The organism is Escherichia sp. MOD1-EC6162 (assembly GCF_002965125.1).
GTDB lineage: Bacteria > Pseudomonadota > Gammaproteobacteria > Enterobacterales > Enterobacteriaceae > Escherichia > Escherichia marmotae.
The window spans coordinates 287,182-402,524 of sequence record NZ_PTSB01000001.1; the positions used below are offsets into that span (position 1 = coordinate 287,182).

The 115,343-nt window shown below is 51.4% G+C and carries 96 protein-coding genes (1 of these 96 running past the window's edge); 28 read left to right on the plus strand and 68 right to left on the minus strand.

Features of this window, described 5'->3' with window-relative positions; translation table 11 throughout:
* Window positions 1-13: 13 nt before the first annotated feature.
* Window positions 14-589 carry a GDP-mannose pyrophosphatase NudK gene (gene nudK / locus A9587_RS01400; RefSeq protein WP_000193712.1) on the minus strand — a complete coding sequence of 192 codons (576 nt, stop codon included), beginning with the start codon at window positions 587-589 and terminating at the stop codon, window positions 14-16.
* A 67-nt stretch (window positions 590-656) separates the two neighbouring features.
* Complete coding sequence (gene aegA, locus A9587_RS01405) at window positions 657-2,636, minus strand: formate-dependent uric acid utilization protein AegA (protein WP_105263370.1); 1,980 nt, start codon at window positions 2,634-2,636, stop codon at window positions 657-659.
* Between the two features lie 205 nt (window positions 2,637-2,841).
* On the opposite strand from aegA, the gene narQ reads away from it, so the two are divergent.
* Window positions 2,842-4,542 carry a nitrate/nitrite two-component system sensor histidine kinase NarQ gene (narQ, locus tag A9587_RS01410; protein WP_105263371.1) on the plus strand — a complete coding sequence of 567 codons (1,701 nt, stop codon included), beginning with the start codon at window positions 2,842-2,844 and terminating at the stop codon, window positions 4,540-4,542.
* 108 nt (window positions 4,543-4,650) lie between these two features.
* On the opposite strand, the gene A9587_RS25385 is transcribed toward narQ, so the two are convergent.
* Window positions 4,651-9,186 (minus strand): autotransporter outer membrane beta-barrel domain-containing protein, encoded by a 4,536-nt coding sequence (locus tag A9587_RS25385; RefSeq protein ID WP_105263372.1) that lies wholly within the window; start codon window positions 9,184-9,186, stop codon window positions 4,651-4,653.
* Between the two features lie 3 nt (window positions 9,187-9,189).
* The gene (locus A9587_RS01420; RefSeq protein ID WP_105263373.1) at window positions 9,190-10,419 is read right to left on the minus strand and encodes an autotransporter strand-loop-strand O-heptosyltransferase; all 1,230 of its coding nucleotides are present in this window, start codon (window positions 10,417-10,419) and stop codon (window positions 9,190-9,192) included.
* A 1,408-nt stretch (window positions 10,420-11,827) separates the two neighbouring features.
* Here A9587_RS01420 and acrD point away from each other — a divergent pair.
* Complete coding sequence (gene acrD / locus A9587_RS01430) at window positions 11,828-14,941, plus strand: multidrug efflux RND transporter permease AcrD (protein WP_105263375.1); 3,114 nt, start codon at window positions 11,828-11,830, stop codon at window positions 14,939-14,941.
* 98 nt (window positions 14,942-15,039) lie between these two features.
* Here the strand turns inward: acrD and ypfM are convergent, their stop codons facing one another.
* Window positions 15,040-15,099 carry a protein YpfM gene (gene ypfM / locus A9587_RS01435; RefSeq protein ID WP_001386977.1) on the minus strand — a complete coding sequence of 20 codons (60 nt, stop codon included), beginning with the start codon at window positions 15,097-15,099 and terminating at the stop codon, window positions 15,040-15,042.
* Between the two features lie 378 nt (window positions 15,100-15,477).
* Here ypfM and A9587_RS01440 point away from each other — a divergent pair, with 378 nt between their 5' ends.
* Genes A9587_RS01440 through A9587_RS01450 form a run of 3 tightly spaced genes read left to right on the plus strand, consistent with a single transcriptional unit; the run spans window position 15,478 to window position 17,193 of the window.
* Window positions 15,478-15,834 (plus strand): ArsC family reductase, encoded by a 357-nt coding sequence (locus tag A9587_RS01440; protein ID WP_000258263.1) that lies wholly within the window; start codon window positions 15,478-15,480, stop codon window positions 15,832-15,834.
* A gap of 3 nt (window positions 15,835-15,837) precedes the next feature.
* Complete coding sequence (gene dapE / locus A9587_RS01445) at window positions 15,838-16,965, plus strand: succinyl-diaminopimelate desuccinylase (RefSeq protein WP_001277783.1); 1,128 nt, start codon at window positions 15,838-15,840, stop codon at window positions 16,963-16,965.
* 27 nt (window positions 16,966-16,992) lie between these two features.
* Window positions 16,993-17,193 (plus strand): YpfN family protein, encoded by a 201-nt coding sequence (locus A9587_RS01450; protein WP_000383836.1) that lies wholly within the window; start codon window positions 16,993-16,995, stop codon window positions 17,191-17,193.
* Between the two features lie 128 nt (window positions 17,194-17,321).
* Here the strand turns inward: A9587_RS01450 and ypfH are convergent, their stop codons facing one another.
* From ypfH to dapA, 6 genes are all read right to left on the minus strand, one after another.
* Entirely contained in the window at window positions 17,322-18,020 is a 699-nt protein-coding gene (gene ypfH / locus A9587_RS01455) for an esterase (protein WP_000679835.1), read from the minus strand.
* Between the two features lie 73 nt (window positions 18,021-18,093).
* Window positions 18,094-20,109 carry a tRNA cytosine(34) acetyltransferase TmcA gene (gene tmcA / locus A9587_RS01460; RefSeq protein WP_105263376.1) on the minus strand — a complete coding sequence of 672 codons (2,016 nt, stop codon included), beginning with the start codon at window positions 20,107-20,109 and terminating at the stop codon, window positions 18,094-18,096.
* 14 nt (window positions 20,110-20,123) lie between these two features.
* Entirely contained in the window at window positions 20,124-20,987 is an 864-nt protein-coding gene (ypfJ, locus tag A9587_RS01465) for a KPN_02809 family neutral zinc metallopeptidase (protein WP_001267513.1), read from the minus strand.
* Between the two features lie 167 nt (window positions 20,988-21,154).
* Complete coding sequence (gene purC / locus A9587_RS01470; protein WP_001516861.1) at window positions 21,155-21,868, minus strand: phosphoribosylaminoimidazolesuccinocarboxamide synthase; 714 nt, start codon at window positions 21,866-21,868, stop codon at window positions 21,155-21,157.
* 212 nt (window positions 21,869-22,080) lie between these two features.
* Window positions 22,081-23,115 (minus strand): outer membrane protein assembly factor BamC, encoded by a 1,035-nt coding sequence (gene bamC, locus A9587_RS01475; protein ID WP_001516862.1) that lies wholly within the window; start codon window positions 23,113-23,115, stop codon window positions 22,081-22,083.
* A 16-nt stretch (window positions 23,116-23,131) separates the two neighbouring features.
* A complete protein-coding gene (dapA, locus tag A9587_RS01480; protein ID WP_105263377.1) occupies window positions 23,132-24,010 on the minus strand; it encodes a 4-hydroxy-tetrahydrodipicolinate synthase in 879 nt (292 codons plus the stop codon).
* Between the two features lie 146 nt (window positions 24,011-24,156).
* Here dapA and A9587_RS01485 point away from each other — a divergent pair, with 146 nt between their 5' ends.
* Together A9587_RS01485 and bcp are read left to right on the plus strand one after the other, a co-directional pair.
* Window positions 24,157-24,729, plus strand: a complete 573-nt coding sequence (locus A9587_RS01485) for a glycine cleavage system transcriptional repressor (RefSeq protein WP_010378971.1) — start codon at window positions 24,157-24,159, stop codon at window positions 24,727-24,729.
* On the plus strand, window positions 24,729-25,199 hold the full coding sequence (gene bcp, locus A9587_RS01490) for a thioredoxin-dependent thiol peroxidase (protein ID WP_001068673.1): 471 nt from the start codon (window positions 24,729-24,731) through the stop codon (window positions 25,197-25,199). The genes A9587_RS01485 and bcp overlap by 1 nt, the downstream gene beginning before the upstream one ends.
* A 65-nt stretch (window positions 25,200-25,264) precedes the next feature.
* Here bcp and A9587_RS01495 read toward each other — a convergent pair whose 3' ends face one another.
* Complete coding sequence (locus tag A9587_RS01495) at window positions 25,265-26,326, minus strand: AI-2E family transporter (protein ID WP_000892035.1); 1,062 nt, start codon at window positions 26,324-26,326, stop codon at window positions 25,265-25,267.
* 212 nt (window positions 26,327-26,538) lie between these two features.
* Between A9587_RS01495 and bepA the strand changes: the two genes are divergently transcribed.
* Entirely contained in the window at window positions 26,539-28,002 is a 1,464-nt protein-coding gene (gene bepA, locus A9587_RS01505) for a beta-barrel assembly-enhancing protease (RefSeq protein ID WP_000489687.1), read from the plus strand.
* Between the two features lie 20 nt (window positions 28,003-28,022).
* Window positions 28,023-28,382: an arsenate reductase (glutaredoxin) gene (arsC, locus tag A9587_RS01510; protein WP_105263378.1), complete on the plus strand. Its 360-nt coding sequence runs from the start codon at window positions 28,023-28,025 to the stop codon at window positions 28,380-28,382.
* A 137-nt stretch (window positions 28,383-28,519) separates the two neighbouring features.
* Here the strand turns inward: arsC and A9587_RS01515 are convergent, their stop codons facing one another.
* The 3 genes from A9587_RS01515 to upp all read right to left on the minus strand — a co-directional run bounded on the left by A9587_RS01515 (window position 28,520) and on the right by upp (window position 31,318).
* Window positions 28,520-29,221 (minus strand): DnaA inactivator Hda, encoded by a 702-nt coding sequence (locus tag A9587_RS01515; RefSeq protein WP_001307333.1) that lies wholly within the window; start codon window positions 29,219-29,221, stop codon window positions 28,520-28,522.
* Between the two features lie 95 nt (window positions 29,222-29,316).
* A complete protein-coding gene (uraA, locus tag A9587_RS01520; protein ID WP_016249065.1) occupies window positions 29,317-30,606 on the minus strand; it encodes a uracil permease in 1,290 nt (429 codons plus the stop codon).
* Between the two features lie 85 nt (window positions 30,607-30,691).
* On the minus strand, window positions 30,692-31,318 hold the full coding sequence (gene upp, locus A9587_RS01525) for a uracil phosphoribosyltransferase (RefSeq protein ID WP_001295473.1): 627 nt from the start codon (window positions 31,316-31,318) through the stop codon (window positions 30,692-30,694).
* 324 nt (window positions 31,319-31,642) lie between these two features.
* Between upp and purM the strand changes: the two genes are divergently transcribed.
* The 4 genes from purM (at window position 31,643) to ppx (ending at window position 37,102) form a co-directional block, all read left to right on the plus strand.
* On the plus strand, window positions 31,643-32,680 hold the full coding sequence (purM, locus tag A9587_RS01530; RefSeq protein WP_001516867.1) for a phosphoribosylformylglycinamidine cyclo-ligase: 1,038 nt from the start codon (window positions 31,643-31,645) through the stop codon (window positions 32,678-32,680).
* Entirely contained in the window at window positions 32,680-33,318 is a 639-nt protein-coding gene (gene purN / locus A9587_RS01535) for a phosphoribosylglycinamide formyltransferase (protein WP_001028606.1), read from the plus strand. The genes purM and purN overlap by 1 nt, the downstream gene beginning before the upstream one ends.
* Before the next feature lie 171 nt (window positions 33,319-33,489).
* Window positions 33,490-35,556, plus strand: a complete 2,067-nt coding sequence (ppk1, locus tag A9587_RS01540) for a polyphosphate kinase 1 (protein ID WP_001516868.1) — start codon at window positions 33,490-33,492, stop codon at window positions 35,554-35,556.
* 4 nt (window positions 35,557-35,560) lie between these two features.
* Window positions 35,561-37,102 (plus strand): exopolyphosphatase, encoded by a 1,542-nt coding sequence (gene ppx / locus A9587_RS01545; RefSeq protein ID WP_001121375.1) that lies wholly within the window; start codon window positions 35,561-35,563, stop codon window positions 37,100-37,102.
* 44 nt (window positions 37,103-37,146) lie between these two features.
* Here the strand turns inward: ppx and A9587_RS01550 are convergent, their stop codons facing one another.
* Window positions 37,147-39,390, minus strand: a complete 2,244-nt coding sequence (locus A9587_RS01550) for a bifunctional diguanylate cyclase/phosphodiesterase (RefSeq protein WP_105263379.1) — start codon at window positions 39,388-39,390, stop codon at window positions 37,147-37,149.
* Window positions 39,391-39,570: 180 nt separating this feature from the next.
* A complete protein-coding gene (locus tag A9587_RS24710; protein WP_000019728.1) occupies window positions 39,571-39,723 on the minus strand; it encodes a hypothetical protein in 153 nt (50 codons plus the stop codon).
* A 17-nt stretch (window positions 39,724-39,740) separates the two neighbouring features.
* Between A9587_RS24710 and A9587_RS01560 the strand changes: the two genes are divergently transcribed.
* From A9587_RS01560 to A9587_RS01570, 3 genes are all read left to right on the plus strand, one after another.
* Window positions 39,741-39,932 (plus strand): YfgG family protein, encoded by a 192-nt coding sequence (locus tag A9587_RS01560; RefSeq protein ID WP_000076002.1) that lies wholly within the window; start codon window positions 39,741-39,743, stop codon window positions 39,930-39,932.
* A 310-nt stretch (window positions 39,933-40,242) separates the two neighbouring features.
* Complete coding sequence (locus A9587_RS01565; protein ID WP_010378956.1) at window positions 40,243-40,761, plus strand: glycine zipper 2TM domain-containing protein; 519 nt, start codon at window positions 40,243-40,245, stop codon at window positions 40,759-40,761.
* 15 nt (window positions 40,762-40,776) lie between these two features.
* Window positions 40,777-41,319 (plus strand): DUF5384 family protein, encoded by a 543-nt coding sequence (locus tag A9587_RS01570; protein ID WP_000755156.1) that lies wholly within the window; start codon window positions 40,777-40,779, stop codon window positions 41,317-41,319.
* 150 nt (window positions 41,320-41,469) lie between these two features.
* Here A9587_RS01570 and guaA read toward each other — a convergent pair whose 3' ends face one another.
* The gene (guaA, locus tag A9587_RS01575; protein ID WP_000138266.1) at window positions 41,470-43,047 is read right to left on the minus strand and encodes a glutamine-hydrolyzing GMP synthase; all 1,578 of its coding nucleotides are present in this window, start codon (window positions 43,045-43,047) and stop codon (window positions 41,470-41,472) included.
* A gap of 68 nt (window positions 43,048-43,115) precedes the next feature.
* Window positions 43,116-44,582, minus strand: coding sequence for an IMP dehydrogenase (gene guaB, locus A9587_RS01580; protein WP_105263380.1), 1,467 nt, complete (start codon window positions 44,580-44,582; stop codon window positions 43,116-43,118).
* A 161-nt stretch (window positions 44,583-44,743) separates the two neighbouring features.
* On the opposite strand from guaB, the gene xseA reads away from it, so the two are divergent.
* Window positions 44,744-46,120 (plus strand): exodeoxyribonuclease VII large subunit, encoded by a 1,377-nt coding sequence (gene xseA / locus A9587_RS01585; RefSeq protein ID WP_016249069.1) that lies wholly within the window; start codon window positions 44,744-44,746, stop codon window positions 46,118-46,120.
* Between the two features lie 634 nt (window positions 46,121-46,754).
* Here the strand turns inward: xseA and A9587_RS01590 are convergent.
* The 11 genes from A9587_RS01590 to yfhM form a co-directional block, all read right to left on the minus strand.
* A complete protein-coding gene (locus tag A9587_RS01590) occupies window positions 46,755-46,976 on the minus strand; it encodes a zinc ribbon domain-containing protein (protein ID WP_000422354.1) in 222 nt (73 codons plus the stop codon).
* 67 nt (window positions 46,977-47,043) lie between these two features.
* Window positions 47,044-48,519 carry a ribosome biogenesis GTPase Der gene (gene der / locus A9587_RS01595; protein ID WP_001516872.1) on the minus strand — a complete coding sequence of 492 codons (1,476 nt, stop codon included), beginning with the start codon at window positions 48,517-48,519 and terminating at the stop codon, window positions 47,044-47,046.
* Window positions 48,520-48,636: 117 nt separating this feature from the next.
* Window positions 48,637-49,815 (minus strand): outer membrane protein assembly factor BamB, encoded by a 1,179-nt coding sequence (gene bamB, locus A9587_RS01600; RefSeq protein WP_105263381.1) that lies wholly within the window; start codon window positions 49,813-49,815, stop codon window positions 48,637-48,639.
* Window positions 49,816-49,825: 10 nt separating this feature from the next.
* Complete coding sequence (gene yfgM, locus A9587_RS01605; RefSeq protein WP_016249071.1) at window positions 49,826-50,446, minus strand: ancillary SecYEG translocon subunit YfgM; 621 nt, start codon at window positions 50,444-50,446, stop codon at window positions 49,826-49,828.
* Between the two features lie 17 nt (window positions 50,447-50,463).
* Window positions 50,464-51,738 (minus strand): histidine--tRNA ligase, encoded by a 1,275-nt coding sequence (gene hisS, locus A9587_RS01610; protein WP_105224813.1) that lies wholly within the window; start codon window positions 51,736-51,738, stop codon window positions 50,464-50,466.
* Between the two features lie 110 nt (window positions 51,739-51,848).
* Window positions 51,849-52,967 carry a flavodoxin-dependent (E)-4-hydroxy-3-methylbut-2-enyl-diphosphate synthase gene (gene ispG / locus A9587_RS01615; RefSeq protein WP_000551807.1) on the minus strand — a complete coding sequence of 373 codons (1,119 nt, stop codon included), beginning with the start codon at window positions 52,965-52,967 and terminating at the stop codon, window positions 51,849-51,851.
* A 26-nt stretch (window positions 52,968-52,993) separates the two neighbouring features.
* Window positions 52,994-54,004, minus strand: a complete 1,011-nt coding sequence (gene rodZ / locus A9587_RS01620) for a cytoskeleton protein RodZ (RefSeq protein ID WP_105263382.1) — start codon at window positions 54,002-54,004, stop codon at window positions 52,994-52,996.
* A 284-nt stretch (window positions 54,005-54,288) separates the two neighbouring features.
* A complete protein-coding gene (locus A9587_RS01630; RefSeq protein ID WP_000003330.1) occupies window positions 54,289-55,443 on the minus strand; it encodes a bifunctional tRNA (adenosine(37)-C2)-methyltransferase TrmG/ribosomal RNA large subunit methyltransferase RlmN in 1,155 nt (384 codons plus the stop codon).
* Window positions 55,444-55,592: 149 nt separating this feature from the next.
* Window positions 55,593-56,024: a nucleoside-diphosphate kinase gene (ndk, locus tag A9587_RS01635; RefSeq protein ID WP_000963841.1), complete on the minus strand. Its 432-nt coding sequence runs from the start codon at window positions 56,022-56,024 to the stop codon at window positions 55,593-55,595.
* Between the two features lie 148 nt (window positions 56,025-56,172).
* Complete coding sequence (gene pbpC / locus A9587_RS01640; RefSeq protein ID WP_016262256.1) at window positions 56,173-58,485, minus strand: peptidoglycan glycosyltransferase PbpC; 2,313 nt, start codon at window positions 58,483-58,485, stop codon at window positions 56,173-56,175.
* A complete protein-coding gene (gene yfhM / locus A9587_RS01645; RefSeq protein WP_105263383.1) occupies window positions 58,486-63,444 on the minus strand; it encodes an alpha2-macroglobulin in 4,959 nt (1,652 codons plus the stop codon).
* A gap of 206 nt (window positions 63,445-63,650) precedes the next feature.
* On the opposite strand from yfhM, the gene sseA reads away from it, so the two are divergent.
* Both sseA and timP read left to right on the plus strand, forming a co-directional pair.
* Window positions 63,651-64,496: a 3-mercaptopyruvate sulfurtransferase gene (gene sseA, locus A9587_RS01650; protein ID WP_000108593.1), complete on the plus strand. Its 846-nt coding sequence runs from the start codon at window positions 63,651-63,653 to the stop codon at window positions 64,494-64,496.
* A gap of 143 nt (window positions 64,497-64,639) precedes the next feature.
* Window positions 64,640-64,765 carry a small toxic inner membrane protein TimP gene (timP, locus tag A9587_RS25390; RefSeq protein ID WP_242664687.1) on the plus strand — a complete coding sequence of 42 codons (126 nt, stop codon included), beginning with the start codon at window positions 64,640-64,642 and terminating at the stop codon, window positions 64,763-64,765.
* A 31-nt stretch (window positions 64,766-64,796) separates the two neighbouring features.
* Here timP and sseB read toward each other — a convergent pair whose 3' ends face one another.
* The 11 genes from sseB to trmJ form a co-directional block, all read right to left on the minus strand.
* Entirely contained in the window at window positions 64,797-65,573 is a 777-nt protein-coding gene (sseB, locus tag A9587_RS01655; RefSeq protein WP_010378943.1) for an enhanced serine sensitivity protein SseB, read from the minus strand.
* A 207-nt stretch (window positions 65,574-65,780) separates the two neighbouring features.
* A complete protein-coding gene (gene pepB, locus A9587_RS01660; protein ID WP_000133530.1) occupies window positions 65,781-67,064 on the minus strand; it encodes an aminopeptidase PepB in 1,284 nt (427 codons plus the stop codon).
* Window positions 67,065-67,122: 58 nt separating this feature from the next.
* Complete coding sequence (gene iscX, locus A9587_RS01665) at window positions 67,123-67,323, minus strand: Fe-S cluster assembly protein IscX (RefSeq protein ID WP_000523616.1); 201 nt, start codon at window positions 67,321-67,323, stop codon at window positions 67,123-67,125.
* Window positions 67,324-67,334: 11 nt separating this feature from the next.
* Entirely contained in the window at window positions 67,335-67,670 is a 336-nt protein-coding gene (fdx, locus tag A9587_RS01670) for an ISC system 2Fe-2S type ferredoxin (RefSeq protein WP_001124467.1), read from the minus strand.
* Between the two features lies 1 nt (window position 67,671).
* Window positions 67,672-69,522 carry a Fe-S protein assembly chaperone HscA gene (hscA, locus tag A9587_RS01675; RefSeq protein ID WP_001516878.1) on the minus strand — a complete coding sequence of 617 codons (1,851 nt, stop codon included), beginning with the start codon at window positions 69,520-69,522 and terminating at the stop codon, window positions 67,672-67,674.
* 16 nt (window positions 69,523-69,538) lie between these two features.
* Window positions 69,539-70,054, minus strand: coding sequence for a co-chaperone HscB (gene hscB, locus A9587_RS01680; protein WP_000384411.1), 516 nt, complete (start codon window positions 70,052-70,054; stop codon window positions 69,539-69,541).
* 95 nt (window positions 70,055-70,149) lie between these two features.
* Window positions 70,150-70,473: an iron-sulfur cluster assembly protein IscA gene (gene iscA, locus A9587_RS01685; RefSeq protein WP_000028953.1), complete on the minus strand. Its 324-nt coding sequence runs from the start codon at window positions 70,471-70,473 to the stop codon at window positions 70,150-70,152.
* A 16-nt stretch (window positions 70,474-70,489) separates the two neighbouring features.
* Window positions 70,490-70,876 (minus strand): Fe-S cluster assembly scaffold IscU, encoded by a 387-nt coding sequence (iscU, locus tag A9587_RS01690; RefSeq protein ID WP_000331707.1) that lies wholly within the window; start codon window positions 70,874-70,876, stop codon window positions 70,490-70,492.
* 27 nt (window positions 70,877-70,903) lie between these two features.
* Window positions 70,904-72,118, minus strand: a complete 1,215-nt coding sequence (iscS, locus tag A9587_RS01695) for a cysteine desulfurase (protein WP_001295373.1) — start codon at window positions 72,116-72,118, stop codon at window positions 70,904-70,906.
* A gap of 111 nt (window positions 72,119-72,229) precedes the next feature.
* Window positions 72,230-72,718: a Fe-S cluster assembly transcriptional regulator IscR gene (gene iscR, locus A9587_RS01700; protein WP_001241357.1), complete on the minus strand. Its 489-nt coding sequence runs from the start codon at window positions 72,716-72,718 to the stop codon at window positions 72,230-72,232.
* Window positions 72,719-72,988: 270 nt separating this feature from the next.
* On the minus strand, window positions 72,989-73,729 hold the full coding sequence (gene trmJ / locus A9587_RS01705; protein WP_000940037.1) for a tRNA (cytosine(32)/uridine(32)-2'-O)-methyltransferase TrmJ: 741 nt from the start codon (window positions 73,727-73,729) through the stop codon (window positions 72,989-72,991).
* A 118-nt stretch (window positions 73,730-73,847) separates the two neighbouring features.
* Between trmJ and suhB the strand changes: the two genes are divergently transcribed.
* From suhB to csiE, 3 genes are all read left to right on the plus strand, one after another.
* Window positions 73,848-74,651, plus strand: coding sequence for an inositol-1-monophosphatase (suhB, locus tag A9587_RS01710; RefSeq protein WP_000553448.1), 804 nt, complete (start codon window positions 73,848-73,850; stop codon window positions 74,649-74,651).
* A 144-nt stretch (window positions 74,652-74,795) separates the two neighbouring features.
* Entirely contained in the window at window positions 74,796-75,644 is an 849-nt protein-coding gene (locus A9587_RS01715) for an alpha/beta hydrolase (RefSeq protein ID WP_001516879.1), read from the plus strand.
* A gap of 196 nt (window positions 75,645-75,840) precedes the next feature.
* Entirely contained in the window at window positions 75,841-77,115 is a 1,275-nt protein-coding gene (csiE, locus tag A9587_RS01720) for a stationary phase inducible protein CsiE (RefSeq protein WP_105263384.1), read from the plus strand.
* On the opposite strand, the gene A9587_RS01725 is transcribed toward csiE, so the two are convergent.
* Complete coding sequence (locus A9587_RS01725) at window positions 77,116-78,255, minus strand: 3-phenylpropionate MFS transporter (RefSeq protein ID WP_105263385.1); 1,140 nt, start codon at window positions 78,253-78,255, stop codon at window positions 77,116-77,118.
* Between the two features lie 236 nt (window positions 78,256-78,491).
* Between A9587_RS01725 and A9587_RS01730 the strand changes: the two genes are divergently transcribed.
* Window positions 78,492-78,914 carry a DoxX family protein gene (locus A9587_RS01730; RefSeq protein WP_001094718.1) on the plus strand — a complete coding sequence of 141 codons (423 nt, stop codon included), beginning with the start codon at window positions 78,492-78,494 and terminating at the stop codon, window positions 78,912-78,914.
* Between the two features lie 85 nt (window positions 78,915-78,999).
* Here the strand turns inward: A9587_RS01730 and A9587_RS01735 are convergent, their stop codons facing one another.
* The 6 genes from A9587_RS01735 to A9587_RS01760 all read right to left on the minus strand — a co-directional run bounded on the left by A9587_RS01735 (window position 79,000) and on the right by A9587_RS01760 (window position 87,929).
* Window positions 79,000-79,872 (minus strand): aldose 1-epimerase, encoded by an 873-nt coding sequence (locus A9587_RS01735; RefSeq protein WP_001516882.1) that lies wholly within the window; start codon window positions 79,870-79,872, stop codon window positions 79,000-79,002.
* Window positions 79,873-79,883: 11 nt separating this feature from the next.
* Complete coding sequence (locus tag A9587_RS01740) at window positions 79,884-80,978, minus strand: zinc-dependent alcohol dehydrogenase family protein (RefSeq protein WP_172953841.1); 1,095 nt, start codon at window positions 80,976-80,978, stop codon at window positions 79,884-79,886.
* Between the two features lie 32 nt (window positions 80,979-81,010).
* The gene (locus tag A9587_RS01745) at window positions 81,011-82,009 is read right to left on the minus strand and encodes an ABC transporter permease (protein ID WP_001276671.1); all 999 of its coding nucleotides are present in this window, start codon (window positions 82,007-82,009) and stop codon (window positions 81,011-81,013) included.
* 24 nt (window positions 82,010-82,033) lie between these two features.
* The gene (locus A9587_RS01750) at window positions 82,034-83,545 is read right to left on the minus strand and encodes a sugar ABC transporter ATP-binding protein (RefSeq protein ID WP_105263386.1); all 1,512 of its coding nucleotides are present in this window, start codon (window positions 83,543-83,545) and stop codon (window positions 82,034-82,036) included.
* A 22-nt stretch (window positions 83,546-83,567) separates the two neighbouring features.
* Complete coding sequence (locus A9587_RS01755; RefSeq protein WP_105263387.1) at window positions 83,568-84,551, minus strand: substrate-binding domain-containing protein; 984 nt, start codon at window positions 84,549-84,551, stop codon at window positions 83,568-83,570.
* 96 nt (window positions 84,552-84,647) lie between these two features.
* Window positions 84,648-87,929 (minus strand): DUF5107 domain-containing protein, encoded by a 3,282-nt coding sequence (locus tag A9587_RS01760; protein ID WP_105263388.1) that lies wholly within the window; start codon window positions 87,927-87,929, stop codon window positions 84,648-84,650.
* A 117-nt stretch (window positions 87,930-88,046) separates the two neighbouring features.
* Here A9587_RS01760 and A9587_RS01765 point away from each other — a divergent pair, with 117 nt between their 5' ends.
* Window positions 88,047-89,240, plus strand: coding sequence for an ROK family protein (locus tag A9587_RS01765; RefSeq protein ID WP_001516887.1), 1,194 nt, complete (start codon window positions 88,047-88,049; stop codon window positions 89,238-89,240).
* A gap of 199 nt (window positions 89,241-89,439) precedes the next feature.
* Here A9587_RS01765 and glyA read toward each other — a convergent pair whose 3' ends face one another.
* The gene (gene glyA / locus A9587_RS01770; RefSeq protein WP_000919159.1) at window positions 89,440-90,693 is read right to left on the minus strand and encodes a serine hydroxymethyltransferase; all 1,254 of its coding nucleotides are present in this window, start codon (window positions 90,691-90,693) and stop codon (window positions 89,440-89,442) included.
* A gap of 330 nt (window positions 90,694-91,023) precedes the next feature.
* Between glyA and hmpA the strand changes: the two genes are divergently transcribed.
* A complete protein-coding gene (gene hmpA, locus A9587_RS01780) occupies window positions 91,024-92,214 on the plus strand; it encodes an NO-inducible flavohemoprotein (RefSeq protein ID WP_000883084.1) in 1,191 nt (396 codons plus the stop codon).
* Window positions 92,215-92,257: 43 nt separating this feature from the next.
* Here the strand turns inward: hmpA and glnB are convergent, their stop codons facing one another.
* The 5 genes from glnB to purL all read right to left on the minus strand — a co-directional run bounded on the left by glnB (window position 92,258) and on the right by purL (window position 100,762).
* Window positions 92,258-92,596, minus strand: coding sequence for a nitrogen regulatory protein P-II (glnB, locus tag A9587_RS01785; protein ID WP_000717694.1), 339 nt, complete (start codon window positions 92,594-92,596; stop codon window positions 92,258-92,260).
* Between the two features lie 60 nt (window positions 92,597-92,656).
* Complete coding sequence (glrR, locus tag A9587_RS01790) at window positions 92,657-93,991, minus strand: two-component system response regulator GlrR (protein WP_001516890.1); 1,335 nt, start codon at window positions 93,989-93,991, stop codon at window positions 92,657-92,659.
* Window positions 93,981-94,694, minus strand: a complete 714-nt coding sequence (gene qseG / locus A9587_RS01795; protein ID WP_001215851.1) for a two-component system QseEF-associated lipoprotein QseG — start codon at window positions 94,692-94,694, stop codon at window positions 93,981-93,983. Before qseG ends, glrR begins: the two co-directional genes overlap by 11 nt.
* Window positions 94,695-94,858: 164 nt before the next feature.
* A complete protein-coding gene (gene qseE, locus A9587_RS01800) occupies window positions 94,859-96,286 on the minus strand; it encodes a two component system sensor histidine kinase QseE/GlrK (protein ID WP_105263389.1) in 1,428 nt (475 codons plus the stop codon).
* 588 nt (window positions 96,287-96,874) lie between these two features.
* Window positions 96,875-100,762, minus strand: a complete 3,888-nt coding sequence (gene purL / locus A9587_RS01805) for a phosphoribosylformylglycinamidine synthase (protein WP_038354384.1) — start codon at window positions 100,760-100,762, stop codon at window positions 96,875-96,877.
* 257 nt (window positions 100,763-101,019) lie between these two features.
* Here purL and mltF point away from each other — a divergent pair, with 257 nt between their 5' ends.
* Window positions 101,020-102,576 (plus strand): membrane-bound lytic murein transglycosylase MltF, encoded by a 1,557-nt coding sequence (gene mltF, locus A9587_RS01815; protein ID WP_000734181.1) that lies wholly within the window; start codon window positions 101,020-101,022, stop codon window positions 102,574-102,576.
* Here the strand turns inward: mltF and tadA are convergent.
* On the minus strand, window positions 102,573-103,076 hold the full coding sequence (tadA, locus tag A9587_RS01820) for a tRNA adenosine(34) deaminase TadA (protein WP_001516895.1): 504 nt from the start codon (window positions 103,074-103,076) through the stop codon (window positions 102,573-102,575). The genes mltF and tadA overlap by 4 nt on opposite strands.
* Before the next feature lie 57 nt (window positions 103,077-103,133).
* Window positions 103,134-103,769 carry a phosphatidylglycerophosphatase C gene (gene yfhb / locus A9587_RS01825; RefSeq protein ID WP_085449151.1) on the minus strand — a complete coding sequence of 212 codons (636 nt, stop codon included), beginning with the start codon at window positions 103,767-103,769 and terminating at the stop codon, window positions 103,134-103,136.
* A gap of 208 nt (window positions 103,770-103,977) precedes the next feature.
* Between yfhb and A9587_RS01830 the strand changes: the two genes are divergently transcribed.
* Window positions 103,978-104,826, plus strand: a complete 849-nt coding sequence (locus A9587_RS01830; protein WP_001013776.1) for a MurR/RpiR family transcriptional regulator — start codon at window positions 103,978-103,980, stop codon at window positions 104,824-104,826.
* Between the two features lie 55 nt (window positions 104,827-104,881).
* On the plus strand, window positions 104,882-105,142 hold the full coding sequence (gene yfhL / locus A9587_RS01835) for a 4Fe-4S dicluster ferredoxin YfhL (protein WP_001196284.1): 261 nt from the start codon (window positions 104,882-104,884) through the stop codon (window positions 105,140-105,142).
* A 702-nt stretch (window positions 105,143-105,844) separates the two neighbouring features.
* Here yfhL and acpS read toward each other — a convergent pair.
* The 12 genes from acpS to rseD all read right to left on the minus strand — a co-directional run.
* Window positions 105,845-106,225, minus strand: coding sequence for a holo-ACP synthase (gene acpS, locus A9587_RS01845; RefSeq protein ID WP_000986026.1), 381 nt, complete (start codon window positions 106,223-106,225; stop codon window positions 105,845-105,847).
* Complete coding sequence (gene pdxJ / locus A9587_RS01850) at window positions 106,225-106,956, minus strand: pyridoxine 5'-phosphate synthase (protein WP_001516896.1); 732 nt, start codon at window positions 106,954-106,956, stop codon at window positions 106,225-106,227. The genes acpS and pdxJ overlap by 1 nt, the downstream gene beginning before the upstream one ends.
* 11 nt (window positions 106,957-106,967) lie before the next feature.
* Complete coding sequence (gene recO, locus A9587_RS01855; protein ID WP_105263390.1) at window positions 106,968-107,696, minus strand: DNA repair protein RecO; 729 nt, start codon at window positions 107,694-107,696, stop codon at window positions 106,968-106,970.
* 11 nt (window positions 107,697-107,707) lie between these two features.
* Window positions 107,708-108,613 (minus strand): GTPase Era, encoded by a 906-nt coding sequence (era, locus tag A9587_RS01860; protein ID WP_000020738.1) that lies wholly within the window; start codon window positions 108,611-108,613, stop codon window positions 107,708-107,710.
* A complete protein-coding gene (rnc, locus tag A9587_RS01865; protein ID WP_001068343.1) occupies window positions 108,610-109,290 on the minus strand; it encodes a ribonuclease III in 681 nt (226 codons plus the stop codon). Before rnc ends, era begins: the two co-directional genes overlap by 4 nt.
* Window positions 109,291-109,562: 272 nt before the next feature.
* On the minus strand, window positions 109,563-110,537 hold the full coding sequence (gene lepB, locus A9587_RS01875) for a signal peptidase I (protein WP_105263391.1): 975 nt from the start codon (window positions 110,535-110,537) through the stop codon (window positions 109,563-109,565).
* Window positions 110,538-110,552: 15 nt separating this feature from the next.
* Window positions 110,553-112,352: a translation elongation factor 4 gene (gene lepA, locus A9587_RS01880; protein WP_000790174.1), complete on the minus strand. Its 1,800-nt coding sequence runs from the start codon at window positions 112,350-112,352 to the stop codon at window positions 110,553-110,555.
* Between the two features lie 197 nt (window positions 112,353-112,549).
* Window positions 112,550-113,029, minus strand: a complete 480-nt coding sequence (rseC, locus tag A9587_RS01885; protein WP_016249085.1) for a SoxR-reducing system protein RseC — start codon at window positions 113,027-113,029, stop codon at window positions 112,550-112,552.
* Entirely contained in the window at window positions 113,026-113,982 is a 957-nt protein-coding gene (gene rseB / locus A9587_RS01890; protein WP_000812042.1) for a sigma-E factor regulatory protein RseB, read from the minus strand. Before rseB ends, rseC begins: the two co-directional genes overlap by 4 nt.
* A complete protein-coding gene (rseA, locus tag A9587_RS01895; protein ID WP_001168447.1) occupies window positions 113,982-114,632 on the minus strand; it encodes an anti-sigma-E factor RseA in 651 nt (216 codons plus the stop codon). Before rseA ends, rseB begins: the two co-directional genes overlap by 1 nt.
* Window positions 114,633-114,664: 32 nt before the next feature.
* Complete coding sequence (rpoE, locus tag A9587_RS01900; protein ID WP_001295364.1) at window positions 114,665-115,240, minus strand: RNA polymerase sigma factor RpoE; 576 nt, start codon at window positions 115,238-115,240, stop codon at window positions 114,665-114,667.
* Window positions 115,237-115,343: the 3' portion of a rpoE leader peptide RseD gene (rseD, locus tag A9587_RS24360; protein ID WP_010378892.1), read on the minus strand. The gene runs 49 nt beyond the window's last position; 107 of the gene's 156 nt are visible here — the last part of the coding sequence; its start codon lies beyond the right edge, outside the window — the gene reads right to left on this strand; its stop codon occupies window positions 115,237-115,239. The genes rpoE and rseD overlap by 4 nt, the downstream gene beginning before the upstream one ends.

Sequence of the window (115,343 nt, forward strand, 5' to 3'; positions counted from 1 at the left end):
TTATTGTTACTTTTCAGTCCATTAAATGTGACGCTTGCAAATAGTTAAGCAATAACACCGTCTTACCGTCACGTATCTCGCCAGTTTTGATCATCTCCAGCGCCTGGCTGAACGGCAGCTCGAGCACTTCAATATCTTCATCTTCTACGCCGCCACCCGCGTTAGCGCGCTGACTGTCACTGTATTCCGCGATAAAAAAGTGGATTAACTCGGTCACACCGCCAGGCGACATATACAGTTCAAATAATTTGCGTACTTCACCAACTTCATAACCCGTCTCTTCAATCGCTTCTTTGCGAATACAGACTTCCGGTTCATCGTTATCCAGCAGTCCAGCACAGGTTTCAATCAACTGCCCACTTTCATTGCCATTAACCCAGGTGGCAACGCGGAACTGACGAATCAGCACCACGGTCTTTTTCTTCGCGTTGTACAGAAGGATCGTCGCGCCATTACCGCGATCATAAACCTCACGTTTATGGCGGATCACTTCGCCATCTTTGCGCGTAAGATCATAAGTAATGTTGTGCAGGGTGAAATAGTTATCGGAGAGAATTTTGTCTTTGATGAGGGTGATTTGTTGCGTCATACCGACTCCACAGCGCGAAATGAACTGTTATCTTACGCTGTGAAGTCGGGTTTGTCTGTGTATGAAATTAGTGAGATTTGACTGATTTTACCCCCAGCCAGTCAATAATTCCCTGCGCCGCATGACGCCCTTCCGCCATTGCGGTAACCACCAGATCCGCACCACGCACGGCGTCGCCACCGGCGAAGATTTTCGGGTTCGTCGTCTGGTAACGGTACTGGCTTTCAACGTCCGCCACAATACGGCCCCATTTATCCACAGTGACACCGTGCGACTCCAGCCACGGCATCCCGTGCGGGTTAAAACCAAACGCCATAATCACCGCGTCGGCTGGCATGACAAATTCACTGCCTTCAACCGGCACCGGACGTCGACGTCCTTGTGCATCCGCTTCACCAAGACGCGTGCGCAGGAAACGAATTCCGCAAACGCGACCTTGTTCATTCAGCTCAAGCGCCACCGGCTGGACGTTAAATTCGAAGTTCGCTCCCTCTTCGCGGGCGTTTTTCACCTCTTTTTTCGAGCCAGGCATGTTAGCTTCGTCACGACGATAGGCACAGGTGACGTTACTCGCGCCGTGACGCAACGCGGTGCGCACACAGTCCATTGCGGTGTCGCCACCGCCCAGTACCACGACATTTAGTCCGGCGGTATTGATAAACGGCTCTTCCGGTAATTCTTCAAGCCCCATCACCTGTTTGGTGTTAGCAATGAGGAACGGCAGAGCGTCATAAACGCCCGGCGCATCTTCATTGGGTAAGCCCGCTTTCATGGAACGGTAAGTACCTACGCCAACGAAGACCGCATCATACTGTTCCAGCAACGCATCCAAAGAGACATCTTTGCCCACTTCACAATTGAGTTCGAAGTGAATTCCCATCGCGCTGAAGATTTCCCGACGACGCGCCAGCAGAGATTTATCCAGTTTAAAAGAAGGAATGCCAAAGGTGAGCAGGCCGCCGATTTCCGGATGGCGATCGTACACCGTCACCTCAACACCGTTACGCGTCAGGACATCCGCACAAGCCAGCCCCGCCGGCCCCGCGCCGATAATCGCCACCCGCTTGTCGACTTTGGTGACGTGGCTTAAGTCAGGCCGCCAGCCTTTCGCCAGCGCCTGATCCGAAATGTAGCGTTCAATGTTGCCGATGGTTACCGCGCCGTGTTCATCGCGAATGGTGCAGGCACCTTCACACAGGCGGTCTTGCGGGCAGACACGCCCGGTAATTTCTGGCAGGGTGTTGGTCTGGTGAGAAAGCTCGACCGCTGCGTCGATGTTTCCGGCTTTCACCAGTTCAATCCACTGTGGAATATGGTTATGCAGCGGGCAAGTCCATTCACAGACGCTGTGTTCACCGCACTTCAGGCAGCGCGAGGCTTCTCGCTGCGCCTGATCGGCACGAAACGGTAGATAAATCTCATCAAAGCCAGTTTTACGCGCTTCAATTGCCAGTTTATCCGGCTCGCCGCGCGCGGGCGTTGCCTGCATTTGCTCAACTTTACTCATCACCGGCATTTCTTGTGCCGTTGTACTGGCATGCCAGGGTTGATGTTCCTGACGAGCGGTGCGTAAGCGGCGGGATTTCGCCATGCCGGATAATGTGGAGTCGGTGACCAGTTGCAACGCATCCGCCGGGCAGTTTTCGACACAGGCGGGGCCGTTTTCTCGCCCTGCGCACAGGTCGCATTTATGCGCTGTAGCTTTCACTTTACCCGCAGCGACGGGGGTCAGGACGATTTGCATGGTGCCAAACGGACAGGCCACCACGCAGGATTTACAGCCAATGCACTTTTGTTGATTGACCTGAATACTGTCATCAACATGGCTGATCGCGCCATTGGGGCAGCTACGGGCACAGGGCGCATCTTCGCAGTGATGGCAGGTTACCGCACTACGCTGTTGCTGATGTTTAATAACCGTAATTCGGGGGTGAAAATGGTGTTGGCTCAAGACATGTTGTTCATCATTGTGAGCCATGACACAGGCGATTTCACAAGCATGACAACCCAGACATTGCTGACTGTTGGCCATAATAAAACGATTCATAACGACCTTCTTTTTTGGTTGTAAAAACCTTATTCTTTATATGAGTGTTGTTATTACCCGACTTACAGGGGAATCGGCAATATTCATTTGCCCAGGGCAAGTAACTATTTCGCTATAAACTGTGGCAGATCAAATAATCTCATCGCTTATTAAATTGCGTTTCAGCGACCTGAAACATTAATTATTTTATGTGGAGAAGACGCGTGTGATTGTCAAACGACCCGTCTCGGCCAGTCTGGCCCGGGCCTTTTTTTACATTGTGCTGCTGTCGATCCTTTCCACTGGTATTGCTCTGCTAACTTTGGCGAGCAGTTTGCGCGATGCCGAAGCGATCAATATTGCCGGATCGCTACGTATGCAAAGTTATCGTTTGGGTTACGATCTGCAACGCGGCAGCCCGCAGCTCAATGCGCATCGCCAACTGTTCCAGCAGGCACTGCATTCACCGGTATTAACCAATCTCAACGTCTGGTATGTGCCAGAAGCGGTAAAAACTCGCTATGCGCATTTAAATGCCAACTGGCTGGAGATGAATAACCGGCTCATTAACGGCGATTTGCCGTGGTATCAGGCTAATATCAATAGTTATGTCAATCAGATAGACCTGTTCGTGCTGGCTTTGCAGCACTACGCTGAACGCAAAATGCTGCTGGTGGTGGCGATTTCTCTGGCTGGCGGCATCGGTATTTTCACGCTGGTCTTTTTTACTCTGCGCCGCATACGCCATCAGGTGGTTGCTCCGCTGAATCATCTGGTGACCGCCAGTCAGCGTATTGAACACGGGCAGTTCAACTCACCGCCACTGGATACCAGCCTGCCGAATGAACTGGGGCTGCTTGCAAAAACCTTTAACCAGATGTCGAGCGAGCTGCATAAGTTGTACCGCTCGCTGGAGGCGTCAGTAGAAGAAAAAACCCGCGATCTCCACGAAGCGAAGCGCCGTCTGGAAGTGCTGTACCAATGCTCGCAGGCGCTAAATACCAGCCAGATTGATGTACATTGTTTCCGTCATATTTTGCAGATTGTTCGCGACAATGAAGCGGCTGATTACCTGGAGCTTAACGTTGGTGAAAACTGGCGGATTAGCGAAGGAAAGCCAAACCCTGAACTGCCGATGCAAATTTTGCCGGTGACCATGCAAGAGACAGTGTATGGCGAACTACACTGGCAAAATAGTAACGTGTCAGCGTCAGAACCGCTGCTTAACAGCGTTTCGTCGATGCTGGGTCGTGGTTTGTACTTTAATCAGGCGCAGAAGCATTTTCAGCAGTTGCTGTTGATGGAAGAACGCGCAACCATCGCCCGCGAGTTGCACGACTCGCTGGCACAGGTGCTTTCTTACTTACGTATCCAGTTGACATTACTGAAGCGTTCGATACCGGAAGATAACGCCACCGCACAAAGTATCATGGCCGATTTTTCCCAGGCGTTGAATGATGCTTATCGGCAGTTGCGCGAGCTGTTGACCACTTTCCGTCTGACACTCCAGCAGGCGGATCTCCCCTCTGCGCTGCGTGAAATGCTGGATGCGTTGCAAAACCAAACCAGTGCCAGACTGACGCTCGACTGCCGTCTGCCAACCCTGGCGCTGGATGCACAAATGCAAGTGCATTTGTTGCAAATTATTCGCGAGGCGGTGCTGAATGCGATGAAGCACGCCAACGCCAGCGAAATTGCCGTCAGTTGCGTCACCGCGCCGGACGGCAATCACACGGTCTATATCCGTGATAACGGTATCGGCATCGGTGAACCGAAAGAACCCGAAGGTCATTATGGTCTGAATATCATGCGCGAGCGTGCAGAACGGCTGGGTGGTACGTTGACTTTTTCGCAACCTTCTGGCGGTGGCACGTTAGTGAGTATTAGCTTTCGCTCTGCGGAGGGTGAGGAAAGCCAGCTTATTTGACATCCATGCTCGAAATAAGCCGACTTTAAATAAGGCTCTACGACTGATATAAGCCTGATACATTTACTTACCCGGCGGCGAAACAACACCGGGTAAGCCCTCTGTATTTTACCAACTGTAACGCAGGTTCAGACTGCCATTAAGATCGTTATAGTTATGGCTTCCTGTCTCACCAACAACCTGGCCAGTAATACTCCACTGGCTGTCCAGGTTCGCCTGAATCCCTACTTTCGCCTGCGCCCGGTTAGTCGGGCTATCCTGTTTCATCTCCGCACCATCGAACGAAACTGAAACATCACCGCTAGTGTACAACCAGTTCACTTCGGCAAATGGTTGGATCATGGATGTTGCGTTCCTGTGCAATTTACCATCCACACGCAGCCCCAGACGGGTGGTCCAGCTATCACTATCCTGATCGTCAATACGAGTGCCGTTATTGTCGATAACGCTGTCAGCATCATACTTCTGCCAGGTCGCCTGCGCCTGTGGTATCAGGCTCACTGTATTCTGGTTACTCAGCGCAATATCGTGGCGGTAGCCCGTCTCCAGTGAGATGGCATGTGCCGTGGAGTCATAACCCTCAGAACCTACGTCACCGTTACTCACGCTGTTGTTGTAGAAGCCATACTGATACCAGCTATCGACATAAACCCCTTGATGGTTTTGCGCATCAGCAAACCAGGTCGCATATACTCCGAGATTGTAGCCATCAACATTACCTGTCGCGCTGAACCGACTGCCGTCCGCGCCACGATTACCCTCGCTGTCGGTGTCTGCGTTGATGTAACTGGCCATCACGCCGACTTTCAGACTCTGCCTGTCGTTATCCCACGCCAGGATATCGCCGCCCAACTGAAACTGCGAATAGTTGTTGTTGATATCAACATTGCCGTCAGCCGCCTGCGACCCGGCATTACCCGCCTTGAAACGCATCCAGACACTGCCATCTTCATTATGGTACTGACTACCTTCGCGATCGTACAACGTCTGCATTTGCAGGTTACGCACCATCCACTGGTTACCGAGGTAAGCGCCGATATCAGGGCGATATTGCGGCGTTACCGGGACATCGCCACTATCATCCGGTTCCGGTGGAACGGTGGATTGTGAGCGTAAATACCAGTCGCCTTCATCTTCATACAGACGGTATTCATACAGCCCAATCTGCACCTGGTTACCCTGGGTAAAGACACCTTCTGACTGGCCGCCGACATCGATCACTTCAATACCATTTTTCGTCTGTGCGCCTTTACCATTGACGTTAGCAACATAGACCGTCGTGTTACCCGAAGTATCACCGGAGATGACCAGTTTATCGGTTGGTGAACTGTCGTCGCCCAGTTGCGTGTTGAAATACAGATTACCGTTGTCGCCAGTGTAGTTACCGTTGATGGTTAGTGTGTTGCCCGTTTCGCCTTCATGGCTCATAGCAATCTTGCCACTGTTGTAGACATCGCCGTTCACTACGCCGCTGCCGCCGAAAGTGGCACCAGAGTCAACATTTACAGCCCCCTGGCCAGACACATCCGGCACGCCAATTACTCCGGTATCCGTCAGCCACAATGTGCCTTCGGTGACGCGAGTTCCACCGCTGTAAGTGTTGGCAGTGTTCAGGATCAACGTGCCGTCACCCGCTTTGGTCAGCGTTTTGCCATCCCAGCCAGTCACGCTGTTCGGGTCGACATCCGCCAGCACCGTATTCAGCGTAAAGCTGCCATCGGGATCGCTGAGGGTAAAGATGCCGTGCGCATCCGTCGCCGCATTATTTTCATCCGCATACCAGGAGAGTGACGCCGTCAGTTCGTATTGCGAGTTATCGGCGGGTACTACACGACTGTCAACCGTCAGGAAATCCGTTTCTTTGGCTTCGATTCCGGCGACGGTCAGGTCGTCAAAGTCCCCACTAATAGCGCTGTCGGCATCGATCAGCGTGAAGGCGTAAGGGGCATGGGTAAGCGGATCCTGAATATTGCCAATCCCGGTGATATTCAGCGTGCCGTTCAGGCTGACGCTGTCGGCGGTAATGATTGGGCTACTGGCATCCGCGCCTAAATCAATGCTCAGCACGCTGCCCTCCTGCTGGTCAAGCACGGTCGTACTGAGCGTTGCGCTCGCCGCCAGCGAGGTGGTGCCGCCGCTAAACGTCGTCAGGTTCGCCAGTACATATTCTCCCGCCGCATTCAGATTCAGCATGGCGTAGTTATCTACGTCGCCCATCCCCAGCGCACCAACGTCACTGGCATTCAGCGTGCCTTCGGCAATCAGCGTGCCGCCGCTGTAAGTGTTGGCATGCGCAATGGTGATGGCGTTAGCGCCCTGTTTCACCACTTTACCCGCGTTCATCTCGACGAGTTGCTCGCCGTCGTAGTTGTAGTAGTCGCTAATCACGTTGCCGCTGTTCAGCGCCCAGTCTTCAGTGCCGCCGAGATACAGGGTTCCGCCATCAACGACATTACCCGTGCCAAGCGCGGAAGCATCAGCCACCCGGAAACTGGCATAATTACGGAGGGTCCAGGAGCCGCTAAACCCGCTATTGTCACCGCTGAGGGTGGTATCGCCTGTGCTCCAGACATCGCCGCTGCCGCTGATGTTGTTATCCAGAGTACCGGCTGCGGATTCAATGAGCAGCAGGCCATCAGCCACAATACGCCCACTGCCAAGTTCCAGGGTTTGAGCCTCCACCACGGCATACTGCTCAATGTCGATAGTCGCACTCAGTCCGCTGAGATCGCTCGTCTGCCCGATAATAAGATCGCCGTACACATCCAGCAGGCCGCCGCCGGTCACGATGCCGTTAAACCAGGAGGTCATATAGCTGTCGCCTCCCAGAGTCAATTTACCTCCGTCCAGATCCAGCGTGCTCCCGACATCGCCATATACGTACTCAAGGTTCTGGCTCATGCCATCCAGGTCAAAGGTGGAGCCAGATTCCAGCTCCAGCCCCCCCTCTTCACCCAGCGAGTTATCGACTCCGGCAATCAGGGTGCCACCGTTAACGAGCGTGTTGCCGCTGTAAGTATTCGCCGCCTTCAGGATAAGCGTGCCGTCACCCGCTTTGGTCAGCGTTGAACCATCCCAGCGAGTGGCGTCGTTCGGGGCAACATCGGCCAGTATGGTGTTCAGCGTAAAGCTGCCATCGGGATCGCTCAGGGTGAAGGTTCCGTGAGCATCTGTGACCGCACTGTTTTCATCTGCGTACCAGGACAGCGAGGTGGCGAGCTCGTACTGCGAGTTATCCGTGGGGTTAATACGACCCGCGACCGTCAGGAAGTCGATCGCTCTCGTCTTCATTCCGGCGATGGTCAGGTCGTCAAAGTCGCCGTTGATGGTGTCATCGGTGTCGATCAGCGTGAAGGTGTAGGGATCATGGCTGAGCGGCTCCTGAATATTACCCACCCCAGTAATATTCAGCGTACCGTCCAGCGAGGCGCTGTCGGCGGTGATGATTGGGCTACTGGCGTCTTCCCCAAGGTTGATATTCAGAACGCTGCCATCCTGCTGGGTGAATACGCCGGTGTTAAGCGTTGAACCCGCCGCCAGCGTGGTGGTGCCGCCGCTAAATGTCGTCAGGTTCGCCAGCACGTATTCTCCCGCCGCATTCAGGTTCAGCATGGCGTAGTTATCCACGTCGCCCATCCCCAGCGCACCAACGTCACTGGCATTCAGCGTGCCTTCGGCAATTAGCGTGCCGCCGCTGTAAGTGTTGGCGTGCGCAATGGTGATGATATTAGCGTCCTGTTTCACCACTTTACCCGCGTTTATCTCGACATGTTGCTCGCCGTCGTAGTTGTAGTAGTCACTAATCACGTTGCCGCTGTTCAGCGCCCAGTCTTCAGTGCCACCGAGATACAGAGTGCCGCCATCAACAACATTACCTGTACCCAACACCGGGACATCCGCCACGGTAAGGCTGCTGTCCCTGTCGATGGTCCAGGTGCCGCCAAAATCGCCGTTTTCGCCGCTGATGGTGAGCGCGCTTATCGCCCAGATATCGCCACTGCCGCTGAGGTTGTTACTCAGATCGCCGGCGGATGCATCCATGTATAACACGCCGTCAACCACAATGCTCCCGGTGCCGAGAGCCGCATTCCAGGTATGTACCTCAGCATTCTGCTCGATATCGATTGTCGCACTCAGCCCGCTGAGATCGCTTTCCTCATAAATATCCAGTGAACCATAGATATCCAGCAAACCACTGCCGGTAACTATCCCCGATATTCTGGAACTGTAGCCGCTGTCGCGTCCGAGAGTCAGCTCGCCGCCATCAAGGTTCAGCGTGCTGCCGACATCGCTGTACAGATAATCGAAACTCTGGCTCATACCATTCAGGTCAAAGGTCGCGCCTGACGCCAGCTCCAGCCCGCCGCCGCTCCCCAGAGTATTACCCGTTCCAACAACCAGGAAGCTACCGTTAACATAGGTGTTATGCTGCGAGCCTTTTTCCCCTGCCTCCCCCGCGACCGTTTCATCCGTCACGTCTGGCGTAAACACCGCTTGCGCATCAAGCGGGCTTAACGCCAACAATACCATTGTCGCCACCGTCTTCACCTGCGTTTTCATCCGGCTGTCGCCACGCGAAAATTCGGAGGCGACGACATACATATTTCGTGCCACACTCCAGACAATGTTATGGGTTTTATTCATGAATTAGTCCTTTAGGCTAAGGGCGGCGCGTTCGTCGCTTAGGGTTTGATGAAGCTGGCGGATAATGCGGTTAACTTGCTGACCAGTTATGAGTCGAGAGCATTCGTACTGTCGGTCGGTGCCCTTGTGCCGCGGACACCACAAAAAATCTTCCTGGTCAAAATCGATGCTTACGTCATCCCAGCAGCCGTGGCAGCCGTGTGAGTTGAATACCCGCCACGGGGTATAGAACTCGCTTTGCGGATCGGTAAAACCACTAATCAACACCACCGGGATGTGACACCCCCACGCCAGCCAACTCAGGCCACTGCTCAGACCGACAAAAAAGTCCGCGTGGCGCAGGAGATCTACCCGCTGTTGTAACGGCAGCGCACCGGTAAAATCCTCCGCCCCGTGGGGAATGTGATTCCAGACAAAACCAGAGCCGTAGTGTGCTTCCTTATCAATACACAGCACCCGATAGCCCAACGTTTTCAGCTCTGCCACCACCTCCGACCAGCCATAACCATTGTTCCAGTATTTCGCCTGGCAAGAGGACTGGGTGGCGATACAAACGTAGGGTTCATCAATGACGTGCGGTGCGTCGAGCTTCAGCCGGGGAGGTTCTTCTTGCGGCGGGACACCGAGGATATAGCCTGCAATGCGGGTAAAACCGACCTGACGGAAATCCAGCGGCTGATGGGTGTCGTTACCTTCGAAGTACAACCCTATGCGGTAGCTGGCGTAGGGGTTATGGGTTTTAATGGTTTCGCGGGTGGAGAACTGTATTTCAGGGTACTGTTCGTGGAGCAGTTCGATAATTTCTGCTCCCATCACGCACTCCAGTTGACACTGATGCTGCTGGCGAAAACGTTCGGCATATGGAAACCAGCCAAGGAGATCGCCTAACGTTCCGGTGGGGAAATGAATAATGACAGACTTGTCTCGCAGATCCTGCTCGACATCCAGCACCGGCGTGGATTCATCCGCCTTAAAAACCTGAATACGAAAATCAACAAAGTACTTTTTACCGCTCAATACCCAGCCTTCACTGGACTGACAGGTAAATAAAACATTGCCGGAAGCGTCGTCGATTAAATTAACCAGCCAGTTACCCGGAGGGAGTTTGATGCGCGCACCATCGTTGAAATCGTAGCGAATGCCGTGCAGGGATTTTTGAGTGGGAACATAAGGCGCATTAGCAAAAGATTGCTGCAACGCTTTAGTACCTACAAGGGTATCATCATTACTCACTGTAAAATTCCTTTTTAATTAAAGTTCAATAAAGCGCCTTATTTTGAGGAAAGAAACAAACTCACCGATTATGATTTTCATAACAGAGAACTTTTATCCCAATGCTCTGGTAATAAACACATATTGCGCGCAATATAATTTAATAAAATTTGGCGCAATATCCCCCTTACCCATAACAAGTATTGAAAAACATCCAAAAACATTCATCAGAGTAAAGTTTTTTATTTTTGGCGCTAACACGCCACCGTTGCTGATATTTAACCAACAACGTAAAATCATTATTATCGACAAGTTAGTGATTAATCACTTCCATATTACATCTTCATCTACCGTTCACTAGTTAATAGTGGACTACTGTTAGCCTGCCTGAAACAAGGTGCCCAAACAGTCTTTAAAACGTTTCGCATCAATAAAAAAATATCAATAAAATCAATTAATTACACCCAATAAACATAAACACATGTAATGCAAAAGTTAATAAAAAACCATTGCAAACCATGCCAATACATTTTATTGGCAATAGTTCATCCGGAGCGACACCCCCTCCATGAAATAGATATTAAAAATAGTGACAGTTTATTTAAATAAAGTCATATAGTTTTTATAGATCGATAAATGAAAATCGATCTATAAAACAGATCGATCCATATGAAGAATAGTTCACGGTGTACCTACCAAGATGATTAAAATACTTTCTCAGAAAGCTAAGAATATTTACCACATCACTTAGCATATGATTTTCAACCAAAAAAATGGTCTTCTCATTTTAAGAACCATAGAGGAAAAAGATACCCGACGTTAATTAATAAGATAGAGAGCAAGTCATATTCGTATAAAACAATAGATATCAAAAATAATTCCACACAAACAAAATACAAGAATCATACATGACATCTATTTAATATCTCTATATATTCATATGATTATTAGCAGAAGTCATAAAATAGTGTTTAGTATGTTGATGAGCGTCAGCAAAAACGAGCAGTTTCCTCGCTTATTGATATGGAACCAGACAAACGAAATATCCGCTTTTTGCAAGCTCTCCGGGAAAAACGATGCCGGGCAACGATTCCGTTAAGAAGAAATTTTGTTAACATCCTGCTGCGGCTTTACATTTGTAAAGGTGAGTTTTCGCTGACAGGGTTCGAATGATGCTCTTCCTTGCGATATCAAAATAAAAAACCGCTGTATTTTTTATTAAAAATTCAACAAATTAGAAAAACATTCCGTTCATGCACCGCAATGGAAAGAGATAGCTGCCGTTACTTTACGCTTATGCAAACTTTGCTACCGAGTGCTGATAATTTACATTATCTCCTTTTTTTCTCCACGATTGGCTCGTACCTTGCCGCTACAGTGAAGCAAGGTATGCCCATAACGATACGCAGAAACACGAGGTCCTCTTTTAATGGCGAATTTCTTTATTGATCGCCCCATTTTTGCCTGGGTACTGGCAATCCTGTTGTGTCTGACAGGAACCCTGGCGATTTTTTCATTGCCTGTTGAACAATACCCGGATCTCGCCCCCCCTAATGTGCGAGTAACGGCTAACTATCCTGGCGCGTCGGCCCAGACGCTGGAAAACACCGTGACCCAGGTTATTGAGCAGAATATGACTGGCCTCGATAACCTGATGTATATGTCGTCACAAAGCAGCGGCACCGGCCAGGCGTCGGTGACGCTCAGTTTTAAAGCAGGCACAGACCCGGACGAAGCAGTGCAACAGGTGCAAAACCAGTTGCAATCAGCCATGCGTAAACTCCCCCAGGCGGTGCAAAATCAGGGCGTAACGGTACGTAAAACCGGCGATACCAACATTCTGACCATTGCCTTCGTCTCTACTGATGGTTCAATGGATAAACAGGATATTGCCGATTATGTTGCCAGTAATATTCAGGATCCGTTAAGCCGTGTTAATGGCGTTGGTGATATTGACGCTTACGGTTCGCAGTATTCGATGCGTATCTGGCTTGATCCGGCAAAACTGAACAGTTTCCAGATGACCGCCAAAGATGTCACTGATGCCATTGAGTCGCAGAATGCGCAGATTGCGGTTGGGCAACTTGGCGGAACACCTTCTGTTGATAAACAGGCGCTAAATGCCACCATTAACGCTCAGTCGCTGTTGCAAACGCCTGAACAGTTCCGTGATATCACCTTGCGGGTGAATCAGGACGGTTCAGAAGTAAGGCTGGGCGATGTCGCCACCGTCGAAATGGGAGCGGAGAAATATGATTATCTTAGCCGCTTTAATGGTAAGCCAGCCTCGGGTCTGGGAGTAAAACTGGCCTCCGGCGCGAACGAAATGGCAACGGCGGAGCTGGTGCTCAACCGTCTGGATGAACTGGCGCAGTATTTCCCCCCCGGACTGGAGTACAAGGTGGCATATGAAACCACCTCGTTTGTTAAGGCCTCCATTGAAGACGTGGTGAAAACTCTGCTGGAAGCTATCGCACTGGTTTTCCTCGTCATGTACCTGTTCCTGCAAAACTTCCGTGCCACGCTGATTCCGACTATCGCCGTACCGGTAGTGTTGATGGGAACCTTCTCCGTGCTTTACGCCTTCGGTTACAGCGTCAACACCTTAACCATGTTCGCGATGGTGCTGGCGATCGGCCTGCTGGTGGATGACGCCATCGTGGTGGTGGAAAACGTCGAACGTATTATGAGCGAAGACGGACTTTCGCCCCGCGAGGCGACACGGAAATCGATGAGTCAGATCCAGGGCGCGCTGGTCGGGATTGCGATGGTGCTTTCGGCTGTTTTTGTGCCAATGGCCTTCTTCGGCGGCACCACCGGGGCTATCTATCGCCAGTTCTCCATCACTATTGTTGCGGCGATGGTGCTGTCGGTACTGGTGGCGATGATTCTCACTCCGGCACTATGCGCCACGCTACTTAAGCCACTGAAAAAAGGTGAGCATCACGGGCAGAAAGGCTTTTTTGCCTGGTTTAACCAGATGTTCAACCGCAACGCCGAACGCTACGAAAAAGGGGTGGCGAAAATTCTCCACCGCAGCCTGCGCTGGATTGTGATTTATGTCCTGCTACTTGGCGGCATGGTGTTTCTGTTCCTGCGTCTGCCAACGTCGTTCCTGCCACTGGAAGACCGTGGCATGTTCACCACCTCGGTGCAGTTGCCCAGCGGCTCGACCCAGCAACAAACCCTGAAAGTGGTGGAACAGATCGAGAAGTATTACTTCACTCATGAGAAAGACAACATCACGTCGGTGTTTGCCACGGTCGGTTCTGGCCCTGGCGGCAACGGCCAAAACGTGGCGCGGATGTTTATCCGCCTGAAAGACTGGAGCGAACGCGACAGTAAAACCGGCACCTCGTTTGCCATTATCGAACGTGCAACGAAAGAATTTAATAAGATTAAAGAAGCCCGAGTTATTGCCAGCAGCCCGCCAGCAATTAGCGGTCTTGGCAGTTCTGCGGGTTTTGATATGGAGTTGCAGGACCACGCCGGGGCGGGTCACGATGCGCTAATGGCAGCACGTAACCAGTTACTGGCGCTGGCGGCAGAAAACCCGGAATTAACCCGTGTGCGCCATAATGGTCTTGATGACAGTCCGCAGTTGCAGATTGATATCGACCAACGTAAAGCCCAGGCGCTGGGCGTTGCCATTGACGATATTAACGACACGCTGCAAACCGCGTGGGGTTCGAGCTATGTAAATGACTTTATGGATCGCGGTCGCGTGAAGAAAGTCTATGTGCAGGCTGCCGCGCCGTATCGCATGCTGCCAGATGACATCAATCTGTGGTATGTGCGTAACAAAGACGGCGGCATGGTGCCTTTCTCTGCCTTCGCGACCTCCCGCTGGGAAACAGGTTCGCCGCGTCTGGAACGCTATAACGGTTATTCCGCGGTAGAGATTGTCGGGGAAGCTGCGCCGGGCGTCAGTACCGGTACTGCAATGGATATTATGGAATCGTTAGTTCAGCAATTGCCGAACGGCTTCGGTCTGGAGTGGACGGCAATGTCGTATCAGGAACGGCTTTCCGGCGCGCAGGCTCCGGCGCTGTATGCGATTTCATTGCTGGTCGTGTTCCTGTGTCTGGCAGCACTGTACGAAAGCTGGTCGGTGCCGTTCTCGGTGATGCTGGTCGTGCCATTGGGGGTTATCGGCGCGCTGCTGGCAACCTGGATGCGTGGGCTGGAAAACGATGTTTATTTCCAGGTGGGACTGTTAACGGTCATTGGTTTATCAGCGAAAAACGCCATTCTGATTGTCGAGTTCGCTAACGAGATGAATCAAAAAGGCCACGACCTTTTTGAAGCAACGCTTTATGCCTGCCGCCAGCGTTTACGCCCGATTTTAATGACCTCGCTGGCGTTTGTCTTCGGCGTACTGCCGATGGCAGTCAGCAGCGGTGCTGGCTCCGGCGGACAACATGCGGTTGGTACTGGCGTAATGGGGGGGATGATTTCCGCTACCATTCTGGCAATTTACTTCGTACCGCTATTCTTTGTGCTGGTACGTCGCCGCTTCCCGCTGAACCCCCGGCCGGAATAAACAATAAAAAAGGCGACATGCCAACGTGTCGCCTTTTTCAACTTTCTGATAAAGAACCTGTTCATCAGGTTCTTTCATTTTACCTTTTGTCCTGGTAATTACTTACGAAGCATAACTTCGATAAAGTCTTTCCAGTTCCCCAGTTCACGTTCAATCATAACAACCTCTCTTATAATTATGGGTATTCTACGGAAACAATATACCGTGGTGAAGCTAATTTATTCGATTGCTGTGATTACTACCTCCGGGGCAAAACCTATGTAAATACTATGGCCCTGAGACAGGGATTTTTATGTGATGCAAAGCAACATTTCAACATATTCATACGGATTCTAATACTGAATCAATTCTGCTTGAAATACAGACAGATACCTAGGGGAATATTCTTAATAATTGCGTTCAAACTGCTCACAATTATTTAATAGTTGTTAAGTGAAATACCTTAATAATGTTATATTCTCTGACAATCATTTGCAGGGGAAATGTATTGCCCGTTAAATGATTATTTATTCTTAATAATCGCAAAAGGATTCATTATGGTTACCCTTTACGGCATCAAAAACTGTGACACCATTAAAAAAGCCCGCCGTTGGCTGGAAACCAATAGCATTGACTTTCGCTTTCACGATTACCGTGTTGATGGTCTGGACAGTGAATTGCTGAACTCATTTATCAACGAATTAGGCTGGGAAGCGTTACTCAACACCCGTGGCACCACCTGGCGTAAACTGGACGAAATCACTCGCAATAAAATCACCGATGCGGCGTCTGCTGCGGCATTAATGACTGAAATGCCTGCAATTATCAAACGCCCATTGCTCTGCGCGCCCGGGAAGCCTATGCTGCTGGGTTTCAGTGAATCCAGTTATCAGCAATTTTTCCATGAGGTGTAGTCTATGTCGTGTCCGGTTATTGAGCTGACACAGCAGCTTATTCGCCGCCCATCCTTAAGTCCTGATGACGCAGGGTGTCAGGCAATTATGATCGAACGTTTACAGGCGATCGGTTTTACCGTCGAACGCATGGACTTTGCGGATACGCAGAATTTCTGGGCGTGGCGCGGACAGGGAGAAACGTTAGCCTTTGCCGGACATACCGACGTTGTACCGCCTGGCGATGCCGACCGTTGGATCAACCCACCATTTGAACCGACCATTCGTGATGGTATGTTATTCGGGCGCGGCGCGGCAGATATGAAAGGGTCGTTGGCGGCGATGGTCGTGGCGGCAGAACGCTTTGTCGCGCAACATCCCAACCATAAAGGTCGACTGGCGTTTCTTATCACCTCAGACGAAGAGGCCAGCGCCCACAACGGCACGGTCAAAGTGGTTGAAACCTTAATGGCGCGTCGTGAACGGCTGGATTACTGCCTGGTTGGCGAACCGTCGAGTATCGAAGTTGTCGGTGATGTAGTGAAAAATGGCCGTCGCGGCTCGTTGACCTGTAACCTTACTATTCATGGCGTGCAGGGACACGTAGCCTACCCACACCTTGCAGATAACCCCGTGCATCGCGCAGCACCTTTCCTCAATGAGTTAGTGGCTATCGAGTGGGATAAGGGTAATGAATTTTTCCCGGCAACCAGTATGCAGGTAGCTAATATTCAGGCGGGTACTGGCAGTAATAACGTCATTCCGGGTGAGCTGTTTATACAGTTTAACTTTCGTTTCAGTACTGAACTGACAGACGAAATGATCAAAGCGCAGGTTCATGCGTTACTGGAAAAATATCAGCTACGCTATACCGTTGACTGGTGGCTTTCCGGACAGCCATTTTTGACCGCGCGCGGTAAACTGGTCGATGCGGTAGTCAACGCTGTTGAGCACTATAATGAAATTAAACCGCAGCTACTGACCACAGGCGGAACGTCCGATGGGCGCTTTATTGCCCGCATGGGGGCGCAGGTGGTGGAACTCGGGCCGGTCAATGCCACCATTCATAAAATTAATGAATGCGTCAATGCTGCCGACCTGCAGCTACTTGCCCGTATGTATCAACGTATCATGGAACAGCTCGTCGCCTGATGAGTAGTTCTGCAAGAGGAAATAAGCATGGACTGGCTGGCTAAATATTGGTGGATTCTGGTGATTGTCTTTTTGGTGGGCGTTCTGCTGAATGTGATCAAAGATCTCAAGCGCGTCGACCATAAGAAATTTCTCGCCAACAAGCCGGAGCTTCCCCCGCATCGTGATTTCAACGATAAGTGGGACGATGACGACGACTGGCCGAAGAAGGATCAACCGAAGAAGTAAGCTGGAGGAGCCGGACAATGTCTGGCGCTCAACCGTAGGTCTGATAAGACGCCTCAGCGTCGCATCAGGCACCATAGCCGGATGCGGCGTAAACGCCTTATCCGGCCTACGCACCTGGCACCTGTTTTTCACATCATTTCAATCACATCATTATCACCGGGCTTACCGCCGCTTAACGCTTCGTCGAAGTAATGTTTCGGAATGGTATAACGCAAGTGATCCAGGGCAAATTGCATACTGCGATTATCGATCGCATGCCCCAAATCTTCCACGATATCCAGCGTGACATCACCACCAGCGTTAATTAACGCTTCTTGTGCCGCAACCGCATGTGCCAGATCGATAACCGGATCTTCACCACCGTGAATCAAGTGAATTGTCGTGGCAGTAGATGCGCTTTCCGGCAGGCTGGCATAACGCCCGTTAAAGGCTATTACGCGTGAGGCAAGACCCGGTTCGGCCTTAATGCTCTCCAGTGCCATAATCGCCCCTTGTGAGAAACCGATCAGCGCCGTGGCGTTAGCCCCTACTCCGCTCTGTTTCTGCCAGTAGCGTACCGTCTCAATAAACGTCGGCATGATGGCATCTACCCGCGCCTGGCGATTTTCTTCCGTTATACCCTGTACCGAAAACCATTGACGCCCTGCCGGATTACCACTCGGCTCCGCGCCGCCGACACTCACCACCAGCGCATCCGGAAACAGCGGCGCAAACCAACTGCCGATTTCCCCCATCGCCACTGGATTATCCCCAACACCGTGGAAAAGCAGTAACAACTGTTGCGCTGGTTTGTCCGGACTTTGAACAACAAAATGGTCATGTTTCATGGCGAACTCCTTAACTGATGTCAGTAATTTTACGCCGCTGACTCACAATGACCATGAGAGAAAATTGAAGGAGTCAGTGAAAAAATTGCCATTGCGTTATGCCATCGCGCAGGCGTTCAGTGCGAACATCATCAAGTGCCAATAGCGCCTGCACGGCTTCTTCGCGTTGGCGGGCCAGCAATGCCTTACGGCCTGAAAGTTTAAGTGTGGTACATAACCGCGCGTCGCTGACGCTTTTCTGCAAGCGTCCACGCAGCGCCGGTAACGCCAGTTCACTGGTTTGTAGCAGACGCGTTAAACAACCTAACGACGTTAAAAGCGGACGATGAGCGAAAGCAAAACCAGCCAGTTCAAGCCAGTCGTCGTCAGAAAGCACGGTGTCGTTTAGCCGATCAACCGGAATAGTTTCGCCATTCCACTGCGCGAGAATTTGCGCATCGCGGCGTAAACGGTCATGCTCACGCTCCGCCAGTTGTTTCCCCGCTTCGCTAACAGGTAACAGCGCTATCGCCGTATAACAGCCGCTGCTGGCTTCGCGATGGTTACCTATCCGCACCAGCACAAAACCACATCGTTGCCAGAAGCGCCATAATTCATCGGTGTAACCAAAACTCACAGAAAGATAATCGAGGTCATACGTATATTTCAGGGCGCTGACAATAAGCTGTTGTCCTATGCCTTCCCGTTGACGCGCCGGATGAACGGCTATCCGGCTGACACGCCGCCCGCGTAATGTCGCCGCCAGTGGATTGCTGCCGTGCGCTGCCAGCGATTGAGCCACCAGATTTCCCCGCGGACGACGAAAACCGGCCCAGACCGCCTGACTGAGTTGTTCAGATAATCCGCCTTCATCCACCAACCATAGCGCCCCGGCGATCTCGTTTTCGCAAGTCGCCTGTAGGAAATGTTGCCCGGGTGCGTCCATCATCCGCCGTAAATCCAGTGGCGACGTCCGGTAGTGCGCACCAGACAATAATTGATAAACCTTTAACGGTGTTTCCGGCTCACTGCGCCATAATATCTGTTCAAATGGAGAAATGGTGATCTCGCCTTGTGGTGCGTGCGTGAAGTTTTCATCGTCAAAAACCAGTGCCTCGCTGACCACTTTTTCCAGTAGACATCCCAGCGCCCAACGGATCGGTTGTTGCAATTCAAAACGTTGCAGATGCGGAAAACGAGCGCAAAATTTCAGCAAAAATCCGCGCCCGGTGCCTTCATAGCCCTGCACCGTAGTGGTTAACAAAGTACGCGGAAAACGCGATACCAGTTGATGCAGTAACGGTGCGGGAATGGCTGCAGCTTCATCGACCACCAGCCAGTCGGCTTTCTCATTGCTGGCTAATAATACATCTGGTGCCACAAAGCGATACTTCTCGCCCGCAAACTGTGCCAGCACATCCGTTGCGGCTTTCGCAGGCGCAGTAACAATCGCACGACCTGCGATACGGGAAATGAGTTGCCCCGCCAGTGCCGACTTACCGCGCCCGCGCGCAGCAGTTACCGCGGCCACACCAGGCGGCATGGTCAGAAGCTGCTGTAGTATCTGTTGCTGTTCCGGCTGTGGTGCGCCAGTAGCGGGTTGCCAGTCAGTACGGGGAACAAAGTCAGCCAACGTTAGCGGCTGGTTTTGTCGCCAAAGAATAGCATCGTTCTCCGTCGTAAGGACGCATTTGAGATGTTGGACAAAATGTGGAGTAGCAATGGGACTGGAGCAATCACTCCAGCGCAGAGAATCGGCATCGGGATGGTTTTCCCATTCTTCCCATACAGGAAGCAACAAAACCAACCAACTTCCCGCTTTCAGTGTCCCACTAAGCGCCGCAAATGCTGCAGCATCAAAACCCTGGTGGGCGTCAAATACGGCATGACAGAACTCGCGCCCCAGCAAAGTTTGTAGCGCCGATGGCGTACAGTGGTTTTCAGTAGTTGGCTGCGGCGAAACCCACAACCAGTCACCGGGTAATGTGTCACGCAATTTCAGTGCATGTTCACAGCACCAGCCCTCTTCCCCGCTCAACACCAACAAGCGGCGAATCCCTTCGCGTTTCATTTGCGCTGTTAATGTGTGTAGCGCAGTCAGTTCAGCCATCCCTGCCCCGAGAGTTAAATACTTTTACCGAAAGTATTGCATTGTGCCGGATCGCCACTATCGAAACCACGTTTAAACCAGCTATAGCGTTGTTGAGAAGTACCATGAGTAAAGCTGTCCGGCACCACCTGCCCCTGACTTTGCTGTTGTAAGCGGTCATCGCCAATAGCTTGCGCCGCATTCAGAGCCTCTTCCAGATCGCCAGTTTCCAGAACGCCTTGCTGCTGCATACTATGTCCCCAGACACCGGCAAAGCAGTCGGCTTGAAGTTCCATACGCACAGATAAGCGGTTCACTTCCGCCTGCGTCGCATTTTGTTGCAGTTGACGGACTTTCGGCTCGATACCTAACAGTTTCTGTACATGATGACCGACTTCATGGGCGATAACATACCCTTGGGCAAAATCGCCATCCGCGCCCAGCTTGTCTTTCATGTCATCATAGAAGGAGAGATCGATATAGACCGTGCCATCCGCCGGGCAATAGAACGGCCCCATAATAGACTGCCCGGCTCCGCAACCGGTGCGCGTCATCCCGCGATACATCACCAGCTTCGGTTGCTGATAAGTCTTCCCCATCTTCTCAAATTGCTGCCCCCAGGTATCTTCTGTGGTAGCCAGAATCACCGAGGTAAATTTTGCCGCTTCGTCTTCATTTGGGCTAATTGAACGCGTTGATTGCTGCTGAGAAACAGGTTGTCCAGTCATCAGCCCGGTTAAATCAACACCATAGTAGCCAGCGACCAGCACCACTACCAGTAAAATCAGCCCACCTTTACCGCTTGGCAGGCGAAAACCGGGACCGCCCATTGACGGACCACCAGAACTGTTTCGCCTGTCTTCAACATTGTCACTTTCACGACGCCCTTGCCAGCGCATAGATACCTCAACAATATATTCATTATAGTGATGATCGTAGGTGGTTCAGAGGAAGATTACCACAGGAAAACAGGAGGAAATGATGGAGGAATGAGCGTTTAATTCACGTCTTACAAAAGCGGTTGTCTTGCCGTGCCAACAGCACGGCAAGATGATGAGCGAAAAAATCAGTCCAGCTCTACACCCAGGCGGCGGGCGACGGCTTCATAGGCTTCGATCACGCCACCGAGGCTCTGGCGGAAACGGTCTTTGTCCATTTTCTCCAGCGTTTCTTTGTCCCACAGGCGGCTGCCATCCGGGGAGAACTCATCGCCCAGTACCACTTCACCTTTGTACAGACCAAACTCCAGCTTAAAATCGACCAGAATCAGACCGGCATCGTCGAACAGTTTTTTCAGCACGTCGTTCGCTTTGTAGGTCAACTCTTTCATACGCGCCAGGTTCTCTTTGCTTACCCAGCCAAAGGTTTCGCAGTAAGATTCGTTAACCATCGGGTCGTGCATTGCATCGTTTTTCAGGAACAGATCGAACAGCGGCGGGTTAAGCTCAATACCTTCTTCGATTCCAAGACGTTTCACCAGAGAGCCAGCGGCGCGGTTACGTACGACACACTCAACCGGCACCATATCCAGCTTTTTCACCAGACATTCAGTATCAGAGAGCAGACGCTCCATTTGAGTCGGGATACCCGCTTCAGCCAGTTTGCTCATAATGAAGTAGTTGAACTTGTTGTTCACCATACCTTTGCGATCAAACTGCTCAATGCGCGCGCCATCACCTGCTGACGTATCATTGCGGAATTCGAGCACCAACAGATCCGGGTTTTCCGTGCTGTATACGGTTTTCGCTTTACCACGATACAACTCAGCTTGCTTTTGCATCTTTATCACTCCTGGGTGTGAATTAACGTTTTAAAATCTTTTGCTGTCTGGTGTGCCAGATGTTTTGTCGGATGCGGTGTGAACGCCTTATCCGACCTGTGTCCGACAAACAAATTTCGTGCGAATTAACGCTAAAATTGCGTTTTTCTGTCGACGCACACGTTTGCGTATCATATCAGAAAAAAGGGCCGGATGATTCCAGCCCTGTATTTTTACTTGCTAAACGCAGCCTGGAAGACAGATACCAGTGCGTCGTTTTGGCTTTGAGTCAGCGTATGACCTTTCGGATCGATGAACTGTAAGCTGCTGCGGTTATCTAAATCACCGACCTGCAGTTTATAGTCGCCGGATGCCAGGCCTGGATCGCGAGCGCCCAGTTCCTGCCAGTCGCTGTCAGACAGCGGCTTATAGGTCACGGCCATGCTGCCCTGCGAACGGGTGCTGTCGGTCACTTTCATGCCCACTTTTTCCAGCGCCGCTGGCAGACGTTGCCAAACCACGTTGAACGGCCCGCGAACAACCAGCATTGGTAAACCGGTGTCGTCAGCAGCACTTTGTACGTCCATGGTGGTGGAAGCACGATTTTGCGCTGCATTCGCCGCGTCAGTGACGGATTTATCCAGGCCAGCGGAAATGACGTTCATCATCTCCGCGCTGTAACGCTGCATGGAAGCCGCGTCTGCAACCGGTTTGCCCGCCTGCTCCAGGTTCAGCAGTTTCACCGTTACCGCCTGCTGATAACCCTGCGGTTTAACAGAGATTTGATAACGGCCGCGATACTGCTCGTCTTCGTCCAGACGGTTCCATTGCACCCAATCGGTGGTCAGCGTCTGACCGGCATCATCGCGTTGGGTTATGGTGTAGTTTTTCGCCTGCAGCACGCTAACCACCTGCGGCCACAGAGTATTGCCACGACCATTTTCTACCAGCAGTGAAGCGGTATCGCCCGTGAACTGGGTACGTGCGCCAGATACCAGCGCCAGCGGCTGGGCTGGTGGACGAATATCCAGTGCCTTACCGACAGCACCGCTACCGTTGGTCACCGGGATTGCATAATCACCGGAGGTCACCGGCAAAATCATGCCTGCCGGGGCATGAAGCTCCGCAAGCGGTGCTGCTTCCAGGTAGGCTTCATCACCACTTACCTGACGCTTATAGCGTGAGTCAGAACTACAGGCAGCGAGTAATAAAACAAGCGAAACACCCGCAACCTTCGCCAGGCGCGACTTTTGAACAGAGTAAGCCATCAAATCTCCCTAAACTTTACAGCAAACCGGCATGCTTAAGCGCCGCTCTGACCGTCTCACGACCATTGTCGGTGATTGGCGTCATTGGCAGGCGCAGCGTATCGGTCGCCACAAGACCCAGTTCCTTACATGCCCATTTCACCGGGATTGGATTGGGTTCGACAAATAGTTTGTTGTGTAATGGCATCAGACGCTGATTAATAAGGCGTGCCTCGGCAAAATACCCTTCTGCCGCCAGTTTGCACATCTGAGCCATATCACGCGCAGCAACGTTAGCCGTAACGGAAATAACGCCATGACCACCTAATTGCATGAAGTCCAGCGCGCTCGCATCATCACCGCTCAGCAGAACAAAATCGTCTGAAACCAGCTCTTTGATCTGGTTAACACGTGTTAAGTTCCCTGTTGCCTCTTTGATTCCGATAATATTTTCTACTTTCGCCAGGCGGCCGACCGTTTCTGGTAGCAGATCGCAGCCAGTGCGGGACGGCACATTATACAGAATTTGCGGCAGGTCAGTATGTTCAGCGATGGCTTTGAAATGCTGATACAGACCTTCCTGCGATGGGCGGTTGTAATAAGGGGTTACCGTCAGGCAGCCAACGATGCCAGTGTCATTGAAACGCTGTGTCAGGTTAATGGCTTCCGCAGTAGCATTAGCGCCGGTTCCGGCAATCACCGGAATACGCCCGTCAGCCAGTTCCAGCGTCATCATCACCACATCAACATGTTCGTCATGATTCAGGGTAGCGGACTCGCCAGTGGTGCCAACAGAAACAATCGCCGAAGTACCGCTGGCGACATGATAATCAATCAGTTTTTTTAAGCTAGCCCGACAGACATTACCTTTTTCATCCATCGGAGTAACAATCGCGACAATACTTCCCGTGAACATGGGCCATCCTCTGTGCAAACAAGTGTCTCAATGGTACGTTTGGTATGGCATTAAAAGCAAGCAGACAGAACCGTTCTGATTGTTGTATGCATGTTTTTTTTATGCTTTCCTTAAGAGCTACTCTCCCCCTTGAAGGAATAACCGGTTTGACACTGTCATCGCAACATTATCTGGTGATTACTGCTCTGGGTGCCGATCGCCCCGGAATTGTGAACACTATCACCCGTCATGTCAGTAGTTGCGGCTGTAATATTGAAGACAGTCGCCTGGCGATGCTGGGAGAAGAGTTCACTTTTATCATGCTGCTTTCCGGTTCATGGAACGCAATCACCTTGATCGAATCAACGTTACCGTTGAAAGGTGCCGAGCTGGATCTGTTAATCGTGATGAAGCGAACGACGGCTCGTCCGCGTCCGCCGATGCCAGCATCTGTCTGGGTTCAGGTCGATGTAGCAGACTCACCACATTTAATTGAACGCTTTACCGCACTTTTTGACGCGCACCATATGAACATTGCGGAGCTGGTGTCTCGCACGCAACCTGCTGAAAATGAACGTGCTGCACAACTACATATTCAGATCACAGCCCACAGCCCGGCGTCTGCGGATTCAGCAAATATTGAACAAGCCTTCAAAGCACTATGTACAGAACTCAATGCGCAAGGCAGTATTAGCGTCGTCAATTATTCCCAACATGATGAACAGGATGGAGTTAAGTAATGAATCCACTGAAAGCCGGTGACATCGCACCGAAATTTAGCTTGCCGGATCAAGACGGAGAGCAAGTTAATTTGGCCGACTTCCAGGGACAGCGTGTTCTGGTTTATTTCTACCCGAAAGCCATGACCCCCGGCTGTACCGTACAGGCCTGCGGCTTACGCGATAACATGGATGAGTTGAAAAAAGCCGGTGTTGATGTGCTGGGTATCAGCACTGATAAACCCGAAAAACTCTTCCGTTTCGCGGAAAAAGAGCTGCTCAACTTTACGCTTCTGTCTGATGAGGATCACCAGGTGTGCGAGCAATTCGGCGTCTGGGGAGAGAAGTCCTTCATGGGCAAAACCTACGATGGTATTCACCGCATCAGCTTCCTGATCGACGCTGACGGCAAAATCGAACATGTATTTGACGATTTCAAAACCAGCAATCACCACGACGTAGTGATTAACTGGCTGAAAGAACACGCCTGATTACTTTGCTCCATTCCGTGCTGGCTGCGCTTGCGGCCAGCACATCTCACATTCCGGAATGAAGGTTAATCTTGTGCGATTTGGCCATCGGGCCAGGCATGAATCACCGCTTTAATTAGTGTCGCCAGAGGAATGGCGAAGAATACGCCCCAGAATCCCCACAGCCCACCGAAGATCACCACCGATAAAATAATCACCAGCGGATGCAGATTGACCGCCTCGGAGAACAACACGGGAACTAACAGGTTACCGTCCAGCGCCTGGATAATCAGATACACCGCGAAGCAACTCCAGAATTCAGTGCCTGCTCCAAACTGGAATAGCGCCACCCCCACTACGGGAATAGTCACCACAAAAGCACCGATGTACGGGATAAGCACCGAGAAGCCGACCAGTACCGCCAACAGTAGCGAATAGTTCAGCCCGAAGAGTAAAAAACCCAGCCAGGTGGCTATCCCCACCACGATCATCTCCAGCACTTTACCGCGAATGTAGTTGGTGATTTGCTGGTTCATTTCCTTCCAGACCTGACCTGCCAGCCCACGGTTACGTGGTAGCACCCGACGAACGGCATTCAGCATTTGCTCTTTGTCTTTTAGCAGGAAGAAGACCATCAGCGGCACCAGCACCAGATAGACGGCAATGGTCAGCAATCCCACCAGCGAGGCGAGAGAGATTTTCACCACCGAATCGCCCATTGTGAGCATCCGACTGCGCATGTTGTCGGCCATCGCATCAATGATGCCCGCATCCATCAACGCCGGATAACGTCGCGGCAACGTGGCGGCAAAATCGGAAAGTTTATTGAGCATCCCCGGCATATCGCGGATTAAGTAAATACCCTGCTGCCAGGCAATAGGCAGTACCACGAATGCCATCAGTAACAGGATGCCAACAAACAGAACCAGCACAATCGACGTCGCCCAACGGCGGGAACAGCCAATAGATTGTAGGCGGACGGTCGGCCATTCCAGCAAATAGGCCAGCACAATAGCCACCAGCAACGGCGCGAGTAGGCCACTAAAGAAAAAGATAATGCCAAAACCGGCAACTAAAATAACCAGCAAGGCAATCGCTTCCGGGTCGCTAAAACGGCGGCGATACCATTGCATCAACATTTCGAGCATAAAGACCTTCCCTGAACCTCAAGAGCGGGATTGCGATCCGCAATTGTATCGAAATGTCACAAAAAAGACTTCGCTTTTTATGACGGATTAAGGAAACTGAAAAGCCATTTGAGTGGGCTAATCTTCGTCGTTACACTCAAAGGCAGTGCGGTGGGAACGATATTTCACAGTATCGGTCAAATGACTATCTCCAGAAATACAGGACAGAGGTTATGTTCAGGCAGTTGAAAAAAAACCTGGTTGCTACCCTCATTGCTGCCATGACCATCGGTCAGGTAGCCCCGGCGTTTGCCGACAGCACAGACACCTTGCCGGATATGGGAACCTCCGCGGGAAGCACGCTTTCCATTGGTCAGGAAATGCAGATGGGCGACTATTACGTTCGCCAGCTACGCGGCAGCGCACCATTAATTAATGACCCACTGTTAACACAATATATTAATTCGTTGGGGATGCGCCTGGTTTCACATGCCAACTCAGTGAAGACGCCGTTCCATTTCTTTCTGATCAATAACGACGAAATTAACGCCTTTGCTTTCTTTGGCGGCAACGTGGTGCTGCACTCTGCCCTGTTCCGTTATTCCGATAACGAAAGCCAGTTGGCTTCGGTTATGGCGCACGAAATCTCCCACGTCACCCAACGTCACCTGGCGCGAGCGATGGAAGATCAGCAGCGTAGCGCACCACTGACCTGGGTTGGCGCGCTAGGTTCTATTTTACTGGCGATGGCCAGCCCGCAGGCGGGGATGGCGGCGCTGACCGGTACGCTGGCGGGAACACGCCAGGGGATGATCAGTTTCACTCAGCAAAACGAACAGGAAGCAGACCGTATTGGTATCCAGGTGCTGCAACGCTCGGGGTTCGATCCGCAGGCGATGCCGACTTTCCTCGAAAAATTGCTCGATCAGGCGCGCTACTCTTCGCGTCCGCCAGAAATTTTGCTGACGCACCCGTTACCGGAAAGCCGTCTGGCAGATGCCCGTAACCGTGCTAATCAGATGCGCCCGATGGTGGTGCAATCGTCAGAAGATTTCTATCTGGCGAAAGCTCGCACACTGGGGATGTACAATTCCGGGCGTAACCAGCTCACCAGCGATTTACTGGATGAATGGGCGAAAGGTAACGTTCGCCAGCAGCGCGCGGCGCAGTATGGTCGTGCTTTGCAGGCGATGGAAGCCAATAAATACGACGAGGCGCGGAAAACGCTTCAGCCATTACTGACGGCAGAACCAACGAATGCATGGTTTCTCGATCTGGCAACCGATATCGACCTTGGGCAAAACAAAGCCAATGACGCGATCAATCGGCTGAAAAATGCTCGAGATTTACGCACCAATCCGGTGTTGCAGCTCAACCTGGCGAATGCTTATTTGCAAGGTGGTCAACCACAGGAAGCGGCCAATATTCTGAATCGCTACACCTTTAATAATAAAGATGACATTAATGGCTGGGATTTACTGGCACAGGCGGAGGCCGCGCTAAATAACCGCGATCAGGAACTGGCTGCGCGAGCAGAAGGTTATGCGCTCGCCGGGCGACTCGATCAGGCCATTTCCTTATTGAGTAGCGCCAGTTCGCAGGTGAAATTAGGCAGTCTGCAACAGGCCCGCTATGATGCGCGTATTGACCAGTTGCGCCAGTTGCAGGAACGCTTTAAGCCTTATACCAAGATGTAATTCGCATTAAAGGAAGAACAATGACCAAACAGGTAAAAATCTACCATAACCCGCGCTGTTCAAAGAGCCGTGAAACGCTGAACTTGCTGAAAGAAAACGGCGTAGAGCCTGAAGTAGTGCTCTACCTTGAAACCCCCGCTGATGCGGCAACGCTGCGTGATTTACTGAACATGCTGGGGATGAACAGCGCCCGTGAATTAATGCGCCAGAAAGAGGATCTTTATAAAGAGCTGAATCTGGCTGACAGTTCGCTTAGCGAAGAGGCGCTGATTCAGGCGATGGCGGAGAATCCGAAGCTGATGGAACGCCCGATTGTGGTCGCGAATGGCAAAGCGCGCATTGGTCGTCCGCCGGAGCAGGTGCTGGAAATCGTGGGTTAAGATGTACCCCTTCGGTAGCTAAGGCATATTGCCGGATGCGACGCTTGACGAGTCTTATCCGGCCTACAAATACAATGAACTTGATTCGAGTAGGTCGGATAAGGCGCTCGCGCCGCATCCGACAATAAACGTCCCGTTTACAGCTTCAAAATCTCTTTCACAAACGGAATGGTCAACTTACGTTGCGCGGTAATAGACGCGCGATCCAACTGATCCAACGTCATAAATAGCGTGCGCATCTCTCTGTCGAGTCGCTTCAGCAAGAAACGTCCCACATCTTCCGGCAGTTCAAAACCACGCAAACGAGCACGTAACTGTAGCGCCTGCAACTTATCTTCATCAGAAAGCGGCTGCAATTTGTAGATCTGCCCCCAGTCGAGACGAGACGCGAGATCAGGTAATCCCAGATTCAACTGGCGCGGAGGGCGATCGCCGGTGATCAACAACCGCGTTTTGCCCGACTCCAGAATCCGATTGTAGAGATCGAAAATCGCCATCTCCCACAACTCATCGCCAGCAATACACTCAATATTGTCGATGCAGACCAGCGACAAATGCTCCATACCGTCGAGCACTTCCGGGACAAACCAGGTGCGTTTATCCAGCGGGACATAACCCACCGCATCGCCACGCTGCGACAATTCCGCGCAAGCCGCGTGCAGCAGATGGCTGCGCCCCGCGCCTTCGCGTGCCCAGAGATAAATGTAACCGCTATGTTCCTGACGCAGCACATTTTGCAGCGCGGCCAGTAGAGAGGAGTTATCCCCCGGCCAGAAACTTGCAAAGGTTTCGTCGTCAGGAAGATAAAGTGGCAAAGAGAGCTGTGCCGGTGTGTTCAGAGATACCTCAACCAGGGATTCCACAAAATCGCGAGAAGTTTACCACAGAATTCCATTATGTTTGAACCGGGCAGCAACACTGCCCGGTCTGTACATTATTTATCTGTTATATCCGCGTCTTCTGCGTCCAGCACCACTTCTTCAGGGCGCAGCACGCTAATCAGTTTGAAGATCAGGCTTAAGCCGATACCGACGATAGTCGCCAGCGCCATGCCTTTCAGCTCCGCCGCGCCGATGTTTACCTTCGCGCCACTGACGCCGATGATCAAAATAACAGAAGTCAGGATCAGGTTCTGAGCTTTGTTGTAATCCACTTTCGATTCAATCAGCACACGAATACCAGAAGCACCAATCACGCCGTAAAGCAGCAGTGAAACGCCGCCCATCACCGGCAGAGGGATCATCTGGATAGCGGCAGCCAGTTTACCAACGCAGGAAAGCAGGATGGCGAAAATCGCCGCGCCGCCGATTACCCATGTACTGTATACGCGGGTGATCGCCATAACACCGATGTTTTCCCCGTAGGTGGTGTTTGGTGTGGAACCAAAGAAACCGGAGATCACGGTCGACAGACCGTTAGCGAACATCGAACGATGCAGGCCCGGATCGCGCAGCAGATCTTTCTTCACAATGTTAGCCGTTACGACCAGATGCCCCACGTGTTCGGCAATCACCACCAGCGCCGCTGGCAGAATAGTCAGAATAGCAAACCACTCGAAGCGCGGTGTATAAAGGGTTGGCAGTGCAAACCAGTGAGCGTTAATAATCGGCGTGGTATCGACGATCCCCATCGCAAAGGAGAGCGCATAACCCACCAGCACGCCAATCAAAATCGGGATAATCGCCAGGAAACCACGGAACAGCACGGAACCTAAAACCGTGACTGCCAGGGTGGTAATAGAAATGATGACGGTTTTGGAATCTGGCGTTTGCCCTTCAGCCGGGAGTAAGCCAGCCATACCGGCAGCTACGCCTGCCAGCTCCAGACCGATGACGGCAACGATCGCGCCCATTGCTGCGGGCGGAAACAGGACGTCCAGCCAGCCGGTTCCCGCTTTCTTCACAATAAAAGAAACCAGGCAGAACAGCACGCCGCACATAATAAAGCCGCCCAACGCGACTTCATAACCCAACGGCAACAGTAACAATACTGGAGAAATAAAGGCAAAGCTGGAGCCGAGATAAGCCGGGATTTTACCTTTACAGATGAAGAGATACAGTAGCGTTCCGATACCGTTAAATAACAGTACGGTCGCCGGGTTAATATGAAATAAGACGGGCACCAGGACGGTTGCACCAAACATGGCGAACAAATGTTGCAAACTAAGCGGGATTGTCTGTAAAAGTGGCGGTCTTTCACTCACCCCGATAGCACGGCGCGTCATAGTATATTCCTCTGTATTATGTGTTATAGGCGCTTTACTCAAAAAAAAGCCGACTCTTAAAGTCGGCTTTAATTATTTTTATTCTTTATTTTGTACCAAAGATTTTGTCACCGGCATCACCGAGACCCGGAATAATGTATCCGTGCTCATTCAGCCCCTGGTCAATCGATGCGGTATAAAGCTCAACGTCCGGGTGCGCTTTTTCCAGCGCAGCGATGCCTTCTGGAGCTGCCACCAGCACCAACACTTTAATGCTGCTGCAACCTGCTTTTTTCAGTAGGTCAATGGTGGCGATAACTGAACCACCGGTTGCCAGCATTGGGTCAACGATCAGCGCCATACGCTCATCGATGTTAGACACCAGTTTCTGGAAGTACGGCACCGGCTCCAGTGTTTCTTCATTACGGTACATACCGACTACGCTGATACGCGCACTCGGAACGTTTTCCAGAACGCCGTCCATCATCCCCAGACCGGCACGCAGAATCGGCACTACGGTAATTTTTTTACCTTTAATTTGGTCGATTTCCACCGGGCCGTTCCAGCCTTCGATGGTTACTTTTTCAGTTTCGAGGTCAGCGGTCGCTTCGTAAGTCAGCAGGCTACCCACTTCGGAAGCGAGTTCGCGAAAGCGCTTGGTGCTGATATCTTGCTCACGCATCAGTCCCAGCTTGTGTTTGACGAGTGGGTGTTTGACTTCCACGATCTTCATACTCTTTCTCCTTTGAGGGGCAGCCACAAAAAAAATCGACGGATTATACCGCCTTTCTTCAAGGCGGCAATATTATTTTCGTTGATTTTAGTCAAACCCATAGAAAATTTAGATAAATACATTTAATATTCAAATAGTTAAAAAAGATAATTATCCTGGCAATAAATCATTCGTTGCCTCTGCTCGCGCATTTTTTCACCTCTCGCTCAGCAAAAAGGGGGTAAAAAAGGTTGTGTAAAGCAGTCTCGCAAACGTTTGCTTTCCCTGTTAGAATTGCGCCGAATTTTATTTTTCTACCGCAAGTAACGCGTGGGGACCCAAGCAGTGACCGATAAAACCTCTCTTAGCTACAAAGATGCCGGTGTTGATATTGACGCGGGTAATGCTCTGGTTGGAAGAATCAAAGGCGTAGTGAAGAAAACGCGTCGCCCGGAAGTGATGGGCGGTCTGGGCGGCTTCGGTGCGTTGTGTGCGCTGCCGCAAAAATATCGCGAACCCGTGTTGGTTTCCGGCACTGACGGCGTAGGCACCAAGCTGCGTCTGGCGATGGACTTAAAACGTCACGACACTATCGGTATCGATCTGGTCGCCATGTGCGTTAACGACCTGGTGGTGCAAGGCGCTGAACCGCTGTTTTTCCTCGACTATTACGCAACCGGAAAACTGGATGTTGATACTGCCTCATCGGTGATCAGCGGCATCGCGGAAGGGTGTCTGCAATCGGGCTGCTCGCTAGTGGGTGGCGAAACGGCAGAGATGCCGGGGATGTATCACGGCGAAGATTATGACGTAGCTGGTTTCTGTGTTGGGGTGGTAGAAAAATCAGAAATCATCGACGGTTCGAAAGTCAGCGACGGCGATGTGCTGATTGCTCTCGGCTCCAGCGGCCCGCACTCGAACGGCTATTCGCTGGTACGCAAAATTCTTGAAGTCAGTGGCTGCGATCCGCAAACCACTGAACTCGACGGCAAACCATTAGCCGATCATCTGCTGGCCCCAACCCGTATTTATGTGAAATCGGTACTGGAGTTGATCGAAAAAGTGGATGTGCACGCCATTGCGCATCTGACCGGTGGCGGCTTTTGGGAAAATATTCCGCGCGTATTGCCGGAAAATACCCAGGCAGTGATTGATGAATCCTCCTGGCAATGGCCGGAAGTATTCAACTGGCTGCAAACGGCAGGCAATGTCAGCCGCCATGAAATGTATCGCACCTTCAACTGCGGCGTCGGGATGATTATCGCCCTGCCGGCTCCGGAAGTGGACAAAGCTCTCGCCCTGCTCAATGACAACGGTGAAAACGCGTGGAAAATCGGTATCATCAAAGCCTCTGATTCCGAACAACGCGTGGTTATCGAATAATGAATATTGTGGTGCTTATTTCCGGCAACGGAAGTAATTTGCAGGCAATTATTGACGCCTGCAAAACCAACAAAATTAAAGGCACCCTACGGGCAGTTTTCAGCAATAAGGCCGACGCGTTCGGCCTTGAACGCGCCCGCAAAGCCGGTATTGCAACACATACGCTCATCGCCAGCGCGTTTGACAGTCGTGAAGCCTATGACCGGGAGTTGATTCACGAAATCGACATGTACGCACCCGACGTGGTCGTGCTGGCCGGTTTTATGCGCATTCTCAGCCCGACGTTTGTTTCTCACTACACCGGGCGTTTGTTGAACATCCACCCTTCCCTACTACCAAAATATCCCGGTTTGCATACCCATCGCCAGGCGCTGGAAAATGGTGATGAGGAACACGGCACATCGGTGCATTTCGTCACCGATGAACTGGACGGCGGACCGGTTGTTTTACAGGCAAAAGTCCCGGTATTTGCAGGTGATACGGAAGATGAAATCATCGCCCGCGTGCAAACCCAGGAACACGCTATTTACCCACTGGTAATTAGCTGGTTTGCCGATGGGCGTCTGAAGATGCACGAAAACGCCGCGTGGCTGGATGGTCAACGCCTGCCGCCGCAGGGTTACGCCGCCGACGAGTAATGCCCCCGTAGTTAAAGCGTCAGCTCTACCGTTGGCGCTTTTCAATTCCCTTGTAAATCGCAAGCTCCAGCAGTTTTTTTCCCCCTTTTCTGGCATAGTTGGACATCTGCCAATATTGCTCGCCATAATATCCAGGCAGTGTCCCGTGAATAAAACGGAGTAAAAGTGGTAATGGGTCAGGAAAAGCTATACATCGAAAAAGAGCTCAGTTGGTTATCGTTCAATGAACGCGTGCTTCAGGAAGCGGCGGACAAATCTAACCCGCTGATTGAAAGGATGCGTTTCCTTGGGATCTATTCCAATAACCTTGATGAGTTCTATAAAGTCCGCTTCGCTGAACTGAAGCGACGCATCATTATTAGCGAAGAACAAGGTTCTAACTCTCATTCCCGCCATTTACTGGGCAAAATTCAGTCCCGCGTGCTGAAAGCCGATCAGGAATTCGACGGTCTCTACAACGAACTGCTGCTGGAGATGGCGCGTAACCAGATCTTCCTGATTAATGAACGCCAGCTCTCCGTCAATCAACAAAACTGGCTGCGTCATTACTTTAAGCAGTATCTGCGTCAGCACATTACGCCGATTTTAATCAATGCTGACACTGATTTAGTGCAGTTCCTGAAAGATGATTACACCTATCTGGCAGTGGAAATTATCCGTGGCGATACCATCCGTTACGCGCTGCTGGAGATCCCATCAGATAAAGTGCCGCGCTTTGTAAATTTACCGCCGGAAGCACCGCGTCGACGCAAGCCAATGATTCTGTTGGATAACATTCTGCGTTACTGCCTTGATGATATTTTCAAAGGCTTCTTTGATTACGACGCGCTGAATGCCTATTCGATGAAGATGACCCGCGATGCCGAATACGATTTAGTGCACGAGATGGAAGCCAGCCTGATGGAGTTGATGTCTTCCAGCCTGAAGCAGCGCTTAACCGCAGAACCGGTACGTTTTGTTTATCAACGCGATATGCCCAGTGCGCTGGTTGAAGTGTTGCGTGAGAAACTGACCATCTCCCGCTACGACTCCATCGTACCCGGCGGCCGTTATCACAATTTTAAAGACTTTATTAATTTCCCCAATGTCGGCAAAGCCAATCTGGTGAACAAACCACTGCCGCGTTTACGTCATATATGGTTTGATAAAGCCCAGTTCCGCAACGGTTTTGACGCCATTCGCGAACACGATGTGCTGCTCTATTATCCTTATCACACTTTTGAGCACGTGCTGGAACTGCTACGCCAGGCCTCGTTCGACCCAAGCGTACTGGCGATTAAAATTAACATTTACCGCGTGGCGAAAGATTCGCGCATCATCGACTCGATGATCCACGCCGCGCACAACGGTAAGAAAGTCACCGTGGTGGTTGAGTTACAGGCACGTTTCGACGAAGAAGCTAACATTCATTGGGCGAAGCGGCTTACCGAAGCGGGAGTACATGTGATCTTCTCTGCCCCGGGGCTGAAGATTCACGCCAAATTATTCCTGATTTCGCGTAAAGAAAACGGCGAAGTTGTGCGTTATGCGCATATCGGAACCGGGAACTTTAACGAAAAAACGGCGCGCCTTTATACCGACTACTCGCTGCTGACTGCCGATGCGCGTATCACCAACGAAGTACGGCGAGTGTTCAATTTTATTGAAAATCCATACCGTCCCGTGACATTCGATTATTTAATGGTGTCACCGCAAAACTCTCGTCGCCTGCTGTATGAAATGGTAGACCGCGAGATCGCCAACGCTCAACAAGGGCTACCCAGCGGTATTACCCTGAAATTGAATAACCTGGTCGATAAAGGTCTGGTTGATCGTCTGTATGCGGCCTCCAGCTCCGGCGTGCCGGTGAATCTGCTGGTGCGCGGGATGTGTTCACTGATCCCTAATCTGGAAGGCATTAGCGATAACATCCGTGCTATCAGCATTGTCGATCGTTACCTGGAACATGACCGGGTTTATATTTTTGAAAATGGCGGCGATAAAAAGGTTTACCTGTCCTCCGCCGACTGGATGACACGCAATATTGATTATCGTATTGAAGTGGCAACGCCACTGCTCGACCCACGGCTGAAGCAGCGGGTACTGGACATCATCGAAATTCTGTTCAGCGATACAGTCAAAGCGCGTTATATCGATAAAGAACTCAGTAATCGCTACGTTCCCCGCGGTAACCGCCGCAAAGTACGGGCGCAGTTGGCGATTTACGACTACATCAAATCACTCGAACAATCTGAATAACCCTATGCCAATACACGACAAATCCCCTCGTCCACAGGAGTTTGCTGCGGTCGACCTTGGTTCAAACAGTTTCCACATGGTCATTGCCCGTGTGGTGGATGGCGCAATGCAGATTATTGGTCGCCTGAAACAGCGTGTGCATCTGGCGGACGGTCTGGGGCCAGATAATATGTTGAGTGAAGAAGCAATGACGCGCGGCTTAAACTGCCTGTCGCTGTTTGCCGAACGCCTGCAAGGATTTTCTCCTTCCAGCGTCTGTATTGTTGGGACCCATACGCTACGTCAGGCGCTGAATGCCACTGACTTTCTGAAGCGAGCAGAAAAGGTTATCCCCTACCCGATTGAAATTATCTCCGGTAATGAAGAAGCACGTCTGATTTTTATGGGCGTGGAGCATACCCAACCGGAAAAAGGCCGCAAGCTGGTTATTGATATTGGCGGCGGCTCAACGGAACTGGTGATTGGCGAAAATTTTGAACCCATTCTCGTGGAAAGCCGCCGAATGGGTTGCGTCAGCTTTGCCCAGCTTTATTTCCAGGGTGGCGTCATCAATAAAGAGAATTTTCAGCGCGCACGCATGGCAGCGGCGCAAAAACTGGAAACCTTAACCTGGCAATTCCGGATTCAGGGCTGGAACGTGGCAATGGGCGCTTCCGGCACCATTAAAGCCGCCCATGAAGTGTTGATGGAAATGGGCGAGAAAGACGGGATTATTACCCCGGAACGTCTCGAAAAACTGGTGAAAGAAGTTTTACGCCATCGTAATTTTGCATCGCTTAGTTTACCGGGCCTTTCCGAAGAACGGAAAACCGTATTTGTCCCTGGACTGGCAATTTTATGCGGTGTGTTTGATGCCTTAGCTATCCGTGAACTGCGGCTTTCTGACGGTGCGCTACGCGAAGGCGTACTTTATGAAATGGAAGGCCGTTTTCGCCATCAGGATGTACGTAGTCGTACCGCCAGCAGCCTCGCCAACCAGTATCACATTGACAGTGAACAGGCACGGCGGGTGCTGGAAACCACCATGCAGATGTACGAACAGTGGCGGGAACAACAACCGAAGCTGGCGCATCCGCAACTGGAAGCCTTGCTACGCTGGGCCGCCATGCTGCATGAGGTCGGGTTAAATATCAACCATAGCGGATTGCATCGCCATTCGGCCTATATCCTGCAAAACAGCGACTTACCGGGTTTTAATCAGGAACAACAATTGATGATGGCGACGCTGGTACGCTATCACCGTAAAGCGATTAAGCTCGACGATCTGCCGCGCTTTACGCTGTTTAAGAAGAAGCAGTTTCTGCCCTTAATCCAGCTATTGCGCCTTGGCGTATTGCTAAACAACCAACGTCAGGCAACCACTACCCCACCGACATTAACGCTGATTACCGATGACAGCCACTGGACTCTGCGTTTTCCGCATGACTGGTTTAGCCAGAACGCGCTGGTTCTGCTTGATCTGGAAAAAGAGCAAGAATACTGGGAAGGCGTGGCTGGCTGGCGGTTAAAAATTGAAGAAGAAAGCACGCCTGAAATCGCGGCTTAAGATGAAATGAAAACGGGCCAACATGTTATGTCGGCCCCAATAAATTACGCGCTTTCCCGGACAGGTTCTCTTTCATCCAGCATATCCACTAACAGTTGCGGTTCACCAATCAAAAAGCCTTGCAGGTAATCAATACCCAAAGAATGAACCGCCTGGCGAATCTCTTCATTTTCAACATATTCCGCAACCACTTGCATTTTCTTCATTCGCGCCAGATGACAAATTGACGCCACTATCTGGTAATCCAGACTATTCGAGACAATATTGCGTATGAAGCTGCCATCAATTTTTAATAAATTGGCATTCACATTTTTTAGCCGCGCATAACTGGCATAGCCGGTGCCAAAATCATCAATTGCAATTTGGCATCCTAACTCCTGAAGATGCTGCAACGTATTCTGTGCCTGTTTAACATTGGTCAGGATATTACTTTCTGTTACCTCAAAAATAAGCTGCCACGCTTCTATTTGATATTTAGCTAAAAAATGACTGACGTTCAAAGGAAAATGCGCCTGACAAACGGAAGTTGGCGACAGGTTAATAGCAAATCGGCGGGCAGGCATTTTTTCTCTATTTTCCGCCATAAATTGCAGTGTATGTTCGATGACCCACATGTCGATGCTGGACGATAAGCCAAATTCATGCGCAACCGGTAAGAAATTGTCAGGATTGATGAGTTCATCGTTCTCTCCTTTCATGCGCAGCAGAATTTCATGATAGACATCACCACGCACCCCAGTAATCGGCTGGGCCATCAGGCAAAACTGGTTATGCTCAAGCGCCTGCTGTAGCCGATTCATCATCGCCACTTTGTCTTTTAATTCCCGTTGTAAATACATTGCCCCACGACGTTGCATATTTTCCGGGGTATTGGTCACGATGGAAAGTTCGGCAACCGTATTTAACTCCCCGAGCAGCAGGTATATATGATTAACCGGTGAGCGGACATAGCAATAACTAACGCCAATCTGAGGTTGTAACGGTATTCCATCCCAAAAGAAACGAAACTGCTTCAGATGGTTATCCAGCGCGGTAATGCGCTCCTGGTGTGATTCTGTATTCAATCGTAACGCAAGGTCGTTGCCGGAAAGCTGATAAACAGATTCGCCCGGCTCCAACAATGATGTCAGCCAGTGTGAAATTTTTTGTTTATATTGAATGCGTAGCATGATGCCATAGTTCTTTACCAGCATTTCCATGCCTGGGATGCGTAAATAACATAGCACGGACCAGGGTGCATCGCGCAGCGCACGGTTCAGGGCGCGAATATTTGGCAGATGAACAACCGGGTCCACATAGGCAAGCCGTTGAATGCGTCTGACCACCGCTCGCTGACGGGTTGCCAGTACAGCCATATAATTGACAATAAAAGAAAAAACTAAATAACTGGAGGAAGTTATGGTCAGTTGCGTGGTATATCCTGGATAAAGGGGAATGTAATTCTGATAGCTGTGAATACTGATCATCAGCACTACCGCCCAGAGCAGCGATATAAACTTATAGCCGTAGCGCATTGCTCCCCACATCATCAGCGGCAACAATAACGATAACGTATAGTTGGTGCTAAAAATTGTGCTTTTTTCATTTAACGGCATACATAACAGCAACAGCAACGTACCTAAAGCCAGTAACCAGATCGCAAATTCTTTTTTGGTCACTTTTCTGTCAACCTGCTGTTTTAACTGCGAATAATAGCTACGTAAATAAAGTGGATTTCGCACCACCCGAATGATGAAATAGCACAGCGGGACACCGATAAGATTACCGACCAGCAGGGCCTGATAATTGATTAAGGTTCCAAGGTTAAAAGGCATGACGCCTACCAGATTTTCTTTGCTCGCCAGTAATCCTACAAACGCCGCAAACTGGAAAAGCACCAGGAACAACGTTGCAGGAAAAAAAATCTGCCAAAAAATTCGCTGGGAAATTAAGCGGGTATCGCCATGTGAAACGTTGTTACGCCGGGGAGTAAAGACCCTGTAACCGCCCCAACAAATAATAATAATGATAATAAAATTAGCCGTTAACGAAAGCGTTTCGTAAAGGCCAAGCTCCGCATACTTACGAACAAAAATGCCTAATGCTATACCCGGTAATGCTGCCCAGCCAAAAAACATCATCATGCTGATCATCAGAGCCAGGGGCAGATAAAAGAGAAATACTTCACCAGAGGAAATATGCGCGAAAGTATTTATTTGTGCGAAAACAGGTAAAATTAAAGAAGGCAGGATCAGCGGAAGCCCCCACCATTTATCACGTATTTTTATATAAGTTGCATTCAGTTTCATAGATGCTCAGCAGAATCCCCCACATCCTGAAGGGGTGTATTCAGACAGGCATCCCACCTGACTTCGAAAGATGATTACTCATCGCTATAGAGGACATTGATTCTAAGTGTCATATGAAAGTTCCAATTGATATATATCAAACAAAATAACCCTGATTAATGAATTATTACGTTTATTATGTTAATTCATCATTATTACATCAGCACTGTAAATAATTAAATTAATTTCCATAACATTAAAATATGTATCCACTGACGCTTTTTTACATAACGAAGAATTGACCATTTTTTCCTGATGTGCCTTAATGTAAGTACCGTCTCCTGAGTGGGACATACTTCAAGGAACCTTTTGTGAGTCAGGCAACCAGTATGCGAAAACGACACCGATTTAACAGTCGTATGACCCGTATCGTACTACTCATTAGCTTTATCTTCTTCTTTGGCCGCTTTATCTACTCGTCCGTCAGTGCCTGGCAGCATCATCAGAGCAAAAAAGAAGCTCAACAATCCACACTCTCTATCGAATCATCGGTACAACGTTAGCGGTTACCTTCGTCATCCTTCCTGAACAAGACGGCTCAATGTTGTCAGATGCTGTTGCTCTTTGTTGTTATCAAAGCGGCAAGCATTCTTTCACCTTAAATCTCGCCTCTTTGCCCTGACTGACGATCATCTTGCCTAAGGACGGAATAAACATTAAATTAATATATATATTTCAATTATATTTTTTATTAATTTATTATTCTGGTGAATTTTAATAAATTAAATCTATTCCTTTATCCGCAATACATTTACTTTCTTCTTTTGATGATCTTAAATGTCTTATTTTTCGTAATGTGTACAACAAGGAATAGTGATGAAATTTAAAAAATGTTTTCTGCCTGTGGCAATTTTAGCGTCATTCACCCTGGCAGGATGCCAGTCAAATGCTGACGACCATGCCGCCGATGTCTATCAAACCGATCAACTGAATACAAAGCAAGAAACTAAAACCGTTAATATTATCTCCATTCTTCCCGCAAAAGTTGCCGTAGATAACTCACAAAATAAACGGAATGCGCAAGCCTTTGGCGCACTTATTGGCGCTGTCGCAGGCGGCGTTATCGGCCATAACGTTGGATCTGGTAGTAACTCCGGAACAACGGCTGGTGCAGTTGGTGGCGGAGCTGTAGGCGCGGCAGCGGGTACTATGGTGAATGATAAAACCTTAGTGGAAGGTGTCTCTTTAACTTATAAGGAAGGCACCAAAGTGTACACCTCCACCCAGGTGGGTAAAGAATGCCAGTTCACAACGGGTTTAGCCGTTGTTATTACCACCACTTATAACGAAACGCGTATTCAGCCAAATACAAAATGTCCTGAAAAGAGCTAACTATCAGGAGGACTCATGAAGAAAGTTTTTCTTTGCGCCGCCATATTAGCTGCTGTTAGTAGCCCGGCTTTCGCCTCTTCATTACAGGATCAACTCTCTGCGGTCGCAGAAGCTGAACAGCAAGGCAAAAATGAAGAACAAAGGCAGCATGACGAATGGGTTGCGGAGCGCAACAGGGAAATCCAGCAAGAGAAGCAACGGCGCGCAAACGCTCAGGCCGCAGCGAATAAAAGAGCGGCAGCAGCAGCAGCGGATAAAAAAGCTCGCCAGGATAAACGGGACGCCGAATTCACTGCGGATAAAAAGCGCGATCAAAGTTATGAAGATGAGCTGCGCAACTTAGAGATTCAGAAGCAAAAACTGGCGCTGGCAAAAGAAGAAGCGCGCGTTAAGCGTGAGAACGAATTTATCGATCAGGAACTGAAACACAAAGCAGCGCAAACCGATGTTGTACAATCTGAAGCTGACGCTAACAGGAATATGACTGAAGGTGGTCGTGATTTGATGAAAAGCGTGGGTAAAGCAGAAGAGAATAAATCAGACAGTTGGTTTAATTAATCGTCTTTCCACTACCAGGCCTGTAATTCGTGAGGATTATGGGCTTTTTAATTGCATAAAAAACCCTCCAGTGGATGAACAGAGGGTTTTGTTACCAAAATATGCTGAAGCCTCGTACGAATAGAAAACCTCAGCATTTAGTGTTCGGGTTTATTCCCACTCAATAGTAGCTGGCGGCTTACCGCTGATGTCATACACCACGCGGGAAATACCATTCACTTCATTGATAATACGGTTGGAAACGCGCCCTAAGAAATCATACGGCAGGTGCGCCCAGTGTGCGGTCATAAAGTCGATGGTTTCGACAGCACGCAGAGAGACAACCCAGTCATATTTACGACCATCGCCCATTACGCCTACGGAGCGTACTGGCAGGAAGACAGTGAATGCCTGGCTGACTTTGTCGTACAGATCAGCTTTACGCAGTTCTTCAATGAAGATGGCATCCGCACGGCGCAGCAGGTCGCAGTACTCTTTCTTCACTTCACCCAACACGCGAACGCCAAGGCCAGGCCCCGGGAACGGGTGGCGGTACAGCATGTCGTACGGCAGACCCAGCTCCAGACCAATCTTACGCACTTCGTCTTTGAACAGCTCTTTCAGCGGTTCAACCAGGCCCATCTTCATCTCTTTCGGCAGGCCGCCTACGTTGTGGTGAGATTTGATAACGTGCGCTTTACCCGTCGCAGAAGCGGCGGATTCAATAACGTCAGGGTAGATAGTCCCCTGCGCCAGCCACTTTACATCTTCCAGTTTCAGCGCTTCTTCATCGAATACTTCAACGAAGACGCGACCGATGATTTTACGTTTAGCTTCCGGATCGTTTTCACCCGCCAGCGCAGCCAGGAAACGCTCTTCTGCCGGAACGTGAATGATGTTCAGGCCGAAGCGATCACCAAACATATCCATTACCTGTTCAGCTTCATTCAGACGCAGCAGGCCGTTGTCGACGAATACGCAGGTCAGGTTTTTACCGATAGCACGGTGCAGAAGCATCGCAGTAACAGAAGAGTCCACGCCACCAGAGAGGCCAAGGATCACTTTATCATCGCCCACCTGCTCGCGAATGCGGGCTACGGCGTCATCGATAATTTTTGCTGGTGTCCACAGTGCTTCACATTGGCAAATATCGCGCACAAAACGCTCCAGCATACGCATCCCCTGACGGGTGTGAGTCACTTCCGGGTGGAACTGTACGCCATAGAAACGTTTTTCTTCGTTAGCCATTATGGCAAACGGGCAACTTTCGGTGCTGGCTACGGTAACGAAACCCTCAGGAATTGCAGTTACCTTATCGCCGTGGCTCATCCACACGTCAAGCAGCGGTTTGCCGTCTGCACTTAACGCATCTTCGATGCCACGAATGAGCGCGCTATCAGTTTGTACTTCAACCTGTGCATAACCAAACTCACGCTCGTTAGAGGCTTCAACATGGCCACCTAACTGCATCGCCATGGTCTGCATACCATAGCAAACGCCGAATACCGGTACGCCTGCTTCAAAGACATACTGCGGCGCTCGCGGGCTGTTTTCTTCGGTGGTGCTTTCCGGGCCGCCGGAAAGAATAATGCCGCTTGGGTTGAAGTCACGAATTTGTGCTTCTGTCACATCCCATGCCCACAGTTCACAGTAAACGCCCAGCTCACGCACGCGGCGCGCAACCAGTTGGGTGTACTGTGAACCGAAGTCCAGAATGAGGATGCGATGCTTATGAATGTTTTCCGTCATTGACGCTTATTCCGAGGCAAGTGAAACAGATAATATAAATCGCCCGACATGAAGTCGGGCGAAGAGAATCAGGAGCCCATACGGTAGTTCGGGGACTCTTTGGTGATGGTCACGTCATGAACGTGGCTTTCCTGAATGCCAGCACCGCTGATACGTACAAACTCCGCTTTAGTACGCAGTTCGTCGATAGTACCACAGCCGGTCAGGCCCATACAGGAGCGCAGACCGCCCATCTGCTGGTGGATGATCTCTTTCAGGCGACCTTTGTAAGCCACACGGCCTTCGATGCCTTCTGGCACCAGTTTGTCAGCGGCGTTGTCGCTCTGGAAGTAACGGTCAGAAGAACCTTTGGACATCGCGCCCAGAGAGCCCATACCACGGTAAGATTTATAAGAACGGCCCTGGTAGAGTTCGATTTCACCCGGAGATTCTTCCGTACCTGCCAGCATGGAGCCTACCATCACCGCGCTTGCGCCAGCAGCGATAGCTTTAGCGATATCGCCGGAGAAGCGAATACCACCGTCAGCGATAACTGGAATACCGGTGCCTTCCAGGGCTTCTACTGCGTCAGCAACGGCGGTGATCTGCGGAACACCTACGCCAGTGACGATACGGGTGGTACAAATAGAACCAGGGCCGATACCAACTTTAACCGCGCTACAACCGGCTTCCGCCAGCGCACGAGCGCCTGCAGCAGTGGCGACGTTACCGCCGATGATTTGCAGATCCGGGTATTTGGCTCGGGTTTCGCGAATACGTTGCAGAACACCTTCAGAGTGACCATGAGAGGAGTCGATCAGCAGAACGTCAACACCAGCGGCCACCAGCGCATCAACACGCTCTTCGTTACCTGCGCCAGCACCAACCGCCGCACCAACACGCAGACGGCCTTGCTCGTCTTTACAGGCGTTCGGTTTACGCTCCGCTTTCTGGAAATCTTTCACGGTGATCATGCCAATCAGGTGGAATTCATCATCAACCACCAGCGCTTTCTCAACGCGTTTTTCGTGCATTTTGGTCAGCACAACTTCACGGGCTTCGCCTTCACGCACGGTCACCAGACGCTCTTTCGGCGTCATGTAAACGCTAACCGGCTGATTCAGGTCGGTCACAAAACGCACGTCACGACCGGTGATGATACCAACCAGTTCGTTTTCTTCGGTTACTACCGGGTAGCCAGCAAAACCGTTACGCTCGGTCAGTTCTTTCACCTCGCGCAGAGTCGTGGTTGGCAGAACAGTCTGCGGGTCAGTCACCACGCCAGACTCGTGTTTTTTCACGCGGCGAACTTCTTCCGCCTGGCGTTCAATGGACATGTTTTTGTGGATAAAGCCAATACCGCCTTCCTGAGCCAGGGCAATAGCCAGGCGCGCTTCCGTTACGGTATCCATTGCTGCGGAAAGCATAGGGATGTTCAGACGAATAGTTTTCGTCAGTTGAGTGCTGAGGTCAGCGGTATTCGGCAGGACGGTAGAATGAGCAGGAACGAGGAGAACGTCGTCAAACGTCAGAGCTTCTTTAACGATACGTAGCATGGGCAATATCTCGACCAGAGTGGTTAATAAATATTGCCGCGGCATTATACAGAGCGTAACCGATTGCATCTACCCCTTTTTGCAAAAAATGCTTGCTATCCCCTGCTGGCGGGTTACTATCGACTGAATAACTTGCTGATTTAGAATTTGATCTCGCTCACATGTTACCTTCTCAATCCCCTGCAATTTTTACCGTTAGTCGCCTGAATCAAACGGTTCGTCTGCTGCTTGAGCATGAGATGGGACAGGTATGGATCAGCGGTGAAATATCTAACTTCACGCAACCGGCTTCCGGTCACTGGTATTTTACGCTCAAAGACGATACCGCCCAGGTGCGCTGCGCAATGTTCCGTAACAGCAACCGCCGGGTAGCCTTTCGCCCACAGCACGGGCAACAGGTGCTGGTTCGCGCTAATATTACGCTGTATGAGCCGCGTGGTGACTATCAGATAATCGTTGAAAGTATGCAGCCCGCCGGTGAAGGCTTGTTGCAACAGAAGTATGAACAACTAAAAGCGAAATTGCAGGCTGAAGGTTTGTTCGATCAACAGTTTAAGAAGCCGCTCCCCTCCCCCGCGCACTGTGTAGGTGTCATCACCTCAAAAACCGGTGCCGCGTTGCACGATATTTTGCATGTGCTTAAACGCCGCGATCCGTCTCTACCCGTGATCATCTATCCTACCGCCGTACAGGGTGATGATGCGCCTGGGCAAATTGTTCGCGCCATTGAACTGGCGAATAAGCGCAACGAGTGCGACGTATTGATTGTCGGGCGCGGCGGCGGGTCGCTGGAAGATTTATGGAGTTTTAACGACGAACGCGTAGCGCGGGCGATTTTTGCCAGTCACATTCCGGTTGTCAGCGCCGTTGGACATGAAACTGATGTGACCATTGCCGATTTTGTTGCCGATTTACGAGCACCCACACCATCGGCTGCCGCCGAAGTGGTGAGCCGTAATCAGCAAGAATTACTCCGTCAGGTGCAATCTGCCCGTCAGCGACTGGAGATGGCGATGGATTATTATCTCGCCAATCGCACCCGGCGTTTTACACAGATTCATCATCGATTACAGCAGCAGCACCCACAGCTACGGCTGGCGCGTCAGCAAACCACTCTCGAACGTCTACAAAAGCGGATGAGCTTTGCACTGGAAAATCAGCTAAAACGTGTCGGACAGCAACAGCAGCGATTAACACAGCGACTAACCCAGCAAAATCCGCAGTCACGTATTCATCGCGCGCAAACGCGGATTCAGCAACTGGAATATCGTCTGGCGGAAGTGTTACACGCACAACTTAGCGTAACACGTGAACGTTTTGGTAATGCAGTAACACACCTGGAAGCCGTGAGCCCGCTGTCAACACTGGCGCGTGGATATAGCGTAACCAGCGCCGCCGATGGCACAGTGCTGAAACAGGTTAAGCAGGTCAAAGCGGGCGATACGTTGACCACGCGGTTAGGTGATGGCGTGGTGGTCAGCGAAGTCAGTTCAGTTATGAAAACCCGCAAACCACGTAAAAAAGCAGCTAATCCGTAGGCCGGATAAGATGCGCCAGTATCGCATCCGGCAATATCACCATGCCAACACCAGATATAATCCGGGCATCACTGAATGTACCCTGCCGTATTACTCATACTTCCACACTGTTTTGCTATATCACATTTGCCTGAATCAACTCAGTGTCCCAACGCCCAGGTTTCGTTGGCGACATTTGGTGCCACCACAACAACTGCACCAGAAGGTAATTCTGTTTTCAACAGAGGTCGATGTGTTTTTCAAACCCTTGTGTTGCAGAGTTGGTGATGTAATCGGCACTGCGTTCTTTAAATGAAGTTCCTTTATTATTTTGTGCTTCTTGTCGGGTCGCTTCGCTGCCGAACTCGAGCTATGGGTCGTTATTTTGTTTAATGTTTGTCTCCGGTGCGGCAATGGCTGCACCAGAGATCAGCATCATTACAATACAGCCCCCCCAATGCACCATCCCTGAATAATATATCAATACAAAAAATTAATAATGACAGGCAGTATATTCCACACATAAAGGAAAAATCACTCAAGCAAATATAAATACAATTTTAATTAAAATGGTCTAACCGATCTGTTTATCGACCAGACACTGATAAATCTAATTTTTATTTTTTATAGTGTGAATATAAATTTTAAATAAAACTTAATATTCAGGAAGGACAAACTCAACACGTTTGCGGGAAATAAGCCCGTGACCATTCTGACAGAAGTAATCTACCGCACCGCAGGCTTTGAGTACCTGCAAAGGCTGATGGCAATCAGGGCACAATGCCTGGAGAGAGAAATTTTTGTCACAGGTTTCACAATGAGCGATGTCACCATTACGCTCGAGAGGTTTCTGACAGATTGGGCAGTTGAGTTCCATATAAACTCCTTCGATAAGTTTCCCCCTACTTACGAGAGGGAAACTATAGATAAGTACTTACCTACTATTACTTATTTTTTTTGATGTGCTTCATCAGACGCTTGCGCTTACGCATCTGGGTCGGCGTCAGGGTGTTACGCTTGTTCGCATACGGGTTTTCCCCTTCTTTGAACTGAATACGAATCGGCGTACCCATCACATCCAGAGATTTGCGGAAGTAATTCATCAGATAACGCTTATAGGAATCCGGCAGGTCTTTTACCTGGTTGCCGTGGATTACCACAATCGGCGGGTTGTAACCACCGGCGTGGGCATATTTCAGCTTCACGCGACGACCGCGAACCAGCGGCGGCTGGTGGTCTTCAACAGCCATAGTCATGATACGCGTCAGCATAGACGTGCCTACGCGACGGGTAGAGCTGTCATACGCTTCACGCACTGATTCAAACAGATTGCCAACCCCGCTACCGTGCAACGCAGAGATAAAGTGCACGCGAGCAAAATCGATAAAGCCCAGACGGAAGTCCAGCGTCTCTTTCACCTGCTCCTTCACTTCCTGGCTCAGGCCATCCCACTTGTTCACCACAATCACAAGTGAGCGCCCACTATTGAGAATAAAGCCCAGCAGGGAGAGATCCTGATCGGAAATACCTTCGCGTGCATCAATCACCAGCATCACAACGTTGGCATCTTCAATTGCCTGCAACGTTTTGATTACCGAGAACTTCTCTACCGCATCGGTAATTTTGCCACGTTTACGTACGCCTGCTGTGTCAATGAGTACATACTCACGTCCATCACGTTCCATTGGAATGTAGATGCTGTCACGCGTAGTCCCGGGCATGTCGTAAACCACCACGCGCTCTTCACCGAGAATACGGTTAGTGAGTGTAGACTTACCCACGTTCGGACGACCCACTATCGCCAGTTTGATCGGCAGACTTTGCGGATCGAAGTCGTCTTCCTCTTCTTCTTCCTCGCCATTCTCTTGCGCTTCAAATTGCGCCCAATATTCCGCGTCTTCATCCACTTCTTCTTGCGGCGCGATATCTTCCATCCACGGCAGCAGAACATGCTCAAGCAGGCTCAAAACACCACGACCATGCGAAGCGGCAATCGGGTAGATTTCACCTAAACCAAGTGAATAAAAATCAACGATTGCTTGATCCGGATCCAGTCCGTCGGTTTTATTCGCCACCAGGAAGGTTGGCTTTTCGCGGGAACGCAGATGTTTGGCAATGGCTTCATCCGCTGGCATCAGACCCGCGCGTGCATCCACCATAAACAGCACCACATCCGCCTCTTCAATCGCCAGCAGCGATTGTTCCGCCATGCGGGTTTCTACACCGTCTTCTGTGCCGTCAATCCCGCCGGTATCAATACAGATAAACTCGCGGCCTTCAATTTCCGCACGACCGTACTTACGGTCACGAGTCAGACCCGGGAAATCCGCAACCAGCGCATCTCGGGTGCGAGTTAGACGGTTAAATAACGTGGATTTTCCTACGTTAGGGCGCCCGACAAGCGCGACCACAGGTACCATGTTTAAAGCCTCATTTTTATAAATCATCAGACAACGCCCGCAATTTTCGCGTCGTTGTTAAAAACAGGAAAACGGCCCCTGTCCAGGAGCCGTTTTCAAAGTGAACGACAGAGACGATTAACGTGTAATGGAATACACGGTCCCGTCTTTTGCCTGGATCAGCAGTTTGCCATCAGCGGCAACCGGGTCAGTCTGGAAACCGGAGCTATCAACTTTTTGCTGGGCAACGAAACGGCCATCTTCAACGTTAATCCAGTGCAGATAACCTTCGCTGTCACCCACCACCAGATTGCCATTATACAGCACCGGGGACGTCAGCAGGCGATGCAGCAGATCGCTTTGAGTCCACAGTGTAACGCCACCGTCGATGGTCAGCGCCATCACCCGGTCATTTTGATCGACCAGATAGATGCGGTTGCCGTCGACGATGAAATCATTCACCGAACCCAACTCGCGTTTCCACATAATCTGACCACTGCGCAAATCAAGCGCCGTCAGGTTACCATTATAGGCCAGCGCGAAAACAACACCGTTCACCACAACCGGCGTAGTATCAACATCGCTCAAACGGTCGATTTCGGTAGAACCGGTCGCCTGGGAGATACGCTGCTGCCAAATCATCTGTCCCTGCTGCATCAACACAGCACTGACGCGACCATTATCACCACCGACCACTGCCGCACCAAATGCAGTTGCTGGCGCAGACTCGCCACGCAGAGAGAGCGAAGGCATATCGAGGTTAACTGTCCATTTAACAGCGCCGTCAGCTTCGTTCAACGCCTGCAACTGACCGTTGCTGGTGTGAATCAAAACCAGACCGTCACTGACTACCGGACGAGAAAGTGCTTCACCCGCTACTTTGGTTTGCCATGCAACAGTACCATCGCTGGTGTTCAGCGCGTAAACCTGCGCTTTTTCGCTGCCAATATAGACATGACCACCCGCGACGGTCACGCCGCCGGAAAGTAACGCAGGCTCTTTAGATAACCAGCCATCTTTCTCGGCCAGACTGACAGACCAGATTTCTTTGCCGTCATCCGCATTCATCGCTTTAACCAAACCAGCGCGATCGGCAGCATAGACAACGTTATCCGCCAATGCCGGATGAAGATTAGAGTAGAAGTTACCAATGCCGCTACCAACGGAAGTGCTCCACGCCGTGGTCGGCATAAACTGGTTTTCAACGGTCGGTAATGGGGACATCTTCACCACATCTTCTTCACTGTTAAACAGCGAACAGCCGCTTAAAAGGGTAACGGAAAGCATTCCTGGCAGCAGTAATTTACGCAATTGCATCGGGTCCCTCTCAGATGGACAAATTATTAATTTTCATCTGCATCATTTCACTCAGTGCCGGGGTAACATCGCTTTTCACGCCTGTTTCCCACGCACTACGCGCACCTTGCTTATCACCTTTGCTCAGCAATGCTTCACCACGCAGGTCGGCAACAATAGCAGCCCAACCTTCACCTTTAATGGTATCGAGGGTTTTCAGCGCGGCATCAGCCTGCTTGAGCTGCACCTGAACTCGGGCAAGACGCAGATTTATCACGGCTTTGAGATTTTCATCGCTCGTGTCCGCCAACCCTTGTTGTAATTGGGCGGCAGCTTTCTCTAGTTCATTTTTGTCAACAAATTGCTGCGCAAGTTCCAAAGAAGCCAGCGCGCCATAAGTATTTTTATTTTCAGCAGCGAATTTTTCCGCCGCCGGGATGCTGTCCGGTTTGCCTTCGCTCACTGCGGTAACCGCATTTTGATAAGCAAGAGAAGTGGATCGTGAGGACTCAACCTGATGGCTGTTCCAGTAGCGCCAGCCAATCAGTGCGCCAACACCTAAAATCACCCCAACAGCCAGTGCTTTGCCATTTTCAGCAAAAAAGCGTTTAACTGCTTCAACCTGGTCGTTTTCGTTCTCGTAAATTTCCACGCTGTCCTTCTCCTTCCTTAACCCAGTAACGTGCGCAAATGCGCGGCTACGCTATCCTGCGTAACTGCCGTTTGCTCACCAGAGCGCAAATCCTTCACTACTGCCGTGCCGTTGGCCACTTCGGACTCACCCAGCACCACAGCAACACATGCGCCCCATTTATCAGCACGGGCAAACTGTTTCTTAAAGTTGCCGCCGCCGTGGTTGGTCATCAATTTCACGCCAGGTAATTCATCACGCAGACGCTCAGCTAATGCCATAGCCGCAGATTGAGTATCAGCACCTGAGGCCACCAGGTATATATCGACAACAGGATCGGCTTTAAATTCCGGATTAACTGCCTGAACTAACAACACAAGACGTTCGAGGCCCATTGCAAAACCCACTGCCGGTGTTGCGCGTCCGCCCAGTTGTTCCACCAGACCGTCATAACGACCGCCTGCGCACACTGTGCCCTGAGAACCAAGACTGTTAGTCACCCACTCGAAAACGGTACGGTTGTAGTAATCCAGACCACGAACCAGACGCTGATTTACGGTGTAGGCGATACCTGCGCTCTCCAGCAGTTTGCAAAGACCAGCAAAGTGCTCGCGAGACTCTTCGTCCAGATAATCGCCCAACGCCGGAGCATCGTTAAGTAGCGCCTGCACTTCCGGATTCTTGGAGTCCAGCACGCGCAGCGGGTTGGTATACATGCGGCGTTTGCAGTCTTCGTCCAGCTTTTCTTTATGCTGTTCGAGGAAAGCAACCAGCGCATCGCGGTAATTGGCACGCGCTTCCAGCGAACCAATTGAGTTCAGCTCGAGGGTAACGTGTTCAGAGATACCCAGCGCGCGCCACCAGCGGGCGGTGAGCATAATCAGTTCGGCGTCGATATCCGGGCCTTGCAGACCGAAGACTTCGCAGCCCAACTGATGGAACTGACGATAACGCCCTTTTTGCGGACGCTCGTGACGGAACATTGGCCCGATATACCACAGACGCTGTTCCTGATTGTACAGAAGACCATGCTCGATGCCGGCGCGTACACAGCCCGCCGTCCCTTCAGGGCGCAAAGTCAGGCTGTCGCCATTGCGATCCTCAAAGGTGTACATCTCTTTTTCAACCACGTCGGTGACTTCACCAATCGCACGTTTGAATAGCGGGGTCTGCTCTACAATCGGCAAGCGGATTTCACTGTAACCGTAGCTGCCGAGCACGTTTTTCAGTGTGCCTTCAATGCGCTGCCAGATGGCCGTTTCGCCAGGCAGGTAATCGTTCATGCCACGAATGGCTTGAATGTTTTTTGCCACGTTTATTCTCTTTCTGAATATAAAAATGAACCCTCAACGCTTCCCTCAATATTTCGGGAGCCATGCGGGTTCAATCATACACGGGAAGCGAGACGCTTCCCATCACGTTATTATTTTTCAACCTGCTGAACGTCAATTCGACGCGCTTCGTCCAGTTGGCTGGCTTTTGCACGAATGCGTGCTTCCAACTGGTCGATCATGTCGTTGTTGTCCAGACGGTCTTTGCGCACGCCATCTTCATAGAGGCCGCTTTTCTTGTTGCCGCCCGTGACGCCAAGCGTGGAAACCAACGCCTCGCCAGGACCGTTCACCACACAGCCGATGATAGAAACGTCCATCGGGGTGATGATATCTTCCAGACGCTGCTCCAGCGCGTTGACCGTACCAATAACGTCGAATTCCTGACGAGAACAGGTCGGACAGGCAATGAAGTTGATCCCGCGCGAACGGATCCGCAGCGATTTCAAAATATCAAAACCGACTTTGATCTCTTCAACCGGATCTGCCGCCAGTGATACGCGCAGCGTATCGCCAATGCCTTCCGACAACAGCAGACCTAAACCAATAGCGGATTTCACTGCCCCGCTACGTGCGCCACCGGCTTCGGTAATACCCAGATGCAACGGCTGATCGATCTGTTTTGCCAACAGACGGTAAGACTCCACGGCCAGGAAGACGTCAGACGCTTTCACGCTGACTTTGAACTGATCAAAGTTCAGGCGATCGAGATGATCAACATGACGCATAGCGGATTCCAGCAGCGCCTGCGGCGTCGGTTCGCCATATTTTTCTTGCAGATCTTTTTCCAACGATCCGGCGTTAACGCCAATACGAATCGGAATGTTTTTATCGCGCGCGCAGTCAACCACCATGCGAATACGCTCTTCATTGCCGATATTACCAGGGTTAATGCGCAAGCAATCAACGCCATATTCCGCCACTTTCAGCGCAATGCGGTAGTCGAAGTGGATGTCGGCCACCAGCGGCACATTAACCTGCTGCTTGATAAGTTTGAACGCTTCTGCAGCGTCCATCGTCGGTACAGAGACGCGAACGATATCGGCACCGACACGTTCCAGCGCCTTGATTTGATTGACCGTCGCTTCGACATCCGTCGTGCGCGTATTAGTCATGGACTGTACGGCGATGGGAGCACCATCGCCAATCGGCACATTCCCAACGTAAATACGTGTTGATTTTCTACGTTGAATTGGAGCCTGGTTATGCATGAAAAATCTCCCGCGTTACCCGTCTGTTACTGCGCCGGTGATTGTTCGGCATTTAGGGTCAGACGCGCAACCTGGTTAGTTCTGATAAAACGACTCAGATCGACAGGTTTCCCTTGATACTGGATCTGCACTGCGGCTGGCGCACCAATTTTCAGTTTATACGGTGCCTGACCGGCTAAATTCAAATTACCGCCTTTACGTTGCATCCCGCTGAACAGTTTTTTACCGGTAGCATCGGTAACTTCCAGCCAGCAATCGGCGGTAAAGTTCATGACCAGTGCATTAGGATCAGCCGTTGGTGTTGTTACAGCAGCCTGATCGGTTGGCAATGGTGCTGCGGCATCTGGCGTCGTTGTTGCAACCGGAGCCGCCGGTGTAGTAGTGGCCGCAGTATCAACATTCGCCTGCGAAGGAGGAACAACCGCGTTCTGCAGTGGATCTACAGCAGGAACTGGCGTCGTCACGGCTGGCGCTTGCGTGTTCGTAACGGTGGTCTCCGCCGCCGATGGCGACGTAGTGGTACTGTTCTGATCAGTAGCCGTATCTAACGGTACACTCTGGCTCTGGTTATTATTCAATTCCGCGGTAGATTGATCAGCCATCGTGGTGATCTCTTCCTGCTGGGCTTTGTGATCCTGCCACCACCAGGCACCGCTCAGGCCAATCACTACAAACAGAACCAGCCAGGTAAAGGTCATCAACCAGCCATCGCGTTTTTTACGTCGCTTCCCGAGGGAGAAACTCTGCATCGGCGCAACTTTTGCGGCCCGCAGAGGTGCCTGCTTTTCCAGCCCTGGCAGCAGTTCTTCTTCTGGAATATGGACCAGACGCGCATAAGAGCGGATATACCCGCGCAAGAATGTTGAAGCAAGATCGGCTGGTGCCTTATCTTCTTCAATGTCGCGTACCGTGGAAACCTTCAAACAAAGTCGTTCGGCAACGGCTTGCTGGCTAAGTCCAATTTGTTCACGGGCATTACGCAAGCGAGCGCCGGTGGTAAGTGCTTCATTTTGGTCGTGCGTGGCTTCAGTATTCATTCGCTGCAGGTACGTTTAAATGAGAATTGGGATGCCGGTGAACCATCACGCCCACCCACACCGCGAAACATCTGTAAGGTTAACCTTTATCATACAGTATAAGACTGTCTGTGTGCTCGTGACAAAGCCCACGTGAATCAAAGCTAACTTACTGTTGCATCGTTACATACTGCCTTAAAGTCAGCAAAAACGCACCGTTAATATTGATCAGACAATTGCAACTTAATGCGACATTCATAAAACATTACGCCACGGTACATAAAGTAACCGTGGCGTAATGGCTATCAGACCGTTTTAATGTCGATGGTTTCACCCTGCATCCGTTTACGCAGAGTACGTTTAGTACGGTCGATGACATCTCCCGCTAACTGGCCACAAGCGGCGTCGATATCATCACCACGGGTTTTACGCACAATGGTGGTGAAACCGTAGCTCATCAGTACTTTTGAGAAGCGATCGATACGGCTGTTCGAGCTACGACCATACGGCGCACCCGGGAACGGGTTCCACGGAATCAGGTTGATCTTACACGGCGTATCTTTCAGCAGCTCCGCCAGTTGGTGCGCGTGTTCAGTACCGTCATTAACGTGGTCGAGCATCACGTACTCGATAGTAACACGGCCCTGGTTAGCGTTGGATTTCTCCAGATAACGGCGCACCGCGGCAAGGAAAGTTTCGATATTGTACTTTTTATTGATCGGTACAATTTCGTCACGAATTTCATCATTTGGTGCATGCAGAGAGATTGCCAGTGCAACGTCAATCATATCGCCCAGTTTATCCAGCGCCGGAACCACGCCCGAAGTAGAGAGCGTCACGCGGCGTTTAGACAGGCCAAAGCCAAAGTCATCGAGCATGATTTCCATCGCCGGAACCACATTGTTCAGGTTAAGCAGCGGCTCGCCCATGCCCATCATAACAACGTTAGTGATTGGGCGCTGACCGGTGATTTTTGCTGCGCCGACGATTTTCGCCGCCCGCCACACCTGGCCGATAATTTCCGACACCCGCAGGTTACGGTTAAAGCCCTGCTGGGCGGTGGAACAGAATTTACACTCCAGCGCACACCCTACCTGCGAAGAGACACAAAGTGTGGCTCGGTCATCTTCCGGGATATACACCGTTTCGACGCGCTGATCGCCCACGGCAATCGCCCATTTAATGGTGCCGTCAGATGAGCGCTGTTCTTCAACCACTTCCGGTGCGCGGATTTCCGCCACCTCTTTCAGCTTGCCGCGCAACACTTTGTTGATGTCGGTCATCTCATCAAAGTTGTCGCAGCAATAATGATACATCCACTTCATCACCTGATCGGCGCGGAAGGGTTTTTCACCTAACTCTTTAAAAAACTCCCGCATCTGCTGACGGTTGAGATCCAGCAGGTTGATTTTCCCATCTTTCGTGGTGACGTTTTCAGGTGTGACTAATTGTTCAGACATATGCTATTCCGGCCTCGTTATTACACGTTATGGCCCCTGGAGGGTTGAAAAAAGAAACGCCCCGGTGAGCGGCTGCTCGTCCGGGGGCGCTGCATTGTACAAATTCTGGCGCACGGATGCCACGTTTGCACGCGGCATTTACGAAATTATTAACGCGTGCGCGGACACACTTCGCCTTCACCGAAGAAATAAGCGATTTCGCGAGCGGCAGATTCTACGGAATCAGAACCGTGGGTGCCGTTTTCAGTCAGGCTGTCAGCGTAATCAGCACGCAGAGTACCCGCCAGCGCATTTGCCGGGTTGGTTGCGCCGAGCAGATCGCGGTGACGCTGAACCGCATTTTCGCCTTCCAGCACAGAAACCACGATCGGGCCAGAGGTCATGAACTCAACCAGACCATCAAAGAACGGTTTTCCATCGTGTTCAGCATAAAAACCACGAGCCTGTTCAACGGTCAGGTGCAGCATTTTAGTGCCGACAATTTTGAACCCTGCAGCTTCGAAGCGCGCAAAGATACTACCAATGACGTTTTTTGCTACCGCGTTCGGTTTGATGATGGAAAAAGTACGTTCAATAGCCATTTTTACCTCTGTAAATTGTTCTGTTGTTGTCTGTACCAGCGTACGAGATGGCGCGGATTATAATGAGCAACAAGGCCGTTGACTATTGATGAAGGTAACATTTTTTTAAAATAAACCGAGCTTAAGCAACAAACCGTCGTGAAACAGACTACTGCATGGAAAATCTCACCGTCGCTACTTGCCCCATTTCATCCATCACCAGTAATTGATAATCGCCTTTTTCACTCAAACGCAGCGTAACGTTACGCCCACGTTCAGTTAACGGCTCACCATTAAGAAACCACCAGCGTTCACCTGCGCCACCACTGGTTTGCACAGGCAAAGAAGCATCAGCAGCGCCAGGTAATCGCTTAATAATGGTGCCATCACGTACTCCTGTTAGTTGCAACGGGAGTTGGGCATCGCGACCGTATGGCGGGCACATTGTCGATGCCGGAGGCAAACGCACAGCCCGGCGTTCCGGAGCAGGCAGCCAGGGTTCCAGCGGTAGCGGCCAGACATTTATCATTTCTTGTCGCGCCTGTGGACAATCGGCGGCGACTCGTTTGCCATTTTCATCCAGCCAGATAGGGAAACGTATGCCATTAATCCCTTCCTGCTCCGGCAGTAACAGAGTTGGCGGCTGGCTTCCATCCAGTAACCAGGTTGCCAGGCGACGCCGACAGTTACTGTCACCTTCCGGCAAAGACTGCCCGCCCGGCCAGCAGATAACACCACGGCTTACAGAGTTCGGACGTGGGTCTTCTGGCAGATTTGCACTGCGCGACAGTAAGATATTATTGACCTGATTCAACAGCGGTACGGCGCTGGCAAAGCCAAACTGACCAACAACAGGCGTACCGTCCGGCCTGCCGGTCCAGATACCGATGATATAGCGAGCATTTATACCTATCGCCCATGCATCTCGATAGCCATAACTGGTGCCAGTTTTCCATGCCAGTGGTACGACGCGCGGCAAAGCGCCATCCGGCAAGGGTTGCGCTTCATCAGCCATGATCCGGCGGATGATCCACGCAGCCCCCGGCGACATTAAGGGGCGTTCAAGCAGGGGGGCGTCAGGCTGTAAGCGCAATTTACCTGCCTTACCGCGGCGAGCAAAAGCGGTATACGCTGCTGCCATATCTTCCAGTTTTGCACCTGCGCCACCGAGAATGAGCGACAGATTCGGCGCAGCACCGTTGGGCAGAAACAGCGGTAACCCGATGTTACGCAGCTTTGCCGCAAACCGTTTCGGACCATAGGCTTCCAGCACCTGCACGGCGGGTAAGTTCAGCGAGCGCACCAGCGCCTCGCTCATGCTGATCGGGCCATGAAATCCGCTATCAAAGTTACCTGGTCGATAATCGCCGGTGCGTCGGGGGACGTCCTGCAACAACGATGCCGGATGGATCAATCCCTCATCCAGCGCCAGACCATAGACAAACGGTTTAAGCACCGATCCCGGCGATCGGATCGCATTAACCATATCGACATGACCAAAGCGTGAATCATCATTGAGATCAACCGATCCTACCCAGCCGCGAACACGCATATCAGTATGATCAACCACGATCATCGCCAGTGAACTGCGCGGCGGCAATCGTCCTTTCCAGTTTAGCGCCAGTTCTTCCAGACGCCGCTGAAGGCCTGCATCCAGTGTAGTAACGATTTTGTCGCTTTTACTTTTACCGAGCATCATCCGCGAAAACAGCGGTGCCAGTTTTGGCATCTGTCTGGGTGCCAGCCAGACAGGTTCTTCGATTGACTCTTTTACCTGCTCACGGGACCATACACCTTGCACTGCCATCCGTTTGAGCACTTTATTACGCGCAGCCTCGGCACGCTCCGGCCAGCGATCCGGGCGCAGCCGACTGGGTGCTTGCGGTAATACCGCCAGCATTGCTGCCTCGGAATAGCTTAAATTTGCAGGCGATTTCCCAAGATAAGCCCAGCTTGCTGCCCCAACTCCCTGCAACGTACCGCCAAACGGGGCGCGATTAAGATACAAAGTCAGAATTTCACGTTTAGACAGATGCCACTCCAGTTGAAACGCGCGCCAGAGCTGACGAATTTTGCCGCCAAATGTTTTGGGGTGAGGATCAAGCAGACGCGCTACTTGCATGGTGAGCGTGCTACCGCCAGAGATAACCCGACCAGAAGTCAGATCCTGCCAGGCTGCGCGCGCCACCGAGAACGGGTTTACGCCCGGATGCTTCCAGAACCAGCGATCTTCGTAATTAATCAGTGCTTCAATATAACGTGGAGAAACATCTTCGATTGCTACCGGATAACGCCAGATACCATCTGCATCAGCAAAGCGCCACAGTGGCGTACCGTCCTGCGCCACAACCACGCGTGCGGGATTGACTTCATGTAGCGGCAGAGGCCAGAGTTTATCTGCTCCCCACGCCGCCAGAATGATGATAAAAGGCGCGGCTGCCAGCGTTATCCAGCAGCCGCGTTTTGTTAACAGACGAGGCATTTACGGTCTGACAATCAGCAAATCTTCAGTCGCACCCGTCGCCCGCCATTGGGGAACATACATCGATTCCACCATCGGCTGCGGCATCTGATACGTTCCCGGCGTTACCGCCCGCGCCAGATATACCAGCGTTACCGGTTGATATTCATCAACGGCAACCGCGGCCACAAAGCGATCGTCACGGAACTCAATGTGCTTAATGCTCGCTTGCTGCATTTGATTGAGCAAGTTTTGCACTTCGCCACCACTTTGTTCCAGACTGGCGCTGCCGTTCGCCAGGTTCTGGTTTTCCAGTTCCAGACCCGCTGGCAACAAATCAACCACCAGCGCATCCGGCACGCTGTTACTGGCTTTTACCTGCAACCAGACCAGCACCAGATCGCCACTACGCAACGAGTCCAGAGACTTGCTCTTACCATCAGTACCTAATATATGGCGCTCAATTTGCAGAACATTATTCGCTGGAAGCGGTGCGGACTGCGGATAACCGCTGGCATCCACACGCAGCCATAGCGGTTGGTCGCCACTGTTGGTTACCTGCAAAGTTGCAAGTTGATCGCTATTCAGATTGCTGTTTTGCGCTTTCTCGCCTGTCAGCGGTGCGGCAGAGAAAGACGTTTGCGCCTGCCATTTGCCCGGTAAATCCTGAATCGCACGGGCAGCCAGGAACAACGCGTTACTTTCCTGAGTTGATAGCCAACGTTCACCAAACGCCTGCTGCGAAAGCGTGTTCAATAAGGTGTTCTGATCATCTGGCAACAGTTTGTTCTCTTCCAGCAAGGAGAGCATCAACGCGTTGTCGCGCAGTGGGCTACCGTAATCGCCCAGCCATTTCCGCTCATCATTGCGCGGCGTTTTCAGCGCCAGTGCAATCGCTTCTTCACCACGCGTCGCATCGCCCATCGTTTTCAGCGCAACGCCAAGTTGCAACAGTGGCAAACCCGAAGCAGCATCTGCACGACGCTCCCAGATTTCACGCAGTGCACCCAGCGGTGCTTTTTGCTGCCGTGCCAGTACCAGCGCAGCATAAGACTGTATGGCAAACTTGCTGGCTTTGAGGTTATCCGCATACGGAATCGACATCATGCCCGGATCTTGTAAATAGCGCAGCAGACGCTCATTTCCCCGGTTAATGACTTCTGTCGGCACGCTGTAACCCTGCTCACCTGCGCGAACCAGAAAATCCATCACGTAGGCAGTCAGCCAGTACTCTTCGTCACCGTTTTTATCCCACAGCGCAAAGCCGCCGTTATCACGTTGCATTTGCAGCAAACGCGAAATGCCAATATCGACTGCCGCACGGCGTTTATCATCACTGTCGCCTTTGATACCCAATGCCTGTAGCTGGGCGGCATTGGTATAAAGTGACGGGAACAGGCCGCTGGTGGTTTGCTCCAGACATCCGTAAGGATACGCTTTTAACTCTTTAATATAACGAGCAATGTTCAGCGGTGGTTTGCCGCTCAACAACAACTGTCCTTCCAGCGTAACAGGCGAGAAGTTTTGCAATCCATCAGTTGGCATCGCCCATGTTTCACCAGGCTGCAACGCCGTACCATAATTGACCGTTTGTGCCGGGAATGCCGGACGGACGCCAATTTTCCACTGCTTATGCTGATCGGCAACGGTTTCACCCGGTAACACTAACCCGCTAATGGTGGCCCGAATTTCGCCATCACCATAGCCCGTCAGTGCGCGTACCGGGATAAACAGCGTAGTTCGCACGCCTGGCGCTAATTCAACGCCTGCGGGCGAGTTACTCACCAGTTCAAGCAAACCGCTGGCGGTCAGAGCAACGTTCAGTTTTTGCGGTTTATCGGTAAGATTAGTGATATCCAGCGTCAGACGCGAGGTATCGCCGCTGGCCATAAAGCGTGGCATATTCAGTTCCGCTATCACCGGTGCGGCAACAACCACTTTACTTTCGCTACTGCCGAAATCATCCGCTGTCCAGGCCTGCGCCATGACTCGTAGCTCACCATTAAAATCGCCAATGGGTAGCGTAACCGTGCCTTCCCCCTGTTCGTTGAGCGTTACCGGCTGTGCCTGTTGCGCAACAATATTGACGTGGTTCACGGGCGGTTTACCCCCGCGTTTCAGCTCATCGCCATCGCCACCAAAGCGCAGCGCTGCCAGACGTCCCTGACCTTCAATAACCTGACCGTAAATATCGTAAATATCAGCACCATAACGTTTCTGACCAAAGAATGCCTGCCACGGATCTGGTGTAACGTAATCAGTGATATTCAGCACACCACTATCAACGGCCGACACCAGCACATTCACCTGTTTTGGCATCTCACCATTTTTATTGCTGGCTTTGATTTTCACGGTTAATGGCTGATTGGGGCGCATTTTTGTTGGTGTTTCCAACGCCAGATCGAGGCGACGGTTTTCATCGCCAAGCGGCAAATGCAACACGCCAACCGCACGTTTTGGCGTCGCGGAACGAGATTTATCTCCCGGACGAACCACCAGCGTACTTAAATAGAGGTCATGTCGATTCCAGGTTTTATCGACCGGAATCATCAAATCCAGCCCTTGTGCCGGGACATCAATCTCTTGCCACCACAGCGGCCCTTCACTGGACTCGACCATCGCGTAGCCTTTACCCGCCGTTGGCGCAGCAATATGCAACTTGATCGTATCGCCAGGTCGATAACTGGCTTTATCCAGTTTCATCGTGACACGGTCTGGTCGCACCGCACCGCTACCGTCGCTATTATCCTGCCAGCTATATCCGGCCCAAAAACGCACGCTACTGACCGCTTCATTCGGCGCTTTAACTTCCAGACGATAAGCGCCCCACTCTACCGGGAAACTCACTTTGCCGGTTTCACCCGCTTGCAGATCCAGTGTTTGCTCATTTTCGATCAGATCTTTTTGATCAAACTGCGACCGCCAGCCTTCATCTTCCGACCAGTTCCAGTAGTAATCACGACGTTCACGAATCAGTCTCACCTGCAAGCCCGACACGGCTTTTTTCACGCCCTGTGCATCGCTATAAACGATATCAAAAGCAGCGTTACTGTCTTCATCAACAATGGGCTGTTTTACCGTGCTGTCAGTGCGGTAATCGTAAACCGATTTTGACGAGAACTGCGGGCGGATCCCTGGCAACGCATCCGCAGGCCAGATAGCCTGTTCAACACGGCGCGTCACCGGGCGGCCGCCGGATTCCAGTAAACTCCCCTGGAAAATAACCTGCAATGGAGAATGTGTTTCTTTCCACTGACTTTCTGTAGAAACTTCGCCGCGCCCTTTATCATCCAGCGTCAACTGGACTTCATCCAATGATCGGGAAAGGTTTTCGGCAGCAATATCACCAAATTCGAAACCGGGTAATGCAGCAACCGCTTCACGCAGTGGCCGCAGGAAAAGCTGCCCCTGCAAGGTATTACCGTTAGCAGGCGCTCCGTACAGGTAGTAACCCACCACAGAGAATTTCACCTCATCTTTCGGCGTTAACGGCGTTTTCTCGCCTGTCAGATTCAGCGCCATACGCTCAGGCATGAAATCTTCGACGTGGAAATCCCACATTCGATACTGGTTATCGCCCGTGTTAGCGCGGATATGCCACATGCCTGTTGGCGCACTGCTATCGAGTGGCCAGGTAAAGTGATAGAGGCCATTTTGCGGCTGACTAACGACGCTCCTAAGAACCTGCCCGTCGGGTTTAATCACGTCCAGTTTGACAGGTTGATCCGGTAACATTTTACCGTCCGCATCCCGCAATAACCCATTGAGAATTACCGTTTCGCCAGGGCGATAAAGATCGCGCGGGCCAAACATAAAGAACTGCTTGCTGTAGCCTGGCGCGCCAGCAATGTTAAATTCCGCTAAGTCCAGCGCTGGGAGTTTTAAATCAAGCAACGTTGTCTGACCGTCTTTACGCGCCAGCAGCAGTGCCGCGTTTTTGTCATTTTCCAGTTGCACATGGCCCTGTGCATCACTGGTCGCCTGAGTCAGCGTCTGCCCTTCCTCATTTAATAGCGAGACTTCAATTCCTTGCTGGGCCGCGCCGTTTTCCAGGCTTTGGGTAAAGATATCCAGACGATTGTGATAACGGTGGGCCGATACGCCAATATCACTTAACGTAAACAACGTAGCCGGATTACTGTAATCGTAACGTCCGGCCTGATTCATCACCGCCAGATACACGCCCGCCTGCTGAAGCGGCTTGATATCGCCCAGCGGCAGCAATAATTTTTCACGGGTGTTACGCGCAGGATTGAGATCAAAACGCCCGGTGTAGACCAAATCAGCCATCTGCAATAGTTTGTCCGATTGCCAGTTCGCCAGCGAATTGCGGTATTCCCACTGGCTAATGAAAGCAGGCAGAGATTCAGGCTTCACACGGAAGAAGTTAACATCGACATTGTTAACGTTGAGCGCCATTACCGGCAGCCCTTCAACGACTTTCCCGGGCAGCAGCGAACCACGGCTGGCAAAACCGACGCTGGGTTGGATATCGCGGGTAGAAATCGTTTTTTCGTAATCTTTACTGAAGGTTGCGTTATTGAGAGCTTTGACCTCCTTGCTAATAGTGACGATCAAATCACGTTTAGGTTCAAGGTGGCGCAAGCGTAGCTCTTTGAGATTATCTGATAGCTCCCAGGCACCATCCACTTTGCCGCTCTTTTTATCGACGACATGGATAACACGCGAGAAATCCTGATCCGGGTCGAGAGGGATGGAGAAAGTCAGCACCAGCGTGGCTGCGCCATCGAGTTGTACTTCAGAGAGATCCAGCAATGTCAGTGCTTTACCGGCACTCTGTTGTGCCAGTTTTTGTCGCTCTACCGCGGAGGTTTTTGCAGAATTCGTATTTCCCGACGATGTGTCTTTAGCAACTTCTGAGGACGCGTCTTTTTTCACCTCTATTGGCGCGTTATCGTTGTTGTCGCACCCTGCCAGCGCCAGCATTAACATGCAGGCGGCTATGCGTAATTTTTTCATCTCTCATCCCTGCCACAATGGCCCGTTAGCAACATCGAATAATTATTATGCGTGAGAAATGACGTTATGTAATTCACTATCACGCCTACAGAATCCGAATTTTAGTGAGAAATGTGGCTCAGACAGCCAAATCAGTCTCTTTTGCTTGTCGCTTTTCGGCAAACATCCGACAATTTAGCTTAACCCCGGCAAAAATGGAGATGCCTATGTCCACGACATGGTTTGTAGGAGCCGACTGGCTCGCTGAACATATAGATGATCCGGAAATTCAGATTATTGATGCCCGTATGGCACCGCCCGGACAGGAAGATCGTGACATTGCCCAGGAATATCTCAATGGACATATCCCCGGCGCAGTATTTTTCGATATCGAAGCACTTTCCGATCACACTTCCCCGCTTCCGCACATGCTGCCACGCCCGGAAACATTCGCAGTGGCAATGCGTGAACTGGGCGTTAATCAGGACAAACATCTGATTGTCTATGATGAAGGTAACCTTTTCTCTGCACCGCGCGCATGGTGGATGCTGCGCACTTTTGGCGTGGAGAAAGTGTCGATTCTGGGCGGTGGACTGGCGGGCTGGCAGCGCGATGGTCTTCTGTTAGAAGAGGGCGCGGTGGTATTGCCGGAAGGGGAGTTTAACACCGCGTTTAACCTGGAAGCCGTGGTGAAAGTGACCGATGTGTTATTGGCAAGCCATGAAAAAACGGCGCAAATTATTGATGCCCGACCGGCAGCGCGTTTTAATGCTGAAGTTGATGAACCTCGCCCAGGTTTACGTCGTGGGCATATTCCCGGCGCGCTGAATGTTCCGTGGACGGAGTTGGTGCGCGAAGGCGAACTGAAGACGACCGATGAACTGGATACAATATTTTTTGGACGCGGCGTCAGCTATGACAAACCAATTATTGTCAGTTGCGGTTCTGGCGTAACGGCAGCCGTCGTGTTGCTGGCACTCGCTACGCTGGATGTACCAAACATAAAACTGTACGACGGTGCATGGAGTGAATGGGGGGCACGGGCAGATTTGCCGGTTGAGCCAGTGATATAAGCTTTTTATTGCTGGTCTGGTTCGCGGCCTTTCCAGCAGATTGACTTGTGTTGCATAAGCAACGCAGGTGCTTCACAGCGCTTGCTATCGCGGCAATATCGCCAGTGGTGCTGTCGTGATGCGGTCTTCGCATGGATCGCACAATGAAGATACGGTGCTTTTGTATCGTACTTATTGTTTCTGGTGCGCTGTTTTCCCAGGTAAATAATAACCGGAGTTTCTCTGGTAATAATTTACTGGTGGCTAACAACCTTCAGTGCAGCAAGTAAGCCCGAATGCCGCCCTTTGGGGCGGCATATTTTATATTATCCGATTCTGTTTAAAATCACGCAGGAATCCACCCCAGCGACGTTCATAGAATGGCGCAATATGTTCGGTAATAAAGTGGCTAATTCCTTTTTCCCCTTTTTTCACCTGACAAATATCGATAGGTTCATCGCCCGGTAACGTATCGGTCGCCACGCTTCCCGCCGCCTGAATAATTTCTTCGATATCGCCATCTGCTTCAATACCAATAAGCAAATTAGGTTGTGCCTCTTCGCTTTCTTTAATTGAACAAATAAAAGCGCGCTTCACCGGCTTAATGGTTTTAAATAAGGTGGTGAGCGAATCAATCATTTGTGCTGGCGGCTCTGCGACTTCCGATAATATCAGCGACTCGCCACCTTCCAGCACTTCCTGACTGCTCAGTGGGTTTCCCTCTTCACCGATCAGCAAACTGATTTCACGCGGCATAAACTCTTTGCCGGTGGGCAGTTTTGCATTAAGGAAGAGCGTTTCACCAAGGGTCATCTCAAACAGCGTGCGAACGGGCATCACGACAAATGCTTGTTCGTCTTCAACCGCCTGTTGAAGTGCTTCTAACGAGGTGAAAAAAGGAATGACGCTGGTGCCATCTTCTTTTTCCCAGTGCTGTAAATCAAGTGCACTATCTTCAGCTACTGCCTCGCCCTGCGCCGCTGTACCCGGCACCCAGACAGTGGATTCCAGTAGCGTACGGAAAAAGGCCGGACGGTGTGCCGGTTCGGTTGCTGCTTTTTCCAGCAGGTCTTCAAGTTCATTTTTTGTTTCGGACATAAGAACCACAATTCATTCAACGTTCTGGGCGCAAGTGCCTGATGCGCTACGCTTATCAGGCCTACAAGTGAATCGCAATTTGTTGAATTTGCAATACTTTGTAGGCTGGATAAGGCGTTTACGCCGCATCCAGCATGAACAAATGCACTTTGCCAACGGTCTGATAAAAAAACCGGATGTGGCTTGAACCGCATCCGGCATAAAAGATTACGCAGTTAACAGATTGGCAATCGTGCGCACACCCAGCCCGGTCGCGCCCGCAGACCACTGCTCAACCGGCGCTTTACGGTAAGTCGCTGAGCAGTCAATGTGCAGCCAACCTTGCTGATAGTTCTCAACAAAGTGCGACAGGAAGCCCGCCGCCGTACTCGCCCCTGCCGGATAAGCCGCGCTTCCGGTATTGTTAAGTTCGGCAAAGTTTGACGGTAACTGGTTACGATGGAACTCCGCCAGTGGCAGACGCCAGAATGGTTCATTCTCCTGCGCGGCACTCGTCAGCAAACGCCCTGCCAGCGCATCGTCAAAACTGAACAGTGCGTGATAATCATTACCCAGCGCGGTTTTCGCCGCTCCGGTCAGGGTCGCAGCATCAATAATCAGTTCCGGTTTCTGCGCGCTGGCATCAATCAGGCCATCTGCCAGCACCAGTCGCCCTTCCGCATCGGTGTTCATCACTTCGACTTTTTTACCGTTGCGATAGGTGATGATATCGCCCAGTTTGAACGCGTTGCCGCTGATCAGGTTATCCGCACAGCAGAGGAACAGTTTCACGCGTTTATTCAGACCGCGCGTAATAGCAAATGCCAGCGCTCCGGTAACCGTTGCAGCACCGCCCATATCGGACTTCATCGAGTCCATAAACGCGGTCTGTTTGATACTGTAACCGCCGGAATCAAAGGTGATGCCTTTGCCTACCAGGCAAGCGTATACCGGCGCTTCTTTATCGCCCGTTGGGTTATAGTCCAGCGCCAGCAATACCGGGGAACGTTCTGATCCGCGTCCAACGGTGTGCAGCCCCATATAACCCTGCTCGCGCAGATCTTCGCCTTTAGTGATCCGGTAAGTCACACGATCGCCCGCAACGTTGCTGATCAGATCAACAGCACGCTGCGCCAGTTGTGATGGCCCCAGTTCTTCAGCCGGTGCGTTGATGGTGTCACGCACCCAGTCGATGATCATCAGGCGGTTATCCAGTTCCTGGCGTTGTGCATCGTCCAACTCCGGCCACTCGACTTTACGCGTACCTTTAGGCGCTTTGTAACCCTGCCAGAACGCCCAGCAACGATCCACATCCCAGCCTTCACCGCTTAACTGAACATGCTTAATGCCCAGACCGTCAATCTTGCGCGCCGCACGCTGGATCAGCCCCAAATCGTCAGCCCCGGTCAGGTGCAGGGTAATGCCATCATTATTAATGCTGTAAGTCGCTTTTTCTCCCCAACGCGCATCAGCAGGTTGGGAAGAAAGGGTAATTTTCATCGCTTCTGTCATTTTAGTTATCCTTATTTGTTTAACAGCAAAACGGGCTACCCCCAGGCAGCCCGTTTATTCACTCAGCTTCGTCCAGCCAGACTAACAAAATCGCTTCGAGGATTTTCTCGTTAGATGCCTGCGGGTCGTCGTCGAAATCTTCCAGATCGCAAATCCACTGATGCATATCGGTGAATCGAACCGTTTTCGGGTCGAGATCGGGATACGCATCGTACAGTGCTTCGCCAATTTCGCGGCTATCGGTCCACTTAAGTCCCATACTAACCTCTGTTAATGCTCACGCGCATGGTTGATAGTGTAACGCGGAATTTCGACCACTAAATCTTCATCGGTGACGCGCGCCTGGCAGCTTAAACGGCTTTCCGGCTCCAGCCCCCAGGCTTTGTCCAGCATGTCGTCTTCCTGCTCAGAGCTTTCCGGCAACGAGTCAAAACCTTCACGAACGATACAGTGGCAGGTGGTGCAAGCGCAGGATTTTTCACAGGCGTGTTCAATCTCGATGCCGTTACGCAGCGCAGCGTCGAGAATGGTTTCACCGCTCTTAGCTTCCAGAACAGCACCATCAGGGCAGAGATCCTGATGAGGCAAAATAACAATCTTTGGCATATTAAACCTCGTCCACGGAATGGCCTTTCAGCGCACGACGAACCGACTGGTCCATGCGGCGAGCGGCGAAATCCTGGGTTTGTTTGTCTACGTTTTTAATCGCTTGTTCGATGGCGTCAACATCATCGCCCTGCGCTACTTCACTCAGGTGAGCAGCGGCATCGTCGATGACCTGACGTTCTGCGGTGCTTAACAGCGCGGCATCCGCAGCCAGCGCGCCGTTCAGACTTTCCAGTACGCGCGCCGCTTCGACTTTTTGTTCAGCCAGCATACGGGCTTTTACGTCCTGCTCGGCATAGCTCATTGAGTCTTTAATCATTGAGGCGATTTCGCTGTCGGTCAGACCATAAGAAGGTTTGACCTGAATAGACGCCTCAACGCCGGTGGATTTCTCCATCGCCGTCACACTTAAAAGACCGTCGGCATCGACCTGGAACGTTACGCGAATATGCGCACCGCCAGCCGGTAACGCCGGGATCCCACGCAGCGCAAAACGTGCCAACGAGCGGCAATCCTGCACCAGTTCACGCTCACCCTGCATAACATGGATAGACATTGCCGTCTGACCATCTTTAAAGGTGGTGAAATCCTGGGCGCGGGCCACCGGAATGGTGGTATTACGTGGGATCACTTTCTCCACCAGGCCGCCCATAGTCTCAAGGCCCAGCGACAGGGGGATCACGTCGAGCAGCAGCATTTCACTGTCCGGCTTGTTACCCACCAGAATATCAGCCTGAATCGCCGCGCCAATGGCGACAACTTTATCCGGGTCGATGGAGGTCAGTGGCGGACGACCGAAAAATTCGCCCACCCGTTCACGCACCAACGGCACACGGGTAGAACCGCCAACCATCACCACTTCCAGAACTTCATCAGCCTCAACGCCCGCGTCTTTCAGCGCGCGACGACAGGCCAGTAAGGTTCGTTTAACCAGTGGTGCGATCAGTTCGTTGAATTGTTGACGGCTGATTTCGCCCTGCCAGCCCGCAACATTAACAGTCACGGAATCGGCATCGCTCAGAGCGATTTTGGCCGCAATGGCGGCATCCAGCAGTTCACGCTGAACGCGGTTATCGCTACGGTCAGGAATGCCCGCCTGCTCGCGAATGTAATCCGCCAGCAGATGGTCGAAGTCATCACCACCGAGCGCAGAATCACCGCCGGTCGCCAGCACTTCAAACACGCCGCGACTTAAACGTAGAATGGAAATATCAAAAGTCCCGCCGCCGAGGTCATAAACGGCAATCACACCTTCCTGACCGGAATCCAGCCCGTAGGCGATAGCCGCAGCGGTCGGTTCGTTGAGCAAGCGCAGGACATGCAGGCCAGCCAGACGCGCTGCGTCTTTGGTGCCCTGACGCTGGGCATCGTCAAAGTACGCCGGAACGGTGATAACCACACCATCCAGCTCGCCTGCCAGGGCTTCAGTTGCCCGTGCTGCCAGTGCTTTGAGGATGTCCGCAGAAACGCGCACCGGGTTCAGCAGTCCCGCCGCCGTTTCAATCATCGGCAGACCATTCTCGCTGGCCTGGAATTGATAAGGCAGATGCGGATAGCGTTGCTGGATATCAGCCAGCGAGCGCCCCATCAGGCGTTTAACAGAACTAATGGTGTTGGCTGTGTCAAGCGCTGCATTAGTACGTGCGTCATACCCCACCGAATGCCCTTGCTGTTGATAGTGAACAACAGACGGCAGCAGGTGACGGCCTTCATGGTCGGCTAACGTTTCGGCCTGACCGCTGCGTACTGTCGCCACCAGCGAGTTGGTTGTGCCCAGGTCAATACCGGCCGCCAGACGACGCTGATGCGGCGCAGCACTCAAACCAGGTTCACTAATTTGTAATAAGGCCATGTTTAGCTTCCAGAAATTAAAAATCGAGCAGTTTTTCTTCGAGTTGTTCGGCACTGCTTCGCAGTTTATCGAGAAAACGCAGCTTACGCACGGTATCCGCCGCCGCGTCCCACGCCTCGTTGTCTAACTGTTCAACCATCAACTGATGGCGGGTATCAAACATCTTTTTGACGCGTTTGATAAAGCTTTCCAGCCGCGCTTCGTCTTTCGCCTGTTCGATCTCGTCCAGCTCCTCGCGCAGCTCCAGTTGTTCCATCAGGAACGCGGTGTCGCGCACTGTATGCTGCTCGCTGGCAAGATCAAAACCGTGCAGCGAAAGCAGGTATTCTGCCCGCATCAATGGATGACGTAGCGTTTGCCATGCCTGGTTAATGGTTGCGGATTGCTGGACGGCGGCGAGTTGTTCCGCCTGGCTTCCGCTGGCGAATTTATCAGGATGATACTGACGTTGTAGATCCTGAAAACGCAGGCTCAATGCCTGGGTATCGAGTTGATAACGGGCAGGCAAGCCAAAGAGGGTGAAGTAATCCATAACATTCTCAGGGCTGCGATCCGCCGCAATGACGGCGAATCAGGTAAAACAAACCCCACGCGCAGGCGACCACGGTGGGGTTATCGGTATGCGCATCAGACGTGGAAGCTTTCGCCGCAACCACATTCATCTTTTACGTTCGGGTTGGTGAATTTAAACCCTTCGTTCAGGCCTTCTTTTACGAAGTCCAGTTGCGTACCGTCCAGAAATTGCAGGCTTTTGCCATCGACCACGACTTTCACGCCTTTGTCTTCAAACACGATGTCTTCCGGCGTCGGTTCGTCAACAAATTCCAGTACATACGCCATACCTGAACACCCAGAGGTTCTCACACCCAGACGCAGGCCAAACCCTTTACCGCGGTTAGCCAGAAAGGTATTTACTCGCGCTGCTGCACTGTCGCTCAGTGTAATCGACATAACCAAACCTCAACTCTTATTTTGCTTCACGTTTGCTTTTATAGTCCGCAATGGCGGCTTTGATCGCGTCTTCTGCCAGAATAGAACAGTGAATTTTCACCGGTGGCAGTTCAAGTTCTTCAGCAATATCGGTGTTTTTGATCGCCTGTGCTTCGTCGAGAGATTTCCCTTTCACCCATTCGGTCACCAGAGAACTGGAAGCGATAGCGGAACCGCAGCCGTAAGTTTTAAAACGCGCGTCTTCAATGATACCTTCATCGTTGACTTTAATCTGCAACTTCATCACGTCGCCACAGGCTGGTGCACCCACCATGCCGCTGCCCACGTTTTCGTCGTTGTTGTCGAAGGAACCCACGTTACGCGGATTCTCGTAATGGTCGATAACTTTTTCGCTGTAAGCCATTATAAATTCTCCTGATTCCGATACCGATTAATGATGAGCCCATTCGATGCTGTTCAGATCCACGCCCTGCTTGTACATTTCCCACAGCGGAGAAAGGTCACGCAGACGACCGATGGATTTACGAACTAACTCGATGGTGTAGTCGATCTCTTCTTCAGTAGTAAAACGACCTAAAGAGAAACGGATAGAGCTATGTGCCAGCTCGTCGTTCAGCCCCAGCGCACGCAGCACGTAGGACGGTTCGAGACTTGCCGACGTACAGGCGGAACCTGAAGAAACCGCGAGGTCTTTCAGCGCCATAATCAGCGACTCACCTTCAACGTAGTTAAAGCTGACGTTGAGAATGTTCGGCGCACCGTGTTCCAGGTCACCGTTCAGGTAAACTTCTTCGATATCTTTGATGCCGTTCCACAGACGGTTACGCAGGCCGCGCAGACGTTCCATCTCGGTCGCCATCTCTTCTTTTGCGATGCGATAGGCTTCGCCCATACCCACGATCTGGTGAACCGGCAGTGTACCGGAACGCATACCGCGCTCGTGACCGCCGCCGTGCATTTGCGCTTCAATGCGCACGCGTGGTTTACGACGCACATACAGCGCGCCAATACCTTTCGGACCGTAGATTTTGTGACCGGAGAAAGACATCAGGTCAACTTTCAACTGGCTCAGGTCGATAGGCAGTTTACCCACGCTCTGGGTTGCATCAACGTGATAGATAATGCCACGGGCACGGCACATTTCACCGATAGCCGCAATATCCTGTACCACGCCGATTTCGTTATTCACGTGCATGATAGAAACGAGGATGGTGTCATCACGCATCGCCGCTTCGAGTTCTTTCAGATCGATAATTCCGTTACGCTGCGGCGCCAGGTAGGTGACTTCAAAACCTTCACGCTCAAGCTGACGGCAGGTGTCCAGTACCGCTTTGTGTTCGGTTTTGCTGGTGATGATGTGCTTGCCTTTTTTCTGATAAAAGTTGGCTGCACCTTTAATTGCCAGGTTGTCAGATTCGGTTGCGCCAGAGGTAAAGACGATTTCACGCGGGTCAGCACCGACCAGATCGGCAATCTGATTACGGGCGATATCTACTGCTTCTTCAGCCTGCCAGCCGAAACGGTGAGAACGGGAGGCCGGGTTACCAAAGGTTCCGTCCATCGTCATAAACTGCATCATTTTCTCGGCAACACGCGGGTCCACCGGCGTGGTTGCGGAGTAATCGAGATAAATCGGTAATTTCATTGCTCTATAAACTCCGTACATCACTCAATGCAAGGAATCAGGCTACCGGCTGGATGTACGACCGTGTTTACGAAGTGATAAACACTCCGGCCTGACTCTGAATTCTTTTTATTAAGCGCGTAACTTAACGTCGATCGCGTCTTGTGTGCGGGTACGTGGCGCGTCGTGAGTATGTTGACGACCAGACACATCCAGCACTTCCTGGTTATTGACCAGTTCGCCTAAAGTAATGTTGTTGAGAAAACCGGTGAGACGGTCGCTCAAATCACGCCACAGCGCGTGGGTCAGGCATTTATCGCCGCCCTGGCAGCCGCCTTTACCCTGACAACGGGTGGCATCTACAGATTCGTCAACGGCGCTAATCACTTCACCAACGGCGATGCTGCTGGCATCTTTGCCCAACAGATAACCACCGCCAGGTCCACGTACGCTGGAAACCAGACCATTTTTACGCAGACGGGAAAACAGTTGTTCCAGATAAGAAAGGGAAATTCCCTGACGTTCAGAAATATCAGCCAACGGAACCGGGCCTGCTTCGGAGTTGAGCGCAACGTCCAGCATTGCGGTCACGGCATAGCGCCCTTTAGATGTCAGTCTCATGTCTTACTTCACCTCAAACTCGCCCCTGCCCGGGGTTTTTTATTGTAAAAGTGGGGGTATTGCATAGCAGGGTCAAGTCTGACATTCCCGAGTAAATTGGTCAACTATTTACTTGACTGATTTAGTCAGGTATTTAGCCTTCAGTGCCATTTTCTTATCGTGGCATTTGTACCTGTTGTCGGATGCGGCGTAAACGCCTTATCCGACCTACGGTTCCGTGCACTTGTAAGCCTGATAAGACGCGTTAAGCGTCGCATCAGGCAATGACTGTTATTCGGCCTTGTTACCTTTATTCTGCTGCTCAATAGAAGCCAGAATCCCACGCAGGATATTTAACTCCTGACTTTCCGGACGCGCACGCGTAAACAGACGACGCAATTTATTCATCACCTGCCCCGGATGGTTTTCACGAATAAAACCGGTTGCCAGCAACGTTTGCTCCAGATGACCGTAAAAACGTTCCAGATCATCCACCAGCGGATACGGCGTCTCTGCATGCTCAACCTGCTCGCCGTTTTCCTGGGTCGCCAGCCAGGCCATACGCACTTCATAGGCGATAACCTGTACTGCCATCGCCAGGTTCAGCGAGCTGTATTCCGGGTTCGCGGCAATCGCGACATGATAATGGCATTTCTGCAGCTCTTCATTGGTCAAGCCGACGCGCTCGCGACCAAAGACCAGCGCCACCGGCGTGTTTGCCGCTTCAGCGACGCTTTTCAAACCGCATTCGCGCGGGTCGAGCATCGGCCACGGCAGCGTACGGGAACGCGCGCTGGTGCCAACGACCAGGCTACAACCAGCCAACGCTTCGTCGAGTGTATCGACAATCTGCGCATTACCAATCACATCACTGGCTCCCGCTGCCAACGCGATCGCCTGGGAGTCAGGTTTCACCAGAGGATTAACCAGCCACAGATTGGTTAATCCCATTGTTTTCATGGCTCGGGCAACAGAACCCATATTGCCGGTGTGTGACGTCTCCACCAGCACAATTCGAATATTTTGCAGCATTGTCTTTCTTCGTCTAAAGATTATTCGCGCATCTTATCATAAAACGAAGACAGATGCCGATCTCGCTGCTATACTCTGCGCCGTTTTCCCGTTCTTTAACATCCAGTGAGAGAGACCGATGCATCCGATGCTGAACATCGCCGTGCGCGCAGCGCGCAAGGCGGGTAATTTAATTGCCAAAAACTATGAAACCCCGGACGCTGTAGAAGCGAGCCAGAAAGGCAGCAACGATTTCGTGACCAACGTAGATAAAGCTGCCGAAGCGGTGATTATCGACACGATTCGTAAATCTTACCCGCAGCACACCATCATCACCGAAGAAAGCGGTGAACTTGAAGGTACTGATCAGGATGTTCAATGGGTTATCGATCCACTGGATGGCACCACCAACTTTATCAAACGTCTGCCGCATTTCGCGGTATCTATCGCTGTTCGCATCAAAGGCCGCACCGAAGTTGCTGTGGTTTACGATCCTATGCGTAACGAACTGTTCACCGCGACTCGCGGTCAGGGCGCACAACTGAACGGCTACCGTCTGCGTGGCAGCACTGCTCGCGATCTCGACGGTACTATTCTGGCAACTGGCTTCCCGTTCAAAGCAAAACAGTACGCCACCACCTACATTAACATCGTCGGCAAACTGTTCAACGAATGTGCTGACTTCCGTCGTACTGGTTCTGCGGCACTGGATCTGGCTTATGTCGCTGCTGGTCGCGTTGACGGTTTCTTTGAAATCGGTCTGCGTCCGTGGGACTTCGCCGCAGGCGAACTGCTGGTTCGTGAAGCTGGTGGTATCGTCAGCGACTTCACTGGTGGTCATAACTATATACTGACCGGTAACATCGTTGCGGGTAACCCACGCGTAGTAAAAGCCATGCTGTCAAACATGCGTGACGAGTTAAGCGACGCACTGAAGCGTTAATTTCTCTGGCGGGTGATTTCTCTCACCCGCCCTCGCCTTTCAGGCGCTATTCCGAAATACTTTCTCGCCGCTTTACTTTCCCTCACCGCTCTCCCACCATCTTTCCCCGATTAATGGATTACAAAAAAGTCGCAAGGAAAGGTTATGGTCCTGCCAGTAAACAAGCGCGTTTTCAAGATTCTGTTTATTCTCTTTGTTGTTGCCGTCTGCGTTTATTTAGTGCCGCGCGTCGCTATCAATTTTTTCTATTATCCTGATAACAAAATTTATGGCCCTGACCCCTGGTCAGCAGAATCCGTAGAGTTTACCGCTGAAGATGGCACACGCCTGCAAGGCTGGTTTATTCCGTCATCGACTGGCCCCGCTGAAAACGCCATCGCTACGGTAATCCATGCTCATGGCAATGCCGGAAATATGTCTGCACATTGGCCACTGGTCAGTTGGTTACCCGAACGCAATTTCAACGTGTTTATGTTTGATTATCGTGGGTTTGGTAAGTCTAAAGGAACGCCTTCGCAAGCCGGATTACTGGACGATACACTGAGCGCCATCAACGTGGTGCGCCATCGCAGTGATGTAAACCCGCAGCGACTGGTACTGTTTGGTCAGAGTATTGGCGGTGCGAATATTCTTGATGTTATTGGTCAGGGCAATCGTGAGGGCATCCGCGCGGTGATCCTCGACTCCACATTTGCCTCTTACTCAACCATCGCCAACCAGATGATCCCCGGCAGTGGTTACTTACTTGATGAAAGTTACAGCGGTGAAAATTACATTGCCAGCGTCAGCCCCATTCCGCTTTTACTGATTCACGGCAAAGCCGATCACGTTATCCCCTGGCAGCACAGTGAAAAGTTATATGCTCTGGCGAAAGAGCCAAAACGGCTGATTCTGATCCCCGATGGCGAACACATTGACGCTTTTTCCGATCGTCATGGTGATGTTTATCGCGAACAAGCGGTAGATTTTATCCTCAATACGTTGAGCCCGTAGAATTAACCTTAAGATTAAAACCCGATAAAACAGCATGAAATCACCTTAAGACATGGCATTCAACTGGCCATTGCTGTTTATATCGATAAAAATTCTGTGACGCCTGCCCGCATTTCTGATAAATAGCGTTCCATTCACCATTTCCCTAAGCAAACTTTAGCTATCCTTATCAATTATGCTTATGGGAGATCAACAGATGATGTCTACACTTGCTCCACCATCTGCCCTTTCTGCTCCCCAGCGCCGCTGCCAGATCTTGTTAACGCTATTTCAGCCGGGGTTGACCGCCACCACGGCAACGTTTAGCGAGCTTAATGGTGTGGATGATGATATTGCCAGTTTTGATATCAGCGAAACAGGACGGGAGATCCTGCGCTATCATCAACTCACGCTCACTACTGGTTATGACGGTAGCTACCGGATTGAAGGTACAGTACTTAATCAACGTTTATGTTTATTTCACTGGCTACGACGCGGTTTCCGTTTATGCCCGTCATTTATCTCCGGTCGTTTCGCCCCTGCCATAAAGGAAGAATTGAAGCGTCGGGGGATTGCTCGCAACTTTTACGACGATACAAACCTACAAGCTTTAGTTAATCTGTGTTCGCGACGATTGCAAAAATGCTTTGAAGCTCGTGATATTCATTTTCTGTGCCTGTATCTGCAATATTGCCTGCTACAACATCATGCCGGGATCACGCCACAATTTAACCCACAGCAACGTCGATGGGCTGAATCCTGCCTTGAATTTCAGATAGCACAAGAAATTGGCCGCCACTGGCAACGCCGGGCGCGCCAGCCTGTACCACCAGATGAACCGTTGTTTATGGCATTGCTCTTTTCCATGTTGCGGGTTCCCAATCCGCTGCAGGATACCCATCAGCGCGATCGGCAATTGCGTCAGGCTATCGTCCGTCTGGTACAACATTTTCGTGAGCTGGGAAATGTCCGTTTCTATGATGAACAGGGGTTATGCGATCAGCTTTATACTCATCTCGCTCAGGCATTACGCCGCAGTTTGTTTGCCATCGGTATTGATAACACCTTGCCAGAAGAGTTCAGCCGACTTTACCCTCGCCTGGTTCGTACAACCCGCGCGGCGCTGGCCGGGTTTGAAAGTGAATACAATGTCCGTTTTTCCGATGAGGAAAGTGGTCTGGTGGCGGTGATTTTCGGCGCATGGCTGATGCAAGCAAATGAAGTTAACGAAAAACAGATTGTTTTACTGACGGACAATGACAGTGAAAGAGAAGCAAGTATTGAGCAACAATTGCGCGAACTTACGCTACTGCCGCTCAATATTAAACATATATCGGTGAAGGCCTTTTTACGAAATGGCGCACCGAGAAACGCTGTGCTGATTATTGCACCTTATACCATCCCGTTACCGCTCTTTTCGCCGCCGCTGATTCATACGAATCAGACCCTGACCGCACACCAACAGGAGCAGATCCGTAAAATGCTGGAATAATCAGCATGAGGGAACCACTTTTGGGCGCAGAAACATTGCCGGAAGCGCCACCAATGCCATCACCCAGAACACGCCGTGCCCCAGATATTGATACAAGAATCCGGCGAAGACGGTCATGATAGCGATACTGCCGCCCATCGCGACGGCAGAGTAAACCGCCTGCAAACGGCTCACCTCACTACCCTGACGAGCGGCGATATAACGCATGGCGGCCAGGTGGCACACGGTAAAAGTGCCGCAATGCAGGATCTGCACCAATATCAACCACGGTAACTCAGTGGTTGCCCCCATAATGCTCCAACGCGCCACTCCGCAAATCGCTGAGATCAACAACATATCGCGAGCGCTACAGCGACGGAAAAGTTTGTTACTCAGCGCAAAGATGATCACTTCCGCCACCACCCCAAGTGACCACAAATAGCCCACCGCCGAAGCCGAGTAACCCGCTGCCTGCCAGTAAATGGCGCTAAAACCGTAATACGCCGCGTGCGCTCCCTGCAATAGACAAACACAAGCCAGAAAGCGCCAGTTCTGGCGAACCAGCGCCAGCCAGGCCGGCCATCCCGTGCTCTCCTGCTGGCGGCTTACCCCTTGTGGTTGAATGGTCGGGCGAATGAGAAAACCAAGTAGCATGGATGCCACGCCCAGCGTCAACATCGCGAGGATCACCCGATAATCAAACACCGTGACCAGTTTGCCCGTCAGCGCCGAACCAATGACAAATGCCACCGAGCCCCACAGCCGCACTTTGCCGTAATCAAGCGGAAACTGCTTTTGCCAGGTATTCGCCAGCGCGTCAGTCAACGGCACCAGCGGTGAGAAAAAGAGGTTAAAACCGACCATTACCACCATCAGCCACGCGACATGCGCGCCAGCCCAGAAGGCAACGGCAAACAGCAGCGTCAGCAACGCCAGCACCCGCAGCGCGGAAATCAGACGAGAAGGATCGCTGACGCGGGGCGCGATTATCAAACTACCGAGAAAACGGGCAACCAGACCGGCCCCTAACAACAGACCGATGGTTTCTGGCGTTAAGCCAATCCCCTCAAGCCAGACGCTCCAGAAAGGTAGAAAAATGCCGTAGCTAAAAAAGTACGTGAAATAACCGAGCGCCAGCCAGCGCGTGGATTGCAAAACCATGAGTCCCTCCCGTCAGGAGGCGTTAGTCTGGAGTTAATCGAATGTTGTTGCAAGTTGGAAAATAAGAATATTCGAGCGAGCTTCCCGGCATGAAGCAGCAAGCGCATTGTCAGCGACCTGCGCTATGCCGTTATAGCAAACCAGGATAATTAGCGAATATCTCAACGCCTGGGGCGTGGCGAGGTGCCAGAGTGTGTATTACGTTTAAATCACATCTTTTTGCAAAGGGATTGGTTATGAACACACTACGTTATTTTGATTTTGGCGCAGCCCGCCCCGTTTTGTTATTAATTGCCCGTATTGCCATCATCTTAATTTTCATTATTTTTGGTTTTCCCAAAATGATGGGCTTTGACGGTACGGTCCAATATATGGCCTCGCTGGGCGCGCCAATGCCGATGCTGGCGGCAATTATTGCGGTAGTTATGGAAGTGCCTGCCGCGATATTAATCGTGCTTGGTTTTTTCACTCGTCCGCTGGCGGTGCTGTTTATTTTCTACACGCTGGGTACAGCGGTGATTGGCCATCATTACTGGGATATGACGGGGGATGCGGTCGGGCCAAATATGATTAATTTCTGGAAAAATGTCAGTATTGCAGGCGCATTCCTGCTGCTGGCGATTACCGGACCGGGGGCGATTTCTCTCGATCGGCGTTAAAAACATGCCGGATGCGGCGTGAACGCCTTATCCGGCCTACCGCTCCGGCACCCATTGTAGGCCTGTGCATCCGGCATTTTATAAATTACAGCAACTCAACCCGCAACGACATCTCTAAGGTTGTTGACTCCCCCGGCGCAAGCGCAATGAGATCTCCGCCTTCGGGACGATGATGGTCATCCGGCGCATGACTCATCGGCTCCAGGCAGAAGAAATCAAACGCATACCCTTTATCAAACGTCGGATCCGAAACAAAGATGAAATAACACGGTGCGGGCGGCGTCGTTTCCATAGTGATGGCGTAACCCTGCTGTGGCTGCTCAATGCGTGCCTGACCATTCCATCCGGAAAAACCATTGTTCACCCACTGACGCGGCAACGGCGCGAGCTGATTGAAATCCAGCTCCAGCGGTAACTGCGCGCAAAACGCCCCCGCCAGCCACTGTTCCCGCTCCAGCCAGTAACCGCTCGCCTGCGCCTGAATCCGCGTTTGCGACGACAACGGAAAATAAGGATGCCAGCCCGTACCAAACGGCAGCGTCTCTGCACCTTCATTGGTGACAGAGAGCGTGACCGTCAGCGCATCTGCCGTTAAATGAAACGTCTGACTTACCCGATAATGATAAACGCCACCGCGATGTTCATACTCCAGACATAAACTATCATCGCTGCGCGTTACACATTGCCACTGGCCCAGCCAGCCATCGCCGTGCAGATAATGCGCGTCCCATTCAACGTTAGGATGTAGCGGATACTCACGCCCTTGCCAGACAAAGCGGTTGCCGCTCACCCGGTTAGCAAACGGCACCAGCGGAAAACAGGAGGCATCGGTTGCCACACCGTTTTTTTTACCCGGACGTAGCAACGCCGTCGTGTCGTGCCAGAAGCCTTCTATGACTCCGCCCTGGTCAGAGATATCCAGCTTTAGCGCCCCATGAAATAAGGTATAGATGGTCATCCGCTAACTCCTTAATCCGGGAAATTAATCACGACTTTCCCACATTTGCCGCTTGCCATCAGCGCATACGCCTCACCCGCCTGTTCCAGTGAGAAGCGGTGGGTAATGGCGTTACGCGGCCACAGTTTCCAGTCCGTCAGATCGTGAGCGCATTTTTCCATATGGAACAGGCTGGTCACCCAGGAGCCAATAATCCGCCGTTGATGGTGCATCAGTTCGGCGCTGACCTCGAACTCCACTTTTCCAGTTTCCCCGATGTAAACCACGCGTCCCCAGTCGGCGGTGGATTGCAATGCCAGCAAGCGCCCCGCAGCATTACCGGAACAATCGAGCGCAACATCCGCGCCGCCGTGGGTGAGTTCGGCAATTATCTGCGGCAGACCTTCAGTGGTTGCTAAATAACCGTGATCCATCACACCTAACTGTTTCGCCATCGCCAGACGTTCCGGCAACATATCAACGCCGATGATCCGTTTCGCACCGCGACCTTTCGCCAGCATCATCGCCATCATCCCGACCGGCCCCAGACCGACCACCAGCACGTTATCGCTGCCGGAGACTTCGCCGCGCAAAATCCCTTCATACGCCGTGCCAACGCCGCAACTGATAAACGCTCCATCTTCGTAGCTCAGTGCGTCTGGCAGGAGGATCAGATCTTTTTCTTCCGCCAGCAGATATTCGGCATGACCGCCATCACGCTGCCAGCCGTAAGCCGCTTTTCCTTTACCGGTACAAGAGATAGGAAAGCCGCGGCGGCAATTCGGGCAAAAACCACAGCCGGAAATGTGATACACCAGCACGCGGTCACCCTCTTTAAAATGTCGACAGCCTTGCCCCATAGCCACAATCTGCCCGCACGGTTCATGACCGTTGATAAATCCCTGATACAACGGTTTATCGGGCGCCGCCGCCGTGGCGCGGTGTTGATGATAGATATAGTGGACATCGCTTCCGCAAATCCCGGAGGATTTCATTTTGATCAGTACCTGGTTAATCCCCGGCGTCGGCACCGCAACTTCCCGTAGATCAACGGTCGAATTTCCTGGTAAGTAAGCTGCCAGCATCGTTTTCATAAGTCCCTCATTAACAATACGATTAATTTTCATCCCTGCCGCACCCGCGCCAGGGGCGTTAATATTTAGCGTTTCGCTTTACTGCTTCGCTGGGTCAGCAAGATATTCGCCAGTACCGCCACCACGATGATGACGCCGCGGACCACCTGCTGGAAAAAGGAGTTAATTCCGAGCAGCACCAGACCGTTACCGATTAGCGTAATGACCAGAACGCCAAGCAGCGTACCGAACAGGGAGCCGCGACCGCCGGAAAGCGCAGTACCACCAACTACCACGGCTGCGATCACGTCAAACTCCAGACCGTTTGCCGCGCCTGCGTTACCAGAACCGAGGCGCGCCGCCAGTAAAATGCCGGTCACCGCCGCTAATAATCCTGAAAGGGTAAAAATAAGAATGCGTACTCGCCGGACGTTAATCCCGCACAACTGCGCCGCCGTGGCATTACCGCCCACAGCAAAAACCGAACGCCCGAAGGCAGTTTTACGGCTGATGAACACAAACAGCGCAAACAACACCATCATGATCAGCGCGGATACCGGCACGCCGAGAAATTGCCCACCCAGCCAGTCCAGTACCTCGTTTTCGTCAATCGGCACAGGCAGGGCGTTAGTCATAAACAGCCCCATACCGCGCAGGGCGCTCCACAACCCCAGCGTGGCCACAAAACTTGGCACGTTAAACACGCCACGTAACACCCCGGCGAGCGTTCCCATCAGCGCGCCTAACAGCAACACCAACAAACACGCCACCGCCAGAGGAACCTCAAATTGCAGTAAAAATGCCAGGCACACCGAGACAAAAGCCACCATTGGCCCAACGCTGACATCAATTTCACCGGAGATAATAATCAGCGTCATCGCCCAGGCGGCAATACCGATGGTGGCGGCATCACGTAGCACGTTCATCTGGTTATTTAATGAGATAAAGCCTGGTGCGTTCAGGGAGAAGACCAGATACAAAATGGCTATCACCACCAGCAAACCGATCTCATTAATGTGGCGACTGACAAATTGTTTGAGCGAGACGCTCTTGCCCTGCGGCAATGGTAATGACGAAGCAGACATCTTCAGGTTCCTCGGTAAAATTCATCAGTGCACAGACAGAATGGCGGACATCAGCTCATCCACATTGACCGGCGAGTGAAACTCCTGCGAGAACGTGCCGTGCTGTAACAACAGGATGCGGTCGCACACCAGCGGCAACTCCTCCACTTCACTGGAGATAAACACCACGCTTTTTCCTTCTGCGGCCAGCTCGCGGACAATACGGTAAATCTGCTGCTTGGCTTCGATATCGACGCCGCGCGTTGGCTCGTCGAGCAACAGAATCTGGCTGGCGGCATAGACCCAACGACCGATCACCACTTTTTGCTGATTACCGCCGGAAAGCGTACCAATCGGCGTTTCGCTACTGGCAGCCTTGACTGTCATCCGTTGCATCACCTCTTCGGTCAGGCGGCGGATGGTGGACCATTGCAGCACGCCGTTAGCGCTGATTTTTTGCCGGTTGGTCAGCACTGTATTTTCGTCAACGCCCAGCCAGGGAATGATCCCCGCTTCTTTGCGATTTTCCGGGGTATAGCCGATGCCGCGTTTCAACATGTCGCCGTAATCCGGGCGCGTGATTTTCTCGCCGTTGATAACAATTTCGCCCTGCTCAAACGCTTCCAGTCCAACAATCGCTTTCAGCAATTCACTGCGCCCGGCTCCCAGCAGGCCAGCAATACCGAGCACTTCACCACGACGCAGTGAAAAATTGATCTCCGCAAGTTTTGGTCTGTGGCGTAACGCACGAACATCCAGCACGATCTGGTCAGCAATTTCCTGGGCGGCAACCGGCGCAATATCAACGTGATCGCGTCCAAGCATCAGCGACACAATATGACGGGTGGAGGTGTTTTCGAGCATCACATCGCCCGCCACCTGACCATCGCGCATGACGGTGGCGCAGGAAGCGATACGGCGGATTTCTTCCATCCGGTGGCTGACATAAATCACCGCCACGCCCAGTGCCGACATCTTTTTCACGGCGCTGATCACCAGTTCAACTTCCGCACTGGCAAGCGAACTGGTAGGTTCATCAAGAATGACCACGCGCGGCTCGCCCTTCATCACCCGCGCAATTTCCACCAGTTGCTTTTGCGCCGGACTTAGCGTCGATACAAGTTGTTCAGGGCTAACGTCGACACCCAGCGCCTGTAAGCAACATTGGGCATCCTGCGCCATTTGCGGGTAATCAATCATGCCGTTGCGGCGTGGCCATTGACCAAGGCAGAGGTTTTCCGCCACCGTCAGCCCCTCCACCAGACTTAACTCCTGATAAACCGCGCGTACCCCCAGTTCAGCGGCACGGCGAGTCAGCGTAGCTTCGTCACCTTCCAGCCGCGTCTCGCCAATCCAGATATCGCCGCTGTCCGGGCGTTCGCTGCCGGTGAGCATTCGAATGAGGGTCGATTTGCCCGCGCCGTTTTTACCTAACAGCGCGCGAACTTCGCCTTTATTGAGCGTGAAATTAACGTTATCCAGCGCAACGACGCCGGGATAACGCTTATTTCCTGCCACCACTTTTGCTACCGGGACTGCCTCTGTTGCCGTGAACATAGGGACCTCTGCGAATCAGCTATTAGGGCAGACCATCAACATGCGTTGCCAGCCACTGCTTACCGTCTTCCGTTTTGGTATAGAGATCGATAGGCACCTGAATCACTTTCTCACCGTCGGCTTTTTTATCGATAACCTTCAATGTTTGCGCAAAAACAGCGTTACCCATTTTCTTACCGGAAATATCCACTACCGCTTTCAGCACCTGGTTGTTTTCCAGTTCCAGGGCAATTTCAGTCGTCATATCTGAACCAAAGACGGCAATTTTCCCGGCCTGATTTTGATTACGTACTGCTTTAACTGCGCCGAGTGTCGCGCCGCCCGATTCCCCCATAATGGCGTTGAGATCCGGCGTGGAGATAATCAGTTTTTCACCGACAGAAATCGCTTTATCTAAAACAGTACCTTCCTGATTCGCGACAATTTGCGCTCCGGGAACACGGGCTTTTAATACTTCTTCAAACCCTTTACGCCGCTGCACACAAACTTCAAAAGCTTCGCAATTTATGACGGCAATTTTTGGTTGTTCAATTTTGTTGGCAATAAAATAATCGGCGGCGGCATTACCCAGTTTTTTACCGAATTCCAGAGGATCGCCCACCAGATACGCCGAGACATATTTATCGACCCCTTTCTGATTAATACAGGTGTTGTAGCAAATCACTGGAATACCCGCCTCACTGGCGCGTCGAACGGTGCGGCTACTGCCATTTTCAGACACTGCCGACAAAATAATGGCATCAACATTACGCGCCACGAGGGTATCAACAAAAGTACTTTCTTTTGAAATATCCCCCTGTGCGTTGGTTTCTATTAACTGTACCTGTACTGAGGAATCTTTTGCCGCATCCTGAACACCCTGACGTACACCGGCGTAATATCCCTGAGTATCAAGATATATTGCGCCAATGGTCATTTCTTTTTCCGCAGCCCTGGCGAATAGTGCGCTACCCAAAAGCGTAGCTATTAAAATTATATTACGGGTTGCTCTCATTTTTTCAGGCATAGTGCCTCCTGTAGGGTTTTTATTTACAACGGCTTATTTTAATTATTTAGTGATGAGCGGCAGCGCATGCCGCTCAAATATTACAGTTAATAGGGTTTAGTGAACGTAGTTAAAAATAAAAGGCATCACGGTGGTGAATAATGCCGCTTTCGGCCAGGCCGGATTAATCGCCGTCAGTTCAGCGCGCACAGATTCATATTGCGCAATCTCCCCTAATCCCGCAGCCGCCAGCATCGACACCATCAGGCATTTTTCTTTATGCTGCTGTTGTAAATCGCCATACAGCGACAACAAGTCCGGTTGTGAAACAGCAAAGAAATCCGCTTCGATACTGGTTTTCGCCATCTGTTGCGCCCACTGTTTCATTTTACTGAACAGTTGCTGTGCCGTTTGTTGTTCGCCCAGCAATCGCAGTGCCATCCCTTGCCAGAAGAGATAATCGACCGGCTGATCGTTGTAATAACTGTGGATGTTAATGGTGCGATCGCCGGTCGCCGCCATTCGTAAGCAGCGCGTCGCCTCAGCTTCATCGCCCTGCGTTTTCGCGCATACTGCCTGCCAGAACCAGATGTCGTTATCAGTCTGCCCAGGTAAACGACCTTCGCTTAAATTCTCCGGATAATGCAACGCGGCATGAAGCAGTTCGCTTGCCTGCTGCGGCTGTCTGGCATCAAGGTGTTGCCAGGCGCGTAACAACTGGTTGAGGATAAACTGGCAGGTAACTTTCCCTTCCCCGCCTTCCCACGGATGGAATTTGCGCGTGGCGAGAATGTCCGCCGCTTTGTCTGCCTGACCGGTGAGATGCCACAAATTGAGCAGTTCTGCGGTCATGTCGTCGCGTTTCAGGGCAATTTCCAGATTATTTTCCAGACGCGCCAGTCGTTTCTCCGGCGAAGATCCGGTTAACTTATCCAGCAAATCGCGTTCGAAAAGCAGACGTGCATCCTGTGGCGCAAGCTGATAAGCATTATCAAGATAACGCGCGGCCAGTTCATCATCGTGCTGCTTATTCCACGCATGGATCGCCAACCCGCGCCAGCCGTCGGCAAACTCCGGCGACATCTCTACGCAACGCTGCCATAAGGCAATGGCTTTGTCGTAGCAACGCTTGTTGTAGTAGAAGCAGGCCAGTAAATGACGGGCGAACCAACACTCTTCAATGCTCTCCAGTGCCGCCACTTCCTCCAGCGTATTCGGGAAACGGACAAACTGCGGAAAGACATCAATGGCTTTTGTCACCAGTTCGCCACGATCAGCTTTCGGCAATAAGCTCGCTTGCAGATAAAGCGGCAACGTGCGTTGGCAGTCCAGTGCGTTCAGCATCTCTGCCGCCAGGGCGGGCATTCCCCAGTTAATCAACTGCCCGGCAGTCATCAGGGCGTTCACGTCGCGCCCCTGACACAGACCTCGCCACTGCGTGAAGGCAGATTCAGAACGACCATCGAACCAGTTCAACCACCACAGGGTGGCGTTCAGCGGATAATCGCGCAGCAGTTTCTCGCGCTGTAAACGCGCATTATCCTGACGGCCGCTTAATACCAGCAGCAGATTATGCAGGCAAAGCACTTCCTGATTAGTTGGGCAGGCGCGCAGGCTTTGTTGGCAAAAATCCAGCCCTGCCTCGAAGTTGCCATTACGCGCCGCCAGTCGTGCCAGACCGTAATAGCCGCCCGCTTTACTGTTGCCGCTCCAGACTGCACGCCAGAAATCCTCTTCGGCTTGTTGATATTGCCCCTGACGTTCGTAAGCACTGGCGCGAATCAAACTTGCCTGTCCGCACTGCGGATTTTTATTCAGCGCATGTGCGCGTTTTAGCGCCTGACTGGCATATGCCACCGCTTGCGGGAAATCTGCGCGGTTATATTCCAGCATCGCCAGCGCCAGGTTGCAGCGATAATCGAGCGGATCCAACGCCACGCCGCGCAGGTAGTAATCGAACGGCGAACGGCTGGCGTGATGGTATTGCTCCAGATGCTGACCGACAAACCAGGCTTCATCTGTACTGGTAATGTCTTGTGCTGCCAGTGGCGCTTTAGCAACGTCCGGCAACGGTAGCTCTTGCGGCTGATGTTCTTGATAACTCAGTACAATATTGCCGTCAGCATCGGAAAGTTCGATAGTCAATCTGCCCGGATCAATACCGTATAACACGCCCTGGATGGCGGTCGCTGGTGTCAGGGCTACGGCATCGTCAAGTAACACGTTGCATTTGCCGATTTCGCGGATCGCCAGACGATATCCACTCAACGGGGAGATGGCATACAGCCCCCACTCAATCCCCCGCTCGCTACGCTCTAATTTAATCACCGCGTCGCGGGAGGCGTTTTGCACCATACCCAGAGAATGATAAGGCAGGAAATACTGCTCGAAACGCTTCTCTTCGTAAGCATCAAGCCAGGTAAAATCGGGCTGGTTGTCAGCAAAAATGCCAGTCATCAGTTCGATATACGGGCCGTTATTGTCGGTCAGGCTCTTATCCCACGCCTGACCAAATTCACTGTGTCCCCAGCTCCACTGTTTTTTACCTGGTGCAATATGGTGGTTGGCAACGTGAAGCAAACCGCCATCTTCATCGTGACACCACGCGCCAACAAAATCGTACTGTGATTTTTCGGCCATATATGATGTTGGAACGGGTACATTTTTATAACGAGAAATGTCCACCCCGGCGGAGTAGTCCACTTTGTAATAGGTTCCGGTGGCAATGGGGAAAGCTGAAACGGCCCGTTTGCCATGATCGAATACCGCAGTCACATCCGGTGGGAAAACACTCTGATGCCCTTCACCACCTTTCACCGCCGGATTGGCCCACCACAAAAAATGACGCGGCGTAGCATTGCCGTTATAGACGCGGCTGGCGATTTCCAGTGCGGCACGGTCAGGGCGCAGCGTGAAACCGGTCATCACCTGTAAACCGTGCATCGGCTCCGTTTCGCCAACCCATACAGTCTGTGCGCCATCTTCATGTGCTTCGATGGCGAAATCAACGGGCATAAAGGTGGTCGGGCGATGGTGTTGCGGCCAGTTAAACTCAATCCCGCCCGAGATCCACGGCCCCAGCAGCCCTACCAGCGCCGGTTTTATCACCTCATTGTGATAGACAAAATCGCGCTGTTTTACTTTATCCCACGCGCGATGCACACGACCGCCCAGTTCCGGCAGGATCATCACTTTGATGTAGTCGTTTTCCAGCCATACCGCCTGCCACGATTTCAGGGTTTTCTGCTCGCTCAGCGTATCCGTCACGCCATAAGGATAAACAGCGCCGGACGATCCCTGATAAACGCGATTTTCCAGAAACATGGGATGTATATCCTGCGGCCCGGTTTCATAGGTCGGGATCTCAACGCGCTCTTGCCACACTTTTACTGGAGTCATGGTGCCCTCAATATTAACAAGACATACTGAATTAAAAGATTTGTGGCAGTGTATTGAACAATCTGGCAATGTTTTCGCGGAATAATCACGCAATTAACTAAACAAGGTTTAGTGAAGATGAGAGCCTGCATTAACAATCAACAGATCCGCCACCATAACAAATGCGTGATTCTGGAGCTGCTGTACCGGCAAAAACGTGCCAATAAATCGACGCTGGCCCGACTGGCGCAAATTTCAATTCCGGCAGTCAGTAATATTTTGCAGGAGCTGGAAAACGAAAAGCGGGTGGTGAATATCGACGATGAAAGCCAGACGCGCGGGCATAGCAGCGGCACATGGCTCATTGCACCGGAGGGTGCCTGGACGCTGTGTCTGAACGTTACGCCCACCAGCATTGAGTGTCAGGTCGCTAATGCCTGTTTAAGTCCGAAAGGTGAATTTGAACGCTTTCAGATTGACGCTCCGACACCGCAGGCGCTATTGGCGGAGATCGAAAAATGCTGGCATCGCCATCGCAAACTGTGGCCAGAGCGCACTATCAATCTGGCGCTGGCAATTCACGGCCAGGTTGATCCGGTCACCGGCGTATCGCAAACCATGCCGCAAGCGCCGTGGACAGCGCCGGTTGAGGTGAAATATCTGCTGGAAGAAAAGCTCGGCATTCGGGTAATGGTCGATAATGACTGCGTGATGCTGGCGCTGGCGGAGAAATGGCAAAAAAATTCGCAGGGGCGTGATTTCTGCGTGATCAACGTTGATTACGGCATTGGCTCGTCGTTCGTGATTAACGAGCAAATTTATCGCGGCAGTTTGTATGGCAGCGGACAGATTGGTCACACCATCGTTAACCCCGATGGCGTCGCCTGTGATTGTGGACGTTACGGCTGCCTGGAAACCGTCGCCTCGTTAAGCGCATTAAAAAAGCAGGCGCGGGTATGGCTAAAATCACAGCCGGACAATACTCAACTTGATCCCGAAAAACTGACTACAGCGCAATTAATCGCTGCCTGGCAAAGTGGAGAACCGTGGGTCACCAGTTGGGTTGACCGCAGTGCTAACGCCATTGGTTTAAGTCTGTATAACTTCCTCAACATCCTCAATATTAATCAGATTTGGCTGTATGGTCGTAGTTGCGCCTTTGGCGAGAACTGGCTTAATACCATTATTCGCCAGACAGGGTTTAATCCGTTCGACCGCGATGAAGGGCCTGGCGTGAAAGCGACGCAAATTGGCTTCGGGCAATTAAGCCGCGCGCAACAGGTGCTGGGGATTGGCTATTTGTATGTTGAAGCGCAGTTACGGCAAATTTAATGCCGCGATAACGTAACAAGGCTTCCCGAAGGAAGCCTCGCGATGATCACAAACGTAAGATTGCCTGATGCGCTACGCTTATCAGGCCTACACGGATATTGCAATGTATTGAATTTGCAAAGTTTTGTAGGCCGGATAAGGCGTTCATGCCGCATCCGGCATGAACAACGAGCACATTGTCAGCAAACCACCGTTTCGCTTATGCGTAAACCGGGTAGCGAGCGCAGATGTCGAGAACTTTACCTTTGATGCGCTCGATAACCGCTTCATCATTGATGCTGTCCAGCACGTCACACATCCAGCCAGCCAGTTCTTTCGCTTCTGCTTCTTTAAAGCCGCGACGGGTAATCGCCGGAGTACCCACACGAATACCGGAGGTCACAAACGGGCTCTTCGGATCGTTCGGTACGCTGTTTTTGTTCACGGTGATGTTAGCACGGCCCAGAGCGGCGTCAGCTTCTTTACCGGTCAGGTTTTTATCAACCAGATCAACCAGGAACAGGTGGTTATCAGTACCGCCGGAAACCACTTTGTAGCCGCGCTCGAGGAACACTTCTACCATCGCTTTGGCGTTTTTCGCGACCTGCTGCTGGTAAGTTTTGAACTCCGGCTCCATCGCTTCTTTCAGCGCTACTGCTTTACCGGCGATTACGTGCATCAGCGGACCGCCCTGCCCACCCGGGAAGACAGCAGAGTTCAGTTTTTTGTACAGTTCTTCGCTACCACCTTTCGCCAGGATCAGGCCGCCGCGCGGACCCGCCAGGGTTTTGTGAGTGGTAGTAGTGACAACGTGAGCATGAGGAACCGGGTTCGGATAGACGCCAGCAGCAACCAGGCCCGCAACGTGCGCCATATCAACGAACAAGTAAGCACCGATGCTGTCAGCGATTTCACGCATTTTCGCCCAGTCAACCACGCCGGAATATGCTGAGAAGCCGCCGATGATCATTTTCGGTTTGTGTTCTTTCGCTTGTTTTTCCAGATCTGCGTAGTCGATATGACCTGTTGCATCGATACCGTAAGGAACGATGTTGTACAGTTTACCGGAGAAGTTAACCGGAGAACCGTGAGTCAGGTGACCGCCGTGTGCCAGGTTCATACCCAGAACGGTATCGCCTGGTTCCAGCAGCGCGGTGTAGACCGCAAAGTTAGCCTGGGAACCGGAGTGCGGCTGAACGTTAGCGTAGTCAGCGCCGAACAGCTCTTTCGCGCGATCAATCGCCAGTTGTTCGACGATATCAACATACTCGCAACCGCCGTAGTAACGTTTACCCGGATAACCTTCAGCATATTTGTTGGTTAGCTGAGAGCCCTGTGCTTGCATTACGCGCGGGCTGGTGTAGTTTTCGGAGGCGATCAGTTCGATGTGCTCTTCCTGACGTACTTTTTCCTGCTCCATAGCCTGCCACAGTTCGGCATCATAATCGGCAATGTTCATTTCACGCTTTAACATCCGCATCTCCTGACTCAGCTAACAATAAAATTTTTTCGCCTAATTTTGGCGGTCCTGATGGACAACGGCGAACAGTATAACCGAATCATTCTGCGATAACAGGTCTTGACAAAGGAATTTACGCAAACGATTACCTTCAAGCACGTCAAGGCTTTGGTGAATAAAGGACTTACTCCCGGAAACGGATTTCTTTTCAGGTTTGTGATGCAAATTTTTCACTTCATCACATTCCTAATGAAAAACACCAAGGAACCATTTACAGGACAGGGTTATTTTTTATAAGATGCATTTGAGATACATCAATTAAGATGCAAAAAAAAGGAAGACTCTATGCTTGACGCTCAAACCATCGCTACAGTAAAAGCCACTATCCCTTTGCTGGTGGAAACAGGGCCGAAATTAACCGCCCATTTCTACGACCGTATGTTTACTCATAACCCAGAACTCAAAGACATTTTCAATATGAGTAACCAGCGTAATGGCGATCAACGTGAAGCCCTGTTTAACGCCATTGCCGCCTACGCCAGTAATATTGAAAACCTGCCTGCGCTGCTGCCAGCAGTGGAGAAAATCGCGCAGAAACACACCAGCTTCCAGATCAAACCGGAGCAGTACAACATCGTAGGCGAACACCTGCTGGCCACCCTCGACGAAATGTTCAGCCCGGGTCAGGAAGTGCTGGACGCATGGGGCAAAGCGTATGGCGTACTGGCAAATGTGTTTATCAATCGCGAAGCAGAAATTTATAACGAAAACGCCAGCAAAGCCGGTGGCTGGGAAGGTACGCGCGATTTCCGCATTGTGGCTAAAACACCACGCAGCGCATTGATCACCAGTTTCGAACTGGAACCGGTCGACGGTGGCGCAGTGGCAGAATACCGTCCGGGACAATATCTCGGCATTTGGCTGAAGCCGGAAGGTTTCCCGCATCAGGAAATTCGTCAGTACTCTTTGACCCGTAAACCGGATGGCAAAGGCTATCGTATTGCAGTGAAACGCGAAGATGGCGGACAGGTATCCAACTGGCTGCACAATCACGCTAACGTTGGCGATGTCGTTAAGCTGGTGGCTCCGGCTGGTGATTTCTTTATGGATGTAGCGAATGACACGCCAGTGACCTTAATCTCTGCGGGTGTCGGTCAGACGCCAATGCTGGCGATGCTCGACACGTTGGCAAAAACAGGCCATAGCGCCCAGGTGAACTGGTTCCATGCTGCAGAAAATGGCGATGTTCACGCCTTTGCCGATGAAGTTAAGGAACTGGGGCAATCGCTGCCGCGCTTTACCGCGCATACCTGGTATCGTCAGCCGAGTGAAGCCGATCGCGCGAAAGGTCAGTTTGATAGCGAAGGTCTGATGGATCTGAGCAAACTCGAAGGTGCGTTCAGCAATCCGGCAATGCAGTTCTATCTCTGCGGCCCGGTTGGCTTCATGCAGTTTGCCGCAAAACAGTTAGTGGATCTGGGCGTGAAGCAGGAAAACATTCATTACGAATGCTTTGGCCCACATAAGGTGCTGTGATTTGATATTGCCGGATGGAGACATCCGGCAACCCCGACGCGGTTTAAATTGCCGCGTCGTCCTCTTCACCGGTACGGATACGAATGACCCGTGCCACGTCAAAGACGAAGATTTTACCGTCACCAATTTTACCGGTTTGCGCTGTGCGAATAATGGTGTCTACACAGGTATCCACAATGTCGTCGGGTACGACGATCTCAATTTTCACCTTCGGCAGAAAATCCACCATATACTCCGCGCCGCGATACAGCTCGGTATGGCCTTTCTGGCGGCCAAAACCTTTCACTTCGGTTACCGTCATACCGGTAATGCCGACTTCAGCCAGTGCTTCGCGGACATCGTCCAGCTTGAAGGGTTTAATAATCGCATCAATCTTTTTCATGCTATTCCTTGAAAAGGTCGCCTGTCTTTTGATCTGCTAAACGTAACACATTACGCCAATTCATTCCTTGAAATCGTTTGCATCCAGTTCGTGTCGGGAAAGCAGTTTATAAAATTCTGTCCGGTTGCGCCCCGCCATTCTCGCCGCGTGGGTGACATTGCCTTTGGTGATTTGCAGCAGCTTGCGCAAGTAGTTGAGTTCAAACTGATTACGCGCCTCAACAAAGGTAGGTAGCGCCGTGTTTTCTCCTTCCAGCGCCTGCTCCACCAGCGCATCACTAATCACCGGAGATGACGTCAGCGCCACGCACTGTTCAATCACATTCACCAACTGGCGCACATTGCCCGGCCAGGTGGCGGTCATCAGGCGCTTCATCGCATCGGTGGAGAACGCACGGACAAACGGTTTATGTCGCTCTGCCGCCTGACGCAATAAATGGTTTGCTAACAACGGAATATCTTCCGTGCGCTCCGCCAGTGCGGGGATCTTCAGACTAACAACGTTGAGGCGGTAATAGAGATCTTCGCGGAACTCACCTCGCGCCATCGCTTTTGGCAGGTCGCGATGAGTGGCGGAAATAATCCGCACGTCGATATCAATATCGCGGTTGCTGCCCAGCGGACGGACTTTGCGCTCCTGCAACACGCGCAGCAATTTTACCTGTAACGGCGCGGGCATATCGCCAATCTCATCGAGAAACAGCGTACCGCCTTCCGCCGCCTGGAATAAACCTTCGCGATTGCTGACGGCACCAGTAAACGCGCCGCGTGCATGACCAAACAGTTCTGACTCCAGCAACTGTTCAGGCAATGCGCCACAGTTAATGGCAATAAACGGTTTGTTGTTGCGTGGGCTGGCGTTGTGGATCGCCTGGGCGAAAATCTCTTTCCCCGTGCCGCTCTGGCCGTTAATCAGCACACTAACGTCAGACTGCGCTACCAGCCTCGCCTGTTCCAGCAAACGCAGCATCAGCGGACTGCGGGTGACAATAGCCTCGCTCCAGCGTCCGTCGGTGGCTGGCGCGGATTGCTCCAGCGCATCGTCAATTGCCTGATACAACGCGTCTTTATCGACGGGTTTGGTGAGGAAACTAAACACGCCTTGCTGTGTCGCGGAAACGGCATCGGGAATGGAACCATGCGCGGTGAGGATGATAACCGGCATCCCCGGCTGCACTTTCTGGATTTCGGCAAACAGTTGCATACCGTCCATTTCATCCATCCGCAGGTCGCTGATGACTAAATCTATTTTTTCGCGATTCAGTACCCGCAACCCTTCAGCGCCACTTTCCGCCGTGACCACGCTGTAGCCTTCGCTGGTCAGGCGCAGACCAAGTAATTTCAACAATCCGGGATCATCATCGACCAATAATAAATGCGCAGGTTTATGGCTCATCAGGGGTGACCTCATTGGTAGATGGCGCGGGCTTTTCACTCTCGTGCGTCGCGTCCGGCGCGAAATTTCCGGCAGGTTTACGGGTCGAGAGCTGACGTTCAATATCGGTCAGATTTTCCAGTTTACGGGTGGTAAGTTCCAGTTGCTGCTGTAGAACGTGATGTTGCTGGCGCAAAGCATCCAGCTCGCTATCGCTGGACTGCTGGAGTTTACTGTAGCGTTGACGCTCTTCCGCCAGTTGCAATTGTAACGCCTGACCATCGCGCCAGAGCTGATACAGCGGGCGAACCTGCGCCGGGATCTCGGTACTTAACGCGTCAATGCGCGCAACTAACTGGCGGCGCTCAAAAGGCGTAATTTTAGCGTCGGCCAGCAAAATTCCCTGTTTAAAGGTATTTTGCCAGCTACCGTCGCCATACTTGCGGGCTTCCTGACGCGATTGCGCTGGCATTAAGCGGTTGGCACAATCCATCGCCCGTAGCCAGTAAAGCGGGTTAGTTTCGGTTGATTTCCCTTGCAGCGCCCAGATGTCACTACATTCAGTAGGAAGATAATCAGCCAGTTGATAAACCGGAATTTTTTCTTCTGCTGGCGTATTAAGAGCTGGTTTATTGTAACTCTGCACACAGCCCAGCAATGCCAGACAAGGCAACCCCGCCAGCCATAGCCGCCGGGGCAAAATTTGTTGAAAAATGTGTCGCATATTCACCAGACTTAGAGCCTTTCCCAGTGGGCGTAATTGTTGCAGGAAGTTTGGACATGGACAGCGCGGAGAAACCAGAGCGTACACGTAGTACGTGAGGATTTCGAGCACTGCCCGGGGCCAAACTGGCAAATAAAATAGCCTAATGGGATAGGCTCTTAGCATTATTTCGTGTTTTTTGACGCAGGCAATTCAATACGGAAACAAACGTCTTGCCCGCTCTCATCGACCAGATACAGTTCCCCTTGCATACGGCGAATACAATCCCTGGCAATGCTTAATCCCAGACCGCTGCCCTTCACCGCCCCTTTTCGCTGGTGACTTCCCTGAAAAAAGGGTTCGAAGATCATGGTGCGTTCCTCTTGCGGAATGGGCATACCTGTATTGATGACATCAATGTAAACCCGCGCGCCATGTAAGCTGCTGTGAAGGCAAATGTTACCGGATTCAGCCCCGTAGTGCACCGCATTGGAGTAAAGATTATCCAGCACGCTCATCAACAACATTGGCTCTGCCTGGCAAACTGTTGCCTGCAGATCGACGTCGGTATGCATCATTTTAGCCCGTGCAGGCAAGCTGTGAGCGGAAACTACCATCTCCACCAGTGGTGCAAGCTCGACGTTCTCCAGTGCCACCGCGCCGTCCGCCTGTTTACGGTTGTAATCAAGCAGTTGTTCGATCAGCTTTTGCAGATTGCGACTGCTGTTATCGAGAATGCTCACCACCTCTTTCTGCTCTGCCGTGAGCGGCCCAACAACCTGATCAGCAAGTAATTCAGTACCTTCGCGCATACTCGCCAGCGGCGTTTTTAATTCATGAGATAGATGTCTTAAAAACTGATGGCGTTGAGATTCCAGCCATGACAGGCGCTCGCTTAACCAGATAATTCGTTGCCCGACCGAACGTAATTCACGAGGGCCGCTGAACGAAACGCTATTCCCCAGAGAACGCCCTTCCCCCAATCGGTTGATCATCCGTTCAATATTTTTTACCGGACCGATAATCATCCGTGTGAAAAGCAGCACCATTACCAGGCTTACCAAAAACAGTACCAGCGATTGCCAGCCGAAATATTGCCCACGTTCGGCAATTTCTCGTTGCAGTTGCTGCCCACGAGAGAACACCACGGTGCGCGTGGCCTGTACCATTTCAGTATTCGCGTTGGCGAAGGCTTCCAGACGCGCAGCAGCGGCGGCATCGGGGCCGCTGTTGTTGCACTGAAGTTGGGCGAGATTGTTCAAATCCTGACGCAATGCCTGGTAGAGTTTATCGTCCGGCAGCACGCCTGCGTGGGCGTCGAGCATTTCGCTGTAACGCTTGCGCTGGCTTTGGTAGACCTTCGCCAGGGTGGGATCGTCCAACACGCAATACTGACGGTAGCTACGCTCCATCTCCAGCGCCGCGTTGGTCATCGCTTCACTGCGCCGGGCATCGATAAGCGTCGTGCGGTTGACCAGCGCCGCCTGATCGCTAAGTACATTCAGGCTTTGCCAGGCTTGCCATGCCAACACTAACAAGGGCAGCAGGATCAGCAGGAATGCCAGCGTTACCAGTTGTCGTAATGAATGGGGAAAAACGGGCCAGCGTTTCAAGGCATTACTCTCGTCAGACGCGAATAACGTGATGCTAACCGAGGGGCTGTTCAGATACAACAAAGCCGGGAATTACCCGGCTTTGTTGTGGAATAAGGCGGTGCCTAACTCGACGTTTCGCCCGATGGTTGATATAGCTACGCTGATATCAGAAGTTGGACGGCAGGCACCTTGTTGTGCGTCATTCGGTTTTTATGTAGCACGTCCCGAAGGGGCTGACATAAGTGGGTGAATGAGCCACTGGTTACTATTATGCATTAACTGTGCCAATAAACAAAATAGTTTGATAACGTACTGATTGTACGTTGTTTTGATAGGTTTATGAGTGCTTCACGATTTGACTATAAATCAGCCGTTGTGTCGCCTAAAAGAGACGGTCAAAGATAAAATTATTAGTCTTAAATAAAATCAATAGGTTAAATGTCGCCAATGAGCGACACGGTAAACCACCCATTGTCGTGATTTACAGACACAAAAAAGCTCCCGGAGTTGGGAGCATATGATAGTGGTTGGTGTTTAATGCCGGATGCGGCGTAAACGCCTTATCCGGCCTGTAAAACCAATGCGTTGCGTAAAATACCCGCAGTCTTACCCCAACTGCTTACGCGCATTGCGGAAAATACGCATCCACGGGCTATCCTCACCCCAGTTTTCCGGGTGCCAGGAGTTGCTGACAGTGCGGAAAACACGTTCCGGGTGCGGCATCATGATGGTGACACGACCGCTTTCAGTCGTGACCGCCGTAATGCCGTTCGGGGAACCGTTCGGGTTAGCCGGGTAAGTTTCAGTGACTTTACCAAAGTTATCAACATAGCGCAGCGCCACCAGCCCTTTGCTTTCCAGTGCCGCCAGATGCGCAGCGTCACGCACTTCCACGCGCCCTTCACCGTGAGAAACAGCTATCGGCATCTGTGAACCCACCATCCCCTGCAACAGCAGTGACGGGCTTTGGGTCACTTCAACCAGACTGAAACGCGCTTCAAAGCGATCGGAGGTGTTACGCACAAAACGTGGCCACAGGTCGCTACCAGGGATCAATTCACGCAGATTAGACATCATCTGGCAACCGTTACATACCCCCAGCGCCAGCGTTTGCGGACGATGGAAGAAGGTTGCAAACTCATCGCGCACACGGTCGTTGAACAGGATAGACTTCGCCCAACCTTCACCTGCGCCCAGCACGTCACCGTAGGAGAAACCACCGCACGCGACCAGGGCGTGGAAATCCTCCAGGCCAGTGCGTCCAGCCAGCAGGTCGCTCATATGCACGTCGATAGCATCGAAGCCCGCACGGTGGAACGCTGCCGCCATTTCAACATGCGAGTTCACACCCTGCTCACGCAGCACAGCAACTTTCGGGCGCGCGCCAGTGGCAATAAACGGTGCCGCCACATCTTCGTTGATATCGAACGACAATTTCACATTCAGACCCGGATCGGCATCGTTAGATTTCGCCTGGTGTTCCTGATCGGCACACTCCGGATTGTCACGCAGACGCTGCATCTGCCAGGTGGTTTCTGCCCACCAGACACGCAACGTGGTGCGACTTTCGCTGAATACAGCCTGCCCGTTGGCCGTAATCACAAAACGGTCACCAGAAACAGCCTGACCGACATAATGGACACAATCAGCAAGTCCGTGCTGTGCCAGTACGCCTTCTACGGCTTCACGGTCTGCAGCGCGTACCTGAATCACCGCCCCCAGCTCTTCGTTAAACAACGCGGCCAGGCGATCTTCACCCAGAGTTGCGATATCTGCTTCAATGCCGCAATGACCGGCAAACGCCATTTCCGCCAGCGTCACCAACAGGCCACCGTCAGAACGATCGTGGTAGGCGAGCAGCTTACGTTGGGCGACCAGCGCCTGAATGGCGTCGTAGAAACCTTTCAGTTGAGCAACATCGCGCACATCTGCCGGTATATCGCCAAGCTGACGATATACCTGCGCCAGCGCCGTTGCGCCCAGCGCGTTATTGCCTTTGCCGAGGTCAATCAGCAGCAGTGCGTTATCTTCGGTAGAAAGCTGCGGCGTAATGGTGTGACGCACATCTTCCACACGGGCAAATGCAGAGATTACCAGCGACAGCGGGGAGGTCATTTCGCGCTCTTCATTACCTTCCTGCCAGCGGGTTTTCATCGACATAGAGTCTTTACCGACCGGGATCGTCAGGCCGAGCGCCGGACAAAGTTCTTCGCCCACCGCCTTCACTGCTTCATACAGGCCCGCATCTTCACCAGGGTGGCCTGCCGCCGCCATCCAGTTGGCGGAAAGTTTGATGCGTTTAATATCGCCAATCTGCGTAGCAGCAATGTTGGTTAACGCTTCACCGACCGCCAGACGAGCAGAGGCGGCAAAATCCAGCAGCGCAACCGGCGCACGTTCACCAATTGCCATTGCTTCACCGTAGTAGCTGTCGAGGCTGGCGGTAGTAACCGCACAGTTAGCTACCGGTACTTGCCACGGACCGACCATCTGATCGCGCGCCACCATGCCGGTTACGCTACGGTCGCCAATGGTAACGAGGAAGGTTTTCTCTGCCACGGTCGGCAGATGCAGCACGCGTTTCACCGCGTCAGCAATAGTAATCCCTTCACGAACCAGCGCGTCGCCTTTCGCTTTCAGCGTTTGTACATCGCGGGTCATCTTCGGCGTTTTACCAAGCAACACGTCCAGCGGCAGATCGATCGGCTGATTATCAAAATGACTATCGTGCAGAGAAAGATGCAGTTCTTCGGTTGCTTCACCAATCACCGCATATGGCGCGCGTTCACGCTTACACAGTTCGTCAAACAACGGCAACTGATCGGCGGCAACAGCCAGCACGTAGCGTTCCTGGGATTCGTTACACCAGATTTCCAGCGGACTCATCCCCGGTTCGTCGCTAAGAATATCGCGCAATTCGAATTTACCGCCACGCCCGCCGTCACTCACCAGTTCCGGCATAGCGTTAGAAAGACCACCTGCACCAACGTCATGGATAAACAGGATTGGGTTTGCATCGCCCAACTGCCAGCAGCGGTCGATCACTTCCTGGCAACGACGTTCCATTTCGGGGTTGTCGCGCTGTACAGAAGCGAAATCGAGGTCGGCATCAGACTGACCGGAAGCCATAGAAGACGCTGCTCCGCCGCCAAGACCGATGTTCATTGCCGGACCACCGAGGACGACGAGCTTAGCACCAACGTTGATTTCGCCTTTCTGCACATGATCGGCGCGGATGTTGCCGATCCCGCCCGCCAGCATGATCGGCTTGTGATAACCACGCAGCTCTTCGCCATTGTGGCTGTTCACTTTTTCTTCATAAGTACGGAAGTAACCGTTCAGTGCCGGACGGCCAAATTCGTTGTTAAACGCCGCGCCGCCCAGCGGGCCTTCGGTCATAATGTCCAGTGCGGTAACAATACGTTCCGGTTTACCAAAATCTTCTTCCCACGGCTGTTCAAAGCCTGGAATACGCAGGTTGGAAACGGAGAATCCAACCAGGCCGGCTTTCGGCTTCGCGCCGCGTCCGGTTGCGCCTTCATCACGGATTTCACCACCGGAACCGGTCGCCGCACCCGGCCACGGAGAAATTGCCGTCGGATGGTTGTGGGTTTCCACTTTCATCAGGATGTGAGCCGGTTCCTGATGATAATCGTAGCGCCCCGTTTCATGGTCGGCAAAATAGCGGCCTACTTCGGAACCTTCCATCACGGCGGCGTTATCTTTATATGCAGAGAGAACGTGATCTGGTGTGGTTTCGAAGGTGTTTTTAATCATCTTGAACAGCGATTTTGGCTGTTGTTCACCGTCGATAATCCAGTCGGCGTTAAAAATCTTGTGACGGCAGTGCTCAGAGTTCGCCTGGGCGAACATATAAAGCTCGATGTCGTTCGGGTTACGACCAAGCTTTGTGAAAGCGTCTTGCAGATAGTCAATCTCATCTTCTGCCAATGCCAGGCCAAGACGCAGGTTAGCGTCGATCAGGGCCTGACGACCCTGTCCCAGCAAATCAACGCTGGTAACCGGAGCCGGTTGATGATGAGCAAACAACTGCTTTGCATCATCTAACGCAAAAAAGACCGTTTCCATCATGCGGTCGTGTAGTTCAGCGGTAATCTGCTGCCATTGTTCGTGAGTCAGCGTACCGGCTTCAACATAGTAAGCAACGCCACGTTCAAGACGGTTTACCTGTTGCAGCCCGCAGTTATGGGCAATATCGGTCGCTTTCGAAGACCAGGGAGAGATGGTGCCAGGACGCGGAGTCACCAGCAGTAGTTTGCCTTGCGGGGCATGGCTGGCGAGTGCCGGGCCATATTTCAGCAGGCGTTCAAGTTGCGCGTGCTCATCATCGTTTAACGGTGCATTGAGGTCAGCAAAATGGACATACTCGGCGTAAATGTTGTGAACCTGGAGCCTGGCAGCCTGAAAACGTGCCAGCAGTTTATTGATTCGGAATGCCGACAGTGCAGGCGAACCACGCAGAATTTCCATCATAAGTCTCTCGTCTTCTAAGCTTTCGGTGTACCCAAAGGGGGGAAACGGGCGTCATTATAAAGAATCTGGCGTGCTGACGAAACCGTTTGCGTGGAAATAAAATCGCCGCCGTGGATTAGCAACGCGTGCCGCCAATATCTGTAATAAGTTGCCAACTGGCGCGGGTTTACGCAAAATGCCGCTCATTTATGATGAAACCTTTCTACATTATTACGATTTTTCAGGCAGGGAAAAGCACGACGCAGAGAATTAACTAATTGAAAAAATTAAAGATTAATTATCTGTTCATCGGTATTCTGGCACTGCTTCTCGCGGTCGCTCTCTGGCCATCCATTCCCTGGTTTGGTAAAGCCGACAACCGTATCGCCGCCATACAAGCGCGGGGAGAGTTGCGCGTGAGTACTATTCACACACCTCTCACCTGGAACGAAATCAACGGCAAACCCTTCGGGCTGGATTATGAACTGGCCAAACAGTTTGCTGACTATCTTGGCGTTAAACTGAAAGTCACCGTGCGGCAGAACATCAGCCAGTTATTTGACGATCTCGATAACGGTGATGCCGATCTGCTGGCTGCAGGGCTGGTCTATAACAGCGAAAGGGTTAAAAATTATCAACCCGGCCCAACCTATTATTCCGTTTCACAACAACTGGTCTATAAAGTGGGTCAGTATCGACCACGTACGCTGGGTAATCTGACGGCGGAAAAGTTGGCCGTCGCACCTGGGCATGTTGTCATTAATGATCTGCAAAAACTGAAAGAGACTAAGTTCCCGGAATTAGGCTGGAAAGTGGACGACAGAAAAGGGTCTGCGGAGTTAATGGAAGATGTTATCGAAGGTAAGCTGGATTACACCATTGCCGATTCTGTCGCTATCAGCTTGTTCCAGCGCGTTCACCCGGAACTCGCCGTGGCGCTGGATATTACCGATGAACAACCCGTGACCTGGTTTAGTCAATTAGATAACGATAATACGCTTTCTGCTGCCCTGCTCGATTTCTTCAATGAAATGAATGAGGACGGCACACTGGCGCGTATTGAAGAGAAATATCTCGGGCATGGCAATGATTTTGATTATGTCGATACGCGCACGTTTTTACGCGCCGTTGATGCTGTTCTGCCACAGTTAAAACCGCTATTTGAGAAATACGCCGAGGAAATTGACTGGCGTTTGCTGGCAGCGATAGCTTATCAGGAATCGCACTGGGACGCGCAGGCGACTTCTCCGACTGGCGTGCGCGGCATGATGATGTTAACCAAAAATACCGCGCAAAGCCTGGGCATTACCGACCGTACTGATGCCGAACAAAGCATCAGCGGCGGCGCGCGTTACCTGCATAATATGATGAGTAAAGTGCCAGAAAGCGTGCCAGAAAATGAGCGGATCTGGTTTGCGCTCGCCGCCTATAATATGGGCTATGCACACATGCTGGATGCCCGTGCCCTGACGGCAAAAACTAAAGGTAATCCTGATAGCTGGGCCGATGTTAAACAACGTCTGCCTTTGCTTAGCCAGAAACCCTATTACAGCAAGCTGACTTACGGCTATGCACGTGGGCATGAAGCCTATGCTTATGTAGAAAATATTCGTAAGTACCAGATTAGCCTGGTGGGTTACTTGCAAGAAAAAGAAAAGCAGGCAACAGAAGCGGCGATGCAGTTGGCTCAGGATTATCCGGCGGTATCGCCAGCGGAATTGGGTAAAGAAAAATTTCCCTTTCTCTCATTTCTTTCGCAGTCGTCATCTAATTATCTGACGCACTCCCCTTCTCTACTGTTTTCCAGGAAGGGAAGTGAAGAGAAACGAAATTAATCTGTCGCGGATTGCGCTTTTTTCTGCGCTTTGATTTCCTGACGGCGCATTCGGAAAAAATCGCTGAGTAGCGCCGCGCACTCATCCGCCAGTATTCCTTCCGTAATTTCCACTCGATGATTCATGCCCGGGTGGTGAAGTACATCCATTAATGATCCGGCGGCGCCAGTTTTCGCATCACGCGCGCCAAAGACCACGCGACCAATACGGCTGTGGATCATCGCTCCGGCGCACATCACGCACGGTTCCAGCGTGACATATAATGTCGCGTCGATCAGGCGATAGTTTTGCAGCACCAGCCCTCCCTGCCGCAGCGCCATGATTTCTGCATGAGCTGTAGGATCATGGCGACCAATAGGTCGGTTCCAGCCTTCACCGATTACCCGGTTGTTATGCACCAATACCGCGCCGACCGGCACTTCCCGCTCGTCCCAGGCACGTTTCGCCAGCGTCAGCGCATGACGCATCCAGTATTCGTGACTAAATTCGACTTCAGACAAAAAGAAAACTCCGGTTATAAAAGCGCGGCGCATTATACACGGACGCTATGCGTTACTCTATTCCAGTTGCTGGAGTTCGCCGCGAGGCGTTACCCGCCAGCGATGCTGACAGAAATAGAGTAGCGGGTTGTCCTGGTTACTATCACTATAGCCACTGTAAAGTCGCAGCGGCGTGCCGATTTTGCGTTCCAGTTGCGCGACCTTTTCATGGCCGAGACAGCGCATGGTCAGCACCCAGCCGCCATAGCCGCGCTGGATCTGACTGGCGATAAGATTAACGCGTGGTAACCAGGGCGTATCGAAATAAACCGCTTCGACCAACGGCTGAGGGGAACCGGTAATCAACCAAATGTCGGCATCGGAACTTAACAGATAGCTGGTCAGACGTTCCTGCACTAGCGGAAAGACTGTAACATTGTCGCGAAACCAATGCACAAAATCGGCCTGCAACGCCTGTATACGCGCTTCGCTATGACCAAAGGTACAACCCCATAGCAGCAGGCTCATCGGCCAACGTGCCGCTCGGCCCTTGATTAATAATGCAATGACAATGATCGGCAACAGCGGCAGAACAAGTAGCGCATTCAGCGGCTGGCGGCGCAGTAAGTAGCGCAGAAAACAGCCAAACATATCCTGTTGATGCAATGTTCCATCTAAGTCAAAAAACACCACACGACGCTCGTGAGTTGCCAAACCATACCCCTCTGGACTGATACATCCTGATTAATTTTTGCTACTACATAGCCTAACAGATAGATCATCACTTTTCCGGCATCAATCTATCGCATAATGGCTGACTGGAATTTTTAATTCATGGTAATTGACTGTGATGGAATATAATATTCGCTCGCTTGTGTCTCATATTGCCTGTTGTCGCCATTAATTCATCGCGAGGAAAGATATGAACGGCTTACTTCGTATTCGTCAGCGTTACCAGGGACTTGCCCAGAGCGATAAAAAGCTGGCGGACTATCTCCTGCTACAACCTGACACTGCCCGCCACCTTAGCTCCCAACAACTGGCCAACGAAGCCGGAGTCAGTCAGTCCAGCGTAGTGAAGTTCGCGCAAAAACTCGGTTATAAAGGTTTTCCGGCCTTAAAGCTGGCATTGAGTGAAGCTCTGGCAAGCCAACCGGAATCTCCCTCCGTACCCATTCATAACCAAATTCGTGGTGATGATCCGTTACGGCTGGTGGGCGAAAAACTGATTAAAGAAAATACTGCTGCCATGTACGCAACACTGAACGTCAATAGTGAGGAGAAACTACATGAATGCGTAGCGATGCTTCGTTCTGCACGGCGGATTATTCTGACCGGCATTGGCGCTTCCGGCCTGGTGGCGCAGAATTTTGCCTGGAAGCTGATGAAGATTGGTTTTAATGCTGCCGCTGAGCGTGATATGCACGCGTTACTCGCTACAGTACAGGCTTCATCGCCGGACGATTTGTTATTAGCCATCTCATACACGGGCGTGCGGCGCGAGTTAAACCTGGCAGCAGATGAGATGTTACGAGTGGGCGGTAAAGTGCTGGCCATCACCGGTTTCACCCCCAATGCCCTGCAACAGCGCGCTTCTCATTGCCTGTATACCATAGCCGAAGAACAAGCGACGAACAGTGCTTCGATCTCTGCATGTCATGCTCAGGGAATGCTAACGGATTTGCTGTTTATTGCACTGATACAACAAGATCTCGAGTTAGCCCCAGAACGCATTCGCCACAGCGAGGCTCTGGTGAAAAAACTGGTTTGAGTAAAGAATGCGCGTATAATGCCCGCCCGGTTTGTGTTGTTTTGAGAGTTTCCTTATGGCGCTGTTAATCACTAAAAAATGCATCAATTGTGATATGTGTGAACCTGAATGCCCGAATGAGGCGATTTCAATGGGCGATCACATCTACGAGATTAACAGCGATAAGTGTACGGAATGCGTAGGTCACTACGAGACGCCAACCTGCCAAAAAGTATGTCCGATCCCCAATACCATTGTGAAAGATCCGGAGCATGTCGAGACGGAAGAACAGTTGTGGGATAAGTTTGTGCTGATGCATCACGCGGATAAAATTTAGTATTTTGCTTCTGGAGCAGAATATTGATTATTTACTCTTGTAAAACGAAATTATTATATTTATTTTTATGTTGCCATTAATAAACACATTCATTAAATAAAACCCCATAATATCTGCGCAGACACTTAATTATCATTATTAAAGGCGCGCCCGGCGGGTTCACCCGACGCGCCTTAATTACGTTTTCTGGTGTTACAAGAACAGAGGGATCAACTGTAAAATAGCAATGACGACTTTAATACCCTGTTTAATAAGGTATATCGACAATCCGTCATTTGTTTTTCCTTAAACAAGGAATACAGCCATTCAGATTAGCCCTTACATCTCCCCAAAACTGAACGTGCGAGTTACTGGAATCGAGTGCCGCAAGCTTTGATGACACCACTCGTTTCAATGGGGGAATTCAGTAATATAGTGTAGAACACAGCAAAATCTCCAATAACGACGCCAATTCTAATGTATTTATGAAAAAGTGGTCACGTTAATCTTCTCATCAATATTAAATTCTTCGTCCCGGCTCGCATTTTTATGCCAGAAATTGCAAGTTGCTTATACAGACCAACTAAACTGCTCCATAATCATTTCTGTTGGAATCGTGTGCTGCACAATATTAAAATAGTAAAGTACCCCCCTGCTCCTTACCTGTTCGGGGGTTTTACTTTTTAAAAAGAACGGTACTTTTTTGATATTCAGGAAGGGCTTTTAACTTTCAATGATTACCGTGGCACAAGCGTAGTGGCGTTCATCTGCCAGCGTTACATGCATATGTGCGACGCCCAACTTTTCTGCCAGTTTTAACGCCTCGCCCCACAACCGTAGTCTTGGCTTGCCGAGCTCATCGTTAAACACTTCAAACTGATTAAATGCCAGGCCATTACGGATCCCAGTACCAAACGCTTTTGCCGCCGCCTCTTTCACAGCAAAACGTTTTGCCAGAAAACGCACCGGCTGATGATGCGTTTTCCAGATCTCCCATTCATTATCGCTTAATACACGTCGTGCCAGGCGATCACCGGATCGCGCGATTACCGCTTCTATGCGAGCGATCTCCACGATATCCGTGCCTAAACCTAATATTGCCATTAGCCACGCGCTTCCAGCATCAGGCGTTTCATTTCTGCCACGGCATCTTTCAGTCCGGTCATTACTGCGCGACCAATAATGGCATGACCTATATTCAGTTCGTGCATCTCTGGGATAGCGGCAATAGCTTTCACGTTGTGATAGGTCAGACCGTGACCAGCATTAACTTTCAAACCGAGGCTTGCGGCAAAGGTCGCGGCTTTCTCGATTCGCGCCAGCTCTTGCGCCTGTTCAGCGTCTGTTTTGGCATCAGCGTAACAACCGGTGTGGATTTCGATAAATGGTGCCCCCACCTCTGCTGCAGCTTTGATCTGCTCTTCGTCAGCGTCGATAAACAGAGAAACCTGAATCCCGGCATCTGCCAGACGTCTGCAGGCATCGCGCATTTTGTCACGCTGACCCGCGACGTCCAGGCCGCCTTCGGTTGTCACTTCCTGACGCTTTTCCGGCACCAGACAGCAGAAATGCGGCTTCGTCTCAACGGCAATCGCCAGCATCTCTTCAGTTACCGCCATCTCCAGATTCATGCGGGTATCTAGCGTCTGACGGAGGATGCGCACGTCACGGTCTGTAATGTGGCGGCGATCTTCACGTAAATGCACGGTAATGCCGTCCGCCCCCGCCTGTTCGGCAATAAATGCGGCCTGAACCGGGTCCGGATAAGCAGTACCGCGTGCATTGCGCAGCGTTGCGATATGGTCAATGTTGACGCCCAACAGTAATTCAGCCATGACAATCCTCATCAGTCATTAAATGTTTTCACTGCCCGCTTAGGTATAAACTGCCGGAACAGTTCCCTGCTTTTTAAAGGTTTACCGCCAAGATAAGGCTTAAGGGCCATACGGGTAAAGCGTTTTGCGGCGCGCAATGTGTCTGCGTCAGGAAATTCCCGCGCATGTAACGCTTTCAACTGCCGTCCGGTAAAGGTTTTATTGTCGATAACCACACTGGCGATAAATCCTTTTTCTTCGCGGTAACGATACGTCATGTTGTCATCCACCGGCTCACCGCTACCTGCGCAATGGGTAAAATTGACGCCATAACCCAGATGCCCAAGGAGCGCCAGTTCAAAACGACGCAACGCCGGTTCTGGCGTACCTGTGATCCCTGCCAGTGCCTGGATACAATGCAAATAATCGAAAAAAAGTTCCGAAAAGCGTGTTTCGTATTCCAGTACGCGGGAGAGGAGTTCGTTGATGTAAAGCCCGCTGTAAAGCGTGATACCGCTTAGCGGCAGTGCCAGCGAGACGGCTTCAGCACTGCGCAGCGTTTTGACTTCACCGCGCCCGCCAAAACGAAGCAAGAGGGGGGTGAAAGGCTGCAATGCGCCTTTCAGGGTAGAACGTTTTGAACGTGCGCCTTTAGCAACCAGACGCACGCGTCCCGATTCCTCCGTGAAGACGTCCAGCATCAGGCTGGTTTCGCTCCAGGGACGACTATGCAGTACGAATGCGCGCTGCCAGCCTTCCATCGGTGTAACTCTTAGAGATCGTCAACGTAACCGAGACTACGCAGTGCGCGTTCATCGTCGGCCCAACCAGATTTCACTTTCACCCATAGCTCAAGGTGGACAGGCGCTTCGAACATTTCTTGCATGTCTTTACGCGCTTCAATACCGATGGTTTTGATCTTGGCCCCTTTGTTGCCAATTACCATCTTCTTCTGCCCTTCACGCTCAACGAGAATCAAACCGTTGATGTCATAACCACCGCGCTCATTGGTGACAAAACGTTCGATCTCCACGGTTACAGAGTACGGCAGTTCTGCACCGAGGAAACGCATCAGCTTTTCACGAATGATTTCAGAGGCCATAAACCGCTGCGAACGATCGGTAATGTAATCTTCCGGGAAGTGATGCGTCGCTTCTGGAAGGTGTTTGCGTACAATTGCCGCGATAGTGTCGACGTTTAGCCCAGTTTCGGCTGAGATTGGCACGATATCGAGGAAATTCATTTGGCTTGCCAGAAACTGTAAGTGCGGCAGTAGATCGGCTTTCTCCTGCACGTTGTCTACTTTGTTCACCGCGAGAATCACCGGCGCTTTACCGTCACGCAGCTTGTTGAGCACCATTTCATCGTCCGGCGTCCAACGGGTGCCTTCAACGACAAAAATAACCAGCTCAACGTCGCCAATGGAGCTGCTTGCCGCTTTGTTCATCAAGCGGTTAATGGCACGCTTCTCTTCCATATGCAGGCCCGGGGTATCAACGTAGATCGCCTGATACGCACCTTCAGTATGGATACCCACAATACGGTGACGTGTAGTCTGCGCCTTGCGGGAGGTGATGGAGATTTTCTGCCCTAATAGTTTATTCAACAATGTGGATTTGCCAACATTCGGACGTCCGACGATGGCAATAAATCCGCAGTAACTTTTATCGATGCTCATTCCAGCTCCAGTTTTTTCAACGCCTGTTCGGCGGCAGCCTGTTCAGCCTTACGACGGCTTGAACCTGTGCCAACCACCGGTTCGCTCAGGCCGCTAACCTGGCAGTGGATCGTAAATTCCTGATCGTGCGCTTCGCCACGTACCTGAACCACCAGATAAGTTGGCAGAGGCAGATGGCGCCCCTGCAAATATTCCTGCAAGCGCGTTTTCGGATCTTTTTGTTTATCGCCCGGACTAATTTCGTCCAGACGAGTTTGATACCAGTTAAGGATTAATTTCTCGACAGTCTGAATATCGCTGTCGAGGAATACGCCGCCAATTAATGCTTCAACGGTGTCAGCAAGAATTGACTCGCGACGAAATCCACCGCTTTTAAGTTCACCCGGCCCTAAACGCAAGCACTCGCCTAACTCAAATTCACGAGCCAGTTCTGCCAGCGTATTACCGCGTACCAGCGTGGCGCGCATCCGGCTCATATCCCCTTCATCCACTCGCGGGAAACGGTGATACAACGCATTAGCGATAACGTAGCTTAGAATAGAGTCGCCTAAAAATTCCAGACGCTCGTTATGTTTACTGCTGGCACTGCGGTGAGTTAATGCCTGCTGCAGCAGTTCCTGATGATTAAAAGTGTAGCCCAGCTTCCGTTGAAGCCGATTAATTACGATGGGGTTCATGCGATACCAATAAATAAATGCGTCAACAATTCAGCACACGAAACAGACCTGATATGCAGGGTTCTGCTAACAGCTTTTCAGCAGTTTCAGTTGACCTGTATATGGGGACCAACGCTGTTTCGTGTGCCGTGGCGACCAGAAGGCGCCAACCTGAAACTTCGGGGGAATATTCTATACACAACGACAAGGGATGTCGTTAGCCACGGGAGATTTATCTCATAAATAATTCACGTTGCCACCATAACAGTGACAACGTGAACGGATAACGACAATTAGTGAATGCCGCCGATGCGACTTAAACGAACGCCAGTTGGCCATTCGCCTTCCTGTTTATCGAAACTCATCCAGATAGCCGTCGCCCGACCCACCAGGTTAGCTTCTGGCACAAAACCCCAGTAACGACTGTCCGCGCTGTTATCGCGGTTGTCACCCATCATGAAGTATTGGCCCGGCGGGACAATCCAGGTTGCCAGTTGTTGCCCTAGCTGCTGGTAATACATCCCTACCTGGTCCTGAGCGATAGGTACTGTCAGGATGCGGTGTGTAACATCACCCAGTGTCTCTTTACGTTCAGAAAGACGAATACCGTTTTCTTTAGTTTCGTTTTTCGGCACTTCAAAGAATCCGCTGGTCGCTTCCCCACCATTACGACGAGAGAAGGTTTGAACAAAATCGCTCGGCTCCACGTTGGAATACGTTACCGGTAGCGCGTTTTCACACGCCTGACCGGAACTGCATCCAGGTTGAATAGTCAGCTCTTTCGCAACCGGATCGTAAGTGACTTTATCGCCCGGTAAGCCAACCGCACGCTTGATGTAATCAAGCTTTGGATCTTCCGGGTATTTAAAGACCACAATATCACCACGTTTCGGATGGCCGGTTTCGATCAGCGTTTTCTGGTAGATAGGATCTTTAATACCGTAGGCAAATTTCTCCACCAGAATGAAGTCACCGATTAACAGAGTCGGCATCATCGAACCTGACGGGATCTGGAACGGTTCATAAATAAATGAACGCACAATTAACACAAGTGCCAGCACCGGAAATACAGAAGCACCGGTTTCCAGCCAACCTGGTTTTGGCGCAACTTTTTTCAGCGTAGCTTTATCCAGTGAGTCTCCAGCAGCCGCCTGCGCTGCTGCCTGACGTTCCCGCCGTTTAGGTGCGAAAAAGAATTTATCCACGCACCATAAAATGCCCGTCACCAGTGTGGCAATCACCAGAATCAGGGCAAACATATTCGCCATGCCAACTCCTAAAGATTATTTGTTGTCTTTGCCGACATGCAGAATGGCGAGGAACGCTTCCTGCGGCAGCTCGACGTTACCGATCTGCTTCATGCGTTTCTTACCTTCTTTCTGCTTCTGCAGCAGCTTTTTCTTACGGCTGATATCGCCGCCATAACATTTGGCCAGTACGTTTTTACGAAGCTGCTTCACGGTGGAACGCGCGATAATGTGCGTACCAATCGCTGCCTGAATGGCAATATCAAACTGCTGGCGTGGGATTAGATCTTTCATCTTCTCCACCAGCTCGCGACCACGGTTTTGCGAATTATCACGGTGGGTGATCAACGCCAGCGCATCGACACGTTCACCGTTGATTAAAACGTCAACACGCACCATGTCGGAAGCCTGGAAGCGTTTGAAGTTGTAATCCAGAGACGCATAACCACGCGAGGTAGATTTCAGGCGATCGAAGAAGTCGAGCACCACTTCCGCCATCGGGATCTCGTACGTCAGCGCCACCTGATTACCGTGGTAAACCATATTGGTCTGTACACCACGTTTTTCTACGCACAGCGTAATAACGTTACCGAGATATGCCTGCGGCAGCAGCATGTGACATTCCGCGATCGGCTCACGCAGTTCGTAGATGTTATTCACTGCTGGCAGCTTAGACGGGCTGTCGACGTAGATAACTTCTTTCCCCGTAGTTTCTACTTCATACACTACTGTCGGTGCCGTGGTAATCAGGTCAAGATCGTATTCACGTTCCAGACGTTCCTGAATGATCTCCATATGCAGCAGGCCGAGGAAGCCGCAGCGGAAGCCAAAGCCCAGCGCTGTAGAACTTTCCGGCTCGTAGAACAGAGAGGCATCGTTCAGACTCAATTTGCCCAGCGCGTCGCGGAAGGCTTCATAGTCGTCGGAACTTACCGGGAACAGACCGGCATAAACCTGAGGTTTAACTTTCTTAAAGCCTGGCAGCGCTTTTTCTGCCGGATTACGCGCCAGCGTTAAGGTATCGCCTACTGGTGCACCGTGAATATCTTTAATCGCACAAACCAACCAACCTACTTCACCACATTTCAGTTCAGTACGATCAACTTGTTTCGGCGTGAAAATACCCAGGCGGTCGGCGTTATAAGTCTGCCCGGTACTCATGACTTTCACTTTATCACCCTTACGCAGGGTGCCGTTTTTAATACGGATAAGTGAAACAACGCCCAGGTAGTTGTCGAACCAGGAGTCGATAATCAGTGCCTGCAATGGGCCTTCTGGATCTCCCTCCGGCGGCGGAATGTCACGCACCAGACGTTCCAGTACATCCTGCACACCAACACCTGTTTTTGCCGAGCAACGCACTGCGTCGGTAGCGTCGATGCCGACGATATCTTCGATTTCTTCCGCAACGCGTTCAGGATCGGCTGCTGGTAAGTCAATTTTGTTAAGTACCGGCACCACCTCGAGGTCCATTTCCATCGCGGTGTAGCAGTTTGCCAGGGTTTGCGCTTCTACGCCCTGCCCTGCATCGACCACTAACAATGCACCTTCACAAGCAGCCAGCGAACGGGATACTTCATAGGAGAAGTCCACGTGACCCGGGGTGTCGATAAAGTTAAGTTGATAGGTTTCGCCATCGGACGCTTTATAGTCCAGCGTCACGCTCTGCGCTTTGATAGTAATACCACGCTCACGCTCAAGATCCATGGAATCGAGAACCTGTGCCTCCATTTCACGGTCAGACAGGCCACCGCAGATCTGGATAATACGGTCAGACAGCGTCGATTTACCGTGGTCAATGTGAGCTATGATCGAAAAGTTACGTATATTCTTCATAAAGTATGATTATTGTGCCTTAATGCCCGGTTAACCAGGCTTTTAGAAGTCGCTGTTCTGAGCTTAACGTCTGTATTAATAGAAACGCCGCATTCTACACTACAACATTGAGGCGAGGAAATGTTCATACCGTATGGATTGTGGTATCTGGAAACGTCCTCGCATTTGTTATGCAAAATACAATAAAGCCAGTGAAATCACTGGCTCGCGTCTTCCGAAGATGCTTCATATCGCACAAGGCCAGGCGGCAATGCCACACTTAAGATGATCGGTTGCCATTCTGTTCGGGCGGCAAACTTACGTGAGTATCCTCGCGCAATCAGGAATCCACCAACGCCGCCGAGGATTGCTCCGCATAATGCTGCAATATCTGAAGCAAAGAGTAGCTGAAATAACGAAGCGACAAGGAATAATCCCACCAGCGGCGACATATAAACCAATAATGCGGAGCTAAGCAGGCTGCTTTCAGCGATTCCCAATTCAACTTTCTGCCCCGGCACTAACGGTTCATCACAGGATACGACGATGGTATGTGTGGTTTGCGGGCCTAGTTTATTCAACACGCGACTGCCGCAACCTGCGCGGGAAGCGCAACTGCTGCATGAAGCTTTAACATCGCAACTGACCAGCGCCTGCCCGTTTTGCCAGGAGACGACAGTAGCCCACTCTTTGATCATTCCGCTGCCCCAAACTTAATATTCTCGGCAATTCGTTTCGCCGTTTGCGGTGGCAGTTCACCAACAATGGTGATTTCCGCGTTGTCGCGTATGCTGGTGCTGACTGTTCGGCGTCCGGTTCGCAACATCTGATCGGTACTGGATGGCGTAGCGCGGTTAACGTTTACCGAGAAGCTGAACAACCCGTCGGAATAGAGACGCGATTCGATAGGCATGTTATCCATCGTCGGTAACGGACGTCGACTGCTGGAAACTTCGCTAAAGCCCTGTGGCAACCAGGTTGGAGCCCAGTTAAATTTGGCTTTCTCACCAACAGGTACAGAAAGCAGAGGCGGCAAGTTTGCCTTCGCCAGTGTCTGCATACTGTTGCTGATATCCTGATTAACGTTGAAAGCGATCACGCGGAATTGCTCCAGTGTCTCACCATCGCGATCAAGGAGATCAACCCGCATCGGTAATTTCGATTCGGTGTCCATCCACACGATGTAGCTGTAGCGTGTGCCATCACGGGCTACCACGCGGATTACCTCACATAAGCGGTCAGCAATACGGGTGCGCCCCACAGAGATAAAGTCGTAGTAAGGAGAAAGGCGTTTGAAATCGGTATAGATGAGCGATGGCAGAGAATCAACAATGTAATCGCCATTAAGAGTGAACGGTTCAAGACCCGGTTCAAAGTAGCTGATTTCATTGCCGCGCTGTACCACTTCCCGGCGCGGGCCATCCATTTGCAACAACTGTGCAAGAGGACGGTTATCGAGGCGTGCATGTCGATAACGCAGAGACTCAACACCTTGTTTATTGATGCTGATGAATGACAGCTCGTAATTCAGTGACTGGCTAGCCAGGTTCATCTGCTGTAATAACGCCCCGGACGCGGGAGTGGCCGAGGCGTTAGCAGAGAATAACAGGCTACCTGTCACTAATGACATGGCAAACCAAAGTTGCTTCATTACTGCGATTGCGTTCCTAAAGTTTGAATTCCTGGCACCTGTACAGCGGCTTGCTGTGTCTGTGCCTGCTCAAACTGAAGCTGTTCGGAGTGGAGTCGACGTTGCAATTCGTAATCCTGCAACATGGCATTAATGCGACGACGCTGCTCCTGTACCTGCTGCTGTTGACCATTGTTCGCGGTCGCTTCAGAAGGTACTCCCAGGCTTACCGGACTGGCTTTACCCATCATCGGCAGAGTATTAAATACCGGTGTTTCGGGCTGCTGGGACGTTTCAGATTGTCCATTATAGTGCTGGACGCCAACGATAACTGCAAGCGATACGCATGCCGCTACACCCATTTGGGTGAGCTGTGCCGCCCACGGACGAACTTTCTGCCAGAATGGCATTTTCTGCCATTGATGCGGCGCAGGCTGAGCCTCTGGGATCAATATCGTCGGTTGGCGAACGGGCTCTTCTTCAATGGCGGCCATCACGCGTGAAGAGATATCGAAATGGAGTACCTCGGGAGTATCACCCCGCATAGAGTCACGGATTAAGTGATAATTTTCCCAGGTTTTCTGCATCTCCGGGTTGTGAGCCAGTTCGTTAAGCAGCTCACTATCCAGCGTTTCACCATCCATTAAAGCGGAAAGTTGTTCTTTCTGCATGCCTAATACCCTTATCCAGTATCCCGCTATCGTCAACGCCTGATAAGCGGTTGAACTTTATTATCAATAGCTTCCCTCGCTCGGAAGATACGTGAACGCACCGTACCCACCGGACAATCCATGATAGCGGCTATCTCTTCATAGCTCAGGCCATCCAGCTCCCGCAAGGTTATTGCCATGCGTAAATCTTCCGGGAGGGACTCAATAGTTCGGAAAACTATCTGTCTCAGTTCTTCTGACAACATTAAGTTCTCAGGGTTCGAAATTTCTTTCAGCGCGCCGCCACTTTCGAAGTTTTCTGCTTCAATGGCATCCACATCGCTGGAAGGTGGACGACGCCCCTGAGCAACCAGGTAATTTTTTGCCGTATTAACAGCAATCCGATACAGCCATGTATAAAAAGCACTATCTCCCCGGAACGAATCCAGCGCACGATAGGCTTTAATAAAAGCTTCTTGTACCACATCGGGAACATCACCCGACGGCACATAGCGGGAAACCAGACTCGCCACTTTATGCTGATAGCGCACTACCAGTAAGTTAAAAGCTTTCTGATCTCCCTTCTGGACCCGTTCAACCAGGACCTGGTCCGTTAACTGCTCGCTCATCCGAGGTAAAGTCTCCCCAAACCAAATTTCCACGCGCTGTCGAAACGCCACTCCATTAGCTGCAATTTGAGCAAGCAAAAGATTAGAGTGTCTCGTTTTTGTA

Bases quoted from the DNA above. Each gene is read 5' to 3' on its own strand.
- ispG (WP_000551807.1), bottom strand. From the start codon at position 52,967: ATGCATAACCAGGCTCCAATTCAACGTAGAAAATCAACACGTATTTAC.
- qseG (WP_001215851.1), bottom strand. From the start codon at position 94,694: ATGCGACACATTTTTCAACAAATTTTGCCCCGGCGGCTATGGCTGGCG.
- rseB (WP_000812042.1), bottom strand. From the start codon at position 113,982: ATGAAGCAACTTTGGTTTGCCATGTCATTAGTGACAGGTAGCCTGTTA.
- hmpA (WP_000883084.1), top strand. From the start codon at position 91,024: ATGCTTGACGCTCAAACCATCGCTACAGTAAAAGCCACTATCCCTTTG.
- recO (WP_105263390.1), bottom strand. From the start codon at position 107,696: ATGGAAGGCTGGCAGCGCGCATTCGTACTGCATAGTCGTCCCTGGAGC.
- rodZ (WP_105263382.1), bottom strand. From the start codon at position 54,004: ATGAATACTGAAGCCACGCACGACCAAAATGAAGCACTTACCACCGGC.
- glyA (WP_000919159.1), bottom strand. From the start codon at position 90,693: ATGTTAAAGCGTGAAATGAACATTGCCGATTATGATGCCGAACTGTGG.
- ndk (WP_000963841.1), bottom strand. From the start codon at position 56,024: ATGGCTATTGAACGTACTTTTTCCATCATCAAACCGAACGCGGTAGCA.
- guaA (WP_000138266.1), bottom strand. From the start codon at position 43,047: ATGACGGAAAACATTCATAAGCATCGCATCCTCATTCTGGACTTCGGT.
- bepA (WP_000489687.1), top strand. From the start codon at position 26,539: ATGTTCAGGCAGTTGAAAAAAAACCTGGTTGCTACCCTCATTGCTGCC.
- A9587_RS01725 (WP_105263385.1), bottom strand. From the start codon at position 78,255: ATGGTTTTGCAATCCACGCGCTGGCTGGCGCTCGGTTATTTCACGTAC.
- acpS (WP_000986026.1), bottom strand. From the start codon at position 106,225: ATGGCAATATTAGGTTTAGGCACGGATATCGTGGAGATCGCTCGCATA.
- purN (WP_001028606.1), top strand. From the start codon at position 32,680: ATGAATATTGTGGTGCTTATTTCCGGCAACGGAAGTAATTTGCAGGCA.
- A9587_RS01745 (WP_001276671.1), bottom strand. From the start codon at position 82,009: ATGTCTGCTTCGTCATTACCATTGCCGCAGGGCAAGAGCGTCTCGCTC.
- glrR (WP_001516890.1), bottom strand. From the start codon at position 93,991: ATGAGCCATAAACCTGCGCATTTATTATTGGTCGATGATGATCCCGGA.
- ypfJ (WP_001267513.1), bottom strand. From the start codon at position 20,987: ATGCGCTGGCAAGGGCGTCGTGAAAGTGACAATGTTGAAGACAGGCGA.
- A9587_RS01830 (WP_001013776.1), top strand. From the start codon at position 103,978: ATGAACGGCTTACTTCGTATTCGTCAGCGTTACCAGGGACTTGCCCAG.
- csiE (WP_105263384.1), top strand. From the start codon at position 75,841: ATGATGTCTACACTTGCTCCACCATCTGCCCTTTCTGCTCCCCAGCGC.
- iscA (WP_000028953.1), bottom strand. From the start codon at position 70,473: ATGTCGATTACACTGAGCGACAGTGCAGCAGCGCGAGTAAATACCTTT.
- iscU (WP_000331707.1), bottom strand. From the start codon at position 70,876: ATGGCTTACAGCGAAAAAGTTATCGACCATTACGAGAATCCGCGTAAC.
- rnc (WP_001068343.1), bottom strand. From the start codon at position 109,290: ATGAACCCCATCGTAATTAATCGGCTTCAACGGAAGCTGGGCTACACT.
- A9587_RS25385 (WP_105263372.1), bottom strand. From the start codon at position 9,186: ATGAATAAAACCCATAACATTGTCTGGAGTGTGGCACGAAATATGTAT.
- A9587_RS01630 (WP_000003330.1), bottom strand. From the start codon at position 55,443: ATGTCTGAACAATTAGTCACACCTGAAAACGTCACCACGAAAGATGGG.
- yfhL (WP_001196284.1), top strand. From the start codon at position 104,882: ATGGCGCTGTTAATCACTAAAAAATGCATCAATTGTGATATGTGTGAA.
- A9587_RS01740 (WP_172953841.1), bottom strand. From the start codon at position 80,978: ATGAAAATTAATCGTATTGTTAATGAGGGACTTATGAAAACGATGCTG.
- suhB (WP_000553448.1), top strand. From the start codon at position 73,848: ATGCATCCGATGCTGAACATCGCCGTGCGCGCAGCGCGCAAGGCGGGT.
- xseA (WP_016249069.1), top strand. From the start codon at position 44,744: ATGTTACCTTCTCAATCCCCTGCAATTTTTACCGTTAGTCGCCTGAAT.
- A9587_RS01715 (WP_001516879.1), top strand. From the start codon at position 74,796: ATGGTCCTGCCAGTAAACAAGCGCGTTTTCAAGATTCTGTTTATTCTC.
- ypfH (WP_000679835.1), bottom strand. From the start codon at position 18,020: ATGAAACATGACCATTTTGTTGTTCAAAGTCCGGACAAACCAGCGCAA.
- fdx (WP_001124467.1), bottom strand. From the start codon at position 67,670: ATGCCAAAGATTGTTATTTTGCCTCATCAGGATCTCTGCCCTGATGGT.
- lepB (WP_105263391.1), bottom strand. From the start codon at position 110,537: ATGGCGAATATGTTTGCCCTGATTCTGGTGATTGCCACACTGGTGACG.
- acrD (WP_105263375.1), top strand. From the start codon at position 11,828: ATGGCGAATTTCTTTATTGATCGCCCCATTTTTGCCTGGGTACTGGCA.
- A9587_RS01750 (WP_105263386.1), bottom strand. From the start codon at position 83,545: ATGTTCACGGCAACAGAGGCAGTCCCGGTAGCAAAAGTGGTGGCAGGA.
- rpoE (WP_001295364.1), bottom strand. From the start codon at position 115,240: ATGAGCGAGCAGTTAACGGACCAGGTCCTGGTTGAACGGGTCCAGAAG.
- tmcA (WP_105263376.1), bottom strand. From the start codon at position 20,109: ATGGCTGAACTGACTGCGCTACACACATTAACAGCGCAAATGAAACGC.
- dapA (WP_105263377.1), bottom strand. From the start codon at position 24,010: ATGTTCACGGGAAGTATTGTCGCGATTGTTACTCCGATGGATGAAAAA.
- sseB (WP_010378943.1), bottom strand. From the start codon at position 65,573: ATGTCCGAAACAAAAAATGAACTTGAAGACCTGCTGGAAAAAGCAGCA.
- purC (WP_001516861.1), bottom strand. From the start codon at position 21,868: ATGCAAAAGCAAGCTGAGTTGTATCGTGGTAAAGCGAAAACCGTATAC.
- ppx (WP_001121375.1), top strand. From the start codon at position 35,561: ATGCCAATACACGACAAATCCCCTCGTCCACAGGAGTTTGCTGCGGTC.
- iscX (WP_000523616.1), bottom strand. From the start codon at position 67,323: ATGGGACTTAAGTGGACCGATAGCCGCGAAATTGGCGAAGCACTGTAC.
- guaB (WP_105263380.1), bottom strand. From the start codon at position 44,582: ATGCTACGTATCGTTAAAGAAGCTCTGACGTTTGACGACGTTCTCCTC.
- pepB (WP_000133530.1), bottom strand. From the start codon at position 67,064: ATGACAGAAGCGATGAAAATTACCCTTTCTTCCCAACCTGCTGATGCG.
- A9587_RS24710 (WP_000019728.1), bottom strand. From the start codon at position 39,723: ATGTCCCACTCAGGAGACGGTACTTACATTAAGGCACATCAGGAAAAA.
- glnB (WP_000717694.1), bottom strand. From the start codon at position 92,596: ATGAAAAAGATTGATGCGATTATTAAACCCTTCAAGCTGGACGATGTC.
- A9587_RS01765 (WP_001516887.1), top strand. From the start codon at position 88,047: ATGAGAGCCTGCATTAACAATCAACAGATCCGCCACCATAACAAATGC.
- lepA (WP_000790174.1), bottom strand. From the start codon at position 112,352: ATGAAGAATATACGTAACTTTTCGATCATAGCTCACATTGACCACGGT.
- aegA (WP_105263370.1), bottom strand. From the start codon at position 2,636: ATGAATCGTTTTATTATGGCCAACAGTCAGCAATGTCTGGGTTGTCAT.
- hscA (WP_001516878.1), bottom strand. From the start codon at position 69,522: ATGGCCTTATTACAAATTAGTGAACCTGGTTTGAGTGCTGCGCCGCAT.
- trmJ (WP_000940037.1), bottom strand. From the start codon at position 73,729: ATGCTGCAAAATATTCGAATTGTGCTGGTGGAGACGTCACACACCGGC.
- era (WP_000020738.1), bottom strand. From the start codon at position 108,613: ATGAGCATCGATAAAAGTTACTGCGGATTTATTGCCATCGTCGGACGT.
- A9587_RS01755 (WP_105263387.1), bottom strand. From the start codon at position 84,551: ATGCCTGAAAAAATGAGAGCAACCCGTAATATAATTTTAATAGCTACG.
- iscR (WP_001241357.1), bottom strand. From the start codon at position 72,718: ATGAGACTGACATCTAAAGGGCGCTATGCCGTGACCGCAATGCTGGAC.
- yfhM (WP_105263383.1), bottom strand. From the start codon at position 63,444: ATGAAAAAATTACGCATAGCCGCCTGCATGTTAATGCTGGCGCTGGCA.
- A9587_RS01590 (WP_000422354.1), bottom strand. From the start codon at position 46,976: ATGGAACTCAACTGCCCAATCTGTCAGAAACCTCTCGAGCGTAATGGT.
- A9587_RS01450 (WP_000383836.1), top strand. From the start codon at position 16,993: ATGGACTGGCTGGCTAAATATTGGTGGATTCTGGTGATTGTCTTTTTG.
- ppk1 (WP_001516868.1), top strand. From the start codon at position 33,490: ATGGGTCAGGAAAAGCTATACATCGAAAAAGAGCTCAGTTGGTTATCG.
- bamB (WP_105263381.1), bottom strand. From the start codon at position 49,815: ATGCAATTGCGTAAATTACTGCTGCCAGGAATGCTTTCCGTTACCCTT.
- A9587_RS01440 (WP_000258263.1), top strand. From the start codon at position 15,478: ATGGTTACCCTTTACGGCATCAAAAACTGTGACACCATTAAAAAAGCC.
- A9587_RS01570 (WP_000755156.1), top strand. From the start codon at position 40,777: ATGAAGAAAGTTTTTCTTTGCGCCGCCATATTAGCTGCTGTTAGTAGC.
- A9587_RS01760 (WP_105263388.1), bottom strand. From the start codon at position 87,929: ATGACTCCAGTAAAAGTGTGGCAAGAGCGCGTTGAGATCCCGACCTAT.
- A9587_RS01735 (WP_001516882.1), bottom strand. From the start codon at position 79,872: ATGACCATCTATACCTTATTTCATGGGGCGCTAAAGCTGGATATCTCT.
- dapE (WP_001277783.1), top strand. From the start codon at position 15,838: ATGTCGTGTCCGGTTATTGAGCTGACACAGCAGCTTATTCGCCGCCCA.
- timP (WP_242664687.1), top strand. From the start codon at position 64,640: ATGAAGATACGGTGCTTTTGTATCGTACTTATTGTTTCTGGTGCGCTG.
- rseA (WP_001168447.1), bottom strand. From the start codon at position 114,632: ATGCAGAAAGAACAACTTTCCGCTTTAATGGATGGTGAAACGCTGGAT.
- A9587_RS01550 (WP_105263379.1), bottom strand. From the start codon at position 39,390: ATGAAACTGAATGCAACTTATATAAAAATACGTGATAAATGGTGGGGG.
- pdxJ (WP_001516896.1), bottom strand. From the start codon at position 106,956: ATGGCTGAATTACTGTTGGGCGTCAACATTGACCATATCGCAACGCTG.
- arsC (WP_105263378.1), top strand. From the start codon at position 28,023: ATGACCAAACAGGTAAAAATCTACCATAACCCGCGCTGTTCAAAGAGC.
- nudK (WP_000193712.1), bottom strand. From the start codon at position 589: ATGACGCAACAAATCACCCTCATCAAAGACAAAATTCTCTCCGATAAC.
- rseC (WP_016249085.1), bottom strand. From the start codon at position 113,029: ATGATCAAAGAGTGGGCTACTGTCGTCTCCTGGCAAAACGGGCAGGCG.
- iscS (WP_001295373.1), bottom strand. From the start codon at position 72,118: ATGAAATTACCGATTTATCTCGATTACTCCGCAACCACGCCGGTGGAC.
- bcp (WP_001068673.1), top strand. From the start codon at position 24,729: ATGAATCCACTGAAAGCCGGTGACATCGCACCGAAATTTAGCTTGCCG.
- A9587_RS01495 (WP_000892035.1), bottom strand. From the start codon at position 26,326: ATGCTCGAAATGTTGATGCAATGGTATCGCCGCCGTTTTAGCGACCCG.
- sseA (WP_000108593.1), top strand. From the start codon at position 63,651: ATGTCCACGACATGGTTTGTAGGAGCCGACTGGCTCGCTGAACATATA.
- hscB (WP_000384411.1), bottom strand. From the start codon at position 70,054: ATGGATTACTTCACCCTCTTTGGCTTGCCTGCCCGTTATCAACTCGAT.
- purL (WP_038354384.1), bottom strand. From the start codon at position 100,762: ATGATGGAAATTCTGCGTGGTTCGCCTGCACTGTCGGCATTCCGAATC.
- A9587_RS01730 (WP_001094718.1), top strand. From the start codon at position 78,492: ATGAACACACTACGTTATTTTGATTTTGGCGCAGCCCGCCCCGTTTTG.
- der (WP_001516872.1), bottom strand. From the start codon at position 48,519: ATGGTACCTGTGGTCGCGCTTGTCGGGCGCCCTAACGTAGGAAAATCC.
- pbpC (WP_016262256.1), bottom strand. From the start codon at position 58,485: ATGCCTCGTCTGTTAACAAAACGCGGCTGCTGGATAACGCTGGCAGCC.
- uraA (WP_016249065.1), bottom strand. From the start codon at position 30,606: ATGACGCGCCGTGCTATCGGGGTGAGTGAAAGACCGCCACTTTTACAG.
- bamC (WP_001516862.1), bottom strand. From the start codon at position 23,115: ATGGCTTACTCTGTTCAAAAGTCGCGCCTGGCGAAGGTTGCGGGTGTT.
- upp (WP_001295473.1), bottom strand. From the start codon at position 31,318: ATGAAGATCGTGGAAGTCAAACACCCACTCGTCAAACACAAGCTGGGA.